The organism is Marinobacter sp. BSs20148, assembly GCF_000283275.1.
GTDB lineage: Bacteria > Pseudomonadota > Gammaproteobacteria > Pseudomonadales > Oleiphilaceae > Marinobacter > Marinobacter psychrophilus.
Map to the genome: position 1 here is coordinate 3,737,655 of NC_018268.1, position 115,343 is coordinate 3,852,997.

At 55.4% G+C, this 115,343-nt stretch carries 101 protein-coding genes and 2 pseudogenes (2 of these 103 cut by a window edge); 54 read left to right on the forward strand and 49 right to left on the reverse strand.

The annotated features are described in order from the left end of the window. The 3 genes from ppk1 to MRBBS_RS17110 all read right to left on the reverse strand — a co-directional run. A protein-coding gene (ppk1, locus tag MRBBS_RS17100; RefSeq protein ID WP_014872852.1) for a polyphosphate kinase 1 crosses the window boundary here: on the reverse strand, window positions 1-1,296 show its 5' portion. It extends 846 nt beyond the left edge of the window; 1,296 of the gene's 2,142 nt are visible here — the first part of the coding sequence; it begins with the start codon at window positions 1,294-1,296; its stop codon lies beyond the left edge, outside the window. A gap of 66 nt (window positions 1,297-1,362) precedes the next feature. Beyond that, complete coding sequence (hemB, locus tag MRBBS_RS17105) at window positions 1,363-2,352, reverse strand: porphobilinogen synthase (protein WP_041635364.1); 990 nt, start codon at window positions 2,350-2,352, stop codon at window positions 1,363-1,365. Between the two features lie 195 nt (window positions 2,353-2,547). Continuing rightward, complete coding sequence (locus MRBBS_RS17110; protein WP_014872854.1) at window positions 2,548-2,769, reverse strand: hypothetical protein; 222 nt, start codon at window positions 2,767-2,769, stop codon at window positions 2,548-2,550. Window positions 2,770-3,189: 420 nt separating this feature from the next. Here MRBBS_RS17110 and MRBBS_RS17115 point away from each other — a divergent pair, with 420 nt between their 5' ends. Further along, a complete protein-coding gene (locus tag MRBBS_RS17115) occupies window positions 3,190-3,528 on the forward strand; it encodes a DUF503 domain-containing protein (protein WP_014872855.1) in 339 nt (112 codons plus the stop codon). A gap of 87 nt (window positions 3,529-3,615) precedes the next feature. Further along, window positions 3,616-5,271 (forward strand): pyridoxal-dependent aspartate 1-decarboxylase PanP, encoded by a 1,656-nt coding sequence (gene panP / locus MRBBS_RS17120; protein ID WP_014872856.1) that lies wholly within the window; start codon window positions 3,616-3,618, stop codon window positions 5,269-5,271. 94 nt (window positions 5,272-5,365) lie between these two features. On the opposite strand, the gene MRBBS_RS17125 is transcribed toward panP, so the two are convergent. Together MRBBS_RS17125 and MRBBS_RS17130 are read right to left on the reverse strand one after the other, a co-directional pair. After that, window positions 5,366-5,632, reverse strand: a complete 267-nt coding sequence (locus MRBBS_RS17125) for a hypothetical protein (RefSeq protein WP_007348349.1) — start codon at window positions 5,630-5,632, stop codon at window positions 5,366-5,368. A 124-nt stretch (window positions 5,633-5,756) separates the two neighbouring features. Next, entirely contained in the window at window positions 5,757-7,319 is a 1,563-nt protein-coding gene (locus MRBBS_RS17130; RefSeq protein ID WP_041635706.1) for an inorganic phosphate transporter, read from the reverse strand. Between the two features lie 215 nt (window positions 7,320-7,534). On the opposite strand from MRBBS_RS17130, the gene MRBBS_RS17135 reads away from it, so the two are divergent. Further along, window positions 7,535-7,993 (forward strand): flavodoxin, encoded by a 459-nt coding sequence (locus MRBBS_RS17135; protein ID WP_014872859.1) that lies wholly within the window; start codon window positions 7,535-7,537, stop codon window positions 7,991-7,993. Between the two features lie 63 nt (window positions 7,994-8,056). On the opposite strand, the gene MRBBS_RS17140 is transcribed toward MRBBS_RS17135, so the two are convergent. From MRBBS_RS17140 to MRBBS_RS17150, 3 genes are all read right to left on the reverse strand, one after another. After that, on the reverse strand, window positions 8,057-8,920 hold the full coding sequence (locus MRBBS_RS17140; protein WP_014872860.1) for an acyl-CoA thioesterase: 864 nt from the start codon (window positions 8,918-8,920) through the stop codon (window positions 8,057-8,059). 87 nt (window positions 8,921-9,007) lie between these two features. After that, window positions 9,008-10,192: an FAD-dependent oxidoreductase gene (locus MRBBS_RS17145; protein WP_014872861.1), complete on the reverse strand. Its 1,185-nt coding sequence runs from the start codon at window positions 10,190-10,192 to the stop codon at window positions 9,008-9,010. A gap of 12 nt (window positions 10,193-10,204) precedes the next feature. Further along, the gene (locus tag MRBBS_RS17150; protein ID WP_014872862.1) at window positions 10,205-10,372 is read right to left on the reverse strand and encodes a rubredoxin; all 168 of its coding nucleotides are present in this window, start codon (window positions 10,370-10,372) and stop codon (window positions 10,205-10,207) included. 246 nt (window positions 10,373-10,618) lie between these two features. Between MRBBS_RS17150 and MRBBS_RS17155 the strand changes: the two genes are divergently transcribed. From MRBBS_RS17155 to phoR, 5 genes are all read left to right on the forward strand, one after another. Beyond that, window positions 10,619-11,176 carry a hypoxanthine-guanine phosphoribosyltransferase gene (locus MRBBS_RS17155; RefSeq protein WP_014872863.1) on the forward strand — a complete coding sequence of 186 codons (558 nt, stop codon included), beginning with the start codon at window positions 10,619-10,621 and terminating at the stop codon, window positions 11,174-11,176. Next, on the forward strand, window positions 11,142-11,747 hold the full coding sequence (locus tag MRBBS_RS17160) for a chorismate--pyruvate lyase family protein (RefSeq protein WP_014872864.1): 606 nt from the start codon (window positions 11,142-11,144) through the stop codon (window positions 11,745-11,747). Before MRBBS_RS17155 ends, MRBBS_RS17160 begins: the two co-directional genes overlap by 35 nt. Window positions 11,748-11,842: 95 nt before the next feature. After that, window positions 11,843-12,730, forward strand: coding sequence for a 4-hydroxybenzoate octaprenyltransferase (gene ubiA, locus MRBBS_RS17165; protein ID WP_014872865.1), 888 nt, complete (start codon window positions 11,843-11,845; stop codon window positions 12,728-12,730). A gap of 89 nt (window positions 12,731-12,819) precedes the next feature. Beyond that, window positions 12,820-13,512, forward strand: a complete 693-nt coding sequence (gene phoB / locus MRBBS_RS17170) for a phosphate regulon transcriptional regulator PhoB (protein WP_014872866.1) — start codon at window positions 12,820-12,822, stop codon at window positions 13,510-13,512. A gap of 28 nt (window positions 13,513-13,540) precedes the next feature. After that, window positions 13,541-14,866, forward strand: a complete 1,326-nt coding sequence (phoR, locus tag MRBBS_RS17175) for a phosphate regulon sensor histidine kinase PhoR (RefSeq protein WP_014872867.1) — start codon at window positions 13,541-13,543, stop codon at window positions 14,864-14,866. On the opposite strand, the gene MRBBS_RS17180 is transcribed toward phoR, so the two are convergent. After that, on the reverse strand, window positions 14,832-15,716 hold the full coding sequence (locus MRBBS_RS17180; protein ID WP_014872868.1) for a response regulator: 885 nt from the start codon (window positions 15,714-15,716) through the stop codon (window positions 14,832-14,834). The genes phoR and MRBBS_RS17180 overlap by 35 nt on opposite strands. Window positions 15,717-15,934: 218 nt before the next feature. On the opposite strand from MRBBS_RS17180, the gene MRBBS_RS17185 reads away from it, so the two are divergent. The 4 genes from MRBBS_RS17185 to MRBBS_RS17200 all read left to right on the forward strand — a co-directional run bounded on the left by MRBBS_RS17185 (window position 15,935) and on the right by MRBBS_RS17200 (window position 21,528). Then, window positions 15,935-17,191, forward strand: coding sequence for a lytic murein transglycosylase (locus tag MRBBS_RS17185; protein WP_014872869.1), 1,257 nt, complete (start codon window positions 15,935-15,937; stop codon window positions 17,189-17,191). A gap of 43 nt (window positions 17,192-17,234) precedes the next feature. Then, window positions 17,235-18,263 carry a metal-dependent hydrolase gene (locus tag MRBBS_RS17190; RefSeq protein WP_041635365.1) on the forward strand — a complete coding sequence of 343 codons (1,029 nt, stop codon included), beginning with the start codon at window positions 17,235-17,237 and terminating at the stop codon, window positions 18,261-18,263. Between the two features lie 5 nt (window positions 18,264-18,268). Beyond that, complete coding sequence (locus tag MRBBS_RS17195) at window positions 18,269-18,961, forward strand: pseudouridine synthase (protein WP_014872872.1); 693 nt, start codon at window positions 18,269-18,271, stop codon at window positions 18,959-18,961. Between the two features lie 149 nt (window positions 18,962-19,110). Continuing rightward, complete coding sequence (locus tag MRBBS_RS17200) at window positions 19,111-21,528, forward strand: D-xylulose 5-phosphate/D-fructose 6-phosphate phosphoketolase (protein ID WP_014872874.1); 2,418 nt, start codon at window positions 19,111-19,113, stop codon at window positions 21,526-21,528. A 100-nt stretch (window positions 21,529-21,628) separates the two neighbouring features. Here the strand turns inward: MRBBS_RS17200 and MRBBS_RS17205 are convergent, their stop codons facing one another. From MRBBS_RS17205 to cysZ, 5 genes are all read right to left on the reverse strand, one after another. After that, a complete protein-coding gene (locus MRBBS_RS17205) occupies window positions 21,629-21,835 on the reverse strand; it encodes a cold-shock protein (protein ID WP_007348333.1) in 207 nt (68 codons plus the stop codon). 255 nt (window positions 21,836-22,090) lie between these two features. Next, window positions 22,091-22,471, reverse strand: a complete 381-nt coding sequence (gene crcB / locus MRBBS_RS17210) for a fluoride efflux transporter CrcB (RefSeq protein WP_014872875.1) — start codon at window positions 22,469-22,471, stop codon at window positions 22,091-22,093. Between the two features lie 13 nt (window positions 22,472-22,484). Continuing rightward, on the reverse strand, window positions 22,485-24,959 hold the full coding sequence (locus MRBBS_RS17215) for an acyl-CoA dehydrogenase (RefSeq protein WP_014872876.1): 2,475 nt from the start codon (window positions 24,957-24,959) through the stop codon (window positions 22,485-22,487). Between the two features lie 102 nt (window positions 24,960-25,061). Continuing rightward, on the reverse strand, window positions 25,062-27,923 hold the full coding sequence (gene rapA / locus MRBBS_RS17220; RefSeq protein ID WP_014872877.1) for an RNA polymerase-associated protein RapA: 2,862 nt from the start codon (window positions 27,921-27,923) through the stop codon (window positions 25,062-25,064). 18 nt (window positions 27,924-27,941) lie between these two features. After that, window positions 27,942-28,691 carry a sulfate transporter CysZ gene (cysZ, locus tag MRBBS_RS17225; protein ID WP_014872878.1) on the reverse strand — a complete coding sequence of 250 codons (750 nt, stop codon included), beginning with the start codon at window positions 28,689-28,691 and terminating at the stop codon, window positions 27,942-27,944. Between the two features lie 87 nt (window positions 28,692-28,778). Between cysZ and MRBBS_RS17230 the strand changes: the two genes are divergently transcribed. The 9 genes and pseudogenes from MRBBS_RS17230 to MRBBS_RS17270 all read left to right on the forward strand — a co-directional run. Beyond that, the gene (locus MRBBS_RS17230; RefSeq protein WP_050996754.1) at window positions 28,779-29,165 is read left to right on the forward strand and encodes a VanZ family protein; all 387 of its coding nucleotides are present in this window, start codon (window positions 28,779-28,781) and stop codon (window positions 29,163-29,165) included. 381 nt (window positions 29,166-29,546) lie between these two features. Further along, a complete protein-coding gene (gene mnmH, locus MRBBS_RS17235) occupies window positions 29,547-30,656 on the forward strand; it encodes a tRNA 2-selenouridine(34) synthase MnmH (RefSeq protein ID WP_014872880.1) in 1,110 nt (369 codons plus the stop codon). A gap of 26 nt (window positions 30,657-30,682) precedes the next feature. Next, window positions 30,683-31,516 (forward strand): mechanosensitive ion channel family protein, encoded by an 834-nt coding sequence (locus tag MRBBS_RS17240; RefSeq protein ID WP_014872881.1) that lies wholly within the window; start codon window positions 30,683-30,685, stop codon window positions 31,514-31,516. A gap of 102 nt (window positions 31,517-31,618) precedes the next feature. Then, window positions 31,619-32,158 carry an aminoacyl-tRNA deacylase gene (locus tag MRBBS_RS17245; RefSeq protein ID WP_014872882.1) on the forward strand — a complete coding sequence of 180 codons (540 nt, stop codon included), beginning with the start codon at window positions 31,619-31,621 and terminating at the stop codon, window positions 32,156-32,158. A gap of 101 nt (window positions 32,159-32,259) precedes the next feature. Next, window positions 32,260-33,495, forward strand: coding sequence for an FAD-dependent monooxygenase (locus tag MRBBS_RS17250; RefSeq protein WP_014872883.1), 1,236 nt, complete (start codon window positions 32,260-32,262; stop codon window positions 33,493-33,495). Between the two features lie 26 nt (window positions 33,496-33,521). Further along, entirely contained in the window at window positions 33,522-33,887 is a 366-nt protein-coding gene (locus tag MRBBS_RS17255) for a histidine triad nucleotide-binding protein (RefSeq protein ID WP_014872884.1), read from the forward strand. Between the two features lie 275 nt (window positions 33,888-34,162). Continuing rightward, window positions 34,163-37,225: an EAL domain-containing protein gene (locus MRBBS_RS17260; RefSeq protein ID WP_014872885.1), complete on the forward strand. Its 3,063-nt coding sequence runs from the start codon at window positions 34,163-34,165 to the stop codon at window positions 37,223-37,225. A 252-nt stretch (window positions 37,226-37,477) separates the two neighbouring features. Beyond that, complete coding sequence (locus tag MRBBS_RS17265) at window positions 37,478-37,681, forward strand: hypothetical protein (RefSeq protein ID WP_014872887.1); 204 nt, start codon at window positions 37,478-37,480, stop codon at window positions 37,679-37,681. Window positions 37,682-37,903: 222 nt separating this feature from the next. Then, window positions 37,904-38,554: pseudogene (locus MRBBS_RS17270) on the forward strand (type I-F CRISPR-associated protein Csy1); the annotation flags it as partial. Window positions 38,555-38,666: 112 nt separating this feature from the next. Here MRBBS_RS17270 and MRBBS_RS18710 read toward each other — a convergent pair. Continuing rightward, window positions 38,667-41,348 carry a putative bifunctional diguanylate cyclase/phosphodiesterase gene (locus tag MRBBS_RS18710; RefSeq protein ID WP_014872889.1) on the reverse strand — a complete coding sequence of 894 codons (2,682 nt, stop codon included), beginning with the start codon at window positions 41,346-41,348 and terminating at the stop codon, window positions 38,667-38,669. A gap of 413 nt (window positions 41,349-41,761) precedes the next feature. On the opposite strand from MRBBS_RS18710, the pseudogene MRBBS_RS20150 reads away from it, so the two are divergent. Beyond that, window positions 41,762-41,955, forward strand: a pseudogene (locus MRBBS_RS20150) (DDE-type integrase/transposase/recombinase); the annotation flags it as partial. Between the two features lie 280 nt (window positions 41,956-42,235). Here the strand turns inward: MRBBS_RS20150 and phoU are convergent. From phoU to MRBBS_RS17300, 5 genes are all read right to left on the reverse strand, one after another. Next, window positions 42,236-42,958 carry a phosphate signaling complex protein PhoU gene (gene phoU / locus MRBBS_RS17280; RefSeq protein WP_014872892.1) on the reverse strand — a complete coding sequence of 241 codons (723 nt, stop codon included), beginning with the start codon at window positions 42,956-42,958 and terminating at the stop codon, window positions 42,236-42,238. A 44-nt stretch (window positions 42,959-43,002) separates the two neighbouring features. Further along, entirely contained in the window at window positions 43,003-43,920 is a 918-nt protein-coding gene (gene pstB / locus MRBBS_RS17285; protein ID WP_014872893.1) for a phosphate ABC transporter ATP-binding protein PstB, read from the reverse strand. Between the two features lie 10 nt (window positions 43,921-43,930). Then, a complete protein-coding gene (gene pstA / locus MRBBS_RS17290; RefSeq protein ID WP_014872894.1) occupies window positions 43,931-45,208 on the reverse strand; it encodes a phosphate ABC transporter permease PstA in 1,278 nt (425 codons plus the stop codon). After that, complete coding sequence (gene pstC / locus MRBBS_RS17295) at window positions 45,201-46,589, reverse strand: phosphate ABC transporter permease subunit PstC (RefSeq protein ID WP_014872895.1); 1,389 nt, start codon at window positions 46,587-46,589, stop codon at window positions 45,201-45,203. The genes pstA and pstC overlap by 8 nt, the downstream gene beginning before the upstream one ends. Before the next feature lie 148 nt (window positions 46,590-46,737). Beyond that, window positions 46,738-47,796, reverse strand: coding sequence for a substrate-binding domain-containing protein (locus tag MRBBS_RS17300; RefSeq protein ID WP_014872896.1), 1,059 nt, complete (start codon window positions 47,794-47,796; stop codon window positions 46,738-46,740). A gap of 228 nt (window positions 47,797-48,024) precedes the next feature. On the opposite strand from MRBBS_RS17300, the gene MRBBS_RS17305 reads away from it, so the two are divergent. Both MRBBS_RS17305 and MRBBS_RS17310 read left to right on the forward strand, forming a co-directional pair. Beyond that, window positions 48,025-48,426: an acyl-CoA thioesterase gene (locus MRBBS_RS17305; protein ID WP_014872897.1), complete on the forward strand. Its 402-nt coding sequence runs from the start codon at window positions 48,025-48,027 to the stop codon at window positions 48,424-48,426. Between the two features lie 71 nt (window positions 48,427-48,497). Beyond that, window positions 48,498-49,295: an undecaprenyl-diphosphate phosphatase gene (locus MRBBS_RS17310; RefSeq protein WP_014872898.1), complete on the forward strand. Its 798-nt coding sequence runs from the start codon at window positions 48,498-48,500 to the stop codon at window positions 49,293-49,295. 47 nt (window positions 49,296-49,342) lie between these two features. Here the strand turns inward: MRBBS_RS17310 and uvrD are convergent, their stop codons facing one another. Further along, complete coding sequence (uvrD, locus tag MRBBS_RS17315) at window positions 49,343-51,508, reverse strand: DNA helicase II (protein ID WP_014872899.1); 2,166 nt, start codon at window positions 51,506-51,508, stop codon at window positions 49,343-49,345. A gap of 186 nt (window positions 51,509-51,694) precedes the next feature. Beyond that, window positions 51,695-53,146: an aldehyde dehydrogenase family protein gene (locus MRBBS_RS17320; protein WP_014872900.1), complete on the reverse strand. Its 1,452-nt coding sequence runs from the start codon at window positions 53,144-53,146 to the stop codon at window positions 51,695-51,697. Window positions 53,147-53,377: 231 nt separating this feature from the next. On the opposite strand from MRBBS_RS17320, the gene MRBBS_RS17325 reads away from it, so the two are divergent. Beyond that, entirely contained in the window at window positions 53,378-54,394 is a 1,017-nt protein-coding gene (locus MRBBS_RS17325; RefSeq protein WP_014872901.1) for a histone deacetylase family protein, read from the forward strand. 182 nt (window positions 54,395-54,576) lie between these two features. Continuing rightward, on the forward strand, window positions 54,577-55,956 hold the full coding sequence (gene ppnN / locus MRBBS_RS17330) for a nucleotide 5'-monophosphate nucleosidase PpnN (RefSeq protein WP_014872902.1): 1,380 nt from the start codon (window positions 54,577-54,579) through the stop codon (window positions 55,954-55,956). Window positions 55,957-56,038: 82 nt separating this feature from the next. Here ppnN and MRBBS_RS17335 read toward each other — a convergent pair whose 3' ends face one another. Beyond that, on the reverse strand, window positions 56,039-56,371 hold the full coding sequence (locus tag MRBBS_RS17335) for a c-type cytochrome (protein ID WP_041635367.1): 333 nt from the start codon (window positions 56,369-56,371) through the stop codon (window positions 56,039-56,041). A gap of 291 nt (window positions 56,372-56,662) precedes the next feature. Further along, window positions 56,663-58,888 carry a tRNA(Met) cytidine acetyltransferase TmcA gene (locus tag MRBBS_RS17340; RefSeq protein ID WP_014872904.1) on the reverse strand — a complete coding sequence of 742 codons (2,226 nt, stop codon included), beginning with the start codon at window positions 58,886-58,888 and terminating at the stop codon, window positions 56,663-56,665. Between the two features lie 94 nt (window positions 58,889-58,982). On the opposite strand from MRBBS_RS17340, the gene MRBBS_RS17345 reads away from it, so the two are divergent. Together MRBBS_RS17345 and MRBBS_RS17350 are read left to right on the forward strand one after the other, a co-directional pair. Next, on the forward strand, window positions 58,983-61,319 hold the full coding sequence (locus tag MRBBS_RS17345; protein ID WP_014872905.1) for an ATP-dependent helicase: 2,337 nt from the start codon (window positions 58,983-58,985) through the stop codon (window positions 61,317-61,319). A 210-nt stretch (window positions 61,320-61,529) separates the two neighbouring features. Next, window positions 61,530-62,651, forward strand: coding sequence for an OmpA family protein (locus MRBBS_RS17350; RefSeq protein ID WP_014872906.1), 1,122 nt, complete (start codon window positions 61,530-61,532; stop codon window positions 62,649-62,651). A 78-nt stretch (window positions 62,652-62,729) separates the two neighbouring features. Here the strand turns inward: MRBBS_RS17350 and MRBBS_RS17355 are convergent, their stop codons facing one another. Then, window positions 62,730-64,001 (reverse strand): D-amino acid dehydrogenase, encoded by a 1,272-nt coding sequence (locus MRBBS_RS17355; RefSeq protein WP_014872907.1) that lies wholly within the window; start codon window positions 63,999-64,001, stop codon window positions 62,730-62,732. 84 nt (window positions 64,002-64,085) lie between these two features. Here MRBBS_RS17355 and MRBBS_RS17360 point away from each other — a divergent pair, with 84 nt between their 5' ends. Continuing rightward, window positions 64,086-64,895, forward strand: coding sequence for a TatD family hydrolase (locus MRBBS_RS17360; protein WP_014872908.1), 810 nt, complete (start codon window positions 64,086-64,088; stop codon window positions 64,893-64,895). 23 nt (window positions 64,896-64,918) lie between these two features. On the opposite strand, the gene MRBBS_RS17365 is transcribed toward MRBBS_RS17360, so the two are convergent. The 5 genes from MRBBS_RS17365 to MRBBS_RS19720 all read right to left on the reverse strand — a co-directional run bounded on the left by MRBBS_RS17365 (window position 64,919) and on the right by MRBBS_RS19720 (window position 70,611). Then, the gene (locus MRBBS_RS17365; protein WP_014872909.1) at window positions 64,919-65,827 is read right to left on the reverse strand and encodes a lysine exporter LysO family protein; all 909 of its coding nucleotides are present in this window, start codon (window positions 65,825-65,827) and stop codon (window positions 64,919-64,921) included. Beyond that, window positions 65,827-66,147, reverse strand: a complete 321-nt coding sequence (locus MRBBS_RS17370; protein WP_014872910.1) for a DUF2288 domain-containing protein — start codon at window positions 66,145-66,147, stop codon at window positions 65,827-65,829. Before MRBBS_RS17370 ends, MRBBS_RS17365 begins: the two co-directional genes overlap by 1 nt. 88 nt (window positions 66,148-66,235) lie before the next feature. Beyond that, window positions 66,236-67,360, reverse strand: a complete 1,125-nt coding sequence (locus MRBBS_RS17375; RefSeq protein ID WP_014872911.1) for an HDOD domain-containing protein — start codon at window positions 67,358-67,360, stop codon at window positions 66,236-66,238. A gap of 195 nt (window positions 67,361-67,555) precedes the next feature. Further along, window positions 67,556-70,324, reverse strand: coding sequence for an aconitate hydratase AcnA (gene acnA / locus MRBBS_RS17380; protein WP_014872912.1), 2,769 nt, complete (start codon window positions 70,322-70,324; stop codon window positions 67,556-67,558). Between the two features lie 131 nt (window positions 70,325-70,455). Further along, entirely contained in the window at window positions 70,456-70,611 is a 156-nt protein-coding gene (locus MRBBS_RS19720; protein ID WP_014872913.1) for a hypothetical protein, read from the reverse strand. Window positions 70,612-70,936: 325 nt separating this feature from the next. Here MRBBS_RS19720 and MRBBS_RS17385 point away from each other — a divergent pair, with 325 nt between their 5' ends. Beyond that, window positions 70,937-72,391: a B-box zinc finger protein gene (locus MRBBS_RS17385; RefSeq protein WP_014872917.1), complete on the forward strand. Its 1,455-nt coding sequence runs from the start codon at window positions 70,937-70,939 to the stop codon at window positions 72,389-72,391. 31 nt (window positions 72,392-72,422) lie between these two features. Here the strand turns inward: MRBBS_RS17385 and MRBBS_RS17390 are convergent, their stop codons facing one another. Then, window positions 72,423-73,862, reverse strand: coding sequence for a rhomboid family intramembrane serine protease (locus tag MRBBS_RS17390; protein WP_014872918.1), 1,440 nt, complete (start codon window positions 73,860-73,862; stop codon window positions 72,423-72,425). Between the two features lie 227 nt (window positions 73,863-74,089). On the opposite strand from MRBBS_RS17390, the gene MRBBS_RS17395 reads away from it, so the two are divergent. Next, entirely contained in the window at window positions 74,090-74,533 is a 444-nt protein-coding gene (locus MRBBS_RS17395; protein ID WP_014872919.1) for an OmpA family protein, read from the forward strand. A 29-nt stretch (window positions 74,534-74,562) separates the two neighbouring features. Here MRBBS_RS17395 and MRBBS_RS17400 read toward each other — a convergent pair whose 3' ends face one another. The 3 genes from MRBBS_RS17400 to MRBBS_RS17410 form a co-directional block, all read right to left on the reverse strand. Next, entirely contained in the window at window positions 74,563-74,964 is a 402-nt protein-coding gene (locus MRBBS_RS17400; RefSeq protein WP_014872920.1) for an MAPEG family protein, read from the reverse strand. A 72-nt stretch (window positions 74,965-75,036) separates the two neighbouring features. Then, window positions 75,037-75,753, reverse strand: coding sequence for a lysophospholipid acyltransferase family protein (locus MRBBS_RS17405; RefSeq protein ID WP_014872921.1), 717 nt, complete (start codon window positions 75,751-75,753; stop codon window positions 75,037-75,039). 50 nt (window positions 75,754-75,803) lie between these two features. Further along, window positions 75,804-76,022, reverse strand: a complete 219-nt coding sequence (locus tag MRBBS_RS17410) for a hypothetical protein (RefSeq protein ID WP_227497540.1) — start codon at window positions 76,020-76,022, stop codon at window positions 75,804-75,806. A gap of 241 nt (window positions 76,023-76,263) precedes the next feature. Between MRBBS_RS17410 and pdsR the strand changes: the two genes are divergently transcribed. Both pdsR and MRBBS_RS17420 read left to right on the forward strand, forming a co-directional pair. Then, window positions 76,264-76,965, forward strand: coding sequence for a proteobacterial dedicated sortase system response regulator (gene pdsR, locus MRBBS_RS17415; RefSeq protein WP_014872923.1), 702 nt, complete (start codon window positions 76,264-76,266; stop codon window positions 76,963-76,965). Between the two features lie 36 nt (window positions 76,966-77,001). Next, on the forward strand, window positions 77,002-79,128 hold the full coding sequence (locus MRBBS_RS17420; protein ID WP_014872924.1) for a histidine kinase dimerization/phospho-acceptor domain-containing protein: 2,127 nt from the start codon (window positions 77,002-77,004) through the stop codon (window positions 79,126-79,128). Window positions 79,129-79,143: 15 nt separating this feature from the next. Here the strand turns inward: MRBBS_RS17420 and MRBBS_RS17425 are convergent, their stop codons facing one another. Continuing rightward, complete coding sequence (locus tag MRBBS_RS17425; protein WP_014872925.1) at window positions 79,144-79,932, reverse strand: ATP-binding protein; 789 nt, start codon at window positions 79,930-79,932, stop codon at window positions 79,144-79,146. A gap of 191 nt (window positions 79,933-80,123) precedes the next feature. After that, a complete protein-coding gene (locus MRBBS_RS17430) occupies window positions 80,124-80,999 on the reverse strand; it encodes a DNA ligase (RefSeq protein ID WP_014872926.1) in 876 nt (291 codons plus the stop codon). A gap of 658 nt (window positions 81,000-81,657) precedes the next feature. On the opposite strand from MRBBS_RS17430, the gene MRBBS_RS17435 reads away from it, so the two are divergent. From MRBBS_RS17435 to MRBBS_RS17445, 3 genes are all read left to right on the forward strand, one after another. Continuing rightward, on the forward strand, window positions 81,658-81,918 hold the full coding sequence (locus MRBBS_RS17435) for an acyl-CoA-binding protein (protein WP_014872928.1): 261 nt from the start codon (window positions 81,658-81,660) through the stop codon (window positions 81,916-81,918). Window positions 81,919-81,933: 15 nt separating this feature from the next. Continuing rightward, a complete protein-coding gene (gene greB / locus MRBBS_RS17440) occupies window positions 81,934-82,407 on the forward strand; it encodes a transcription elongation factor GreB (RefSeq protein WP_014872929.1) in 474 nt (157 codons plus the stop codon). 248 nt (window positions 82,408-82,655) lie between these two features. After that, window positions 82,656-82,925, forward strand: coding sequence for a hypothetical protein (locus MRBBS_RS17445; protein ID WP_014872930.1), 270 nt, complete (start codon window positions 82,656-82,658; stop codon window positions 82,923-82,925). A gap of 8 nt (window positions 82,926-82,933) precedes the next feature. On the opposite strand, the gene MRBBS_RS17450 is transcribed toward MRBBS_RS17445, so the two are convergent. The 6 genes from MRBBS_RS17450 to ftsY all read right to left on the reverse strand — a co-directional run bounded on the left by MRBBS_RS17450 (window position 82,934) and on the right by ftsY (window position 89,106). Further along, on the reverse strand, window positions 82,934-84,397 hold the full coding sequence (locus MRBBS_RS17450) for a sensor histidine kinase (RefSeq protein WP_014872931.1): 1,464 nt from the start codon (window positions 84,395-84,397) through the stop codon (window positions 82,934-82,936). Then, window positions 84,384-85,064 carry a response regulator transcription factor gene (locus tag MRBBS_RS17455; protein WP_007348255.1) on the reverse strand — a complete coding sequence of 227 codons (681 nt, stop codon included), beginning with the start codon at window positions 85,062-85,064 and terminating at the stop codon, window positions 84,384-84,386. Before MRBBS_RS17455 ends, MRBBS_RS17450 begins: the two co-directional genes overlap by 14 nt. Before the next feature lie 189 nt (window positions 85,065-85,253). Next, window positions 85,254-86,114 carry an RNA polymerase sigma factor RpoH gene (gene rpoH, locus MRBBS_RS17460; RefSeq protein WP_014872932.1) on the reverse strand — a complete coding sequence of 287 codons (861 nt, stop codon included), beginning with the start codon at window positions 86,112-86,114 and terminating at the stop codon, window positions 85,254-85,256. 133 nt (window positions 86,115-86,247) lie between these two features. After that, complete coding sequence (ftsX, locus tag MRBBS_RS17465; protein WP_014872933.1) at window positions 86,248-87,234, reverse strand: permease-like cell division protein FtsX; 987 nt, start codon at window positions 87,232-87,234, stop codon at window positions 86,248-86,250. Continuing rightward, window positions 87,227-87,913, reverse strand: coding sequence for a cell division ATP-binding protein FtsE (ftsE, locus tag MRBBS_RS17470; RefSeq protein WP_014872934.1), 687 nt, complete (start codon window positions 87,911-87,913; stop codon window positions 87,227-87,229). The genes ftsX and ftsE overlap by 8 nt, the downstream gene beginning before the upstream one ends. A 29-nt stretch (window positions 87,914-87,942) precedes the next feature. Then, complete coding sequence (ftsY, locus tag MRBBS_RS17475) at window positions 87,943-89,106, reverse strand: signal recognition particle-docking protein FtsY (protein WP_014872935.1); 1,164 nt, start codon at window positions 89,104-89,106, stop codon at window positions 87,943-87,945. A 137-nt stretch (window positions 89,107-89,243) separates the two neighbouring features. Here ftsY and rsmD point away from each other — a divergent pair, with 137 nt between their 5' ends. The 7 genes from rsmD (at window position 89,244) to MRBBS_RS17510 (ending at window position 95,152) form a co-directional block, all read left to right on the forward strand. Next, window positions 89,244-89,897 carry a 16S rRNA (guanine(966)-N(2))-methyltransferase RsmD gene (rsmD, locus tag MRBBS_RS17480; RefSeq protein ID WP_014872936.1) on the forward strand — a complete coding sequence of 218 codons (654 nt, stop codon included), beginning with the start codon at window positions 89,244-89,246 and terminating at the stop codon, window positions 89,895-89,897. 53 nt (window positions 89,898-89,950) lie between these two features. After that, on the forward strand, window positions 89,951-90,763 hold the full coding sequence (gene mutM, locus MRBBS_RS17485; RefSeq protein ID WP_014872937.1) for a bifunctional DNA-formamidopyrimidine glycosylase/DNA-(apurinic or apyrimidinic site) lyase: 813 nt from the start codon (window positions 89,951-89,953) through the stop codon (window positions 90,761-90,763). 199 nt (window positions 90,764-90,962) lie between these two features. Then, the gene (locus MRBBS_RS17490) at window positions 90,963-91,307 is read left to right on the forward strand and encodes a hypothetical protein (RefSeq protein ID WP_014872939.1); all 345 of its coding nucleotides are present in this window, start codon (window positions 90,963-90,965) and stop codon (window positions 91,305-91,307) included. Between the two features lie 99 nt (window positions 91,308-91,406). Beyond that, window positions 91,407-92,096 (forward strand): GMP/IMP nucleotidase, encoded by a 690-nt coding sequence (gene yrfG / locus MRBBS_RS17495; RefSeq protein ID WP_014872940.1) that lies wholly within the window; start codon window positions 91,407-91,409, stop codon window positions 92,094-92,096. Window positions 92,097-92,136: 40 nt separating this feature from the next. Beyond that, complete coding sequence (gene hslR / locus MRBBS_RS17500) at window positions 92,137-92,547, forward strand: ribosome-associated heat shock protein Hsp15 (protein WP_014872941.1); 411 nt, start codon at window positions 92,137-92,139, stop codon at window positions 92,545-92,547. 37 nt (window positions 92,548-92,584) lie between these two features. Next, window positions 92,585-93,439, forward strand: coding sequence for an Hsp33 family molecular chaperone HslO (hslO, locus tag MRBBS_RS17505; RefSeq protein ID WP_014872942.1), 855 nt, complete (start codon window positions 92,585-92,587; stop codon window positions 93,437-93,439). Between the two features lie 180 nt (window positions 93,440-93,619). Then, window positions 93,620-95,152, forward strand: a complete 1,533-nt coding sequence (locus MRBBS_RS17510; RefSeq protein ID WP_014872943.1) for a phosphoenolpyruvate carboxykinase — start codon at window positions 93,620-93,622, stop codon at window positions 95,150-95,152. A gap of 111 nt (window positions 95,153-95,263) precedes the next feature. Here MRBBS_RS17510 and MRBBS_RS17515 read toward each other — a convergent pair whose 3' ends face one another. The 7 genes from MRBBS_RS17515 to gshB form a co-directional block, all read right to left on the reverse strand. Further along, entirely contained in the window at window positions 95,264-96,598 is a 1,335-nt protein-coding gene (locus MRBBS_RS17515; protein ID WP_014872944.1) for a dihydroorotase, read from the reverse strand. After that, window positions 96,595-97,620 carry an aspartate carbamoyltransferase catalytic subunit gene (locus MRBBS_RS17520; RefSeq protein ID WP_014872945.1) on the reverse strand — a complete coding sequence of 342 codons (1,026 nt, stop codon included), beginning with the start codon at window positions 97,618-97,620 and terminating at the stop codon, window positions 96,595-96,597. The genes MRBBS_RS17515 and MRBBS_RS17520 overlap by 4 nt, the downstream gene beginning before the upstream one ends. Window positions 97,621-97,678: 58 nt before the next feature. Beyond that, entirely contained in the window at window positions 97,679-98,182 is a 504-nt protein-coding gene (pyrR, locus tag MRBBS_RS17525; protein ID WP_014872946.1) for a bifunctional pyr operon transcriptional regulator/uracil phosphoribosyltransferase PyrR, read from the reverse strand. Window positions 98,183-98,254: 72 nt separating this feature from the next. After that, window positions 98,255-98,677, reverse strand: coding sequence for a Holliday junction resolvase RuvX (ruvX, locus tag MRBBS_RS17530; protein ID WP_014872947.1), 423 nt, complete (start codon window positions 98,675-98,677; stop codon window positions 98,255-98,257). After that, complete coding sequence (locus MRBBS_RS17535; RefSeq protein ID WP_014872948.1) at window positions 98,670-99,236, reverse strand: YqgE/AlgH family protein; 567 nt, start codon at window positions 99,234-99,236, stop codon at window positions 98,670-98,672. Before MRBBS_RS17535 ends, ruvX begins: the two co-directional genes overlap by 8 nt. Next, complete coding sequence (locus MRBBS_RS17540; protein ID WP_014872949.1) at window positions 99,233-100,096, reverse strand: energy transducer TonB; 864 nt, start codon at window positions 100,094-100,096, stop codon at window positions 99,233-99,235. The genes MRBBS_RS17535 and MRBBS_RS17540 overlap by 4 nt, the downstream gene beginning before the upstream one ends. A 43-nt stretch (window positions 100,097-100,139) precedes the next feature. Continuing rightward, window positions 100,140-101,093: a glutathione synthase gene (gene gshB / locus MRBBS_RS17545; protein ID WP_083847087.1), complete on the reverse strand. Its 954-nt coding sequence runs from the start codon at window positions 101,091-101,093 to the stop codon at window positions 100,140-100,142. A 298-nt stretch (window positions 101,094-101,391) separates the two neighbouring features. Between gshB and pilG the strand changes: the two genes are divergently transcribed. From pilG to MRBBS_RS17600, 11 genes are all read left to right on the forward strand, one after another. Further along, the gene (pilG, locus tag MRBBS_RS17550) at window positions 101,392-101,784 is read left to right on the forward strand and encodes a twitching motility response regulator PilG (RefSeq protein ID WP_014872951.1); all 393 of its coding nucleotides are present in this window, start codon (window positions 101,392-101,394) and stop codon (window positions 101,782-101,784) included. A gap of 32 nt (window positions 101,785-101,816) precedes the next feature. Continuing rightward, window positions 101,817-102,179, forward strand: coding sequence for a twitching motility response regulator PilH (pilH, locus tag MRBBS_RS17555; protein ID WP_007348235.1), 363 nt, complete (start codon window positions 101,817-101,819; stop codon window positions 102,177-102,179). 24 nt (window positions 102,180-102,203) lie between these two features. Continuing rightward, entirely contained in the window at window positions 102,204-102,749 is a 546-nt protein-coding gene (locus MRBBS_RS17560; RefSeq protein WP_014872952.1) for a chemotaxis protein CheW, read from the forward strand. 94 nt (window positions 102,750-102,843) lie between these two features. After that, complete coding sequence (locus MRBBS_RS17565; RefSeq protein ID WP_014872953.1) at window positions 102,844-104,904, forward strand: methyl-accepting chemotaxis protein; 2,061 nt, start codon at window positions 102,844-102,846, stop codon at window positions 104,902-104,904. 25 nt (window positions 104,905-104,929) lie between these two features. Continuing rightward, the gene (locus MRBBS_RS17570; protein ID WP_014872954.1) at window positions 104,930-105,829 is read left to right on the forward strand and encodes a CheR family methyltransferase; all 900 of its coding nucleotides are present in this window, start codon (window positions 104,930-104,932) and stop codon (window positions 105,827-105,829) included. Window positions 105,830-105,840: 11 nt separating this feature from the next. Beyond that, window positions 105,841-112,410: an Hpt domain-containing protein gene (locus MRBBS_RS17575; RefSeq protein ID WP_014872955.1), complete on the forward strand. Its 6,570-nt coding sequence runs from the start codon at window positions 105,841-105,843 to the stop codon at window positions 112,408-112,410. Beyond that, on the forward strand, window positions 112,407-113,462 hold the full coding sequence (locus tag MRBBS_RS17580) for a chemotaxis protein CheB (protein WP_014872956.1): 1,056 nt from the start codon (window positions 112,407-112,409) through the stop codon (window positions 113,460-113,462). Before MRBBS_RS17575 ends, MRBBS_RS17580 begins: the two co-directional genes overlap by 4 nt. Continuing rightward, a complete protein-coding gene (locus MRBBS_RS17585) occupies window positions 113,459-113,920 on the forward strand; it encodes a chemotaxis protein CheW (protein ID WP_014872957.1) in 462 nt (153 codons plus the stop codon). Before MRBBS_RS17580 ends, MRBBS_RS17585 begins: the two co-directional genes overlap by 4 nt. Window positions 113,921-114,000: 80 nt before the next feature. After that, the gene (locus tag MRBBS_RS17590; RefSeq protein WP_014872958.1) at window positions 114,001-114,504 is read left to right on the forward strand and encodes a Fur family transcriptional regulator; all 504 of its coding nucleotides are present in this window, start codon (window positions 114,001-114,003) and stop codon (window positions 114,502-114,504) included. Beyond that, a complete protein-coding gene (znuC, locus tag MRBBS_RS17595; protein ID WP_014872959.1) occupies window positions 114,501-115,322 on the forward strand; it encodes a zinc ABC transporter ATP-binding protein ZnuC in 822 nt (273 codons plus the stop codon). Before MRBBS_RS17590 ends, znuC begins: the two co-directional genes overlap by 4 nt. Further along, window positions 115,315-115,343, forward strand: partial view of an iron chelate uptake ABC transporter family permease subunit gene (locus MRBBS_RS17600; RefSeq protein WP_014872960.1) — the 5' end (the start) only. It continues 778 nt past the right edge of the window; 29 of the gene's 807 nt are visible here — the first part of the coding sequence; its start codon is at window positions 115,315-115,317; its stop codon lies off the right edge, out of view. The genes znuC and MRBBS_RS17600 overlap by 8 nt, the downstream gene beginning before the upstream one ends.

Sequence of the window (115,343 nt, forward strand, 5' to 3'; positions counted from 1 at the left end):
CAGCTCGATAACAACGGTGACTTCCTTACCCCGACGAGCGGCATCGGCCAAGGCTTCTGCCACTTCGGAGTTGGCACCGGAGCGGTACAAGGTCTGGCGAATGGCCAGCACCTGCGGATCTTTGGCGGCCTGGCGCAGTAAATCCACCACCGGGCTGAAGTTCTCATAGGGATGGAGCAACAGAATCGGACGCTTGCGGATACTGTCAAACATAGAGTCACGGCTGCGAATCTGGCGCGGAATCACCGGGGAAAAACCGGAATAACTCAGGTCCGGTCGGTTCACTAGCCCCCCCACCGCCAGTAGCCGGGTCAGGTTTACCGGGCCGCGCACCTCATAGAGGTCGCGCTCGGTCAGGCCGAACTCGGCCAGCAGAAACTGGACCAGTTCCTGCGGGCAATTATCCGCCACTTCCAGGCGCACACCGTCACCAAAACGGCGGCTCAGCAACTCACCGCGCAGAGCCGAGGCCAGGTCTTCCAGATCGTCTTCCAGCTCCAGATCCGCGTTACGAGTCAGGCGAAACTGGTAACAGCCTTTGATTTCCATACCCGGGAACAGCTCGTCGGTATGGGCGTGAATCATCGACGACAAAAACACCAGATTGTCGCCGCCGTCGCAAACGTCGTCCGGCAGCCGCACCAGCCGCGGCAAAGACTTTGGCGCCGGCACTATGGCCATGCCGGTTTCGCGGCCAAAGGCGTCTTTGCCGTCCAGTTCCACAATAAAGTTGAGGCTTTTGTTCACTAGCCGCGGGAACGGGTGCGATGGGTCCAAGCCAATCGGGCTGACCACCGGTAGAATCTCTTCGTCAAAATAGGTACGTACCCATTGGGCCTGAGCCGGGGTCCATTCATGCCGGCGCACAAAGTGGATATTCTCCTTTTCTAACTCCGGAATAAGCACGTTGTTCAAGATATCGTACTGTTCGTCAATGTACTCGTGAGCCACGCGACTGATTTCCGCCAGTAACTGTTCCGGCTGCAGTCCGTCAGCGTAGACTTGTTCCCGGCCGTACTTCAACTGCTGGCGAATGCCCGCCACGCGAATTTCGAAGAATTCGTCCATGTTGCTGCTGAATATGCAGCAGAAAATAAGCCGGTTGATCAGCGGGTGGGTATCGTCCAGGGCCTGCTTCAATACTCGGTGGTTGAACTGCAGTTGACTCAGTTCGCGGTTGAAGAAATTTTCGCAGGCGTCCAGGCTCAGACTTTCTTCGGGCGAAGGCACCGTGTCCGCTGCGGTCAACGTGGCCTCATTGTCGGCAATCTTCAGATTGCCCTTTTTGCTGGTCATTGGCTTACCGTCCTTGTTTTGTTACTGCCCTCTTAGCACGGGGCCTGAGCGACCCCGTACTTCAGATCATTTCTGTTTCATCAGCCGCGCGGCGCGAATAGCAAAGTAGGTCAGGATACCGTCGGCGCCGGCACGGCGCATGGCCATCAGGCTCTCCATCATCACCGCATCGCCGTCTAGCCAACCATTTTGCGCTGCAGCCATGTGCATGGCGTATTCACCACTGACCTGGTACGCGAACGTAGGCACCTGCAACTCGGTTTTCACCCGTCGAACAATGTCCAGGTACGGCATACCCGGTTTTACCATCACCATATCGGCGCCTTCGGCGATGTCCATGGCCACTTCGTGCAGGGCTTCGTCGCTGTTAGCCGGGTCCATTTGGTAACTGGCCTTATTGCCTTTGCCAATGTTGCGAGCAGAACCTACTGCATCGCGGAATGGGCCATAGTAGGCAGACGCGTACTTGGCCGAATAGGCCATGATACGGGTGTTCACGTAGCCCGCTTCTTCCAAGGCTTCGCGGATCGCAATAATGCGACCGTCCATCATGTCGGAAGGTGCAATAACATCGGCACCGGCTTCGGCCTGAGACAGTGCTTGTTTCACCAACGCCTCTACGGTGATGTCGTTCAACACATAACCGTTGTCATCAATGATGCCGTCCTGGCCGTGTGTGGTAAACGGGTCCAGAGCGGCGTCGGTAATCACACCCAGTTCTGGGTGGGCCTGTTTCAGTGCACGTACGGCTCGCTGCGCCAAACCCTGAGGGTCCCAAGCGCCAGAGCCCTGCAGATCTTTATGCTCGGCAGGCACCACCGGGAACAGGGCAATAGCCGGTATGCCCAACTCCACCACTTCGGCGGCTTGGGCGACCAGAAGGTCAATGCTCAAACGCTCCACGCCGGGCATAGAAGCCACGGCTTCGCGCTGGTTTTCGCCATCCAACACAAACACTGGGAAAATCAGATTGTCCGGCGACAGCTGGTTTTCACGCACCAACCGACGGGAAAAATCACTGGCGCGGTTGCGGCGTAAACGGGTGGCGGGAAACATGCGGGGAGTCAGATTCGACACGGAACCTCCGGATTGGCAAAAAGAGTGGTACAAAAATAAAAGCCGGCTGCGAACGCCGGCACAGGTTTTTATGATACACCTCGGCCGCCAGGCTTGCAGTTGCGGTAACGGTGTATACAAAAAGGCCCGGGCAGTATCGCCCAGGCCTGGCATCGCTTTTAGACGAATGAAGGCTTAGAGTGCACGGCCGTTAAAGCCTGAGTCCACTTTGCTCCCGCCATCGCCACGAAACCCATTCGCCACTTCGCTGATGGTGCCGCCCTGACTCAGGAAGGCCTCAATGTCAGACTGCAATTGGGCACGAACCCGGGCGCGACCCGCAATAGAATGGGTATTTTCAGCGTCGGCAGACCAACCACTGGATGTTTCCAGAGTGCTTTCGTCGAATTCACTCATACTGTTCTCCATCAACGAAAACCAAAAGTACGAATACTAAAGGCCACAGGCCAGCAGTATTCCATTTAGACAGGTTTACACATGTTGAATTGTCTTGGCGTCTTTATAATCCGTAAACGATGACAAGGCTATTTATTGGCAAACACTTTTTTGTAATTTTTTGTAATAAACCACAAAGCATTGATTTTAATAGTTATTAAATTTTCTGCCCCGATCGAAAAAACAGACAAGATTCATCACCGGGCGAGGGCCGTAGGGCAAATTTTCAGCACACAGGGCGCACGCCCTTACACGGCTCAACCACTGTTCGAACGGCAAACTTGCAAGTGAATCTGTCATCGGCGTACCTTGGCGAATTGGAGACGGCAAACTGGGGACAGATTTCAACCGGGGGCAGCTCTCAGTCTGAAGGAATCGTGAATGTCTGACGCATTACGCAAATTGCTCAGGGAGTCGGCGCAAGCTCCAGCAATCAACCCACACATCGGTGTGCTCACCCTGCATTTTCAACTTTATGCCTGTGATGACCTGAAAGCCAAGCGCAAAGTGTTTGCGCCATTAAAAACGATCTGGGGTAAAGAACCGGACTTAGCGGTGGCCGAAACCGACCATCAGGACATCCTAGATTGCGCCACTTGGACTGTCGTGGCGCTGGGCTCGTCGTCACAGCAGATCAGCCAGCGCTTGGACCAAGTCGAAAAAGCCATCAACGAACGCATCGATGCCGCCATTCTGGACGTCGATCGGCAGCTGCTGTAGAGCACACTTAATGAGGCGCCGCCCAATGTGGCGTAACCACTTTTCACGCCGTATACTACGGCTCCTCCAGACCGCGCGTGGCGCCCTATGACCGGAATTAAAAAATCCGCCCAGGCCTCTGTAGAGGCAATGTATCGTGTTTTCACGATTCCTGAGGCACCCGATTCTACCCTGAGCCGGATTGACCAGGATATATCCCGTAATCTTGCCGGTTTTCTTCAGGATCACATTGTTGCGGTAGAGCGTGACCTGGCTGACGTTGAGAAAAATTTCTCCGAATACAGCGTGCCAGAAAAGCCCATTTTTGTGTCTGAGCAAACCCAGTTCCTACTCGACAAACTGGTGGCGAACTCGGTACACACCGCATCACCTGCTTTTATTGGCCATATGACGTCGGCACTGCCCTATTTCATGCTGCCGCTGTCGAAGATCATGATTGCCCTGAACCAGAATCTGGTGAAAACCGAAACCTCCAAGGCGTTTACACCCCTGGAGCGCCAAGTGCTGGGCATGATTCATCGGCTGGTATTCGAACAAGACGGTTCGTTCTACCGCAAGTGGATGCACAACCCCCGCTACGCGCTGGGCGCCATGTGTTCCGGCGGCACCGTTGCCAACCTGACTGCGCTGTGGGTAGCCCGCAACCACGCATTTCCGGCGGAAGGTAACTTCCGCGGTTTGCAACAGGAAGGCCTGTTCCGCGCTTTGAAATATTACGGCTACGAAGGCGCCGCTATTGTTGTGTCGCGCCGCGGCCATTATTCCCTGAGCAAAGCCGCCGACGTATTGGGCCTGGGCCGAGATGCACTGGTGACTGTGGCAACCGACAGCAACAACCGTATCCAGATTGATGCGTTGCGGGAAAAATGCCTGCAATTGCAGAAACAGAAGATCAAGGTAATTGCTCTCTGTGGCGTTGCCGGCACGACCGAAACCGGCAACGTAGATCCGCTGGAAGCGATGGCCGATATCGCCCGCGAATTCGGCGCACACTTCCACGTAGATGCCGCTTGGGGTGGGCCAACCCTGTTTTCGCGACGCTATCGTTCGCTGCTAAAAGGCATTGAGAAAGCCGACTCGGTCACCTTTGACGCCCATAAACAGCTTTACGTGCCCATGGGCGTTGGTTTGGTGGTGTTCCGCGACCCCAGCCTGGCCAGTGCGGTTGAACACCACGCTCAGTACGTGATCCGCAAAGGCTCGCGGGATTTGGGCAGCACCACGCTTGAAGGCTCGCGCCCTGGCATGGCCATGCTGATTCACTCAGGCCTGAAAATTCTGGCACGCGAAGGTTATGAACTGCTTATTGACACTGGCATTGGCAAAGCCCGCACTTTTGCGGCCATGATTGATGAGGCAGAAGATTTTGAGCTGATCACCCGGCCTGAGCTGAACATTCTGACCTATCGCTATTGCCCAGCTCAGGTCCGGCAGACTCTGGAAAGCGCCGATGAAATGCTGGCGGAAAAAATCAACACCAGCCTGAACCGCGTCACCAAGTTTATCCAGAAAACCCAGCGTGAAAGGGGTAAAGCGTTTGTCTCCCGCACTCGTCTGGAACCGGACAACTATTACAACTTTCCCTGCATTGTATTCCGCGTGGTGCTGGCTAACCCGCTGACCACCGCCGACATACTGTCGGACATTCTGACAGAGCAACGGCTGCTGGCCGGCGAAGACGGTATTGCCGATGAAATGGCAATTCTTAACAACCTGGCCACAGGCGCCAGGGCACACGCCTAAGCGCTTCTAATCAGCTCTAAACAGACAGAACAAACACGAACGGCGCCATAAGGCGCCGTTCGTGTTTGTTCTGTGCGAGCGTTTGAACCCGCGCTTAATACAGCGCGTCTTCGTCGTCCAGCACTTCGTGGATAATGTCTAGAAACATACGGTCTGCATCGCTCCACTTTTCCGGAATACGAATGCTGGTGCTGGAGCTGATCTCCCGCGCGATAGCCTCGTCAGAATTGGGTTCACCTTTGTGCTTGCGGGCAATGTCCATTGATCTGACCGCAATGGTGGGTTCGCTCATTACTTTCTTGATAAACACCCTCAGCTCGTTAATTATCCTGGCTTGGTTGCTTTCAACGGATGTACTCATAAGCTCACTCCCCAACAAATAAGATTTCGGAAGCTATCACTCCCACGTCGTGTTGCTCAGTATGGGCAAACTCGCCTTGAACGGCTAGTGTCCCGTTTCGCTAACTCGTTTGCCAAACAGAACACTAAATCATCAGCCCACGCAGGGTAAAAAACAACACGGCAGCCATCAACGCCGACGCCGGCACGGTAATAATCCAGGCCGCGGCGATACGGGTCAGGTGGGAACGCTTAACCATCTCTTCCCGGTAGACTTTCTTCAGCCGTTTACGGTCGTTTTTTGTCAGCGGCACCTGTTTTTTATTTTTCTTCGCACGCTTGAGCAAGTTCTCCATTTCCTCAATTGAGGCATTACGGAAGTCGTCCAAAAATGGTTTCAAACGTTCGCGCTCTTCGGAGTCCCGCTGTTCCATGATCTTGTGCAGCTGGGTGGCGTAATTCGACTTCAGATACTCACGCAGGAAGCCAACGCCAAACACACCGCCAATGGCGATGTGGGTGGAACTCACCGGCAGTCCAAGTTGCGACGCCAAAATGACGGTCAAAGCAGCCGATAGCGCAATGCAAAAGGCGCGAGTTTTATCCAGCTCGGTGATTTCACTACCCACGGTTTTGATCAGCCGCGGGCCAAACAACATCAGGCCCAACGCAATACCCAAGGCGCCTACCGCCATCACCCATAAAGGAATACTAGAGGACGTCACCACGCCGCCGTTGGCCAGGGCATCGTTTATAGCAGCCAGGGGCCCGATGGCATTGGCTACGTCGTTGGCTCCGTGAGCGAAACTGAGCAGCGCTGCGGCAAAAATCAGCGGCCAAGTGAACAGCGTATTTACACCGGCGGCGTTGTTTTCCATCGTCGCGGCTTTGCGGTTAACCAACGCGCGTATCGCAAAGAAGGCCACCACCGCAGCCACCAGACCCACCAGCGCTGCACCCATAAAGTCCAGCGACACAAGCTTTTTCAGGCCTTTAAGCATCAGATACGTGCCAAACGCCCAGGCCATACCGGCCACCAGCCAAGGCACAAAAATGCGCGCCGCCGCGATAACATTGCGCCGATACAACACGGTGCGGTTTATCAGGTACAAAAAAAGAGCGGCCAAAGCACCACCCAACATCGGTGAAATTACCCAACTGGCTGCGATTTTAGCCATGACGCCCCAGTCCGCAATGCCCCAGCCTCCGGCAGCAATACCTGCCCCCAGTACCCCGCCCACAATAGAATGGGTGGTAGACACCGGAGCGCCCATCCAGGTGGCCAGGTTCAGCCACAGCGCGCCGGCCAGCAGGGCTGCCGTCATCAACCAGACAAAGGAGCCGTCGTCACTCAGGTTAGACGGATCGATAATCCCGCCTTTGATGGTAGACACTACGTCGCCGCCGGCAATCAACGCGCCAGCGGCTTCAAAGACAGCCGCCAGAGCGACCGCGGCGCCCAGCGACAAAGCGCCAGAACCCACCGCCGGGCCCACATTGTTGGCAACATCATTGGCACCGATGTTGATGGCCATATAGCCACCAATCACAGCAGCGGCCATCAGCAGCATGCCGTTTGGCAAGCCACTCGCAAACGAGCCTACCGACAACCAAACGCCCAGTAAAAACAACAGGCTGATTCCAACCCGAAAGCGTTCCGTGGAGGGGCTGGTAAGAAGTGTGTCTAGAAATCCGCTTGAACGGCTCATATCATGGAATATCTCATGTGGCATGGCGTCATCTGAGTGCAGCAAAACTGCAGGCGGCACTATAAAATTTTTGCAATGAAATTGAAATAAATCCGGCATAAATCACCGTATTGCAAAAAACGATCGGTCAGGGCTATTATCTCAACCTGTAAATGGTTGCAGCTGCTTCTCATTACCAGAAACCCAAACCTCACTCAATTGTTCGGAATTTTTCTATGCAAGCCATCCGCATTCTTGTTGGTAGCGTTTACGGCGGCGCTCTGATGAGTGCCCGCGCCGTCGAAAAGACACTGACGCCGCTCGGTTACCGTGTAACGGTTCTGGAAGAGCCTCAGCTGTCTGACATCACCGACAACAATGACGCCCTGCTAGTGTGCACCTCTACCACTGGTCAGGGTGAACTGCCCTCAAACATCCTGCAGTTTTATGTGGATTTGCGGGACCAGCTGCCACAGCAGCCCGGCCGCCCGTTTGGCAGCATCGTGCTGGGTGACAGCTCTTACGGAGACACTTTTTGCGGCGCCGGCGAACTGATCGAAGAAGCCCTCTATGAAACCTCCGCGCGTAAAGTGGGTGATACCCTGCGCATCGACGCCATGGAAACCATGGAACCCGAGATTGAGGCCGCTGAGTGGGCGCAGGAATGGGTCAAACAACTAAAAAGACACACCTAAGACAAAAACCAAAATGCCAGTCAGAGCTGTTTACCTCGGCTTTGACGGGTCCATTTTGTGCCGTTACTGGCTTTTTCGCAGGCGAATCAAGCCTTCTTGTGTACAGGAAGCAACTATTCCGCCGGAAGCATTATAGAAACTACCACGATTCAACCCTCGCCCTGCCGCCCCACTTGGGCTGTCTTTGTCATACAACAACCACTCATCTATGCGGAAATCACGGTGAAACCACATAGCGTGGTCCAGGCTGGCTACCCGCAAGCTGCCATCCCAAAACTTGACCCCATGGGGCAACAGCGACGTACCCAAAAACGAGAAATCCGAGGCATAAGCCAGTAAGCAGCGGTGCAGCACCGGGTCATCCGGCAAGGCACCCCTTACCCGTACCCAATCCTGGGCTCGGGGTGGGCGGGGTTCGGGATATAACGGGTCACTCGGGGCGACCGGGCGAAACTCCACCGGGCGGTCGCGCGTCAGCCGAGGGCGCAGGGCTTCAGAAACATGGGGCGCCAGCAGTTCGCCCAGCTCCTGCTCGGTTTTCAGGGTTTCCGGTGCCGGCACTTTTGGCATTTCAAACTGGTGTTCAAAACCTGCCTCATCGCTTTGAAAAGACGCACAACAGGTCAAAATTTCCTTGCCTTCCTGGCGCGCGGTCACCCGCCGCACAGAAAAGCTGCCACCGTCGCGCACCCGCTCCACTTCATAATCGATAGGCATGCGCTGATTACCCGGGCGCAAAAAATACGCATGCAGAGAATGACACAGGCGGTCCTCCACGGTACGGCTGGCGGCCATCAGCGCCTGGCCCAAAACCTGGCCACCAAATACGTTTGGAAATCCCAGATCTTCGCTGTCACCCTGGAAATGATCTACGCCGATAGCGCTCACGTTCAGCAAATCCACCAGTTTTCGGGTTATATCCAGCATGCTGGCTCCTGTTGAGTGATAATAAGCAAACGACCTAAATTCTCACCCAGGGCGCGCGGCTTGGCAATGAAAACCGATAATTAGCGCTCAGGAAACTGCGTTGTGCAGCGCCGGCAACTGCCGCGACAACGCCTGTTTCTCCATGGCAAAGCGACCGGTTAGCGCGAAGCCTAACAGCTTACCTTCTGGATTATTAAACAGCGCTTTCACGTGATTGCCATCCTGCTCGACTTTCCAATACCCTTCCGCGCCCAACGGTGGTGGGTTTACCACCGCCGGGCAGCAAGGTGTTTTTATCATCACCGGCATGGCCGGGTAGAGCACCTCGCTGCGCTCGCCGCTCAGGGTTTTTGCCAACGCACGGGCGCTCGCCATTAGCGGCATAACATACAGCAGCAGTTGGCCATCCACCTCAGCACAGTCGCCCAGGGCATACACATCCGGCGCCGAGGTTTCCAGTGCCCGATTCACCACAATACCGCGGTTCACCGCCAGCCCGGCCTGTTGTGCCAGTTCGGTCCGCGGCCTTAACCCCACTGCCGAAATCACCACATCGGCCTGCAGTTGCCGGCCATTGGTCAGCGCCAGGATTACGCCACCATCGGCTCCGGCCGGCACTTGCTCAATGCGATCAACCTGGGTCTCCAGGTGAAAAGTCACACCCAGCGCCTCCAGTTCATTTTGCAGCGCGCAAGCGGCCTGTTCAGGCATAAGCGTGGGCATCACCGTTGCCGAGGGCGCAATCACTTCTACCTGATACCCGCCCAGAAGCAAATCATTGGCAAATTCACAGCCGATCAGCCCGGCGCCCATAATGGCCACTCGCTCAGCGCCCGTTAAGGCGGCACGGAAGGCACGGTAGTCGTTCAGGTCATTAATGGAATACACAGAACCGCTGCCACTGCCAGCCAGATGCAGTGGTACCACTTCCGCACCCCAGGCCAGCACTAACTTGCTGTAGCTTTGCCAGTGGTCGCCCAACAGAACTTGATGGGCTTGCGGATTCAGAGCGGTCACCCGGGTATGGGGCATCAGCTGCAGATCAAACTGTTCAGCCATCGAATGCTGGCTAGCCTGGGCCAGACCATTGGCATCTTTACCTTTACCAAAGCCGTTAGACAGCATGGGCTTTGAGTAGCTGATGCCGTCATCGGCGGTTACCAGCAGTATGGGTGCGCCCGCGTCGTGCTTGCGCAACTCCCGCACCAACGAGTAACCGGCCAAGCCACTGCCAACAATGACAATGGGGTTGCGTTCGGAAGCTGTTGTCATGCTATACCCACCTCAGTCGATTTCGATCATTTCAAAATCTTCCTTACCCACACCGCAGTCCGGGCACAACCAGTCTTCTGGCACGTCATTCCACGTCGTTCCTGGCTTAATACCGTCTTCCGGCCAGCCTTCGGCTTCGTCATAAATCAGCCCACACACCACACACTGCCACTTCTTCATTACCTGCTCCTGTTACTATTACGATTGATGGCTGTTGCCGTTCATCTACGCTTCAAATTGGCACCCGGGCCAATCGTACCGCGGAAAATACACGGTCATTAACGCCCGCCGTAACCTTGCGACGGGGGTCAGTATGCCTGTTTTGCACGTGTAGCCATAAATACAGACCCCTCCATGCCCGGTTAGCTCTCCCTTCACACTCATCGCTCCGGTATAATCGCCCGCTTTAAGACAGGACCGCCCGTTATGATCGATACCGTCGCCGAAATGAAGCAGGTAATGGCCGAAGCCGATTGCCTGGTTCCAAATCAGCAGGTACAGGCCGCTATTACTGCTCTGGCCAGCGCTATCACCGAACGCCTTGAAGGCAGCAACCCGCTGGTTTTCTGCGTGATGAACGGGGGCCTGATCACCACTGGCCAGCTGCTCACCCAGCTGAACTTTCCCGTTCAGGCCGAATACTTGCATGCCACCCGTTACCGCCAGGAAACCACCGGCGGCATTCTGGAGTGGAAGCTGCGGCCGGAAGCTGATATGAACGACCGTATCATTCTAATTGTTGACGACATTCTGGACGAAGGCACGACCCTGTGCGCCATCGCCGATTATTGCCGCGCACACGGCGCCGCTGAAGTGCTGACCGCCGTACTAGTAGACAAACAGCACGATCGCAAATGTCGACCCGGTCTGAAAGCCGATTTCACCGGTATGGATGTCGAAGACCGCTTTCTGTTCGGCTTTGGTATGGACTACAAAGGCTACTGGCGTAATGCGCCTGGTATCTATGCTGTCAAAGGTCTGTAAAAGCAGCCCAACGGCGGCCTGCGCTCTAACAGTCCCACCGGCCTGCTGGTATCGCCAGCCAGCGGCCGCGGGCCTGCGCGACCCTCAGGTTCATGGCCCGGCGCGCTACTGGTTAAACGTTCAGGGCTCGTTCACCCGAGCGTTGCAGCAACGCTGCCAGCAAAGCTTTCTGGTAGAAGTCGCCAGCGAAGGTTTTGCCCTGCCCTGCGCCGAAGAAGCCCGCAAGCTGAACATTCCCTGGCGCCAGCAAGCGTGGATTCGCGAAGTGCGCTTGTGCGGCGATGGCCAACCTTGGGTGTTGGCGCGTACCGTTATTCCCTTGGCCTGCCTGCAAGGGCCAGGCCGCCAGCTTCGCAACTTGGGCAACCGGCCACTGGGCGCCTACCTATTCAGCCATCGCCAGTGGCATCGAGGCCCACTCGAAACCGGGTTATGCCAGGGCACCCATAGCGGGCAACCGCGGCTGGCCCGGCGTTCGCTGTTTCACACCCGCAGGCAGGGCCGCCAGCATTCGCTGATGGTGTGCGAATACCTGCTACCGCAGCTTTACCGCGGCGCAGAACGAACTTGATTCCGCCAGAGTTGGCGGCGGCTTTTTGACCCGCGCCCGGCACTGGCTATAATCCCCTGCACATTCACCGTTATTATCGACCAGCGAACCCTGCCATGCTAGCCAACGCCTTGCCCGATCACGTTCGTTTACGCCTGCGGGATTACGCCCTACTGCTGCGTCTGAACCGCCCCGTGGGCACGTTATTGTTGCTATGGCCCACCTATTGGGCGCTGTGGCTGGCCGCCGACGGCATGCCCAGTCTGAGCAACCTGATGGTGTTCACGCTCGGCGTGTATTTTATGCGTGCAGCGGGTTGTGCCATTAATGACTTTGCTGACCGCGAATGGGACAGGCACGTTGAGCGCACCAAAGACCGGCCGTTAACCACCGGCCGCATCCAGCCCTGGGAAGCCGTCGCGCTGTTTGCTGGACTGGGCCTGGTATCTTTTTTAATGGTGCTGCTGTTTACCAACACGCTGACCCTCTATTTGGCTTTTGGTGGCGCTCTGTTGGCGTTCGTTTATCCCTTTATGAAGCGCTATACCCACCTGCCCCAGGTATTTCTGGGAGCGGCCTTCGGCTGGAGCATTCCGATGGCTTGGGCTGCCCAAACCGGTGAACTCAGCCAAGTCACCTGGCTACTGTTCATTGCCAATGTTATCTGGTCGGTGGTGTATGACACCTTTTACGCCATGGTCGATCGCGAAGACGACCTGAAAGTGGGCATAAAATCCACCGCAGTGTTGTTTGGTGACGCCGACCGCCTGATCCTGGGCATTCTGCAGACCACCATCATCGCCATACTGCTGCTGGTCGGCCAACAGGCCGAACTGGGTACTTTTTACTATATGGGTTTGCTGACCATGGCTTGCCTGTTCATTTACCACCAATTTCTGGCCCGTGAGCGCGACCGGGCCGGATGCTTCAAAGCCTTTTTACACAATAACTGGGCAGGTTTTGCGCTGTTTGCCGGGCTGGCCGTTGATCGTATGCTCGCCTGAGCAAAACTCTCGACCCGCTGTCACACATCTGTAACAGTAAGCGGGTGTAATACGGCGAATTCAACACAACGCTAAAGCAGGTTACCGCCATGCCCGAAAAAACCATTCTGATTGTAGACGACGAGTCTGCCATTTGCGAAATGGTCACTGTGGCCCTGGAAATGGCGGGTTATGTCTGCCTGCAAGCCGCCGACGCAAAGGCTGCCCACACCCTTATTGTCGACAAGCGCCCGGATCTGATTTTGCTGGACTGGATGCTGCCAGACACCAGCGGTATCGAGCTGGCTCGCCGGCTGAAAAAAGACGATACTACTGCGGCAATTCCCATTATTATGTTGACCGCAAAAGTCGAAGAAGATAACAAAATACTGGGTCTTGAATCCGGCGCCGACGACTATATCACCAAGCCATTTAGCCCGAGGGAATTGCTGGCCCGGCTGAAAGCCGTGCTGCGACGCAGCACTCCCGCCGGCGTTGATAGTGCTCTGGAAGTAGGCGGCCTAACTCTGGACCCGCTCAGCCACCGGGTTAGTAGTCAGTTCGGACAACTGGAACTGGGGCCAACAGAATACCGCATGCTGCAGTTTTTCATGAGCCATCAGAACCGGGTATACAGCCGCAGCCAGCTGCTGGACCAGGTTTGGGGAGCAAACGTATATCTGGACGAGCGCACCGTAGACGTCCACATCCGCAGGTTGCGCAAAGCGCTTGGCACTCATCACGACCATCTAGTACAAACCGTTCGCGGTGCCGGCTACCGATTTTCCGCAGACCCCGGCTAAGCGCCGAACCCGTTACGGACCCACTGCCATGCAACAGAACTGGTCACAATACCTGCGCTTGATGATTGCCCTGCTAGGATTGACCTTGCTGCTGGGTTGGCTGGTAGGCTTTCCACTTTACGGCTTGCTCGCCGGTCTGCTGCTTTACCTGGGCTGGACCCTGGCGCAAACAAAACGCCTGCTACGCTGGCTGGCGCAACCGGATACCGCCAGCGAAGCGCCAGACAGCGTCGGTTTGTGGGGTAATATTTTTGACGGCCTGAACAAACTTCAGAAACAGCACATCAAACACCGATCTGCGCTACAAGAGCGTCTTCAAAAGGTGCAACAATCCGCCAATGCCATGCGCGATGGCGTGGTGATGACCGATTCCCGCGGCGCTATAGATTGGTGGAACGGCAGCGCAGATTACCTGCTCAATCTGCGTAACGGCACCGACCAGGGACAGCTGATTCAGAACCTGATTCGCCTACCCGCATTCATCCATTACTTTGAACAGAAGCAATACCAGCAGCCATTGGAGCTAAACGCTCCGGCTCGCGCCCACCTGCGCCTGCAGATTCAAATCAGCCTGTTTGGCGATAACGATCGTCTATTGCTCATCAAAGACGTTACCCGCCTGCATCAGCTGGAACAGGTGCGGCAGGATTTTGTTAGCAACTTATCCCACGAAATGCGCACACCGCTGACCGTTATCAGCGGTTACCTGGAAACCCTGTCGGACCATAGCGATGAAGTACCGGCCAACTGGCAACGCGCTTTGGCCACTATGGCAGGCCAATCGGCGCGTATGGAAGCCTTAATTGCAGATCTGATTTTATTGTCGAAAATCGAAACCGGCGATCGCAATCTGCACGAAGGCACCGTTGATGCAGGCACTCTGCTGAGACAGGTTTGCGATGACGCAAACGCCCTCAGTGGCGGCAAGCAACACCGGATTGAACTGACAATCGATGGCCCGACGCAGATACGCGGCGACTTGTCACAGTTGCGCAGCGGGGTTTCTAATCTGATTTTTAACGCGGTAAAGTACACCCCCGCACAAGGCCGGATTCGCGTTCGCTGGAGCGCCGGCGAACAAGGCCCGCTGCTGACGGTGGAAGACAACGGCATTGGTATAGACCCAACCCACATTCCGCGACTAACGGAACGCTTTTATCGCGCTGACCCCAGTCGCCACAAAGACACCGGCGGCACGGGGCTGGGTCTGGCTATTGTTAAGCACGTGCTGTTGAACCACGATGGACAGCTGCTCATCAGCAGCAGCTTGGGGAAAGGCAGTACCTTTAGTTGCCAATTCCCCGCGCAGCGGATCGTTGCTAGCGAGGCGCTGCTGCTCGAAAGCGGGCAATAAAGCGCGACAGGTCTTCCATTTTTCTCGGATCTTCATCTACAAAGCGGATAGTGGCGCTGATAAAGTCTGTGTCCTGGCGTTTGTCGACCGCCTGAAGCTGATGCACGTATCCGTTTAACCGCGCAACGTCAGTTTCCGAAATTTCAATATCCACCACCGCTTGGTCCAGGATGCCGGGAAACTGCTGGTCGCGGCGGGCAATCACCCGAACCTCGTTGAGGTTGATGTCTTTTACCACCGACTGCAAGGTGTGGTCAGAAAAACGCACGGTGGCCATATTCATCACCGGGCGCGCCTTTGCGGTGGGTTGGTGCTGGGAAAAAGCCGCAACTGCCTCAACAGCGGCCGGCTCCGCAGCCATTGCAGAAGCGGTCGGGGGCTCCGTTTTACGGGTCAACAGAGAGGCCGAAAGTGCCAAGGCATCGGCCTGAACCGCAGGTGCCTTGCCAGCACTTGCCATGGCCTGCGCCAACGTTTGCCCCATAACTTTGCGTATTTTTTTACCCAGACCGTCAGGGCTGAACGGTTTGCCCAGATAGTCCGACACGCCCTGCTGTATGGCTTCAATCACGTGGCTTTTATCGCCGCGGCTGGTAATCATAATAAACGGCACTTTGGCGTACTGGGGCTGTTGTCGCATCCACTGCAGCAGTTCCAGCCCTGACATTTCCGGCATTTCCCAGTCGCAGAGAATCAAGTCAAAGGTGGTGCGTGACATCAGCATCTGCGCTTTTTTGCCGTTAGCAGCATCGATGGTCTCAATAATAGGAAACTGCTGCCTGACTGCACGCTTGATCAGGTCCCGCACAAAGCTGGCGTCATCTACTACCAGTGCTGTCAGCATCGCCATTGGATCAACCTTCTATTACGCTGTTTTTCGTATGTTATACATTACTATAAAACAAACCCTCACCATAGAAACCCGTCGCGTAAAGTACGGTTCCATCTTGTGGGTGTAGGTTACTGATTTGTCACCCGCCAGCAGTGGCAAGTGTGTTTTTAGGACCGCAAAAAACGCTACTATGGGCGTCAATAATACGTCCTACGCCCATTTTCCGGAGGTTCTACGTGCCCGTCTCCATTTCCCGCCTTCTTCGCCCGGCCACCACGGCCCTGTGTGCCGGCATGCTGGCCGCTATGCCGCTGAGCGCCAGCGCCAGCCTTGCCGACAAGGCCACGGACCAGCCTGCTGCGCTCAACAGTTTTGAGACGTGCAAAGCAGATTTGCAACAGCAGGCCATAGCCGCCGGCGTTAGCGCTGAAACCGCGCGCAGCGTCTTGGCTGACGCGGAGTATCTGGAACGGGTAATTGAGCTGGACCGGCGCCAGCCAGAATTTACCACGCCCTTTGCTGACTATTTGAACCGCCGGGTAAACGACACTCGCATCGATAACGGCCGTCAGCTATTAATAGAGCACGCCGATCTACTGCAACGAGTGACCAATGAAACCGGCGTACCCGCCGCCTATTTGCTGTCCTTCTGGGGCCTGGAAACCAACTACGGCAGCTATTTTGGGAAAATGTCGGTGCCCAGCTCATTAGCGACACTGGCTTGTGATGAGCGCCGCAAGACCTTTTTTACCCGCCAGCTGATTGCTGCTCTGCAGATTGTTGACGAAGGCGCCATTAGCCCTGAGCAAATGGAAGGTTCCTGGGCCGGTGCTATGGGCCACGTGCAGTTCATGCCCACGGTCTTTTTGAAGCACGCCGTCGACGCAGACGGCGATGGCCGCCGTGATTTGTGGAACAGCCTGCCAGACGCGCTGATGTCAGCCGGGCAATTTTTGCAATCGATGGGCTGGGATGGCGACTACCGCTGGGGCCGTGAAGTACAGCTACCCGACAACTTTAACTTTGCCCTGGCCGATGGCCGTCGTCAATCTCTGCAGCAGTGGAACCAGCTTGGCGTTACCAATGCGTCAGGCGGGCCCCTGGCCGAGGAGGCGATTGATGCGGCATTGATCGTACCCGCCGGCCATCAAGGCCCAGCGTTTTTGGCCTATCACAACTTTAAAGTAATTATGGGCTGGAATCGCTCGGAATTTTACGCCATCGCCGTGGGCCACCTGGCCGACCGTATCGCCGGTGCAGGCGGGTTACAAAACCCTCCCCCGGTCGATGCGCCTGCGCTGTCCCGCGACAACATCATGCAGTTACAGCAGCAACTGGAACAACGTGGATATTCCGCCGGCGCGCCAGATGGCATTATGGGCCCGGCCACCCGCGCCGCTATCCGTCAGTACCAAATTACCAACGGGCTGGTCGCCGACGGTTATCCGGGGCCTCAGGTTTTACGCGTTTTGCAGATAACGCCGGTACTTTGATACACCGGTAGATAACCTTACTAACCAAAATGATGCGATCTTCATGGACTCAATCACGCAGATGGCTCTTGGCGCTTCCATCGCAGGCCTTGTAGCCGGTAAAACGCTCGGGCGATCGGTTCTGATCACCGGCGCGCTATTAGGCACGCTTCCCGATCTAGACGTGCTGATTGATTATGGCTCGGCCGTCGCCAATTTCACCCAGCACCGGGGTTTTAGCCACTCGTTGTTTGTGCTTGCACCTCTGTCGCTGCTGCTTGCAGCCCTGCTCTGGCGCTGGAAGCCACAACTTGGGTTTCCCCGCTGGCTGTTACTCACCGCGCTAGTGTTGCTGACACACCCTATTCTGGACACCTTCACCACCTACGGTACACAACTTTTCTGGCCCCTTGGCCGGCCGCTGGCTATCAGCAGTGTTTTTATTATCGACCCTCTGTATACGCTACCGCTACTGGCCGGCTGCGCTGCTTTTTTGCTGCGGCCTGCGGCTGTGCGCGTCTTAGCGGCCGGCCTGCTGCTATCCACCGGGTATCTCGGTTGGTCGTTTGCAGCTCAGCAGGCAATAACCGAACGCGTGCAACCAGCCCTTGCCAGCGCAGGCTTTGCCGACGCCGAACTTCTTGTGCAGCCTATGCCCTTCAACACGGTGCTCTGGCGCGCCACCGCAATCACCGACCAGCAGCGTGTTGAAATCGTGACCGGCTTTTTGGATGGCGACAGCCCCTTAATGCTTGAATATTTCCCGCGCCAGCCGGAGCTTGCCAACTCTGTTGCGCAACTGCCTGAAACCCGTCGGCTGGAATGGTTTACCCGGGGTTTTCTTGATTATCAGACACGCAACGGTGAAATTACCGCCACCGATGTGCGCCTGGGCATTCCCGGGGCGCACCCTTTTACATTTGTTCTTGCCAATGAGCGGGATGGCGCACTGATGAACGGCAATGGCGAACAAGCACCCAGGCCCGCGTTTAATAACGCTGCGCTGCCCCTGCTGTGGGGCCGCATAACCGGCGCCATCCCGATTCTGTGCCTAGCCAACCTTGCCACGCCAGCTCCCGGCCAGGAGTGTTGAAGTCCATGCGCCTCGATCAATTTATTGCCACCAGCTCGGAGCTTTCACGCAAAGAAGCAAAACGCGCCATAGCCACTGGTGACGTTCAGGTAAACGGCATCGTGTGGAAGAATTCGGCAACCGCCGTTCCAGCCAACGCCGAGGTTATGCTGCAAGGAGAACCCGTTGCCCTGCCTACTGAACGCTACTTGATGCTCAACAAGCCCGCAGGGTTTATCAGTGCGACCCGCGACAGCGACCAGCCCACAGCGCTGGATCTTCTGCCGGCAGAGCTGACCCGCAATCTTCACATTGCCGGCCGGCTGGACGCCGACACTACCGGTTTGCTGTTGCTAACAAGCGATGGTCAGTGGTCACACCGGGTTACCTCGCCAAGAGTGGAGTGCCCGAAAACCTACCAAGTGGCTCTGAGTGCGCCCATTTCACAAGCGGCTATCGCGGCTCTGGAAGCCGGCGTGATGCTTCGTAACGACACTAAGCCGACAAAGCCCGCTCAGGTGACGGTGCTGCAGTCACAGCTAGTAGAGCTGACGATTTCTGAAGGCCGCTATCACCAGATCAAACGCATGTTGGCAGCCGTTGGTAATCATGTCACTACTCTGCACCGCAGCCGCATTGGTGGGGTAACGCTGGATCCGGCATTGGCTGCCGGTGAGCATCGCTTTTTAACCAGCGCCGAAATCGCCAGTTTTACCTAGAAATTTCCAAACCGCCGGTTACGCGGCAGCCGACACCCGATGTTACTCCCGTGTAATCTGTGCAGGCCACCACGCTGACCTGCATCAATAGCCCCCGAATCTGCCGCGCATATACTTCGACCATACTTCGACATAAAAAGAAGGCTTATATGTCTGCGCACGACCTAAACAACGATTCTCTAGTCAACACCCTGACTGGCAATGCGCAAGACGCATACGACTACTGGCGCGCCGGTTATGGCGTTATCAACCACGGTGACCGGCTGTGTGCAAGCGTGCTGCGCGTGGCCCGGCAACTGGTCAATCGCAAGCTGCAGCCAAATCTGGAAACCGTATTCCATCACCTGGCTGCTCTAGACCGGCTTGCCAGTGCAGGCATGTGGCAAGTGGTGCACATGACCTACACCAACCGCGTATGCCGCAAGGGCAAGGCCTTGGCGGCGGATGACTTCAAACCCAAACCCGAAGGCCATACCGGTGGCGCGCTGAACATGGTGCCTGCCTACGCTGCCTACCTAGCCACCAACAGCCTGACCGGAAAAACCCGCAGCTGGTTAATGGGCCAAGGTCACTGCGTCGCCGCTGTTGACGCCCTGAATGTTCTGACCGGCAACCTGCACCCGGAACAGCAGCAGGCCTACGGTGGAGCAGATGGCCTGACACAGCTTGCCCGGGATTTTTACAGTTACCGCCAGAATCCAGATGGCAGCAACGTCGCGCCCCTGGGCAGCCACGTTAATCCTTACACCGCCGGCGGCATTATTGAAGGCGGCTATTTGGGCTTTGCCGAACTGCAGTACGCACACATGCCGCTACCCGGCGAATCTCTGGTGGCGTTTTTGTCTGACGGCGCCGCTGAAGAACAGCGTGGCAGCGACTGGATTCCGCGGTGGTGGCGCGCTGAAGACTGCGGTTTGATCATGCCCATCATGATTGCCAACGGCCGGCGCATTGAACAGCGTACCGAGCTGGGCACCCGCGAAGGCCTAGAGCGCTTTGAAGAACATCTGTCCGCCCGCGGCTTTGCACCCTTCCGTTTTGATGGTCGCGACCCTGCGGCGTTTGTGTGCGCCATACTGGATATGGAATGGGCGCTGGAAGAACAGGCCGAAGCCGTATTGAGTGGTCAGCAGAACTACCCCGCACGGATTCCTTACGGCATTGCCGAAACCATCAAAGGCTTCGGTTTTTACGGCGCAGGCGAAAATTCTGCGCATAATTTGCCGCTGCCGGGCAACCCGCGGGTTGACGCACGTATACGCGAACTGTTTCATCAATACACCACGCCGCTGCACGTTGAGCCAGACGAACTGAACGCTGCTCTGCGCACGCTGAACCGCCACCAGGATCAAAAAAGACCGCTAGAACGGGACCACCCTCTGGCTCTGCGCAATCCTCCAGACCCGGTTATTCCCACGTTGGCGCCGGTGCAGCAAGCCGCATCGCCGATGACCGCCATCAACGATTTCTTCTGCGCGCTTGTTGGGGCAAACCCAACATTAAGGCCCCGCGTGGGCAACCCGGACGAGCTTGTGAGCAACCGCCTGGAGGGCGTATTGCACCTGTTAAAGCACCGGGTGAACGAACCGGAAAACGACAATGAGTCGGTTTTGGGCGGGGTTATTACCGTCTTAAATGAAGAAGCGGTGGTGTCTGCTTGCCTGGCTAACAAGGCTGGGCTCAACTTGGTGGCCAGCTACGAAGCCTTTTGCGTAAAAATGCTCGGAGCCATCCGCCAGGAATTAATATTCTCCCGCCACCAGGCCGCAGCAGGGCGCCCTGCGCGCTGGCTGGGCCTGCCCGTGGTAGCAACGTCCCACACTTGGGAAAACGGCAAGAACGAGCAGTCCCATCAAGACACAACGTTTTGTGAAAGCTTACTAGGGGAGATGAGCGATGTCTCCCGCGTGGTGTTCCCCGCTGACTACAACAGCACCCTGGCGCTGATGCCCGACATTTATCGCAACCGCGGTCGCATTACCTGCATGGTTGTTCCAAAGCACGAGCGGCCATGCGTGTTCAACACCGCCGAAGCGGCGCTTCTAGCACGTCAGGGAGCGATTGTTATTGATGAAGACACTGGCGGGCGCGAACCGGTTATGGTGATTGCCAATGGCGCCTACCAGCTTTCAGAAGCCATCCGTGCCTGTGAACGATTGCGCGACAGCGGTGCAGCTTTCCGCCTGGTGTACGTTCAGGAGCCAGGACGTTTACGTCAGCCCCGCGACGCCCAGGAAGCCGCTGTGTGCGTGAATGAACTGGAACGTGAACAGCTATTCCCAGGCCGGCTGAGCCGCCGGGTCGCACTAACGCACATGCGCCCAGAGGTGTTCCGTGGCCATCTGCACACGCTGTTTCCGGCACCGGCAGCATCACGGGTGTTGGGTTACCGCAACCATGGCGGCACACTGAACGAAGCCGGCATGCTGTTTACCAATGGCTGTTCCTGGGCCCACGCTCTGGCGGCTTGCGCCAGCGTAATGGCATTACCACCCGGCGAGTGGTTATCCAGCGCGGAACTGGCCGCGGTAGAAGGCCGCGGTGACGCTGCGGTTATCACCCGCTAAGCGGCCATTGTTAAAATCTTATTCAGAACGAATCACAGCCACAAAAAAAGGCAGCGTTAGCTGCCTTTTTTTAGCGGGTTACTTCTGCATCCAAGCGGGATTACAGAGGTACAACGTTTTCCGCTTGCGGACCTTTCTGGCCCTGGGTAACGGTAAACTCGACTTGCTGGCCTTCTGCCAGAGTCTTGAAACCGCCACCCTGAATAGCGCTGTAGTGAACGAATACGTCGGGGCCGCCTTCACGAGTAATAAAACCAAATCCTTTTGCTTCGTTGAAGAACTTAACAGTACCGGTAGTAGTAGACATGCTCAAATATCCTGCAATCAATCAATTATTCACCCCGCTCAGCCAACATGGCTTAAGCCGGTGTTTACGGAAAACCAGAATCTGCGGAATCAAAAAAGGGACGGTAAATGCTCATCACTGGGTTTAATGCCAACCGCTGGAATACGTCTTCTTAATGAAATGCTTCACTGAATATTTCCTTCAATAAATACTCTACTCGGGAATCCAGGGCTTGCCAAGTGGATTTTGAAAATTTTATATAGGTAATGGTGCGGATCAACTTTTGATCAATGCGACGGTGTAAAAGCCAACAGCTGTCATCAGCAAAGCACCACAAACGTGGGCCAGAATACCCACCAGCGCCATGCCCCACTTTCCCTGTTGCAAAGCCGTGAGCATTTCCAGCGAGAAAGTGGAAAAAGTCGTCAACGCGCCACACAGGCCGGTTATTGCAAACAAGCGCCATTCCGGCGACAGACTCGAGCTGTGGCTGAACCAGGCCAGTAAAAACCCCGCCAGCCAGCCGCCGGCCATGTTGGCCACCAAAGTGCCCAGCGGCACATGGTGATGGCTGGCGTTCAGCCACAAACTCAGTGCCCAGCGCAAATTCGCGCCGAGCACCGCACCACCGCTAATGGCCAGAACCGACAACCACATACTCAATGCGCCTTCAAGAAGGCTGCGCTTCTGAGGGATTGTGATCAATCACCGACTTTTTATTGCGTGCGAACTCGTCAAAGGCAAAGTCGTCGACCGTCAGCATTTCCAGTACTTTTGCTTCGTAATCGCGCATGAAGATTGCCTCTTCCTCACTAAACACGCCCGTTTCCAAAGCCGCTTCAAAACGCTGCTCCGGGTGCAAAGCGGTTATCGGCAGTACGCCCTTGCTGTAGGCCTTGCTGGCTTTGCGATAGAGCTTTTCAGCTTTGGCGTTGTCTTTTAACAAGTTGTTGTAACTGGCCACGGGGTTGGAAATAACGGCGTCGACGCCGTTTTCACCTTCACCCACCCACAGGCTGGACAACAGCTTTTTCCGCAGCGGCGAATCCGTTGAAATAGCCTTCGCCACGGTGTGGGTCAGAGCATCGCTTGGGCCTGTCCAGCGCCGGCCGATGGGTAAGGTTACTACCCGCAGCGCACCGGCTACTAGACGATTGGGCAAGTTATCAAGGAATTCTATCAACGCTGTTTCCGTGCGCGCCAGCAGCATGTCCAAACTGTAAGCCATAAGTGCCTGCTCGCCCTCCACCGGCTGGGTTTCGTGCCAATGTTTGAGCACCATAGAGGCCAAATACAGATTCGACAGCATGTCACCCAAACGCGCAGAGGTCAGTTCGCGCATTTTCAGCTCACTGCCCAGAGTGGTCATGGCCGCATCGGAACACAGCCCGAACGCAGCACTAAAGCGGGCCACAGACTGAGCGTATTTACGCGCACCGTGATCAAACGGCACGTCTGCGCGGCCAAGGCCCAAAGCCTGGGTAAAGGCACGGGCAGCGTTGCCAAACACCAAACCGGCGTGGCCGAAGAAAGCTTCGTCAAAGGCATCTATATCGTCGTTGTCTTTCGCCGCCAGCTCTTTCAGCACGTAGGGATGGCAACGAATGGCACCCTGGCCGAAGATCATCAGGCTGCGGGTCATTATGTTGGCACCCTCAACGGTAATAGACACTGCCGAGCCACTGAACGAAATGCCATTATAATTGCGTGGGCCAAGGGTGACTGCCTTACCGCCGTGAACGTCCATGGCATCGCACAGAACGTCACGCTGGTACTCGGTCAGATGGTATTTCAGAATCGCCGATGGCACCGCCGGTTTCTGGCCCTGATCAATCATGTTGGCGGTATGGTTAACCGCCGCCTGAGCAATGTACGTTTTGGCCGCAATCCGCGCCAGCGGCTGCTGAACGCCTTCCATTTCCGCTATTGGCGTATTGAACTGACGCCTTATCCGGGTAAAACCACCGGCGGTAGCCACCGCGAAAGCCGCGCCACCAGCAGCGCCAGACGGCAAGGTAATGCAACGACCGACCGACAAACATTCCACCAGCATGCGCCAGCCCTCGCCGGCCATTTTTTCACCACCGATCAGGTAGTCCAGCGGAATGAACATGTCTTTGCCAATAATCGGGCCATTCAAAAACGGGCTTCCTATTGGGTAATGGCGACGGCCGATTTCCATGCCGTCGGTATCACGAGGAATTAGTGCGCAAGTAATTCCGCGATCTTCAACGTCGCTCAGCAAACCATCGGGGTCGAACATACGGAAAGCCAAACCCACCACCGTGGCGATTGGCGCCAGGGTAATCCAGCGCTTCTCGAAATTCAGCCGCAAACCAATCACTTCTTTGCCGTCAACTTCTTGCTTACACACAATACCGGTGTCTGGCAATGAGGTGGCATCGGAGCCCGCACGCGGGCCGGTGAGGCCAAAACAGGGTATTTCGCGGCCGTCCGCCAGGCGTGGCAAGTAATATTCTTTTTGCTCATCGGTGCCGTATTTTATTAGCAGCTCGCCGGGCCCAAGAGAATTGGGCACGCCAACGGTCACCATCAGCATTTCGTTAACAGCCAGGCGCTGCAGCACGGCGGTCTGAGCTTTCGCGGAAAATCCCAGGCCACCGTATTCTTCAGGAATAATCATGCCGAAAAACTTTTCGCGCTTGAGGAAATCCCACAATGCCTCCGGCAGGTCGGCCCGCTCTACGGCTATGTCCCAGGCATTGCACATGGCCAGCGCCTGATTGCACTGATTATCCAAAAACGCCTGTTCTTTATCCGTCAGGCCAGTGTTGCGGTTTATCAGCAGGTTGTGCCAGTCGGGTTTGCCGGTAAACAATTCGCCGTCCCAACTTACCGTGCCCGCTTCCAGCGCTACTTTTTCCGTTTCAGACACTTTCGGGGCGACTTTCTTGAACATGGCAAAGGCTTTGGGCGTTAACCAGCTGCGACGAAAACCTGGCAAGCCCGCAGCGGCCGTAGTGCCGGCGCCAATAAACAGCAGCAGTGCCAGCCAGAACGATGCAAACAGCAGCGATACCAAGCCTACTCCAACCATAACACCCACTGCAGCCTTTGCTCCGGCTTCCTGGCGCATCACCACCAACAAGCCGGCTATCGCCACTATAAACAGTATGAACGTCATCATTAATTCCCCTGTTGTGCCTGGTTTGAACAACTGATTTTCACAACTTTACGTTACCTGATTGCTTAATATCTGGCCAGCTAAGCTCGGCGTGTCTCAGCTTCAGGCGGTTACAATCACTCTAATGCCTTCCAGCGCCAGGGTGGCGTGCCCTATTGCTTCGCGGGCGGCAGCCAACTGGGTTCGGAAATACTCGATTTCCTCATCACGAATCGCCGGGTTCACCGCCTGCAAGGCTTCCAGGCGGCGTATTTCCGGGCCGAACATTGCGTCCACCTGCGCCAGTGCTTTTTGTTGCAGCGGTTGCAAGTGCGGCCTGGCCAGGCATTGAGAATGGTCTACCATGGTCTCAACCTGGGCGCGAATTTGCGGCACAATCGCCTGCGCCGTGCGCCGGCGAATGTTAGAACACATATCGTTCAGACGGTCGTGGGGCAAGGCTTTCGACAAATCTTTGCCGGTGACATCCACCAGCAAACGCAGCGGTGAGACCGGCAGATAACGGGTCAGCTGAAGAGCGTCTGGCGCCGGGCAATGCACAGTGAACAGGGCTTCCATCAACAGGGTGCCGGCCGGCAAGGCCTTCACCGACATGGTTGCCAACGCGGCTTTGCCCAATCCGGAACTGGTCACAGACTCCATAATGCCGGTCACCATAGGGTGTTCCCAGCTTATAAACGCCAGATCCTCGCGCTCCAGCGCGCGGTCCCGCTCCCAGGTGACCGTTATGCCATCTTCGGGCAAGCCTGCAACGTGTCCGGCTTGGTACTGCTCGCCCGGGCGCAGCACGTCCGAATGTTCGGAATGGTCTTCAACATCCACACCCAGAATGTCGAAGGCTTCCATCATATAGTCGCGCACAGCCGCAGCGGATTCTTCAGCTTCAATAGCGTCAATCAAACGTTGCGCCGGCTCGTTGCGACAAGAGTTCAGCTCAATAAGTGCATCACGGCCATTCTGCAACAGGGTTTTCAGGCGCGCCGTTTCCGCCGCAGAAGCCTTCACCAGAGTTTCCAGAGCGGCGGCGTCGCCCGCCAGCGACTGCTGCCAGGCATCCGCCACAGACTCCTGCACCGCCACACCCACACTGCAACTTTCTGCAAAGGCATTCAGGCCACGCTGGAACCATCGGTACTGAACTTCCTGACTGGTGCCTTCCAGATAGGGGATATGAATATCAATGGCGCTGGTTTGGCCGATACGGTCCAGGCGGCCAATGCGTTGTTCCAACAGATCCGGGTTGGCCGGCAAGTCAAACAGCACCAAATGATGGGCAAACTGGAAGTTACGGCCTTCACTGCCGATCTCGGAGCAAATCAGCGCTTGGGCGCCCTGCTCTGAATCAGCAAAGTAAGCTGCCGCACGGTCGCGCTCAATCAGACTTAAATGTTCGTGGAACGCTGCGCTGCGAATACCGGCGCGCAGCTGCAAATAGCGCTCCAAAGCCATAGCCGTACTAGCGTAAGCGCAGATCACCACCACTTTTTTCGGGCGCAAGCCCGCCAATGTTTTTTGCAACCAGGCCACCCGCGGGTCCTCCGCCAGCCACTGCTCTTCGTCGGGCTCGTTACGTTCGGGGGTCAGGCCGTCAATTCCGCGAGTAAAGCCGCTGTAAAGTTCGGGGCACGGCAGTGACACCGGGTGTGGAAAACGTGCGGGAAAACCCTGAATAGCAGCGCGAGTGTTACGAAACAACACCCGGCCGGTGCCGTGGCGATCCAGCAAGGCGTCAATAATCGCCTGATGGGGGTCGCTCTCTGACAACAGCTGGGGCAATTGCGAACCCAGCCACTGCTCTAGAATTTGCTGGTCGCCGCTTGCGATGGTGTGTTCAGACTGCAATCGGCGCACCACGGCGTTTACCACTTCGTACTGGCTTTCCTGTTCGCGGAATGCGTGTAAATCGTGGAACCGCGCCGGATCCAGAAGGCGCAAACGCGCAAAATGGCTGGCCAGCCCCATCTGTTCTGGCGTTGCGGTAAGCAGCAACAAGCCCTGGCTCGCCGCCGCCAGGCTTTCAATTGTTTGGTATTCCGCGCTAACGTGGCTTTCACTCCAGGCCAAGTGGTGAGCTTCATCAACAATCAGTAAATCCCAACCAGCCGCTATGGCGTCATTTCGGGCTTGTGCAGTGGCGGTCAAAAAACTCTGGCTACACAACACCAGCTGTTCACTTTCAAATGGGTTTTCCCGACCCTCTTCACCAAATATATGGCTCATCAGAGCATCCACGTCGCTCTGCTGTTCTTCAATAGCGTCATAGCGGCTTTGATCAACAATGGAGAAACGCAGGTTGAAGCGCCGCAGCATTTCAACCAGCCATTGGTGAATCAGCGAATCTGGCACCACTATTAAAGCCCGCCGGGCGCGGCCCGTATGCAGCTGATAGTGCAGAATCAAACCGGCCTCGATGGTTTTGCCCAGGCCTACTTCGTCGGCCAACAGTACCCGCGGGGCAAAACGCCGAGCCACTTCGCCGGCAATATAAAGCTGATGGGGCAAATGCTGGGTGCGGGCGCCAATCAGGCCCTCGGCCGGCGAGGCCCGCAGACGGTCAAGATGGTTCAACGTGGCAAAACGGAGGCGAAAGGCACCGTTGCGGTCAAACTGGCCGGCAAACAGGCGCTGATGGGGGGCCGAGAAGTTCACCGTTCCGCTGAGCTTCACCTCGGAAACTGTCTGGACATTTTCGCCATCGTCGGCGTGGTAAACTAGCAGACCGGCCATGTCTTCCACCGCGCGCACGATGTAGCTTCCGCCATCAAAGGTTTCGATGGTTTCACCCAGCTGATAAATAATACGCGACAAGGGCGCGTTGTCGGTGGCGTAGGTTCGTTCTTCGTCAGCCGCCGGAAAGCCCAGGGTCACCCTGCGCCCAGAAATATCCGTAACTATGCCCAAGCCCAAGGCTGTATCGCTGTGGCTAACCCAGCGCTGGCCAATAACAAAATCCGACGTTTTCAAGCAACCTCCAAATCCTAATCAATAACGTGCAGAACCTTGTTCACGCACCCATAACGCCGTGGCACCACACACCGCTGCCGGCACCACAAACAAGTTTAATATTGGCACCATGGCCGCCAGCGCTACCGGCAGTCCAAAGCCTAAAGCCGACAATCGGCGCTCGGCCAGCATCTTTTTTAGCACCGGAAAACTGATCTTGTGGTTGTCTGCCGGATAATCTACATACTGCAGCGCCATCATCCAGCTGTTGAACACGAACCACAGCACCACAGCCACCAAATTCACCACTGGTATCAGTCCCAGAACAAGCAGGCCTAGGGCTCGGGGCAGGTAATAGGCAATTTTCTGCAACTCGCGCCACAGCGAACGTGGAATGTCTTTAACAATACCCGCCCAACCTTCGTCGTCACCGATTGGTTGACCTGTCAGGTGCTGCTCGCAACGCTCCGCCAGGTAACCGTAAAACGGTGCACCAATCAGATTGGCCACCATCACAAAACCATAAGCCAACACCAACACAATAATAGCGCCGTAAAGCAACCAGAACAGCCAGTCCAACGCTTGCAGCCAAGCCCAGTCTGGCAACCAACCCATGGCCATCGCAATCAAACCGGAAAACAATTCACCCAGATAGAAAAACAGCAGGCTGAACAGCAGAATATTAATCAGCACGGGGATAATCACAAAAAGGCGAAGACCGGGTTGCAGAATCAGGCCAAAACCCTCGCCCAAATACCCCAATCCACGAAAAAAGTTACCATTGAGCATGGCGCAAAACCTTGGTTGCAGTGACATTGACGGGCTGCAAAGCATATCATGATGCGGTCTTTGCCACAGCCGGAACAAACAACCGATATGTTTTTAGCAACCACGAAACAACGGCTTGCACAATTACTCCGCTTATGTGCCTTGTGGCAGTTTGCGCTACTGGCGTCTATCGCCGTTATCCTGTTTCTGGCCACGACCGCAGGCCCGCTGCCCGTGCCCTCTGCGCCCAGCGACAAGGTCAATCACCTGATTGCCTTTCTAGAGCTTACGCTGCTGGTGCGCCTGGGCTGGCCGCAGCTGAAACCGCTCTATTTTGTCCCGCTGCTGCTGGGTTTCGGTATGCTGATAGAAATTGTGCAAGCCACCCTGCCCTACCGCGATTTTTCAATGGCTGACGTGGCCGCTGACGCCACTGGCATCGCTGTCGGAATGCTGATTTGGCCTTGGCTGCAAAAATTTAGCGCCCAATACTGAAAAATGTGAGGACCGGTGTAAGCATTCTCTTACAAATCTACTGTTTTTCTTCCTTTAATTAGGAAAAAAATACAACATACAGTAAATTAAATAATCATAAATATATGATTAATAACGAATTTAAACAGAAATTCCATGCACGCCATAGGGCTATGGTCCAAAGGTATAACCTCACGAACGCTCTGTGTTGGTAATATAGTGTTGGTCACGGACGATGTATGCACCACGGAGTGGGCCAAGGACCAGCGACACGGCCGTTGCACATTGCGCAAGGATGCGCCGACTTATTATTCATGGCGGCCCTTTTTCGTACTAGCCCCGGCACAATCGAACTAACTGCTCTATACTCTATGGCCAATTTGGCCAGTTTATCCTCCTTTTATGATCCGTAGACAAGACACCGACGATTACCTTTCTTTATTTTTAAATAACACACCGCTACTAGACGTACGTGCGCCTGTCGAATTCGACAAAGGCCATCTTCCCGGCGCTACTAACGCACCGCTGATGAACGACGACGAGCGCCATCTTGTCGGTATTTGTTACAAAGAGCAGGGCCAGAGCAAAGCCATCGAGCTGGGCCACCAGCTGGTGCAGGGCGACATCAAGGCTCAGCGCCTTGAAGCCTGGAAACACTTTTGCACCCAACATCCAGACGGCTACCTGTATTGTTTCCGCGGTGGACTGCGCTCTAATCTTTCACGCCAGTGGATTGCGCAAGCGGGCATTGATTATCCGCTGGTGGAAGGCGGCTACAAAGCCATGCGCCGGTTCCTGATTGATCAGCTGGAACAGCAGATTGCCAACGAAACGTTTTACATCCTCAGCGGCCGCACCGGCACTGGCAAAACCCGCGTATTGAACACCCTCCCCAACCCGGTAGATCTCGAAGGCCTGGCCAATCACCGCGGTTCCAGCTTTGGCCGGCAGGTAACGCCACAACCCACGCAAATCAACTTTGAAAACCAGCTTGCAGTCGCCATGCTACACGCCAAGCATAAGCGCGGCGGCCCCATTTATCTGGAGGACGAAAGCCGTCTTGTGGGTTGCTGTGCGTTGCCAATAAGCCTGCGTGAACGCATGGCGGCGGCGCCTTTAGTCGTGCTGGACCGGCCAATGGCCGGGCGAGTTGATATTATTCGCCAAGACTATGTCGAAAATATGCTAACCGATTACACCAATCTGGATGGTCCACAAGCCGGTTGGCTAAATTTCAGCGACTACCTTTTGAGCGCGCTTGATCGAATTCGTAAACGCCTGGGGGGCGAGCGCCATCAGCAACTGCGCAGCGTGATGGAGTCAGCACTGGCGCAACAGGCAGAGAACGGCTCCAGCGACGGCCATAACGCCTGGATACAAAGCCTACTAGAGCATTACTATGACCCAATGTACGATTACCAGCTGGCCCGCAAACCGGGCACAGTGATTATGCATGGCGGTCCGGACGCCATCGCGCAGTGGGCCAAGCACGCCCACCCGCACATCTCATAAAACGAAAATTTGACAAGGGGTTTGCTATGGAAGATTTATTCAGCGCCGACGGCCGCGCCACAGAGCTGGTCGACCAAGCCATCACACTGGTCATGGCATACGCACCCAAAGTGGTACTGGCCATTATCACCCTCATTGTGGGTATGTGGCTGATTAACCGGTTTGTTCGCTTACTGGATAGCAAACTTGGCAAAAAAGACCCGACGCTGAATACCTTCCTGTGTGGCCTGCTATCAGCAGTTCTGAAAATTCTGCTGCTGATTTCCGTTGCCTCCATGGTGGGCATTGCCACTACCTCCTTCATCGCTATTATTGGTGCTGCCGGCCTGGCCATCGGCCTGGCACTGCAAGGCAGCCTGGGCAATTTCGCCGGCGGCGTGCTGATTCTGATCTTCAAGCCATTCAAAGTGGGCGATGTCATCGAAGCCCAAGGCTACCTGGGCTCGGTGGTGGAAATCTCTATTTTGTACACCATCGTTAATACCTTTGATAACCGCCGCATTATTATTCCCAACGGCGACCTGTCCAACTCCAGCCTAACCAACCTCAGCGCCTACCCTACCCGCCGCTGCGACATGAGCTTTGGCATTGGCTACGGTGACGACATCGACAAAGCCAAAGCCACCATCAAGCGCCTGATTGAAGAAGACGAACGCGCTCTGAAAGACCCGGAACCAATGGTTGTGGTAGGCGGCCTGGGCGACAGCTCTGTTAACTTGACCGTCCGCGCCTGGACCAAATCCGCAGACCTGTGGCCGTTCTACTGGGACATGCAGGAACGCGTGAAGAAGGCGTTTGACGCCGAAGGCATCAGTATTCCCTTCCCCCAGCGCGATGTGCACATGTACAAGGCCGACTAAGTCTGAGCGCAAAAAGCCTACAGCCGAGTTTCGCAATCCCTGAAACCTCGGCTAAGCTCATCAGTAACAGCAGGTGCCGTTAATGATGAGGAGGCCGCCACCGTGCCCGCAAATGCATTACAACAATACCTCGACAGCGCAGGCGTAGAATACTTGTGCATGTCTCATCCGCCCGCATTCAGCGCCCGCCAATTGGCGAGGCACGTTGGCATTGCCGGAGACCGGGTGGTTAAAACCGTGATCATCGAGCTGGATGGCAAAATAGCCATGCTGGTGATGCCCGCCACCTGGCGCGTACGTTGGCACCGGCTGTCACAGATTCTGGACACCGATTTTGTTGAACTGGCCGATGAACAGACGTTCCAAAACCTGTTCCCTCAGTGCGAAGTCGGCGCCATGCCCCCCTTTGGCGAGCTTTACGGCATGAACGTGTATTGCGCCGAAGCGCTGACCCAACAGCCCGAACTGGCGTTCGCCGCCGGCAGCCACAGCAAATCCATCCACATGAAAACCGCCGACTTTCTGGCTCTTGCCCGGCCGACGATTCTGAACCAGGGCTTTAACAAACCCGGTGTTGCCAAACCGGCGTGGCTGGTAAAACGCAAACAGCCGGCCGCCTCTGGGTCTGCCCAGGCACTGTAACTTTCCATATCGTTGCTATGGCGGCGTGACCGCACATCAACTCCACGGTTTGCCTGTTCGTTGCCATCGCGTAAACTGATCACCACAAACAGGAACCCGATATGACGCAAGCATTTGATATTGCAGTTGTCGGCGCCGGCATGGTGGGTGCAGCCCTTGCGACAGGCCTGGGCCGCAACGGTTTTCGCGTGGCGCTGATTGACTTTGCTGGCGCTCCCGAATTTGTGCCAGGCAGCACGCCGGATATTCGCGTGTCCGCGCTCAGCGCCGGCAGTGAACGCTACCTGCAAAACCTAAAGGCCTGGGACACCGTTCTGGCCATGCGCGCCACGCCCTATCGCCGCCTGGCGGTGTGGGACCAGTCCTCGCACCCGCTTACCCGGCTGCTGCCAAAGCCCCTGGCACGGGTGGAATTTAACGCCAACAAGTTGGGCGCCAGCCACCTTGGCCACATCGTAGAAAACAGCGTTACCCAGGCGGCTCTCTGGCAGGCCGCGATTACCCAGCCGAACATCACTTTAATGCCGGGCGTTGCGGTTACAAACCTCATCCAGAACAACAATCACGCTCAGTTGGACCTGGATAACGCGACCGCCATTACGGCAACCTTGGTGGTAGGCGCCGACGGTGCCCAATCCCGAATGCGCGATCTGGCCGGCATTGGCGTCACACGCAGCCAATACGACCAACAGGCCATGGTGATGTCTGTGCGCTACCGCGGCGCGGTAGAAGACATCACCTGGCAGGGATTTTTACCCTCTGGCCCGCGGGCTTTTTTGCCGTTGCACACTGCCGGCGAAGAATTTCCCGGCGAAAGCTGGGGCTCGCTGGTGTGGTACGACGCCCCCGCCCTGCTTGCACAGCTCAAAGCTATGCCCATAGAACAGCTGATGGCCGAAATTCAGCAGGAATTTCCCCAACAGCTGCCTGAGCTAACGCATATAGACACCCGCGCCAGCTTCCCCATTGCCCGCCAACACGCCAAACATTATTACCAGGGCCGTGTGGTGTTGGCTGGCGATGCAGCCCACACCATCAATCCATTGGCCGGCCAAGGCGTGAACCTGGGTTTTCAGGACGCCCAATGCCTGCAACAGCTATTGATTGTTGCCCGCAACAACGGCACCGACCTGGCCGACCCCGCCTTATTGAGCCAATACGAAAACCAGCGCCGACCGGCTAACCGCCGCATGATGCTGGCTATGGATGCCTTTTATCATCTGTTCAGCAACCGCGTTCCACCCCTGCACCTGTTGCGTAATCTGGGCCTGGGCGCCGCGCAGGCACTGCCCTTCGCCCGCAACCGCGTAGCCCGTTACGCCATGGGTCTGGATTGAACTTCACTTTATACAAGGATCCTGTTATGTCAGAAACCCTGTTCACCAAGATCATCAACCGGGAAATTCCCGCCGACATCGTGTACGAAGACGACACCACCCTGGCGTTTCGCGACATTAACCCGCAAGCCCCCGTGCACCTGCTGATTATTCCGAAAAGGCACATTGCTACCATTAACGACATCACCGAAGACGATAGGGAGCTGGTGGGCAATCTGTATTACGTGGCCGCCAAGCTGGCGAAAGAAATGGGCTTCGCCGACGACGGCTACCGCACAGTCATGAACTGTGGCGAAAACTCCGGCCAAACCGTGTTTCACATCCACTTGCATCTGCTGGCTGGTAAACCTCTGGGATGGCCGCCTTACTCCGACAAAATGAAGCAGGCGTAGAGCAAGCACTGCTTGAAAAAGTGAAAGGCGGCGCCTGAAACGGGCGCCATTTTTGCACCTTTTTAACGGTTATTGACGGAATTTTTGTGAACAGGAATGCAAAAGGTTTTTCATGCTGCGGTTCTCCGGATAGTGGGCAGAAAGCAAAACCACTGATGACTGCTGTTTACTCACACCTTTTGATTTTGAGTTACTATACCTCGCTCAGTGTTTACTTTTCTGGGTGCTTGGGTTTGTCGCCAAACGCCATAAATAATGGTTTGTGGGTAGTCTGAATGACCGAACAGAAAAATAAAACGAAGTTAAATTTGCCATTAGCTTACCGCCTTCCCATTGCGTTATACATTCTCGCTTTGCTAGGGCTGGTGGCGTCTGCCGGTTACGTAGCTCAGAGTACCTACAGGCAGGCTTCCGAGACGGCGACTAATCGCTCTGCCGCCAATGCCGATCTCGCGGCTGAAATGGTTGCTAACCGGCTGCTTTCTGCTGGGTACGAACTGCGGACTTTCGCAGGATCTGCTCAGCCTCTGGTACGCAGGCCATATACCCCCGGGGACACTCGCCCTGAAAACATAGAACCGTATCTGGGTAAAACAGTACCCACCCTCGGATTCGTAGGCGAGCTGTTCGTCGCCAATCCAGCTGGCCATTTTTTCTACCCACCAATGGCCCAGAACGTAACCGGAGCTCCTGACTGGCCCTTAATTGCAAGATACTTGTCTGACAACCCGAACCGAGAGGTTGTAACGCCGCTGTACACGGACCCCGTCACAGGTGAGCTTGAGATCTGGATGTTGAGTAAGCTACATTCCGACACGGGCGACGTCGCTAATGTGATTGTGGCGCGTCAACCGCCGGATGTGCTCTCTGGATCGCTGGCCGGGTTATCTTTGTCCGCTGGTCAGAGCATTGCCATTCTGGACGAGTCGATGATGCTGGTGGCCCGCCTTCCGGTCGTCGCCGGAGCCGCAGTCCGCCCGGGGCAAATTCTTACGGATTCGCTGGCCCGCCGTTTTATCGACAGTGGCTCCGACAGCTACCAGGTAATAATCGAAGGGCCTATTCCTAATGATGGTAAATCTAGATTTTACGCTTTCAAACGTGTTCCGGGTGCACCCTATATCGTTGTTGTTGGCGAGAAAGCGTCAGTGGCGTTACAAGATTGGCACCAGAGTCTTTGGGTTGGGGCTACCGGCATTTTACTGGTTGCGATCATCGGCCTGTTTTTTCTGAAGCAGTTCTGCCGAAGACTGGCCTTTGAGAATGAGCTATTGCACGAGAACCGGCAACGGAGGAGTTTGCAGCAACACGCGCAGGCCAATGAAAGTCGATTACAGGCCCTTGTTAACTCTATTCCGGATTCGACCTTTGTGTTCGATGAACACGGAAGGTTTACCTTTGCTCATGCGCAGGACAAAGGCCAGCTAATGAGGCCTGTGGCAAAACTGCTTGGCCTGCATTACAGCGAAGTACTGCCGCCCGAACTCGCTGCCCGGTTCGACAGAATTAAAACAGACGTCGAAAAATCACAGAAAATGCAGAATATTGAATACCAGTTGTTTATTGACGGCGGGGCCCGCGATTATGAGGCTAGGGTAAACCCGCTAACAGACTTAGAAGGCCAGCACAGTGGTTTCCTGACCTTAGTGCGAGACATCACCGAAGACAAAGTTCTCGAGGCTGAGCTGCGTATTGCTTCCACCGCGTTCGAGACCCACCTCGGCATAATAATAACCGACGAGAATAGTATAATACTGAGGGCCAATAAAGCGTTTTCCCGGATCACCGGTTATGCCGAGCATGACGTTTTGGGAAAGACCCCGAACGTTCTTCAATCCGGCCTGCAAGATGCCACTTTCTACCATTATCTCTGGGCCCGGGTTCGGGAAAGTGGCTCATGGGAGGGTGAAATATGGAACCTCCGAAAAGATGGGGAGGCGTATGCGGAATGGCTGACGATCACCGCGATTTGTGGAAAATCCGGCGTTGTCCAGAACTATGTGGGAACCTTTCACGATATCACCAAGCGGAAGAAAGCCGAGCGGAATGCGCATCAATTGGCGTTCTACGATTCGCTGACGGGGCTCGCAAATAAGACGCTGCTCGAAGAGAGGATCTCTGGCGTCTGCAACGCCAATATTAAACACAATGCCCATGCTGCCCTTTTATATGTCGATGTCGAGCAGTTACGTGCGGTGAATGACGCCAGAGGGTACGGGTTTGGTGATCTGGTCCTGAAGTCCATCGCAGAGCAGCTGGCTGGCATTGTCCGTGAGAGTGATACGCTTGCGCGCGTCGGAGGTGACGAATTTGCAATCCTGTTGTCCAGCCTAGGCTCATCTCAGGACGTTGCTGCGCGCTCTGTGGAGAATGTTGCAGACAAAATTCTTGATGCCTTTGCCCTCCCGATTGAGGTCCTGGAACAGAAAATACAGGTAAGTGTCAGTATCGGCATCACTATGATCAATGGGCGAACGGCGGTTTGCGATCAGCAACTCCAGAAAGCTGAGCAGGCCACCCAGCAGGCAAAAGAGCGGGCGAAGCTTCGGGGTGAAATGCGCATCTCGTTCTTCGACCCTGAAATACAAGCTCAGGTTGTTCAGCACGTTCTGCTAGAAGACGAATTGCGGAATGCGTTAGCGGAAAATCAGCTTGTGTTGTATTACCAGCCCCAGATCCGCAAGCCGAATCGGTTGCTCGGCTACGAGGTGCTCTTGCGCTGGCGTCACCCGGAACGGGGCATCGTATCCCCCGCCGTTTTCATTCCGATAGCCGAACAAAGCCGACTTATTCTACCTATCGGTCGGTGGGTTATCGAACAGGCGTGTGAAAAGTTGGCTGTTTGGCAGTCAGAGCCAACAACCTCTGGGCTCAGTCTTGCAGTGAATGTCAGCATCATTCAGTTTCAGAGTAATAACTTCGTAGAACAGGTGGGCCAGATTCTTGAGAAAACAGGTGCGCCACCAGGCTTGCTGAAACTTGAGGTGACCGAGAGCCTGTTAATGAATGACCCCGAGCGGATCACTGAGATGATGAATCGTCTCCGTTCTATGGGAGTTCGCTTTTCATTGGACGACTTTGGCACAGGTTATTCTTCGATGAGCTATCTCAACCAGTTGCCGCTGGATCAGATCAAGATAGATCAGTCGTTTATAAATGAGGTAACGAACAACCTGGCAAACTCCGCCATTGTGGAGTCCATAATCGGGCTGGCCAAGGGGCTGAATCTGGAAGTCATTGCCGAAGGGGTAGAGACGGAAGAGCAAAGAGACTGGCTGGCTAATCACGGATGCCAGAATTTTCAGGGATACTTGTTTGGACGTCCGGAAGAGATTTGACGGCTGGACTCAATAAATATCTGAAACCACAGTAACCATATTGTCGACAGATCGCTCAGTTTAGCCGTCCGCTTACAAGGTGTCTTCATGGATGATTTCTCACCCTGCAATTTGAACACCATTCTGCACTAGAAACGGGCCAACATTTACGACCTGAAACATGGCCGTTTACTTGTAAAAGGTGGAAGGCAAAACGCTCAATGCAGACTGGAATTCGCCGCAACTCTTTTTCACCGACTGGGAAGCAAAATATTGGCCCGTCATTGCCTGGACAACATCCTGCAGCCCAAACATTACACCGACGTCAGCGCCATACCGCGTATTCAAGCGAACGCCGAACTCGATTCCAAGCACAGCCTAGTGAACATGGAACACACGCAGCTTAACGCCCGTCTTTTCGGGCATCCGCCAAAAAATCTCATTGAAACCATGGCAGAGCGCAAATGCAGAGCCTGACGCCGTCATCAAGCTTGAATAGAAACTGCAAGAAAAACGCGCCGGCCAGATCAGCATGGTGACCCATGCGCCAAATATACCCACTCAGACACGAGGGGAATGGGCGTTTTTCTTCAGCCCAGCGAAGATGCTACTGATATAAAAGCCAGCGGATAACCAGCAGTATCAGTCCTGGTTACATGAGTTAGAGGCAGCGCTTCACGATAAAAAGCAAAAAGCGGTCAGTTATCCAAGCAAATCTACTTTCCGGTTGAAGGTGGGTGTCACCTAATCAGTCCGCTGTACGCCTCGACACTCAACCAGAACCTCTGCACCAAGATAACCGATAGTCTTTATTCCGAATCGTCTAAACGCATCCGCGAAGCTCGCAAAAAAGGCCGCTATTGTGCCGAAGAAACGGTGCGCTTTCCAAATACAGCAGTTCAAAGTTTTGGTGACACCAAGCCGGAAAACATTTCCCAGCTGAATACCGGTTGTTACAGCCGCGGTTTTCTATTCTCATCACAACCGCCAGCCTGGAACACTCAAATCAACACGCCGTCCGGAAGCAAACCCTCATTCTGGCGGCAGTGCGATCGCCGTGCGCGGCGAACGGTGAAAAGTCTGCGTGATTATCTGGAGCGAATCGGTACTGTCGGACGCCGTGACCAGAGGGCTGCGATGGTAGACGAGTTGGTCGATATTCTGTTGATTTGCGCCGCAGAGGTTCAACAACTGCACGCTCAGCGCGGCTGGAACGTCGAAACCGAGTTGAGCTTTGCAGAACAACTGTGGCTTAGCCCTTACAGAACTGAGCTGGACGAAAAATTCAAACAACAACGGGCAAAAAATGACTGGCGAGCGATATCGCTCGCCAGTTTGCAACCTAGCTAAACAGTCGCTTCAGTTATAAATCAACGTTGAGTGATTTTAGCGATGCGAAGTTCCAGGAATGGAGGTAGCACAGCCGTAAAGTCGCCGGATCTTAAATTTATCTACAATTTATTCAAGCCTGCCAACCACCATCGGGCTTCCAATCACTAATCCACGCGGGAACATCACTTGCAGGCATCGGCCTAGCAATGCCATATCCTTGTGCTAATTCACAGCCTAGTTGCAATAAAGCAGTGCCATGCTCAATCGTTTCAACACCTTCTGCAATCACCTCACGCTTGAATGTTTTAACTAAGACTATTGCGCCTTCAACAATGGCAAGGTCATCAGCATCAACAAGCATGTCGCGTACAAAGCTTTGATCTACTTTAATCAGGCGGGCAGGTAAACGTCTAAGATGTGTCAGTGATGAGTAGCCGGTGCCAAAATCATCTAAGGCGAAGTTTACGCCAAGTTTTATACAAGCGTCCATAATAGTTGATACATGCTGAAAATCATCTAAGGCGCTTGTTTCCAGCACCTCTAGCTCTAAATAGCGCGGCTCAACATCGGGGTGAGCCGATAGCAGAGTGGCTAGCCTCTCCGCAAAATAAGGCTGCCGTAATTGTATTGGTGCAATATTTACGCTGATACTTATAGGTAGATCGATCCCTACTGCTTGCCATTGGCTGATTTGTGTCAGTGCAGTATCAATGACCCACTCCCCCATTTCAATAATCATGGGATTTTTTTCAATGACCGGCAAGAACTCGATTGGATTTAATAGGCCGCGTTCTGGATGTTGCCAGCGAATCAGTGCCTCGATACCCATCACCAAACCTGTCCTCATATTAACCTTAGGCTGATAATAAAGCACAAATTGATGATTATCTAATGCGCTGCGAATAGTCTTCAGGTTTTCCATTTTTACTTTAAGAGCGTTATCTTGAACGGTATCAAAGAAGTGATAACGATTCTTTCCCAATTCTTTCGCCACATACATGGCTTGATCCGCATGGCGCATGAGCAAGTCTGCGTCCACATTATCTTGCGGGTAGAGAGTAACGCCAATACTGGCTGACACCTTTATTACCACCTCGCCGACTGTAATAGGTTGAGACGCTGCCAGTAAAAATCGCTCTAATACCGGCTCATAATCTTCAACGCTGGCTAAATCAGCTAATACAGCCACAAATTCATCACCACCAATACGGGCAAGCGTGTCCCCCTCACGTAAGGCCTTTTTCATATGGCGCGAAACGATAATCAACAGTTCGTCCCCCACATCATGACCATGAGAGTCATTAATGTCTTTAAAGCTATCTAAATCCAAAAATACCACAGCGACTGAATTATGATGGCGTTGGCTTTGAACCATTGCTTGGCCGAGGCGATCAGCGAGCAATGTGCGATTAGGTAGACTGGTTAACACATCATAATTAGCCAACCATTCTAGCTGATCTTGATGCTTTTTCATTGGAGTGATGTCGTTACCTAAAGAAACGTAATGGGTAATAATGCCGTGCTTATTTTGTACAGCGCTAATCGTTTTCATTTCAGCATACATTTCGCCATTTTTACGACGATTCCATAATTCACCAGACCAATAGCCATCTGTCAGTAGCGCATGCCACATAACGATATAAAAATCCCGAGATTGCCGACCTGATTGAAGCATACGTGCATTCTGTCCAATAGCCTCTTCACGACTAAAACCTGTTATATGAATGAAAGTGTCGTTAACATCAATAATGGTGGCGTCAGCATCAGTAATGATGATGCATTCACGGGCATGAGTGAATACACTGGCGGCAAGGGCTAATTCACTTGCTCGTTTTTCTTTTTCTTCGTTGGCAATAATTAACTCATCTGCTCGTTTATCCTTCTCTGCGTTTTGAAAGGCAAGTTCTTCGTTGGCAAGCACTAACTCATCTGCTCGTTTATCCTTCTCTGCGTTTTGAAAGGCAAGCTCTTCGTTGGCAAGCACTAACTCATCTGCTCGCTTACCTTTTTCTTCCTCGGCAATAACTAACTCATCTGCTAGCTTATCCTTTTCTTCCTCGGCAATAACCAATTCATCTTCTCGCTTATCTCTATCTTTATTTCTAAGGGTAAGTTCTTTGTTGGCTAGCTTAAGTTCATTCTCGCTTTTCTTAATAGAAACTTCAGATTTATTGACAATGCGGTAAAAGCGTTCTTCTACTTTATTGCGGTAATCATCAGCTTTTCTGACGAGTAAAATAACAAAAATTGCCGTCATCACAGCCGACAAGAGTGTGAAAATGAGCATAGCATAGAGATAAGACTTGCTGGCATCATGAGCATTTTGACTATCACTCTTAAATTCAATCGCTTTTTTACGAGCGAGATCTTTCAAAACATTCATTCTTTGGTTTAGCACTTTAACGTATGCTGCGCTTTTTCCTCTGTTAATAGCAGCCGCCAGTTGACCTTGCTTGTCAAATTTCAAGTTAATAACTTCATTACGTATAGGTTTCCAATCAACAAAAGTTATATATGCAGAATTAATTGTTTCTTGGTTTCCAAGAAAACGTTCTTTGATTAATTTGAAATTTTGATATACGTCATTTTTATGTTTTTCTACTAGAGAGATAGCTACTTCTAATTCATTTTTGTTTTTTGCTAACGCAACATCTTTCATATATTGGTGCATGGCAAGGATGTCGATATTTATTTCAAATACAGCGACACTGAACGAGAAGGGATGATGGTAGATTTTGTTATTAAGTTCAGCCAGTTTTGTATTTTCACGTGACACCAGAAGAGCGAACAACATCACCAATAAAATTATCATTATAAATCCAGCTAAAATAATCTTCGCAGATGATTTTAGCTGTGAAGATTTAGAATGATTCATTCAAGCTTATTTCCGATGAATTTTGTGTGAGAAAAATAGTTTCAAGCTGCTATCAGAAGCACCAATACCGACAATGACGGAGGGTACGATAGTCGTTCTTTTAGAACCATTGATATCAATTAGCTTGCTAGCGTTAACTTTCTTTTTCATCCGAATGAACTCGCTTTAATATACTTATATTCAGTATAGACCTAATTCAAGATGTTGCTTTTTTGGGTAAACACTACAGATGTCTATTTCTGGCGAAAAGCCGACCGGCTACCCCTCCGGCTTAACCGTTTCCAGATGCGGAGCTGAAGTTCGGTGTTTCAAGGTACTCAGGCTGATGGGCGAGTTAGGGTTGGCCTGCAAACAACCTGACTCGTAAGTTGACTGTAGAACGGCCGAATCAAGTTTGGTGTGGCGACATCACTTACATCTGGAGCGGTCAACGTTAGAGTTATCTGGCAGTGGTTCTCGACCTGTCAGCCTGCCTTGCAGTGGGCTGGGCAATGCCATCAAGCCCAGCCGCAGAAAATTGACTGTCAAAGCCCTAGATCATGCTTAGGAGCAGCGCGGACGACCTCACACATTCAACGGCGGGATATTGCGGGTTGTGACTGAAGAAAAACTATTACACTGTTCGGGATTCGTTGACCATTGCACCTTCACTGCCGAGTAGGCAGCTCAGAAATTTGAAGCCCTAAGCTGGCTGCAGCCAGCCGGGCGCACTGCCGACCATGTAGATCGGAAACAACGGCCATAGACGCCCATTAAACCAGCACCTTTCAAGGCCCAGCAGGCGAGGCACTGACACAAAGCTCGGCTTAGCGCTCAACTTTGTCCTACCGCCCCACCACCCGCTCCGTCTCTTCCATTGGCGTATGGCGCACATCTTCGCCCTTAACCATGAAAATCACGTTTTCAGCAATGTTACAGGCGTGGTCTCCTACCCGTTCCAGAGCCCGCAGTACCCACATGATCGACATGCAGCGGGATATGTTGCGGGTATCTTCCATCATGTGGGTCAGAAGGGTGCGGGCCGCAGCCTGATACTCTTCATCCACTCGTTTGTCTTCTTTCATCACTCGCAGCGCCTGTTCGGCGTCCAGCCGCGCAAAGGCGTCCAGGGAGTCGTGCAGCATGGCGTGCACATGGCTGCCAATGTGGCGGACCTCCACGTAGCCGAGTGATGTCTGGCCTTCTTCCTCCAGTTTCAACGCCAGTTTGGCGATTTTTTTGGCTTCGTCGCCCACCCGCTCCAGGTCAACCACCATTTTGATGACCGCGATCACCAGTCTCAGATCCCGCGCCGCGGGCTGACGCCGGGCGATGATGAGTATGGCCTCTTCATCGATGCCAATTTCCATCTGGTCAACGCCACGGTCTCCCACGCGCACTTGTTCCGCCAAAACGCTGTCATTGGCGGTCAGCGCCTGCACGGCACTGCCAACCTGCGCTTCCACCATCCCGCCCATTTCCAGGAAACGGGTTTTCAGCTCCAACAATTCGTTGTTGAAGCGCTCGGAGATGTGATCGCCATACACCTGATCTTTGCTGTTCGGCATTGTGTTGCTCCGTAAATATTCTGGCCCTACCGGCACAGGCTGGTTCAGCCGAAACGGCCGGTAATGTAGGATTCGGTCAACGGGTGCTGGGGAGAGGTAAACACCGTGTCGGTTTTGTTCACTTCCACAAGGTGACCCATGTGGAAGTAAGCGGTGCGGTTGGACACTCGAGCCGCCTGTTGCATGGAGTGAGTCACAATAACGATGGTGTAGCTTTCGGACATCTCGGCAATCAGTTCTTCTACCCGTGCAGTTGCAATCGGGTCAAGGGCCGAGCAGGGCTCGTCCATCAGGATCACTTCCGGACTGACAGCAATGGCGCGGGCAATACAAAGGCGCTGCTGCTGGCCGCCGGACATGCCGGTTGCCATGGCATCCAGACGGTCTTTGGCCTCATTCCACAAGCCCGCCTTGCGAAGGCTGTTTTCGACAATGTCGTCAAGCTCGGACTTGCGATTTGCCAGCCCGTGAATTCGGGGCCCATAGGCCACATTGTCATAAATCGATTTCGGGAAGGGATTCGGCTTTTGGAACACCATGCCTACCCTAGCCCTCAGTTCAACCACGTCCCGCTTGGAGTCATAGATGTTCTGATCGTCCAGCTCAAGGGAGCCTTTCACGCGACAAATATCAATGCTGTCATTCATGCGATTCAGGCATCGCAAAAAGGTTGATTTACCGCAACCCGAAGGACCGATGAAGGCAATGACCTCATTTCGGCCAATATCCAGGCTGATATTCTTGATTGCCCGATCTGCGCCGTAGGAAACGTCTACATTACGCAGTTTGAATTTAGGGTCGGCGGTAAATGGCTTTCCAACCGTCTTACCTTCTTCAATCACGGTATCTTCGGGCTTGTCTTCCATCAGGGTATCTTTGCGCTGACTGTCAGGCACGGGAACCGCTGCCCCCTTGCCTCGCATGCCAGCTTCGGCGGAAATACTCGGACTCATCGTGTTCATATCATTCTCCTTACCAGCGACGCTCAAGCCGCTTTCGCAGCCAGATCGCCAATGCGTTCATAATGATCATGAAGGTAAGCAGCACCATGATGGCGGCGGATGCCAGCTCCACAAAACCTTGCTCGGAGCTGCTCGCCCAGAGGTAAATCTGTACCGGCAACACGGTGGCTGAACTGAAAAGCCCGTCAGGTACATCCACGATAAACGCCACCATGCCAATCAGCAGCAACGGTGCGGTTTCACCCAGAGCCTGAGCCATACCGATGATGGAACCGGTCAGCATACCGGGCATCGCCAGGGGCACCACGTGGTGAAGCACCACCTGCATCTTGGAGGCGCCAACACCCTCGGCTGCCTCCCGTATTGAAGGCGGGACACTTTTGATGGCGGCACGGCTGGAAATAATGATGGTTGGAAGCGTCATTAACGCAAGTACCAAACCACCTACGACAGGAACCGACCGGGGCATTCCGAACAGGTTTATGAATACCGCCAAGCCCAACAAACCAAAGATGATAGACGGTACCGCCGCCAGGTTATTGATATTCACTTCGATAAAATCGGTGAGCTTGTTCTGGGGCGCGAACTCTTCCAGATAGACTGCCGCCGCAATTCCCACGGGGAATGAAATGGCCAGGGTCACCAGCATGGTCAATAAGGAACCCACAATCGCACCAAGAACACCGGCGTTGGCAGGCTCTCTGGAGTCGCCTCGACTAAACAGCACGTCGTTGAAGCTGGTATCGATAATCCCTTTCTGCACCAACTCGTCGACCCAGCGCTGCTGCTGTTCGGAGAGTTTGATGCTGTACCGAGGGTTGTCCGCATGCTTGACGTAGACCGACACCCGGTCATGAGTGGGAAACTCAATGGTTTGGGTGGTATTCAAAAGCTCCGGATTTTTTGTCAGTAAATTGCGGATTTCGCTGTCTGCGAAGGTACCCAGAAAACGGCCCAGCTCGCGCTTCTCAGCCGCGCCGGCTGCCTCAGGAACTTGCGCCTGCAAGGCGGCGAGAATCGGCGCCTTGAAATTCGCGTTGGACCATTGGTCTTTATCCGTCGGATCATCCAGGTACATCAATCCCGAATCGAGAGACACGTCCAGGGTGATGGTGGTCTTTACGAACCCTGTATGTCCCTTGCTGATAATGTCGGCGAACAGGATAAACAGGGACGCGAGTGCAATGAAAATCGCCAGAATTCCATACAGCCGGAACCTGCGCTCCTTACGGTACCGGCGTTTCAGCGATTTGCGGACAATCTCCGCCTGAGAACGTTGATCAGTCATACTGTTCCCTATATTTGCGTACTATCTTTAGAGCGACCACGTTGAGCAGCAGCGTGACGATGAACAGCAGCATGCCCAAAGCGAAGGCCGAAAGTGTCTTGGCGCTGTCGAACTCCTGGTCACCCACCAGCAGTGTCGCAATCTGCACGGTTACGGTGGTTACCGAGTCCAGCGGATTGGCCGTCAGGTTGGCCGCTAGGCCTGCCGCCATGACCACAATCATGGTTTCACCGATGGCACGGGACGCTGCCAGCAGAATACCGCCAATAATGCCCGGCAGGGCCGCCGGGAAAATCACCTTCTTCATAGTTTCCGACTGCGTCGCACCCAGAGCCAACGAGCCATCGCGCATGGTCTGAGGTACCGCGCTGATCACATCATCTGACAGCGATGACACGAACGGCACAATCATGATTCCCATCACTAGGCCAGCGGCCAGAGCACTCTGGGAGGAGGCTTCCATACCCACTATTGCAGCAAGGTCACGGATAAACGGGGCAACGGTCAACGCAGCGAAAAAGCCGTAAACGACGGTAGGAATACCCGCCAACATCTCCAGCACAGGCTTTATCGTCGACCGCATACGCTTGCTCGCATATTCTGCAAGGTAGATGGCGGACAGCAAGCCAACGGGAACTGCAACCAACAAAGCAATGGCAGAAATCAGCAGGGTGCCGGTAAACAGGGGAATAACACCGAAAGCGCCTTCGGAACCTATCTGATCGATCCGTATAGCGGTTTGAGGACTCCAGCTGGTTCCGAACAGGAACTCGGTAATCGGCACTCTGTCGAAGAAACGCATGGTTTCAAGAAAGACCGAGAATACGATACCTGCAGTGGTCAACACGGCCAAGGCAGCACACGCAAAGAAGATTCGGCGCAGGGTGGTTTCTACGTTTTTTCTGGCGTTTATGTGGGGCGCTACGCGGGTCCAGGCAAAGGTTGCTCCCAACACTGCAATCAACACAACCAGGATGGCTTTGAAGTTTCCGCTCTTGTCTTGCATGGCTTCCAGCAATGAAGCCGCCCCGGTAATATGCTTCGGCAAAAACTCAGGGTTGAGGCTACCAGCTGCTACGTTGCTGATTTGAGAAAGAATCAAGCTTGCCTGTCCGGCCGACTCGGGCCAGGTATCCGGGGGCAGCGATGCGATCACAATGCCTTGAATGACCTTGTCTTCAAAACCAGCCCAGACCGCTAACACAACCAGTGCCGGGATAGCGCACCAAAGTGCTGCTCGCGCCGCGTAGTAAAAAGGGAGAGCCTTGAGATTCCGGATGCCGCCAAGGGGCGCTGCCACAGCCCGGGATCGCATATAAGCGAGGCTATAGGCAACCACGGCGAGAACCAGAACCAGGGGCAGAAGATTGGCCGTCTGCATAACAGTCTCTGTGTTGGTGGTTTAAAGTTAACTGGGCGCTTATTCTGCCAGTTTGCCGCACAAAAATATTCATACAATCGCAAAAAAGCAACGCAGGCTTGAAAGCCCGCGTTGCTTTTTTGTCATCCTTGACGTCGCCTGACCGGCCTTATAATTCGTTGCCCGTCATCGGCGTCAGTTCTTTCACTGCTTTGGCAATTCTCATGCGCTCGTTGCGCGGGCTCGGTATCAGGCCTACGTCGACCAGGTAGCCGTTATCACCCCAGGTGCCTTCGCTACTAAACTCGGAAATGTATTCCTGAATACCCGGAACAACGCCCACGTGCGCCTTTTTGACGTAAAACCATAGTGAACGGGCTACTGGATATTGATCGCTGGAAATCGCTTCGGGGGTCGGTTCGACGCCGTTCACGGTCGCGGCCTGGATCTGGCCAGTGTTTTCCATCAGGAAGCTATAGCCAAAGATACCGAGCGTTTCCGGGTCTTGGGCCAGACGCTGAACAATCAGGTTATCGTTTTCGCCGGCTTCAACGAACGGGCCGTCGTCACGCATGCTTTGACACACGGTCTTGAACTTGTCTTCGTTGTCGTCTTCCATCTGCGCGATCATTGGGAACTGTTTGCAGCCGCTTTCCATCGCCAGTTCAACAAACGCGTCACGGGTGCCTGACGTCGGAGGCGGGCCCATTACGTTGATGGCAATATTCGGAAGACTGGCGTCGATTTCACTCCAGTTCATGTAAGGGTTGGCTATCAGCTCGTTGCTGCCGTCTGGGTTAGGTACATCTTTGGCCAGCGCCAGGAAAATTTGCTTCAGGGACAGGTCGAGCTTTTCCGCTTCCTTGGAGTTTGCCATAACAATACCGTCAGCACCGATACGTACTTCGGTGATTTCCTTGACGCCATTGGCCTGGCACATGTCGAATTCGCTCTTCTTCATGCGACGGGAAGCATTGGTGATGTCCGGGTGCTGGGTGCCAACACCTTGACAGAACAGCTTCAGACCGCCACCGGAACCGGTTGACTCAATCTTGGGCGTCGCGAAATCGGTGTTACGCCCGAAGCGCTCAGCAACCACGGTCGCAAAAGGATATACCGTTGACGAGCCGACAATGCTGATGGTGTCGCGAGCCATGGCCGGAGCCGAAAGTGCCGCAATTGCGCCAGCAAGGGTTACTGTTGTCAGAGCTTTATAGAGTTTAGTCACGGTGTTTCTCCTGGGTTGCATCACTTTTTATATCGACATCTGCTGTTTTGATGGCCCAAGACTAGGCATTCTCTGTGACAGGTTTATGACAAAGGCTGAAATTACTTAAATTCACCATCAGAACCGCAAACACACCTGACAAATGGCAGGCGCGGCATTACCATGCAGCTAAACAATTAAGGAATCTGCCAAACTGGCAGTTCGCCACTTTTCTTAAAGGTCTGTGTGATGAGCACTTTTGACGACGACAACCCAATGCCCCTCGGCGAGTTAATTCTGCGGATCATTCCATTCCCCGGCGATACCAACGCCAACGGCGATGTGTTCTCAGGCTGGCTGGTGAAGCAAATGGATATAGCAGCGGCCACAATGGCGGCCAGGATATCCAAAGGCCGAAGTGCCACTGTGGCTATGGACCGGATGGAGTTTTTGTCGCCGGTACGGGTTGGCTCGCAGGTTGGCTGTTATTGCGAACTGATCGAAATTGGCCGTAGCTCCATGAATATTAAAATAGAAGTGTGGACGATGGACCGCTATTCCGAAGATCGCCGCAAGGTGACCGAAGGTCGCTTCGTTTACGTGGCGATTGATGAAGTGGGCCGTATCCGCGAAGTGCCAGACCAGTCCTGACCCTCGCTGTGTGTAATACCTTGGCTTGTTTTAGCGCCCCGGATTGTTGTGAAACCTTGGATTGATACGATATGGACTTTTTTCAGTCGGTGTTTCTTGGCCTACTGCAGGGGCTGACCGAATTTCTGCCCATCTCCAGCTCTGCCCATCTTATTCTTACTCCAGCCCTGCTGGGCTGGCAGGACCAGGGCGTAGGCTTTGACCTGGCCGTTCATGTGGGCACCCTGCTGGCTGTGGTGCTCTACTTCCGCCGCGATGTGTTCGGCATAGCCCGCGACGGCCTGGTATCCATGACCCAGCGTCGGATTGTAGGCCAGGGTGCCATGGCGTTTTATCTTGTGATTGGCACCATCCCCGCAGGCCTGGCAGGGTTGGCGCTGCTGGACATGATCGATAACGAGCTGCGCTCACCTGCGATCATTTTCACCACCACCCTGGTGTTCGGTTTGCTGTTGGGTGTGGCCGACTGGATACCCAAACGCGATCGCTCGCTGGACTCCATTCGCTGGAAAGACGCATTAATTGTTGGCCTGGCCCAAGCCATTTCCCTGGTTCCCGGCACCTCGCGCTCGGGCATCACCATTACCGCCGGCCTATTTCTGGGCCTCAGCCGCGAAGCAGCATCCCGCTTTTCATTCCTGCTGGCCATCCCGATTACGGCGCTGGCGGCGGGTGTGAAGATTCTGGAAGTGGCGATGACGGACACCGCTTTAGACTGGACGGGCTTTCTGATCGGCGGCGTTACGTCATTCGTTATGGCCATCACAGCCATCCACTTCTTCCTGAAGTGGCTGAATAAAGTGGGTATGTGGCCGTACGTGGTTTACCGGGTGATTCTGGCTGGGGTAATTTTTACGGTTCTGATGTAGGTTCGGGTTTTGGCCGCAGCTTTTGCACCGTGCAAACGGCCAAAGCGTTAACAAGCCTCCAGCGGCGCATACGCCAACACCAGCCACTTGGCACCATCATCAAAATTAACCTGAATGCGGGTGTGATGGCCGCTGCCTTCGCTGTTCATCACCGTGCCTTCGCCGAACTTCGGATGCATTACGCGCTGCCCAAGGCTGAAACCAGACTGCTTGGCGGATTCTTGGCTGAACATACTTTCGTTAGGCCGCGCCACCATGGCCGGGCGGGTCACCGTATTTCGCAGCCGAACCTCTTGAATACAGTCGCCGGGGATTTCCCGCACGAACCGCGACAACGCATTGAACTTCTCCTGACCGTACAAACGGCGGGATTCGGCGTAGGTGATTATCAGCTTCTTCATCGCGCGGGTGATACCCACATACGCAAGACGGCGCTCTTCCTCCATACGCCCCGGTTCTTCCAGCGACATGCTGTGGGGGAACAGACCTTCTTCAACGCCGGCCATGAACACCAGCGGGAATTCCAGCCCCTTTGCGGAGTGCAAAGTCATTAACTGCACGCTGTCTTCGTGGTCTTCCGCCTGAGCTTCACCAGCGTCCAGCGCAGCCTGCGCGATGAATTCAGACAGAGGATCAATGCCCTCCTCCACTTCGTAAGTCGTCAGCGCATTTACCAGTTCTTCCAGGTTTTCCACCCGCCCCTGACCTTTTTCACCTTTTTCGCTGGCGTGGTACTCCTTCAGGCCGCTGTCGTCGATAGTCTGCTGCATCAGGCCATGCAATGTGCCGTGTTCAGCCAGCGCGGACAGTTCTTCGATGATCGACAGAAATTTCTGCAATCCGGTTTTTGCGCGGCCTTTCATCTGCCCGGCGTCCAGCATGCGCTGGGCGGACTCCCACATTGAGATGCTTTGCTCGCCGGCGTATTGGCGCAAATCGGCCAGGCTTTTAGCCCCTATACCCCGCGGTGGCAGGTTTACCACCCGCTCAAATGCAGCGTCATCGCGGCGGTAATGCACCAGGCGCAGATAAGCCAGTGCGTTGCGAATTTCCTGGCGATCGTAAAAGCGCAGGCCGCCATAAACCCGATACGGGATACCCTGACGCATCAGCGATTCTTCCAGTACGCGAGATTGGGCGTTGGAACGGTAGAGAATGGCGCATTCGGCGCGCAGGTTGCCGTCTTGCACCCAGCTGGTGATGGTGTCGGCAATGTAGTTGGCTTCGTCTTGCTCGTTAAACGCGGCGTAAAGGCTGACCGGCTCACCGTCAACCCCGTCGCTCCACAGCTCTTTACCCAGGCGGCCCTGGTTGTTGTCTATCACCCCGTTGGCGGCTTTCAAAATCAACTTGGTCGAGCGGTAATTCTGTTCCAATTTCACCAGTCGGGCATTGGGAAAATCGCGCTGGTACTGCTGGATGTTTTCGACTTTGGCGCCGCGCCAGCCGTAGATGGACTGGTCGTCGTCACCCACCACGGTTAATGGCACGCGGTTGCTGGCCAGCACTTGCAGCCAAGCGTATTGAATGGTGTTGGTGTCTTGAAACTCGTCCACCAGAATATGTTGGAAGCGTTGCTGGTAATGGGCCAGCAGTTCTGGGCGGTGCAGCCAGAGTTCGTGGGAGCGCAGCAGCAATTCGCCAAAATCCACCAGGCCGCTTTGCTGACACAGTTTTTCGTACTGGCGGTACACCCGCACCATGGTGCTGGTGAAGTGATCGCCGGGATTTTCCTGAATATGATCGGCGCGCAGACCTTCGTCTTTCTGGCTGCTAATCCACCACTGGGCCTGTTTGGGCGGGAACTGGGATTCGTCGATCTGGGCTTCGCGCATTACCCGCTTCACCATGCGCAGCTGGTCGTCGCTGTCCAGTACCTGAAAGTTTTCCGGCAGGTTTGCGTCTTTCCAGTGGGAGCGCAGCAGGCGATGGGCAATACCGTGAAAAGTGCCAATCCACAGGCCGCGAGAGGGTATGTTCATCATACCCTCAATGCGGTGACGCATTTCCTTGGCGGCTTTGTTGGTAAAAGTCACCGCCAAAAGGCCAGTTGCCGGTACCCGGTTCACCTGCATCTGCCACGCCATACGGTGCACCAGCACTCGGGTTTTGCCACTACCTGCACCGGCCAGAACCAGTAAGTGATCGCTTTGTTCCGTCACCGCCTCGCGTTGGGCGTCGTTCAGGCCGTCGATAATGTAGGAAACGTCCATAAAATGTCGCTACTGGTTAAATAAACAGGTCGGGAAGTATACCAGCCTTGAATCGCCCTTGCCGAATATGGGTGCAAGGGGTCAAATTCCACGGGTTTTAGCCAAAAAAACGGTGAGCCGCAGCCCACCGTTTTCGTTCACTCTTTCACTGACAAGCGATAACGCTTGTTTGACTAGTTAGCGCGATTAAAACCCGCGGGGTACGGTTTGCGCTTCGGTGAATTCAAACAGCCCTTCTTCGCCGCCTTCACGGCCCGTACCCGACATTTTCATACCACCAAACGGCGCCTCTGGCGTGGGGCCGGTGCCAGTGTTCCAGCCCACGTGACCAAAGCGCAGCCCGGCCGCTACGCGCTGGGCGCGTTTGACATCCGCTGTGAACACATAAGAGGCCAGGCCAAACTCGGTGTCGTTGCCGGCAGCGATGACTTCGTTTTCATCGCTAAAGCTGGCAATGGGCACCAGCGGGCCAAAGGTTTCTTCCCGCGAGCAAACCATTTGCGGGGTTACGCCAGTGATGACCGTGGGCGGGAAAAACAAATCGTCATCGTTCAACTCTGACGGCTTTTTACCGGCTACCAAAGTGGCGCCCTGCTCTAACGCATTTTCCAAGTGGCGTTTGACCTTATTGTAGCCGTCACGGTTGATCAGCGGACCCAGGTCCACGTCACCGTTGATGCCGTCACCCACGGTCATTTTTTTGACTCGTTCGGCCAGTTTCTGGCTAAAGCTGTCAACAATTTTTTCGTGGGCAAAAATACGGTTAGCGCACACGCAGGTCTGGCCACTGCCACGGAATTTGTTGGCCACCAGGTTATCAACCGCAGCGTCCAGGTCGGCGTCGTCAAACACGATAAACGGCGCGTTACCACCCAGCTCCAGCGCCAGTTTTTTCACTGAATAAGCGCTGTCTATGATCAGCTGGCGCCCCACTTCGGTGGAACCGGTAAAGCTGAGCATGGGTACATCTGGGCTTTCGCTCAGCGCTTTGCCAATCATGCTGGCTTTACCCATCACCAGATTCACCATACCCGCGGGCAGATCAACGTATTTATCCATCAAAGTGAACAGCGCAACCATGGTCAGCGGGGTGGCGCTGGCGGGTTTGATCACCGACGGACAACCGGCTGCCAGAGCCGCCGACAGCTTTTTTGCAATCATGCCAATGGGGAAGTTCCAGGGCGTAATCAGGCCCACCACGCCGACCGGGCGAAAATGCACAGTCCAACTGCAACCTTTGGGCTTTTGGTCCAGGTTCCGCGGGCTCAACACCTCAATATTTTTGGCGCAGTAATCGAAGAAGCCGGCGGCATAGTCCACTTCGCCCTGAGCTTCGTTTAACGGTTTGCCGTGTTCAAGGCACAAAATACGGCCCATCTCTGCGCGATTGGCGGTCAGGGCATCACGAATGTCTTCCAGCCACTTACGGCGGGTTTCCAGCGGGTAAGGCGCGGTCAGTTTTTCGGCCTTTTTTGCCGCGGCTATGGCATCGTGCACCTGTTGCTCGGTTACAAACGGCACCTTGGCAATAACGGCACCGGTCGCCGGGTTATCCACGTCAAAGGTCTCAGCAGCGGCTTGTTGCCACTGGCCACCGGCGTATCCGGTTATGTTCTGCAATAACGGTGATTCGATCATTCAGGCTCCCTTACGTGATAGTCAGGCTGTTGCAATAGCGCTCAAGCTGCTGCGATACGATCTGAACGCTCGATCGCAGAAACGCAAATTCTTCCTAACTATAGTGGATGCTGTCCGGCAACCTGTAAAGCTGGCAGCGCTTTTTGCGGACTACGTTTTTTTGACCCACGCCAGTCAGTGCCTATACTCGGGTGAGCATGCACTATCGCTCTCTAAAAAGGCCTCCGTAATATGAAAGCATTTTTTCACCCTGCACAAGATCAGCACAGCCCGCAGTCGTACTTTACCCGCGGCCAAATGCGCCAACCGCAAGAAGTGGCAGACCGCACCCGGGAAATGTTGGCGGGCCTGAAGGCCAGCGGTATTCCGGTGCTGCATCCGGCTGATCAAGGCGCGGGCCCCATTGGCAAGGTCCACGATCTGAGTTATCTACGCTTTCTGGAATCTGCCCACAGGCGCTGGAAGGCGATGGGCGATGACTGGGGTGATGAGGTCATGTCCAATATTTTTGTGCACAGCCCCAACGCCTTGAAAGGCGTTCTGGCCGAGGCCGCACGTTACCAGGCCGACGGTAGCAGCCCCATTGGCAAACACACCTGGGACGCCGCCTACTGGTCGGCACAGACCGCCCTGGGCGCGGCCGACGCCTTGATGGCAGGGGAGCATATCACCTATGCCGTATGCCGCCCGCCAGGCCATCATGCCCGCCGCGCAGCCGCCGGTGGTTTCTGCTATCTGAATAACGCGGCCATTGCTGCCGAGCGCCTGCGCAGCCGATATCAGCGTGTAGCCATACTCGACACCGACATGCATCACGGCCAAGGTATTCAAGAAATTTTCTACAACCGCAGCGACGTACTTTACGTTTCGGTGCACGGCGACCCCACCAACTTTTACCCGGTGGTGGCCGGTTATGAAGAGGAACGCGGCGAAGGCGAAGGCTACGGTTACAACATCAACCTGCCCATGCCCCACGGCTCTGATGAAGAGTATTTTTTCAGTAAGGTGGAAGAAGCCCTGACCGCGCTGAAGCTGTACCAGCCGGATGTTATTGTACTGGCCTTGGGCTTTGATATTTACAAGAACGACCCGCAAGCCAAAGTGTCAGTGTCCAGCGAGGGCTTCTGTCGTTTGGGCAACCACATTCGCCAACTGGGTCTGCCAACACTGACGGTGCAGGAAGGCGGCTATGATCTGGACACCCTGAGTCACAACGTACAGCAATTTTTTAAGGGGCTGACTGGCTAAGACCTACTGCGGCAAAGCACGTTGAAGATCGCTTCGCTGGATTCCAACCCAGTCTGGAATCCAGCGTTATTGAGTAGCACGTCGCCAAAAAAACACTTAGTGTAGCGCCTCGGCCGCCGGCAATCGGATGAGCACCCGTGCGGTGGAGGATGCCGGCCGCATACCAAGGAGTTTTACGACCGATGAATGAACCCACCATCAACGCGTTGGTGTCGCCCGAAGGCAGCCTCGAAATCCTGTCTAACCATGAAGTAAACCGCCTGAAAGACCGCAGCGAAGGCGGCCTTTACCGGCTGTTCCGCCAGTGCGCACTGGCCGTGCTGAACACCGGAGCGGTTACCGACGATTGCCAGGATTTGATGACGGCCCACAGCGACTTTGAGGTGCACCTGGTTCCCCAGCCCCGCGGCCTGAAACTGGAACTGATCAATGCACCTCACCATGCCTTTGTCGACAATGAAATGCTGCGTGCCAATCGCGAACATTTATTTTCGGTGTTGCGCGACATCGTATACACCCATTCCAGCCCGCTGTTCATTGAAGCCAACCGGCATCCGCGGCCGGAAGATCTGACCAATATGGTGTTTCACATTCTGCGCAACGCGCGCGTGCTGAAACCGGGGCGACAGCCAGACATGGTGGTGTGTTGGGGTGGCCATTCCATCAGCCATGAAGAATACCAATACAGCAAAGAAGTGGGCCATCAGTTGGGCCTGCGTGAACTGAGCATTTGCACCGGCTGCGGCCCCGGCGCCATGAAGGGCCCGATGAAAGGCGCCACCATAGGCCACGCCAAGCAGCGGGTAAAAGACGGTCGCTACATTGGCATTACCGAACCCGGCATAATCGGCGCCGAGGCACCCAATCCGATTGTGAACGAACTGGTGATCATGCCGGATATAGAAAAACGCCTGGAAGCCTTTGTGCGCCTTGGCCACGGCGTGATTGTATTCCCCGGTGGTGTGGGCACAGCGGAAGAAATTCTTTACCTCTTGGGTATTCTGTTGCACCCAGACAACGCCGATATTCCCTTCCCGGTGGTGTTTACCGGCAGGCGCGAGAACGCTGATTATTTTGAAATGATCGACAAGTTTATCCGCAACGCCCTAGGTGACGACGCCGCGAAGCGCTATGAAATTATCATCGACGATCCGGTGCGGGTAGCGCGCACCATGAAACTCGGCATGCAAGAGGTCGAAACCTTCCGCCGCGCCATGCAAGACGCCTATTACTTTAATTGGACGTTAAAAATAGACCCTGTGTTTCAGCTGCCATTTGAGCCGGACCACGCCAACATGCGCGCCTTGGAACTGCATCGCGATCAGCCAGTGCACTTGATTGCGGCAAATCTGCGCAAAGCCTTCAGCGGTATTGTTGCGGGTAACGTAAAAGAAGAAGGAATTCAAAAGGTGAGTGCACATGGCCCGTTCGAAATTGCGGGCGATCCCAGCCTGATTAAGCCTTTGGAAGCCATGCTGGAACAGTTTGTGGCTCAAAACCGGATGAAACTACCCGGCACCTCGGCTTATAGGCCAAGTTACCGGATTATCAGCAAGGCTTAACCTGTCATCTGGCTAAGTTGACGGGCATCTTAGCCAGACGTAACAACACCTCACTCTTTTGCAAAACGGACTGCGGGATGGCTTATTTGCCGCCTGCAGGCAGACTGGCAAAATACGCCGACAGGTTGGCAATATCTTCATCACTCAGTGCCATTGCCTGGCCCTGCATAATGGCCGCCATGCCGCCATTACGTTCCTTGCTTCTGTAGGCCTTCAGCGACGACACCAAATACATCTCGTGCTGGCCCGCCAGATTCGGATACATCGGGATTAACGCAATACCGTTCTGGCCATGGCAGGCGGCACACACGGCTGCTTTTGCCTCGCCAGCGGCCGCATCTCCAGCACTGGCCATCATCGGCAGCGCGGCACTGATTGCAAAAATACCTGCAACCGCAAAGTGCTTCAATTTCATTAGGGCAACCCTCTCATTTTTTTCAAATCAAATGTTCGCAATGTCTTCTACGCGAGTAACAGCGGATGACACATCCCTTTAGTATAGCCAATTATTGTTATAGCACGTGCCAAACCCTTCAAAAATGCGATAGATCAAGACCCAATTTTCTTGTCGCGGATGATAACAGCACCCGCCCTCGATACCACGGAGATTTTTGTGCCGGCCGACATCCAAAAACTGGCCTGCTATTTTCGAACATCTGATGGCGGCGGATATCAATAATGAGTGGTGGTATCAGTGTACGGCCAATCAACCCAGCGCCAGCCAGTCTGCAACCATCAATCTAAGTTGCTGTTCGGCATCGCGCTGGCCTCTGCAGAGATTCTCGCGCTGAAGCTCAGCCCAGCTGCGGCCCTGCACCACAGAGCGGCACCAAAGCGCGCACTGCGCGGGCTGCAATGCGGTCAGCCAGTCTGCGGCGCCAACGCAGCGGCTAAGAATTTGTAGCGCCGGCAGGGTCAGCTCAAAGCCGCGATGGCCAGCGGCGAAATACTGTAAATCGCGAATGTCTTCGGCATCGGGTTGCGGGCCGGATGGCAGACTGCGCATTATGGCAGCCATCAGTTCCGGCTGACATTGAACCCATTGGCGCCCGGCCAGCACCAACCAATGCCGGCCTAGGCGCTGCTGTAAATCCGCTACCAAACGCTCGCCCGCTGCACTGAGCCCGCACACAGCCTGTAACGGGTATTCACCACTGCTGGCCTCCTGGCTGAAGCCCAAGCGGACCGGCTGCAACCCCTGGCGCTGCCAAAAGGCCAAGAGCGCAGGCGTGCCACCAAAGCTGCTGCCGATATAATCAAAGCCCTCCGCTGTGGCATAGGCCTGAGCGGCCGCTATTAGGCGCTGACCAATACTTCTGCGCCGCTGCGGGGCCGCCACCGCAATTCTCGTTATCCGTAAACTGCGCTGCTGCGCCGCTTGCGGCAGGCCCGCGTGCAACGCCAGCGACTGTGCCAACAAATGTCCACGCAGCCGGCGCCGCCCAAGACTGACCTGCTGCGCTAAAAGCGCTGAAAATTCGCCTTCGCCCTGAGCCCACAACAACCCCACGGTGCGCCCATTAATGCGAGCGCGCCAGCTGACGGCTGCGGAGTCGTCCAACCACTGGCGCAGATCTGCAGGCGTCGTGCGGTAATGAGCGCTCACCAACAGCCCAAAGGCTTCCGCCAAGTCGTTTTCTGTTGCCTGAGCCGGCTGCCAGCGCTCTACTTCCAACACCGGCGAAGGATCAGGAGCTTGCTGTTGGGTATTGCCCTGACTCGTTGCAGCCAGCATGAACAAGCGGAAAACCAGCGGTTCCAACGGGTCACTGGAGGCCCATCGCACCGGCTGCGAAAGCGTACGCTCTCGCCAGTGCGGCGTGTGTTGGTCCAATTGTTCGCGAAAGCGCACCGCAAATCCCCGTCCGGCGCCTTCGTAACCGTGAACGGTGGTGGCAAAGGCCACCCTGGGCCAGCCCAGCAAAATACGCTGCAACAGCGGCGCGGCTATGGCGGCGGCTTCGTCCACCATCACAACTTCTGCGGCAGGTTTGTCCGCCAGCAGCTGCTGCGGCAATAAAAACATCAGGCTGGCGCCGCTGGTGGTGATCAACTGAGTAGCCGATTGACTTTGTAGTTGGGCTCCCAGGCGCTCACGGGCGTGAGCCATAACGGTGGCGACCTGTTCGGCCGAAGGCGCAGTCAACAATACTCGCTGGCGGCCCCGCAACAGTAATTCCGCTGCCGCCAGGCCCAGGGCTGCCGATTTTCCGCGGCCGCGATCGGCGGTAATTACCAGCGGACGGCGCCGGCGCCCCAAGCCAAAACGCACCAGCGCTTGCACCAGCTGGTCCTGCTCGGGCCCGCCGCCAACCCAAAAAGCCGTTGCGGGTCGGCGACGACTTAATTCATCCCTCACACGGCCCAGTTCTGAGTTTATGGTAGCGCTCGCTCGCTCATCCGCACTTTCTACCACTCTCTCATTCGCACTCACATACTCACTCATCTTCAGCCGAATGACGTCCGGCGCATCACACAGTATCTTCGCCAAACGCTCAGCAAAGGGATGTTCAGTAGCCTGATCGAGGCCGGTGCGGGCGTAGTCCGGGTCAGCAAATGTGCCCCATTGCGCCAGCGGCGGCATCAGCCAGAACCATAGGCCGCCAGCCGTTAATGTGCCAGACAGCGCCGCCAGCCCGTCAGGCGGGTTACCACTAAAGCCGTCCCACACCAGCAGGTCTAGCTCGCGCCCAAGCCAAGTTCTTGCTTGCGCCGGTGTCGCTACGTGCAAAGCCGGCAGCGGGCTGTCGGCCTTGGTGCTAACCCATAAGCCCTGATCTGCTCTCAGAAATGGCAATTCTGCCGCCAACCAGTTCAATGCTGCATTGCGGTCGCCCTCAATCAGTACGAGCCTACGCTCACCGGCGTGCCGCAATTCAACTCGCAGGGACTGCAATGCGCGGGTACTGGGTGAATCCGGTGTAGACGTCATACAAGAGTGCTCTTGAACTGCTGAATATGAAAAATGACGACGCCATTATGGAACAGGCCTGTGCCCGCGGCCAGTTGCCGATTACAATGGCGCCATGCCACAGCAACCACCCGCTACCGATTACCAGCATCAACCCCACACTGCCGCCCCGGCCCTGGCGAATCCAGCGGCACAAATCCCCCTGCCCGAGTTTCTGACTAATGAGCAACGGAACATTATCAGCGCCGGCTTTGAACACGCGGTGATTACCGCGGTCGCCGGCAGTGGCAAAACCACAACCCTGGCCTGGCGTATTCGCTATCTGCTGCACCAGGGACACGATCCCGCCCGCATGCTAGTGCTGATGTTCAACCGCAGCGCCAAAATGGATTTCGAACGCAAACTGCAAGCGGTGTGCGGCAATAGCGGCTTGGCGCTGCCGGAAATACGGACCTATCACGCCATGGGCCTGCGGCTTTACCGGCGCTTTGTGCGAGAGGGCTACCTGCCCAATTTTTCCGCTAACATTCTCAGCGACCAGGAAATTAACTATCAGGTGTTTCAGCTCAGTCGCCGGCTAGTGCCGGAAGACCTGGCAGAGGAGCTGCGGCGGAATAAAAAAGAGTTTATAGAAACCGCCATCGGCTTTATTGACCGGGTGAAAACCAGCCTTTCGCCTGCTGAAATCGTGTTTGAAGACATGGAATTCACAGAACGCCAGCGCTATCTGATTGACCTGTTCCACAGTTTCGAACAATGGCGCAAAGGCCAGAGCCGTATCAGTTTTGCCGACATGCTGTACGAGCCAGTCATGGCCATTCACCAGAACCCACCCCTGCAAAGGCTGGTGGCCAATAAAATGGACCTGATTCTGGTCGACGAGTATCAGGACACCAACGAAATTCAGCACTTGCTGCTGCGCTATGTAGCCGGCGACCGGGCCCGGGTAACCGTAGTGGGCGATCCAGACCAAACCATCTACGAATTTCGTGGTGCCAAACCGGAGTTTATTTTGCGCCGCTTCAGCGACGAGTTTGAAAGCCCGCTGGAACAAACACTAAGCTACAGCTTCCGCTATGGCCACCGGGTAGCGCTGCTGGCTAACCACCTGATTCACAACAACAGTGGCCGTAAGGACTTACTGTGCCATGCGCATCCGTCTACGCCTGCCACCATCATTACCCTGCATCGCCACGACAATGACGCCGATACCGTGTTGCAGCTGCTGCAGGTTATGACAGCAGAACAACTGACCAATACCGCCATTCTGTTCCGGGTATGGAGCCAAAGCGTGGCCATTGAGCTGAAGCTATTGGCGCGGCAAGTGCCCTACCGTATTGATGCCGGTAAAGGAGCGCTGTTCAGCCGCGAAGTTCAGGCGATTATAGCGCTGCTGCAGATAGTAACCGGACAGCTTACGCAATTACCCGACAGCGACCGCCTGGAGTTGGCGCGGCAACTGCTCCGGTTTCCCCACGTTGGCCTGAAAGAGCCGGAGCTGGACCAGCTTGCACGCTATTTGGCCGGTTTTGGCGAAGACTGGGCACAACGCATACTGGCGATGGACTTTAACGCCTTGGCTCCCATGGCCGCCCGCAAGCTGCGCAAACTGGCAGAAACACTGAACCAGCTCAGTGGCTATCGCGGCCCGGTGGCCGGGCTGATCAGCGTGTACGCTGACAGCACCGACCTGTACGACGGCATTCGCAGTCTGGCCCTGACCCACGACAATGCGGAAGAGCGAATCAACACCATTCACGGCTTTCGCCAATACCTGAAAAGCCTGGATATTAACGCCGAAAAAGCTCTTGCCCACCTGCACACGCTGAAGCAACAAGCCGGCGCCCACCGCAACGACGGGCAAAACACCAAGCCCGTCGGCGTTCTGCTGTCGACCATTCATCGCACCAAGGGTCTGGAGTGGCCGACGGTGATCGTGCCCGGTCTTCAGGAAAAGTACCTACCTTATAGCCCACGCGCCGAAGACAACCTACGCGCCCACCTGGAAAGTGAACGGCGCTTGTTGTACGTAGCCATTACTCGCAGCAGGCAGCAGTTGCACTTAATCACGCGCCCTGCAAGCAGCCGTCCTCACCTGGACGGCGAACAGGGCCCCAGCCGCTTTGTTGCAGAGTGTTGTTTTGAGCTATCCGATGAACTGGGCGGCGCTTTGCATCAATTGGAAGGCAGCAATGCGATCACGCTGAACGCCCCGCTAACGGCTATCAGCGAGCGTTACGGTCGCCGCGTAGGCATAACCCTGAGCGGCGACGCAAGCCAAGAATGCAATGACCAGCCCCTATGGCAGCGGGAACGGCTGCAACACGCCATATTTGGCGCTGGAACCGTTGTCAGCGAAGATGAAAGAGCCTTTGAGGTTCGATTTGATAACGGCGATACTCTCAATTTCAGCAAGCAAAGCGCTCACCTCTACTTCAGCACGTTAAGTTAACGCCGATTTAGCTGTAAAAATCATTTTTATTCGATTTTAATTTATCGGCTGGGCTCGAAATTCACATCCATACCCGTATAACTCCTAAGGTAACATTACGTAAGCTTGTTTTGAGTTTTGCGCGCCAATGGCCTAATTTAGCGATCTCGGTTCACGTCAATCACAAATCGTAGATTTCCTGGAACTTAATAATCGAAATGGAGAGCGTTTATGAAATTTTTGCGTCCGGTAGCTATTGCAGCCCTTGCTTCATCTTTTGCAGTTCCTGCATTGGCTGAGCGCCAGGAAACGATTTACCTGAACCCGTTTGCCGGTTTCCAGTACTTTGGTGACAAGCGCGACCTGGATGAGTCTGGCACCTACGGTGTCGGCATTGAATATCGCTTTTTGCCGAACTGGGCCATAGAAACTGTCTATTCGCGCGCTGATGCAGAGCGTAAATACAGCAGTGGCGCCATTGATTTTGACGAAGTACGTGTAGACGGTACCTACTACTTTGCCGGCCCGGATCGCACCTGGAACCCATACCTATCGGTGGGTGCTGGTCATGCCAGCTTTGACGGCACTGGCCCGTCTACCCCGGGCTTCAACAGCGACGAAACTCGCGTAAACCTGGGTGCCGGCGTACGTTACAACATCAGTGATCGCATATCCTTGCGTGGCGATCTGCGTGAATTCCACGGCATTGATGACAGCACTTTCGACACCATGGCGTCTTTGGGTATCAGTGTTGCCTTCAATCGTACCGTTGGCCAGGCAGCTCCCGTTGTACCAGCACCCCAGCCGCCGACTGATGCTGACAACGACGGCGTGCCCGATGCCCGCGACCAGTGCCCTAACACCCCCCGCGGCACCAAAGTTGACGCCAACGGTTGTGAATTAGACAGCGATAAAGACGGCGTAGTGGACAGCAAAGACAAGTGCCCGAACACCGCAGCTGGAATGAAAGTCGACAAAGACGGCTGTGAAGGCGTGGTTAAAACCATCGACACCTTCGAGATTGACGTTCAATTCCCTCTGAACAGCGCCGAAATCGGTGCCGCTTATGACAGCCAGATCCGTCGTGTTGCCGATGCACTGCGCGCAAACAGCACCACTTACGTTGAAATTGCCGGTCACACCGACAGTACCGGTGGGGATGTGTACAACCAAGAGTTGTCAGAACGCCGCGCCGCAGCCGTTGCCAATCGTCTGACAGGCACACTGGGCGTTAACTCAGATCGCGTATCCAGCAAAGGCTACGGTGAAGCCGAGCCCATTGCTACCAACAGCACTGACGCTGGCCGTGCGGCCAACCGTCGAGTTGAAGCTCGCATTCAGGTGCGTCGCTAAGACATCCAAGTGATAAAGTGAAGTAAAAAAAGGCACCTTCGGGTGCCTTTTTTTTGTCTCTATACAATCATTAGCGGCCTACTCGCTAAAACGCTCCGGGCGGAAAGCATCCAGACACACAGCCGGCTCCTGGTTATCGATCACACTGGCGATCACATCCGCGCTTCCAGCGGCAAGCGTCCAGCCAAATACACCGTGGCCGGTATTTAAATACAAATTTTCGCGGTTACCACGGCCAATAATCGCAGGGCCGTCTGGCGTCATCGGGCGGAACCCTGTCCAGCTCTCTGCACTATCGATATCGGTGCAACCCGGAAAGCGACCGCGAACCGCCTTTTTAATCGTTTCAAGGCGTACCTGCGGAATGCTCCGGTCAAAATCATTCAATTCCACAAACCCCGTTGCCCGCAAACGGTCGCCCAAGCGGGTCATAACTACTTTGTACCGGTCATCATGTACGGTAGAAATTGGCGCTTTCTGTTCATCGGTGATGGTTGCCGTCAGGCTGTAACCTTTCACCGGATAAATTGGCAATGGCTGACCCAATGGCCGGGTCAGTTTGTCAGACCAGCAACCGGCGCTGACAACAACCGCATCAGCGTTCAGATTTTCCCGCTGCCCGTCTTTGCTACGCAACATGATGCTATTAACACGCCGATCGTCTGCCAGCAGTTGTTCTACGTCTACCTCATAGCGAAACACCACGCCTTTTTCTTCACAGGCCCGCGCCAGCTCGCGGCTGAACAGGTGGCAGTCGCCAGTGCCGTCAGTGTCATAGCTAATCGCGCCATAAAGTGGCCCGTTGCCGCTCAGGCCAGGCTCTAACTGTTCTACCTCGGCGGCGTTCAAAATACGTGCGGGAATGTCCATACTCTTCAGCAAGCGTTGAGTTCTGCGATAGCCGTCCAACGCCTCCGGCGTGCTGGCTAAATGCAGCAGACCTTTATGAGCACCGTCAAAGTTTAGCTCGAGCTCGTTTTCCAGAACCAGGAAACGCTCGCGGCTGTGCTTGGCCAGGCGCAACATGGCGCGCCGGTTAAAACCGAAGAGCCCTGGCGACCAGGCGTAGCGCAACGTCGAAAACATGAAACGAAGGGTTGCCAGCGACGGCGGCATCCCCGTTTTTAGCGGCCCGTCCTGTTTTACCAACCAAGGCAGTGCTTTTAGCACCATAGCCGGATCTGCCCAAGGGTACACAACACCATAAGAACGCTGAGCTGCGTTGGCCTTACTGGTTTCGTTCCCAGCCAAGCTGTGTCGCTCCAGAACGGTCACTTGATGGCCGCGGCGACAAAGTTCCCAAGCTGTGGTTACACCAACCACACCACCACCAATCACCACAACGTGCATAGAACTCTCCTTTGGCTGGGTGAACAAAGCGTAAAACTGTTAATATTGCGACATTCTTTGCCGACAACGTACTGCGAGTGACTCATGAGTAAGAATCGTCGTGAAATTCCACGTTTTGATCACCCTATAATAGAAACCCACTGCCATCTGGACTACCTCAAAGAACGCCCACTTGAAGATATCCTACTGCAAAGTGAGCAGCTAAATATTGAGCGCATCATCACGATTGCGGTCGCTCCGGATAATCTTGAGCGAGTGCGGCAACTGAGCCAGATGGCACCCTGGATTTATGGCACCCAAGGAATTCATCCCCACGAAGCCGAAACCTACAACGATGAAGTGGAGGCTGAAATCCGCACCCACGCCGGCGATACAAAAATCGTCGCGGTCGGCGAAATCGGACTGGATTATTATTACGATCACGCTGACCACGAAGTACAGCGCACTGTATTTCGCCGCCAGCTTCAAATTGCCTGCGACTGCAACAAACCGGTCGTAATTCACAGCCGCGACGCCGACGACGACATGATCGAGATTCTACGCGAATTCGAAGCAAGCCTGACCCGGCGCGGAGTGATTCACAGTTTTACCTCCGGCCCCGGGCTGGCGCGCTACGCCCTGGACCAGGGCTGGTGCCTGGGCTTTAACGGCATAACGACCTTCACCAAAGCCGAAAACGTACGGGACATTGTACGAATGTCGCCCATCGAACAAATTCTGCTGGAAACCGACGCGCCGTTTTTGACTCCGGTACCCTATCGCGGGCGTGAGAACGCGCCTTGTTACCTGCCCTTTGTGGCCGAAAAAATTGCTGAAGTAAAAGAGCTGCCATTGCAGCAGGTAATCGAACAGACCTACCACAACAGCTTACGCACGTTTTTTCCTGCGGGCTAAAACCGCAAGCGGGTCAGACTTGCCTAGCCTAATGACAAAAACAGCCCCATAAATACCGGGGCGAAAAACGACAACACAAACCCAGACGCAATAGCCACCGGCACGCAGGCCAGGCCACCGCTGCTGCGAATCACCGGCAGAGTGAAATCCATAGCGGTGGCGCCGCCATAACCTATGGCGAGTGCTGGCCGTTTAGCGATAACCAGCGGAATGATGGCCAGAGCAATGATTTCACGCAGCACGTCGTTCATAAACGCTACCCCGCCCCAGGCCGGGCCCATGGCATCACCAATAACAATTCCCGACAACGAATAAAAGCCAAAGCCGGAAGTCAGTGCCAATGTCTGATTCCATGGCAAGCCTAGCACCGGTATCAGCAGCACACCCGCCATCATCGAACTGGCCATTAGAACCAGCGCAATGCCCAGGCCTTGCACGTTCACCAGCAACTTGCGCAGGGACAAACCAGCGTTACGAAGTTGTAAGCCAATCAGCAGCAACAACAGCATTAGCAGGCCAGTGGCGAGCTGATCAATAAACGGTACCGCCGGCAACAGGTAATAGCCCAACAACAAGCCAGCGAGCGCCGCGATCAATGGCTTAAACGCCGCCATGATCAGCCGCCGATAGCTAGGACTAGCCGACTCTTCCGCGCGGTTCACTGTCAGCGGGCGCCAACGGTGGAACAACCACAAACCACCCATATTACACAGTAACAACAGTGCCACCAGGGCCAACACCTGGCTTGCCATGGTGCTAAGCTGACTGCCCAAACCTTCCATTTGCCCTAGCCCTAAACCAAGCATACCCAGAATCAGGTACACCATCGTTTCTACCAGGTAGTGAATAACCGTCATCGCTCGACGGTTGGAAATGGAAATGGCAAAACCCAGAAACAACGGCGCCAGTATGAGCAGCACTCCGGTCAGCATCAGTGCATTACGCCATCGGCACGGTCTTGCACCAGCACCCAGGGCGCGATCACCACTGCCCACAACTCGGCATTGTTTTGGTGCCAGCCGCGGGCCAGATCCGGCGAAACATCGCCCACCTTGCCGCTGGCCAACCAGTGTTCAAACTGCGCTTTGTTGTCGGCAACCAGCTCGCACGCCACGTTTAGTAAATCGGTGTCGGCGGCCACTCTCACAACTTGCCCGCGGGCATAATGCGTTTGCAGGTCATGCCAGTGAATGCGGGAGGTTTCAAGATTCAGTCGGGCTTTGATTTCATTCACAGATTCAGAAGAAGACATAACGGCCTTGATGGAGGGTTGTCAAAATGCGCGACAAATTTTAACCGATTGCCTGAATAGCAGCCACCGTTTGAAGCAAGACCGTGCTTTAACTTGAGCCATCCAGACCGAGTCGGCGCTGTAACCACTGACCGTCATCACTGTCTATTAGACCACTCTCGTATAACCCGGCAGCCCGCATAATCAGTTTCGACTGAATCACTGTTTCTCGCGGTAGAAAATGTACAGCACCAATCGCCTCCCGCAGCGGCAGCGGCAGGCGCCACTGCACTTTAATCTGATTGCCCAAGGGTTGCGCCCAGTCGGCCAGAGCTTGGTCTATCTCCTCCGCGCTCAGGGCTTTTTCGCCTGCTTTACAGTACTGTTGCATCAGTTTTAACGCCGCTAAGTCTCCTACCCGGCTCAACAATCCGGCGGTATGGCAGGGTACGGCAGGCTCACCGAGCTTCAATGCCAGCCGGTAAGCCGTGTCGGCCACGGCCACAGCCTGCGCCAGCAACTCTTTTGCTTTTTCTGCCAGTATCGGATGCGCCAACTGGCCACAAATATCCAACGACAGCGCCAGCGCGTAATTCAGTGCCATCGGTACACCCAGAGCCAGAATGGCATCCTTCAACGTTGTCACCGGCAGTCCGGAGCGGCGAAAAGAAATACTGCCCGCTACCGCAAGTAAACGCGCCGTTACTGAAACTTCGTTACGCCATGATTGCACCAGCTCTGCCGCGCTGACATCCTCGCTGCGCTGAAGCAGCTCGATTATTCCAGCGGTGTTCGGGGCTCCGGGTAGCTGCACCATAGTGCTTACAGCTGCTGCAATGTGCTCGTTCAGATTCATGCTGTCACCTACCTGTCCCTGGGGGAGCAAACTGCGTAGCCGCTGGTGCAGTAATTCAACGCTGAACGGTTTACTGACAAAGCCACTGATGCCCAGGCGGGCCGCCTTCAATATGGATTCACGATCAGCTATTCGGCTGAGCATTAACACGGGCACCTCGCTTTGCGAGCGGCGCACACGGCGAATCAGTTCTAGGCTGCTGCCATCGGGAAGGTGCAAATCCGCCAGTATCAAATCCGCTCCGTGAACTTCCCAGTGGTCCGACGCGTTCTGCACAAAGCCAAATCTGTGCACTCGCACCCTTGAGTCTACACCGACGCAAATACTGGTCAGCAAAGCTGCCATGTTGTCGTCGCTGTCAACAATCAACACATTCATCCTGAGGCCTTTTCTTGTTGTGAAACTTACCAAAACGACGCACCTGCCAAAAACTTTTCGACAGGCTTCAAACGTACGATCGTAAACTGCGCCCATATCACTACAGACTTTGATGCTCGCATTGCCACATAAACAAAAGGCCAGCACCTTTTAGGTAGCTGGCCCTTTAACCATAACGACTTTTAGCAACAGAAGTCAGGCATTACGCAGCATTTCCCGAACCACGTAGTGCAGAATCCCGCCGTGGCGGAAGTACACCGCTTCGTTCGCTGTGTCTATCCTCGATAGTAAATCACAACTTGCGGTTGTGCCATCCCCATAAGTGACCGTCATGCTCAGAATTTGCCCGGTCGTGATGTCGCCAGACAAGCCATCAATGGCGATGGTTTCGTCGCCGGTCAGTTTCAGGGTTTTGCGGTCGGTGCCACTTTGGAACTGCAGTGGCATTACGCCCATGCCAATCAGGTTGGAGCGGTGAATACGCTCGTAAGATTCGGCGACTACCGCACGCACGCCCAGCAGGCGAGTGCCTTTGGCGGCCCAATCACGGCTGGAGCCGGTGCCGTATTCCTTACCGGCAATCACCACCAGCGGCGTACCCTGCTGCTGGTACTTCATTGCGGCGTCGTAGATCGGCATCTGTTTGCCATCAGGCACGTAGCGAGTAAAGCCGCCTTCTACGCCATCCAACATTTCATTGCGAATACGTACGTTGGCAAAGGTGCCACGCATCATCACCTGGTGGTTGCCGCGACGTGAACCGTAAGAGTTGAAGTTTTTTGGTTCTACACCGTGCTCCTGCAGGTATTTACCGGCAGGGCTATCGGCCTTGAACGAGCCGGCGGGGGATATGTGATCGGTGGTGACCGAATCCCCCAACAGCGCAAGAATACGCGCTTCGCGAATGTCGTCCACCAGCTCGGGCTCCGGGCCCATGCCTTCGAAGAAAGGTGGGTGCTGGATGTAGGTGGAATCGTCTGACCACTCGTACACTTTGGTTTCTGGCACTTCTATCGCCTGCCAGGTAGCATCGCCGTCAAACACGGCGGCGTATTCGGTACGAAACATGTCCGTTTTGACTTTTTCTACCGCCTCTGCCACTTCCTGCTGGCTGGGCCATAGGTCTTTCAGGTACACCGGGTTGCCATCTTTGTCGTCACCCAGCGAATCTTCCAGCAGATTCACCCGCACGTTACCCGCCAGCGCGTAAGCAACAACTAGAGGCGGCGACGCCAACCAATTGGTTTTCACCAGCGGGTGCACCCGGCCTTCGAAGTTGCGATTGCCAGACAACACCGAGGCCACGGTAATGTCACCATCGGCAATGGCTTTTTCCACCGCATCGGGCAGCGGGCCGGAGTTGCCGATACACGTGGTGCAACCGTAGCCCACCAGATCAAAACCGAGCTTGTCCAGATCGCCCTGAAAACCGCCTGCGCGCAGATACTCGGTAACCACTTTCGAGCCTGGCGCCAACGACGTCTTCACCCATGGCTTGGTTTTCAAGCCTTTAGCGACCGCTTTTTGTGCTACCAGGCCGGCAGCCATCATAACGCTGGGGTTGGATGTGTTGGTGCAAGAGGTAATCGCCGCAATCACAACCGCACCCGGGTCCAGTCGGGTTTCCTGGCCATTCATAGCCAGCATCTGACTGGAGTGATGATGATAACTGTTGTCGACACCGACGGCGGTTTGCCCACCCTCAGATCCGAGTGCGTTGTTGCGTTTGTCATTCGTTTTGGGTGCGCCTTCGCCGGTTTCCATCACCAGTTCAAACGCGGCTTTCATGTTCTTCAGCGCCACCCTGTCTTGCGGGCGTTTGGGTCCAGCCATGCTGGCTTCGACCTCATCCATATTCAATTCGAGGGTAGCGGTATACGCCGGCTCGTGGCCGGGTTCACGCCAAAGGCCCTGTGCCTTGGCGTAGGTTTCTACCAGCTCGACCTGCTGTTCCTCACGACCGGTCAGGCGCAGATACTTCAGTGTCTGTTCGTCTACCGGGAAGAAGCCGCAGGTGGCACCGTATTCAGGCGCCATGTTGGCAATGGTAGCGCGGTCGGCCACCGGCATGTCTTTCAGGCCGTCGCCGTAAAACTCGACAAATTTACCCACGACTCCATAGCCGCGCAGCATTTCGGTAACGGTCAGCACCAGATCGGTGGCGGTAATGCCTTCGCGCAATTTGCCGCTAATTTTAAAGCCAACCACTTCGGGAATTAACATAGATACCGGTTGGCCCAGCATGGCGGCTTCGGCTTCAATGCCGCCCACGCCCCAACCCAGTATGCCCAGGCCGTTGATCATAGTGGTGTGAGAATCGGTGCCCACCAGGGTATCCGGGTAAGCCAGGGTTTTGTCGCCCAGCTGTTTGTGCCATACGGTTTTGCCCAGGTATTCCAGGTTCACTTGGTGGCAAATACCGGTTCCGGGTGGCACCACGCGGAAATTATCAAAGGCCTGCTGGCCCCAGCGCAAGAACTCGTAGCGCTCCTCGTTGCGCTCCATTTCCATGGCAACGTTGTCTTTGAACGCCGAAGCGTCGCCAAAGCGATCAACCATAACGGAGTGGTCTATCACCAGATCCACCGGCGTCAGCGGGTTTATCATTGCCGGGTCTTTGCCGGCTTTTTGAACAGCTTGGCGCATAGCAGCAAGGTCTACCACCCCGGGCACGCCGGTAAAGTCCTGCATCAGTACCCGCGCCGGGCGAAACTGAATTTCAGTGTCGGAATTGCGGTCTTCGAGCCACTGCACCATGGCATCAATATGGCTGCGGCCTACCGTGGTGCCGTCTTCATTGCGCAACAGGTTTTCTAACAGCACTTTCAGCGAAAACGGCAGGCGGTCAAGGTCACCCAGCTCAGCCGCCGCTTTCGGCAAGCTGTAATAATGATAGGTGATGTTTCCAGCCTTCAGGCTGCTTAGGGTGTTCAGGCTATCCTGACTGTGAAGTTCACTAGACATAGCGTACCTCCTACGGTGAATTTAGCTCCTACTACTATCGCACCGTTTCGATAGACTGCAACTTTATAACAACGATCTTCACTATTCAGCGGCTGAATAGTGACGCATTAATACTCATTTTATAGTCGGTTTTAACAAGTTTTGTAACCGGCGATCTGCTCATCTACCGGGCCAGTCACCTGCTCAATGCCGGTCACCATGACCCGGGTTTTTGGGACTTTGCGCAAAACGTCCTGGTTTTGTTCAGCCACCTGCTGAACGCTCTGGTTGATCTGTCCGGATGCCACTGCCTGTTACTTGGTCGCCGATGCAATCTGCAGGTTTATGCCGTTCACTTCGGCAATGGTGACACGGATTTCGGTGGTGAATTCCTGGGTGCGCCGCGACAGCTGCCGCACCCCATCCGCAACCACTGCAAAACCGCGCTGGCCAGAAGAATTGCAGACCTATGCCTCAAAGCTGGAATTTCCGTCTTAGCCGTGGGAAAAGTGATAGGTTGTCGGCAATTCCCGACCAACTAACCGATAGTTAACGACGGAAACAACGTATTCTTTAGACGGCGCTTTTGCCATTATAGCCACTGCACCCAAGCCAGTCAGGACACAAACGCATTTGAAACACGATTGCCACTATCACCCCGGCGACCCCGCCAAATGGCATTGCGGTGAATGCCAGCAGCATTTCTGCGCTCGCTGCATGCCAGACGCTAATACCAAACAGCGCCGCGGGCTCTGCCCCCAGTGCAACAAGGCAATGCGCTATTTGGGCGCCGCCACCGAGGTGGTGCCGTTTTGGCATCGGCTGGGCGCGTTTTTCCGCTACCCATTCCACACTGATCCACTGCTGGTTATCGCCATCTGCACACTGGTGCCAGCAGTGGTGCCGCAAAACCTACTGGGCTTGCTGGTGTGGCTGTTACTGGCGCTGGCGCTGATGAAATACACCTACGCCGTTATCAATCGCACTGCAGAAGGCCACCTGAAGCCACCACCGCTGGCCGAGGCCTTTAGCGGCAGCGGCTTTAACATTGTGATTCTGCAGATTCTGGTGTTTGCGCTGATGGGCGGACTGGTAACGGCCGCAGGCATGTTGGGCGGGCCCTTGCTATTAATGCTGACGCTGGCGTTTGTGGTGTTAGCCCTGCCCGCCAGCATTATGGTGTTGGCCATGGAGCGCAGCGTGGGTGCGGCGGTAAATCCCCTGAACCTGGCCACTTTGATCGCCCGCATCGGCAGCCCTTACTTCCTGCTTTACGGTTACCTGATTCTTCTGGTGCTGGCGTCTGCCGCGGCCCAGGATTTTGCCCTCACGCACTTTTCAGAATGGGTATCGCGGCCGCTGGCGGGTTTTCTTAACAGCACCTTTACACTGATGCTATTTCACATGCTGGGTTATCTGTTGTTTCAGTATCAGGAGGAGCTGGGCTTTGCTGCGGATTACCAAGACGCTGTCGAACCCGAAGATCAGCACCACCGCGATCGCAGCCAGCGCTTTGATGCCGACCTGGACATGAACCTGAAAGATGGCAACTACGATCGCGCGCAGACTCTGCTGCTAGAGCAGCTCAAACGCGAACCAGACAACACGCTGCGCATTGGCCAACTTTACAGGCTGCTGGCGGCGCGCAATGACCTTCGCAGCCTGCACGCTAACCATCCGCGCATCATGGCCTGGTTGGCAGCGCGCAATGATGGCAAGGCTCTGGCAAACTTGCTGGAACAGTTGCAGCAGGCAGACCCACAATTCCGTTTGCAAGACGCCGAGCTTTCGGTAACGGTGGCCGGCACGCTTTATCGCAGCGGTCACTATCGTTTGGCGTTGAAACTACTGCAGGATTTTCACAAACGTTTTGCCGACAGCCAGGCACTGGTGCCAGCCTACCTGCTGGCCGCGCAAGCCTTGGCCAACGGCCTGGGCCAGTGGGAAAAAGCCACGGCGTTTCTGGGTTTTATTCAACGCCAGTGTCCGCAACACCCCCAGCACCCAGAGATTCAGTACTTCTTGGAGCAAGCGCAAGAACACCAGCCATTACGCGGTCCCAAAGCCAGCTTTAACGCAGCAGACTAGTGTTCTGCCTGGCGACGTCATCAGCCTAGCGCTATAACCACTGCCGGTAGTGCCGGGCCTTGGGTGCCATCTGGCGTTTTTCAAACTCCGCCACCAGCAGCCGACAGGCCTCGCTGACCATCAGCTCGCTGCCCACGCCTCGAAGGCGCTCAAAAGCTTTTTCTGCGGTGCTCAAATCATGCTGTTTCAGGCTGGCAAACAGCACACGGTTGTGGTCTTCCGCCGCCAACGGCTGGTGCGCCTCGCCTTTGGCCAGATATTCCCGCCAGACCGCAATAACTTGATCAAATTGCTGCCTGCTGAGCGCATCATCTATCCGCTCGCGGCTAAAGTGGCGATACTCGGGCAGGTCCGGGCGCAGTTGTGCCAGTTGCTGCTGATGTTGCAGCACCAACGCGCTCTGGGGATAAACTTCTCGCAAAGCCTCAAAGCGCGTAATGGCCAGCTCAAAATCCAGGGTAGATATCGCCGCCACAGCCTGCCCATAAGCCTCGGTAAAGGCGCTATCTTCTGCTTCGGGTTCAGGCTCGAAAAACGTATCTTTCACCTGAAACCAGCTTTTGCCCAACGCTCCCACTAGAATCGCACCGGCCAGCAGCCCACCAGCGTGGGCCATGTAGGCAATACCGGTAGCGCCGGCGTACCAGTAATCGTAAATTTCTTTACCCAACCACACCGGCAGAATGGCGATAGCCGGCGCTCGGAAATAGTTGAAGTAGACGCCCAGGAAAATGAAAAAGCGGATCTTCTGCAGACCGTAAATCGCCACGTACATGCCCATCAGCCCGGAAATGGCGCCAGACGCACCAATCAGCGGCACCAGGCTGCCGGCGGAGAATCCAGTGAACATCAGTCCAGAAAGCGCCCCACACAGCAGATAGGCCAACAGAAAGCGCGCAGCTCCCAGGGCTTTCTCCACGGTAAATCCTAGCAAAAACAGAAACACCATATTGCCCAGCAAGTGGCCCCAGCCGCCGTGCAAAAACTGATAACTGACAAGGCTGTGCAGCGACAACTGCGTGGGAATCAGCCCAAAACGCTGGGAACTAAGCCGGCCAATAAAGTTGTCTTCAATGAAACCCCGCTGCTGTTGCCATCGCTCTCGCTCTGCGCTGGCCCACACCAGATCACGGTTATCGAGCAAATACTGATAAAAGTCGCGGTCCATCAGCAGGGTAACGGCCAGCCAGCCGTCTTTCTGATTGGCCTGTAGCTGACGCATCTGCTGCAGCTGGTAAACCGATTCGCTATCGCCCTGCTGGCGTATCTGGCGCAGCAGGTAATCTTCGTAAACCGGTGCCTCAAGAGCCTGCAGATTATTTTTCAGATAGTGGTTAACAGCAACCTGAAGCTTGCGCTGGTCGGCGCCCTGATAAAACGTGAACACCAGCACGCAGGCCAGCATCAACCCCAAGGTAATCCAGGGCGGGCGTTTCCAGTTAACGGCGTTTTCAGCGGGAATAATCAGCATGGGACATCACATTTGATCACAATTGGCCACCTGTAAGCCGTGTTTTGTCATAGCGTAGCCTTGGTTGCGCGGTTTAATGGCGCTATCGACCAACCGCCTAATGCTGTTATTGTTCTGCGCGCCAATCGTTCGGTCTTGATATAGTACGGCCTCGCAATCCGGCTATGAACATCACCGTATGGCGTAAAAACATTATCAGCCGGCCCCCGAATGCAAGGAAACACCACATGACCGTTCTTGTTTTGGATAGCCCGGAACTACTGGCCCGCGCAACCCTGGCCGAGGGTTTTCAGCCTGATTCATGCGCCGAGTCAAACAAACCCCGTCAGCTGAAGTTCCATTATGGCTACAACAAGCATCAGCTTAGCGCCGCCGACATGGACATGCTTACCCGTCACGGCCACTACCTGCGCCGCAACGTTCATCTACATGTGTGCGTACACGGGCATTCCGACGCCTTTGGTACCGCCGACTACGGTCATTTTCTGTCGCGCCTGCGGGCCAGCGCCGTGGTGCGTTTTCTGATTGAAGAGGGCGTCGAGGAACAGCGTTTAAAAGCCGTCGGCTGGGGTTCAGACCGCCCGCTGGCAACACGGGCAGATCATGCGGCCAACCGCCGGGTTGAACTGGAGTACGTGCAATACAGCGTATCCAGCGCGCTGTCCGGCTAAATTGGCCAGAACCCCCTGAGATCTTCAGCCTAGCCGTATGCTTGAAACACATTCAGCAGCAACAACACGGCGATCACCAAAATCGTAGCCCAGGTTAGCAAAATCCCCACCATGCGGGCCTTGTGGGGCCCGCCCTGGCCCTGATACATGCCCCACGCGTGCAATATACGACCCAGCACAAAAGCCATACCAATCCAGTAAATAAACCCGCTGGAAACGCCGTTCAACTCAGCAATACCCAGCATTATCAGGGTCAGCGGTGCGTATTCCACCAGATTACCGTGGGCGCGCACGGCGGCCTCAAAATCGAGATCTTCCGCAATACCCATGCCCTTGCCGTATTTGAGCCGGTACTTAACCACCACGGCAGACAAAACCAGCAGCAAAATTCCGATAACAGCCGCGAAAACACCGGTTATAGGTAAAATCATATTCAGTCCTGTTGATCAATGAACTGCCCGCGCAGGCCATGCCCGCGTCGCCGACAAGTAACGGAAGCGAACTCACTGTGCCTTACTTTCACCCAGCTCGGCAATTGCCTTGGCCATAGCGCTGTGGCAGCGCGCGATCAGTTCGGGTATGTCTTTGTTAGTCATGCCAGTGGTTTCAATGGCCGGTAAAATCCTGAGCGGAACCGGTTTGCGGCGGCCCAGCCAGCCCAAGGAATTATCCTGGTACTGGCCAACACACACCATCACCAGCGGTGATCCAGAGGCAATGGCCGCGTAAAATGCACCTTTTTTAAAACTCTGCAGCCCTTTACCACGACTGCGCGTGCCCTCTGGGAAAACCCACAGGCTTTTGCGTTCGTGAACAATGGTATCGCCTACCGCCTGCATGCTGGCAACGGATTTGCGCGAGCGCGAACGGTTCAGAATTACATTGCCACCAAGCCAGAATACCTGTCCGAAAAACGGCACCCACAACAGCCCCAGCTTGCCCACCGCTACCACGCGCCGTGGCACAACATCCCCCACAATCAAAAAATCGTCGTTATGCTGGTGATTCGCAATCACCACCATGGAACGGTCTTTGGGCATATTCTCCGCGCCGTACAGCGGGCGCTGCATGCCAAGAACTGCGCGCCCGAAACGGGCACACACCCCCGCCAGAATACGGTTATTATCCGGATTAAAGGGCCGCGCCAAATACAGCACCATCGACAGCAGACAAAGCAGCAACACACCTGTCCACGCCAGGATTTTTCTTAGTAGGGCCATAAAATAGCAACTCTGCGTCCAATATTTTGGCGCCCAAGTGTACGCCAGGTTTACGGCCCGGAGACAGTGCCAATTTTTTCAAACACCCATACTGCAGAATCCAGAGCGTCGCCGGTTTCGCCAAACAGCGGGTGCACAAACAGAATTAACAACATAACCAGCCACAGACCTGCGGCATCACGGCCACGCCTTAGCCGGGCTATGGCGCGGCGTAATAACGCACGGCTAAAGGATATTACCTGCGCAAAAAATAGACCTGTCATCATCATAATCAGCACCGCCATTTTACGTTAGTAAGTTGCGTTATTGCTGCGGATACCCGGCAGGCCCCCGCAATCATTGCAACAGCACTGTATGACCCTAATATGGCAACGATAGCGGGCAACTGTGATCAATTGTGGCGCGCCCCGCAGTACAACTCTTTTGCCCTTGTGCCGCGCGAGCGTCACCATTATCTTAGGTTTGCAGCATTGCTCACCTACTAACTCCTCATCCACTCACCGGGCCGCCATGAACAAGCATCTGGCATTGATCGAAGACGAACCCGCCATCCGCGACAATTACCGCGCCGCATTCGAACGCAGGGGCTTTTCTGTGTCTACCTACAGTGACCGGCCAGCTGCCTGGCATGCGTTACAGCGGCAGTTGCCGGACTTGGCGATTATTGATGTGGGCCTGGGGAGCGAAGCGGAGGGCGGGTTTACTTTGTGCCAGGATTTACGCCGGCAGTCAGCCACGCTGCCGATTATTTTTCTGACCGCCCGCGACAGCGACATAGACTCGGTACACGGCCTACGCCTCGGCGCAGATGACTACGTCACCAAAGACATGAGCATGGAACATCTGCTGGCCCGCATTAATGCACTGCTGCGCCGCGCAGATGCCTGGAATCAGGCTTACCAACAACCCGACGAATTGCTGGCAAGAGGCAAACTGACACTGAACCTGGACCGCATGAGCGCCAGCTGGAACAACCAGGCCGTTGAGCTGACGGTCACCGAGTTCTGGATGCTCCACGCACTGACCCGCCACCCAGGCCACGTGCGCAGCCGTGAGCAGCTGATGGACGCGGCCAGTACGGTACTCGATGACAATACGGTGACGTCGCATATCAAGCGTATTCGTGGCAAATTCAGCGCTCTGGACCGCGACTTCAACAGCGTTCAGACGGTTTACGGCATGGGTTACCGCTGGCACGACCACAATGTCTGAGCGCGTCATTTTTGGACCAAACCGAGAGCCGTGCGCGTGGCCGCACTGAGTCTGAAACGCCAGCTGTTGCTGGTAAGCCTGTTAATGCTGCTGGTTCCTCTTGCCGGGGTTCAGTTTGCGCTCGAGTTAGACAACATTCTGCGCCAGCAGGCCCAGCAACAATTACAGCAACAGGCAAATCGCCTGGCCCTGCTGACGGGTGATGAACTGCTGGCACAGCCACCGTTGGCCGCCGGCACGTTTGCGGTTTATACCGCGGCTCAGAATAGCGCCCTGCTGCTTGACGGCTACGCCGATGATTGGCCAGGCTACGAATCACTCGAGCCGTTCCCGCCGTCGGCGCAGGCACCTTTGTCCGCTCTTCAACCTTGGCAGCAGCTGCCTGGGGCTTCCTCTCAACCTAGCACGCTTTACTGGCAGGCCAGTCACAGCGATAAAGCTCTGTATCTGCTGATCCGCATTCCAGGCCAGCCGCCTCAGCTGTTCAATCCCGGCGCGCCGCAGCAGGCCCACCACCGGCTATTGCTGCAACTGTTCAGTGGCGCCAATGAGCTCCATATAAACCCGCGCAATCAGGCCTGGTTGCTACGCCCGTCGGCACCCGGACGGCTGCCGGCCCGCAGCGGCGCTAACTGGACCAAAACCGACCCCGGAGTGAACGCGTTCTGGCAGCCGGTAGCCAATGGCTGGCAGCTGGAACTGGTCCTGCCCCGGCCCGCCGCAGGCAGCCGCATAACGCTTGGCCTTTATGGGAGCGAAGGCGTGGCTGCTGAAGGTCCGCCATTGGCGCAGATTCCAGCGGCCACTTTGATTCGCCGCAATGCGGACCTGGAACAGACGCTGGCCAGCTGGCTAGACAGTGGCCAGCAACTGCGGGTAATGGAAGCGTCCGGTTGGGTAATTGCCCGTCAGCAACGCACAGCCATAGCCGCAACGACGACAGACATCGACCAAGCAGATGAAAACGCCTCTTGGCTGCAACAGGTCGGGCAGAATCTGCTGCAAGCGCTGGTGAAGGCCAATCAACCCGACTCGCTTCTGGTGAATGAACAGCTCTGGCGCCAGCTCCCGGTTAATCTTCCCGCCCCGGCGTTGATGCGTCACGTTAACGGTAGCCTTTGGCTGAGCGCACAGGCACCGGTGTTTGGTGGGCGAACACTGGTGCTGGAGCAATCCCTGGAGCAACTGCTGAACATTTCAGGCGCCGCTCTGGGCACCGTACTGGCCCGCAGCTTTCTGATTATTATTGGCTTGGTGGTGGTTTTGCTGGGTTATGCCAGCTGGCTGTCATGGCGCATTAGTCGTTTGGCGAAATGGGTCACCCAGTGTGTGGATGCCGATGGCCGAATGGCGGCCCAAGTGCCGTTACCGGCAAAGTCAGGCATCGGTAACGACGAGCTTGGCCAGCTTCAGCAACGCTTTAACCGGCTGGTCAGCAGTCTTCACGGTTACAACCAATACCTGGAAAGCTTCTCACAGCGCTTGTCCCATGAACTGAAAACGCCACTGGCGGTGGTACGCTCATCCCTTGATAACCTGACTCACTGCAGCGACGAAGCCGCGCGGCAGAATTACCTAACCCGGGCCCAAAGCGCCGTAGCCAGGCTTAGCGGTATTTTACGCAGCATGAGTGAAGCCACACGTCTGGAACAGAGCCTGGAAGCCGAACACAAAGAGGTGTTTGATGTGGCTGACGTGCTTACGCAGGTGACGGCGGCCTACCAGGCGTTGGATCCGCACCACGTTATTGTGTACCAGGGCCCAGAGCAGGGCAGTCAAGTTTTGGGGTCGCCGGAGCTATTGGTACAGCTTTTGGATAAGTTAGTCGACAACGCGCGGGACTTCACCCCCGGCGGCCAACGTATTGAGCTGGATTTGCGGCGAGTTGATCAGGGCTGGCAACTCAGCGTATTCAATCAGGGTTCCCGACTACCCGCCGGAGCGGATATTTTTTCGGCGTTTGTGTCCCATAGAGCAGGTGGACTCGACACGCCCGAACATCATCTGGGCCAGGGCCTGCTGATTGCGCAACTGATTGCAAACTACCACCTGACCCGCTTGAAGGCGGATAATCAGAGCCGAAACGGCCTTGACGGCGTGGCGTTCCAGCTGGTGATTCCCGCGGTTGAATCAGGCGCGGATATAAACTCGACGACACCTTAACCACCGAGTAATCGCCTACTGATCAACTATTGGCGAGCGCGGGCCATGCTGACGAAAGAACTGCTGCGCTGTGCGGCCATTACGTACCCCGCGAGCGGTCGCGAAACGAATGGCTTGCTGGTGCAGGGCCTCACGATCGCCGACTTCGGTAAACAAAGCATCAATCGCCTGCAAGTAAAGCTCTTGGGAAAACGCATAGAACGAAAGCTGCACGCCAAAGCGATCAGCCAAGGATATCTGCTCTTCTATGGCTTCAGCCGGATGAATTTCACCCCCGCGACTGTGGCTACTCATATTGTCTACCATGTACTCAGGCATCAAATGGCGGCGATTCGAGGTGGCGTACACACGCACATTCTCCGGTGGCAGTTCCAGCGAACCTTCCAGAACGCTTTTCAGCGCCTTATAGCTGGTTTCACCGGCCTCAAATGACAGGTCATCGCAAAATATAACGAAGTGGTAGGGCAAGTCCCATAAATCATCCACAATTTCAGGCAGGTGCACCAGGTCGTCTTTATCCACTTCAATCATTCGCAAGCCCTGAACCTGATACTGGTTCAGCAGCGCTTTGATCAATGACGATTTGCCAGTACCGCGGGCGCCCCAAAGCAGTACGTTATTAGACGGTTGCCCCTGCAAAAAACGTTCGGTGTTCAGCGCCAGCGCTTGTTGCTGTTGGTCTACGCCGGTCAGCGACCCCCAAGTAACCGGATCCAGGCGGCGAATAGCACGCAGGCCGGAACGGTGCCGGCGCCACACGGCGGCCGGCGAAGTACGCCAGTCGATAGAGTCGGTAGCCGACATAAGCTTCTCCCAATAACCATCTTGAAAACAAGCACTGTAGCGCAAAGCGGTTTGCTGTAAACAAAAAAAGAAACCAAAAAAAGGCGTGACAACCTAATGCCACGCCTTTTTTGCTCTTCAGTCGTTCTTAGAAGGGCACCCTGACAGCCCATTAACGCAGCCGTTTCAGAATTGCGGTTATCCGCAGCGACCTATGGCACAGCTACCGCCTTTGGTTCATCATTTCGAACTCGCATAAAACTGGCAAACCGTGGCAGGCCGGTGGCGGTGTGGCCGGAATATTTGAAGGTAATAACACTGCCCGCCGGCGGTGGATCTATACGCTCAGCATCGCTGAAGCCGCTACCAATGCGAAGCTCACGGTTATCGGCCAGCCGCACCCGCAGCGCGCCCATCAAGCCCTGATATTTGCCCTTGCCCGGCAGAATGCCCACAACGATCGCCTCAGCATCGTCAAAGCGCTTCACTTTCAACAAGTCATCCGAGCGGCCAGCCTGATAGACACTAGCGCCACGGCGCAGCATCAGCCCTTCGCCACCGACAGCAATCACCTTATCCCGATGAGCCATCAGCTGCTGATGGTTTCCGGGCCGTTGCTGCTCAACCAAGGCCAGGTAGGGTGAACCCGCTTGACTGACCAACTCGCGCAACTGCGGAAGACGTTGGTCAAATGTCTGGTCGGCCAACGGCAAATCGAACACCATAAAACGCACAGAACGCCAATCCGCATCTACTGGACGAACAGTGCGCACAATGCCGGAAAGTTGTGCAAAATGGCCGCGCCCCAGCCACAGCTCGCCGTCTAACGGCTGCGGCGGGAAATCGCTGACAAACCAGTCAGGCGCTTGAAACGGATTACCGCGGCGGGACCACAGACGTTCACCGTCCCAATAAGCCCGCACTCCATCCAGTTTTTCACTTACCCAATAATCCGCAAGCGGCGCACCTTGCTGATACACATTGGCCAGCGGAACGCTTGCTGGCGCAGCGATTGCACCAGCGGTCATCAGCGCCATGCTTGCCAATAAGCCTGAACTCAGGCGCTTCATCCATGAAATAACAAACATAAACAACTCCTAAAAATTTAGGTTGCGCTCCATCCTGATGCTCAACGTTTGCCACTCTACTTTGAAGCATGCTTAAGATGCGAGCTATGTTTGCGAGCGTGTCATTCCACTTGCACTCACAACCAAATGCGTGTCACACCTAGCCCAAAGTGCAGAAACTGCACGCCAGCGGATATCCACAAAGCCATGCTGAAGCGCCTGAACGATCAAGAACTGATTCGCTTGGTGGCGTCGCGTCGATCTGAACGTGGTGAGGTTTTCAGCCGGGCGCACCGGCGAACTTGACCAATGGCTGAACATAACCGCGATTATGCGCAGCGGGGTTCACGCGGAGGCCACGACATCGTTCGCCGCCACGTAGGCGGCTTAAAAAACTAGTTCAACGGCGAACTTAGCTTGCCAAGAGTCCAACACCATGTAGGCGACTAAGAAAATTATGAGCTGCTATGTCAAAGTCGGAAGGTTGTTAAAAGGTGCGGCAAGTCATTGATTTTTTCTGGTTGCTCGCCACCATAGGCTGTGTAGATAGTCAATTGAATAGAATGTGAACAAGGGCAATTTTTCGCTCCAAACCATCCCACCTTGACCCACTACACTTTGAACTATGACGACAACCATCGCGCCCGCTATACTCGCTATCACCCACAGGAGAGCCACCATGAGTGATTTAAACGCCCAATTTGATGAAGCCGTGAATGAGGTACAGAACGCCGACGGCGACTTGAAGCCTTCCACTGAAATGAAACTCGAATTCTATGCACTGTACAAGCAGGCAACCGTCGGCGATGCCAGCGGTAAGCGCCCGGGAATGATGGATTTTGTGGGTCGGGCAAAGTACGACGCCTGGGCCAAACTGGAAGGTGCGTCAAAAGACCAGGCAATGCAGCAGTACATCGACAAACTCGCTGCGGTTAAGTAGCGCCGTGGGCCGGCCATGAAAACCAATCTGATTACCCGCGAAGGCTATGATTTGCTGCAGAAAGAGCTGGATCAGCTCTGGCGCCACGAACGCCCAGAGGTTACCCGCAAAGTTACCTGGGCCGCCGGCCTTGGCGATCGCTCTGAAAACGCTGATTATCAATACAACAAAAAGCGACTGCGGGAGATAGACCGTCGCGTGCGCTATCTGCGCAAGCGTTTTGAAGAATTGAAGGTGGTTGCCTATTCGCCGGAGCAAGAAGGTAAGGTATTTTTTGGCGCTTGGGTCAGCCTGCTGGACGAAGACGACAAGCCACTGACGTTCCGCATTGTAGGGCCTGACGAAATATACGGCCGCAACGATTACGCCTCTGTCGACGCACCCCTGGTGCGCGCCTGCCTGAAAAAAGAGGTGGGTGACGAGGTGATGGTTATACTGCCGGCCGGCGAAAAAACCTGGCTCATTGAGACCATTCGCTACCCTTGCTGACATTTCATGAACGCTGACAGCAGACATAAAAAAGCCCCATTAAACGGGGCAAGGTTCGCGCTGTCTGGAGTTCCAACTGCGTGACAACTACAAGTTTACTCCAACACTATTACCAATAGGTGTCGGAGCCGTTACCCGTTGGTCCGAATTGACTGCTGAGCGCTACCGCTCACCATAATTAGGTTGTGCACTCTAGTAGCCCGGCGTAACGTTCAGCCAACGCAGTTACATTCACAACGGAGGCTGTTATGAACCGCCAAAAATTACAGGACCTGGCGCTACAAGGTGTCGACACCCTGGGTTATCAGTTGGACCGTTTCGGTATTACCAGTAAGGTAAATCGCCATAACCTGGCGGCTTACCTGATGCACGGACAGAAGCAGCTGGAAGGCGAATGGGACAGTTTACAGGTTCGTTTTGATCTGCAGAAAGCCCGTTTCGAAAGACTGAGCGAAACGGTTGAACAGCGGGCTAGTCGCCTGTTACGACCACTCAAGCAAGATAAACAACAGGGCTGAATTTGCTTTCAGACCAAGCTGGCGTCGTCGTCAATCCCGGGGCTAGCAGCGTTAATGGTTTTTCTACGCCGCTTTCTGCGCTCTTTCACCACCGCCGGCATACGCACGGTAATGGTCAACCCAGGCGACTCTTCACCGGGGTGAGTGTCCGTCAAGTCGATGCGGGCCTGATGAATTTCCGCAACCGCATTCACCAGACTAAGGCCAAGCCCGTTACCTGGCAAAGAACGGCTTTTTCCCACCCTGTAGAAGCGTTGAAAAACCTGGCTCTTCTCTTCGTCTGGCACGCCAATACCGCTGTCTTGCACCGAAAATATCGCTTCGTCGTTTTCTTTGCGCACAACAATGCGAATGGTGCCGTGTTCCGGGGTGTACTTGATGGCGTTATCAATCAGATTACTGAACATCTGGAACAGCAGATCCCGGTCGCCTTCAACGTTTACACCTTGTTCCAGCTCTTGTTCGAAGCTCTGACCTTTAACTTCCGCCAAGGCTTCGTAAAGTTCGCAGGCGTCTTCTACCAGAGCGTCTATTGCCACAGTTTTCACATCCCCGGCGTTGCCACGACTTTCCAGTCGGGCAATACGCAGCAGCGCGTTAAACGTGGCTAGCAGTTGGTCGGCTTCGGCCACCGCACGTCTGGCCTGCTCACGGGCTTCGTCGTTATCGACCGACATCAGGGTATTTTCAAGCTGATTACGCAGGCGGGTCAGCGGGGTGCGCAAATCGTGAGCGATGCTGTCGGATACATGGCGAATACCCTCCATCAAATACACGATACGGTCCAACATCTGGTTCAGGTTTTCCGCCAGTTGGTCGAAATCGTCTTCGGTTCCGCGATTTGGAATACGCAGTGACATGTGCCCGCTCATAATTCGGCGCGAGGTATTATTGATAATTTCAATGCGGCGGGTAGTACTTCGGCTCATCAAAAAACCGCCCAGCAGAGCCAGAGCCAGAGTAATACCCATGCCCCAATTGATGGTGTTTTCAATGACCTTTTTAACGTTGGTCAGCTCTTCCACATCGCGGCCTACCAACAGCAGCAAACCGCCCTGCACTTCGAAGATTCGCGCACGGGCCAGGCGCTGATTACCCATCCAACCTACTGATTCATCGAGTTTGAAGTTGATCCAGCCGGTTTCCGTGGGGGTGCTCTGCGGCCATTGCTGAATGTTACCGGCCAGCTTGACATGCTCGTCGGTGGTCAGCAGATAAATAGACTTAGCGTTGGGCTCGCGGGCCACACGCTCACGGATGATGGTAATCAGACCGTTCACGCCGCGCCCACGATACTGCTCGGCAAGGCCCGCAATTTCGGCTTCAATCGTGGCATCTGTTTGGGCTGTCATAAAACCGGCCGTACGCCAGTATATGAACGCCAAAAGCAAGAACACCGAGGTGGCAAAAACCACCATATAAAGCAGTGCCAGCTGGAACGACGACGTTCTGAGCTGGCTAAGCAGTTTCACGCAGCATGTATCCCGCACCGCGAACGGTTTGCAGTAGCGGCGTATCAAATTCTTTGTCGATTTTCGCCCGCAAACGGCTTATGTGCACATCAATCACATTAGTTTGGGGGTCAAAATGATAATCCCAGACTTTTTCCAGCAGCATGGTACGAGTGACCACCTGCCCGGCGTTGCGCATCAAATATTCCAGAAGGCGGAATTCCCGCGGCTGTACGTCGATATTCTGGCCTGCGCGCTTAACCGTGCGTGCCAGCAGATCCATTTCCAGATCGGCCACATGCAGGACAGTCTCAGTTTCTGCTGCCTGGCGATTACGACGAATCAGAGATTCGATGCGGGCCAGCAACTCGGTAAAAGAGAACGGTTTGGTGAGATAATCATCGCCGCCGCCACGCAGGCCCTCTACCCGGTCGTCCACATCGCCTAGGGCGCTGAGAATCAAAATTGGCACCTGATTGCCTGTAGCGCGAACAGTTTTGATGATGGCGAGGCCATCCATGCCAGGCAACATGCGATCGACAATCATAATGTCGTATTCTTCGCTGGCTGCCATCAGCATGCCTTTTTTGCCGTCGTCCGCGTGATCCACCACAAAATCAGATTCCCGCAGGCCTTTCACCAGATAACTTGCTACGTCATGATCGTCTTCTATGACCAGTGCTTTCACCGGTATTCCTCCCGCTGGCCTATGATAGTGATGCAAGGGTACGAATAACCTGGCCGCTGGGCCAGTTACCATCTTGTAAGAGGCTGTCGTCTATAACGACGCAATACTTACGGAAACGCCACCGTGCGCAAAAGCGGCGGTGGCGTTCATTGGCAGAGCCTTGTTAACGTTGCAGTTAAGCGGTTAAAGTCAGGCCGCTTCTTGCATGTGCAGACGTATTTTCTTCATCGCATTTTTTTCCAATTGGCGAATGCGTTCGGCAGATACCCCATAACGATCGGCCAACTGGTGCAAGGTCGATTTGGTCTCTGACAGCCAGCGCTCGCGCAGAATATCTTGGCTGCGATCGTCCAGAGTGGACAGAGCCTGCATCAGGCGGCCGTTGGAATCTTCGGTCCAGTCGGAGCGTTCCAGTTGGGTAGCCGGATTGCTGCGGTGGTCTTCAAGATAATACGCCGGCGCCTGGTAAGCACTGTCTTCGTCATCGTTCATCGGGCCATCAAAAGCCGTATCGTGGGACGACAGGCGGCCTTCCATTTCTCGCACCACGCGAGCTTCCACGCCTAAGTCTGCGGCTACTGCGTTTAGCTCATCGTGGCTCAACCAGGCCAATTTCTTCTTCTGACCGCGCAGATTAAAAAATAGCTTACGTTGGGCTTTGGTGGTCGCCACTTTCACAATGCGCCAGTTGCGCAAAATGAATTCATGAATTTCTGCTTTAATCCAATGCACCGCAAACGACACCAGCCGAACACCATATTCGGGGTTGAAGCGTTTTACGGCTTTCATCAGACCCACGTTACCTTCCTGCACCAGGTCAGATTGATTCAGACCGTAACCGGAATAGCTTCGGGCAATGTGAATCACAAAGCGCAGATGCGACAGAATCAATTGCCGAGCAGCGTCTACGTCGCCTTCATAGTAAAGGCGTTCCGACAATGCGCGCTCTTCATCCACTGTTAAAATAGGTATGCGACTCGCAGCCTGAATGTAAGACTCGAGATTAGCGCCCGGAACCAGCTTGTCCATCAGCTGTAAACTTGTGCCCATGCTTTATTCCTCCGAATCTCTACGCTGTAAAAAAAGGCAATGGCCCATGAGACCACAAAATGCCCTGAAAGTTCCTAAACGCATCATTAAAACGCGGTAAATATGGGTGTTTACAGACTTTCGGCCGGCCATTCTAGTGGTCTCCGGGCTCCATGTCATCTAAGTGTCTTCGCACCGCCACCCAGGCTCCGAGCCAGCCCAGTGTCATGGCAGTAAATATCAACACTCCTGCGTTTTCAAAGCCCAACCCACTCAGAACGAAATCACTGTGATATAACGCCGCTAATCTTGCTACCGGTGCGCTTAGCCACCAAAAAGTTATGAGCAGCAGCAGCCAGGCCACTAATCCGCCACCCAAACCAAACCAAGCGCCGGTGTACAGAAAAGGGCGGCGCACAAAGGCGTCAGTGCCACCCACAAGTTTGGCCACCAGAATTTCATCGCGCCGACTTTCAATGGCCAAGCGCACGGTATTACCAATAACCAATACGACCGCAACCGCCAACAAGATTGCCAGTGCCAGAGCCGCCCGCGTCAATAAGCCAGCCAGGGCATTCAGCCGCTGCAGCCAGCCCAGGTCCACCTGTACACGCTCCACTGCAGGCAGGCCTTGAAGGTACTCAACTAAAGCCTCGACACCGTCGGTACTGCGATAACTCGCCTCCGGCGTAATCAATAGGCTGTGCGGCAGCGGGTTCTCCTGCAGAAAATCCAGTGCGTCGGCAAGCCCGGAGCTGACGCGAAATTCAGCCAGGGCGCGCTCGCGGTCTACCAGTTCTACAAACGCCACCCGACTGTCAGTGTCTATCTGATCGGCCAACGCATTGGCCTGCGGCAAAGGCGTTTCAAGGCCAAGGTAAACCGTCACCCGCGCGCCATTTTCCCAACCGGCACTGACATTCTGCAAACTGGCCAGCAGCAATAACAACGCGACCGGCAGCGCCAACGCAACACCCATAACAGCCCAAGTCATAATGCTGGACACCGGATTGCGCCACATGCGCGCTATGCTATCGCGGGCTACCGTGCGGTGGTGGTCCAGATAACTGCCCGCAACCTGTTTCAGCGGAGAGGCGCTTTGACGGGCGCCGCCGGACCGCGGTACCGGTGCTTTAGCCACGGTTAGCCTCCATCCGCGGGCGGCCATCAGCCACCAGCTGGCCTTGGTCTAGCCTTAGGGTGCGGCGGTTCATGTCGTTAATCAGTGTAATGTCGTGGCTGGCAATCAACACGGTTACGCCAACCTGACTGAACTGGCCAAACAGATTCATTATATCAGCAGACAGCTCCGGGTCGAGGTTACCGGTAGGTTCATCGGCCAGCAGCACCGGAGGCTTATTCACCACCGCCCGAGCAATGCCGACGCGCTGCTGTTCGCCACCGGACAACTGCAAGGGGTTCATTTTCTCTTTGCTCAGCAGACCCACTTTGTCCAACGCCGCGCGCACCCGCCGGCCGATGTCACCCGGGGCCACTCCGATGACCTGCAGCGGCATGGCAACGTTGTCAAATACGGTTCGGTCAAACAGCAACTGGTGGTTCTGAAACACCACGCCGATGTGACGGCGAATGTAGGGGATCTGCCGCCGCGGCAGGCTGTTCAACAATTGCCCACCAACCCATACTTCACCGGCGCTGGGGCGCTCCATCACCATCAGCAGTTTCAGCAAGGTGCTTTTACCGGCCCCGGAATGCCCGGTCAGAAACGCGAGTTCGCCCCGATTAAGAGCAAAGTTTACCTGTCGCAGCGCGGTGTGATCGCTGTCATAGCGTTTCGTGACTTGGCGGAACTCGATCATCACAATCCCTGGTAGCTGGCGCTCAAACGTTAGTCAAACAGAGCGTCGACGAAGGCACGGGCGTCAAAGCTGCGCAGGTCTTCAACCTGCTCCCCCACGCCAATAAAGCGAATCGGTAGCTGCAGCTGGCGAGCAATCGCGAACACAATACCACCCTTGGCCGTGCCGTCGAGTTTGGTCAGCGTGATGCCGCTGACGCCCACCGCTTGCTGAAACACTTGGGCCTGATTCAATGCGTTCTGGCCGGTGCCAGCATCCAGCACCAACATAACTTCGTGAGGAGCTGCGGCGTCGAGCTTTTTCATCACCCGCACGACTTTTTCCAGCTCGCTCATCAAGTTGTCTTTGTTCTGAAGACGCCCGGCCGTGTCGGCAATGACCACGTCAATGCCGCGTGACTTGGCCGACTCAATGGCATCAAAAATAACAGACGCGCTGTCGGCGCCGGTGTGCTGGGCAATCACCGGGACTTTATTGCGATCGCCCCAAACCTGCAACTGCTCCATTGCGGCAGCGCGGAAGGTATCACCCGCGGCCAGCAAGACAGACTTGCCTTCGTCTTGAAATTTCTTGGTGAGCTTGCCAATGGTGGTGGTTTTTCCAACCCCGTTCACGCCAACCATAAGAATGACATAGGGCTTCGCCTGGGCGTCGATCACAAGCGGCTTACTAACATCTGTTAATAAGCCGTGGAGCTGGTCGCGCAGCGCGTGGCGCAGGGCTTCACCATCTTTGAGCTGGTCGCGCTTAAGCTTCTCAGTCAACGATTCAATAATTTCGGTGGTTGCGGTTACGCCTACGTCTGCCATTAACAGTGTGGTTTCAATTTCTTCCAGCAGGTCTGCGTCAATCTTCTTGCCCACCGCGAACATATCCGCCAGACCGCCGGTAAAACTAGCGCGGGTTTTGCCCAGGCCGCGGCGAATGCGCTCAAGAACGCTAATCTCGGGCTCCGGTTTGACTAACGCTTGTTGAGGTACAACTTCCACCTTGGGCGCGGCCGGTTCGGCATCAGGCTCTGGCTTTGTTTCAGGCAGCGGCTGCGGCGCAGGCGCCGCTTGCGAGTCTGGCTGACGCAACTCGAACGTGCGCGGGCGCGGAATCTTTCGCCGGTTGCTGGCGAGATCCAGCACGAACAACAAAACAAGCAAGGCCGCGAGGCCAATTGAAATCCACTCTGCCGTTACAGTCATACCATTGAATCCAAAATAAGCGGGACAAATTAGGCCGCTATTCTAACAGACTGCTGCCGGTTAGCGAGGTAGCGCACACGGCGACGCTTTTGTTTTATCATGGGCCGGCCCAATCACCGCCTTTCAGGACACATGTCATGCCTCAGCGCAGCAAGTCACCGCGCCCTTTGCCAAAGCATCACGCCGCCGATGGTCAGCGCCCTAAATCAGCTTCCGGTCGTGGAACCCTGGGCGAATTACGCATCATCGGCGGCGATTGGCGCAGCCGCAAGCTGACATTTCCAGACAGCGGAGGTGTACGGCCCACGCCAGCGCGCACTCGCGAAACGCTTTTTAACTGGCTGCGCTTCCATCTGGCCGGAGCTCGCTGCCTGGATTTGTTTGCGGGCTCCGGTGCACTCGGGCTAGAGGCGTTATCACGGGGTGCAGCCCACAGTGTGTTTGTGGACCACACGCCAGAACTGGTCAAAGCGCTCAACAGTAATCTTGCACTTCTGCAGGCCGACAATGCCCGTGTTGTGCGCCAGGACACCGACGCCTTTCTGGCGAGCCCGGGGGAAAGCTTTGACATAGTCTTTATTGACCCGCCCTTTCGTCAGGGTTGGCTAACACGACTGCTGCCCGCACTGGCAGACAACGGTTGGGTCACACCCGGTAGTTGGGTTTATTTAGAACACGAAAGTGAACTGACGACCCCAGCGGTGCCGGCCGGCTGGCAATTGCAGCGGCAAAAGAGCGCCGGGCAGGTATGCTACTGCCTGTTTAGGATAACCGACTCAACATCAGTTTAAGGTTACCGACACCACACCAGCCTGACGCTGCTTTTTATGACGGAGTGATCACCGTGCCCGAATTGCCTGAAGTTGAAACCACCCGCCGTGGCATAGCGCCCCATCTGGAAGGCCAGACCGTTCGCTCTGTCAGCGTTCGTAATAGTCGATTGCGCTGGCCGGTGCCAGAAGATCTGGGTGTACGATTGGAAGGGGAAGTGATACGCAGCGTGGAGCGGCGCGCCAAATACCTGTTTCTGAATTTCGACAGCGGCAGCGTTATTGTGCACCTGGGCATGTCTGGCAGCCTGCGAATCATTACCGACGACAGCGCTGCATTAACCCATGATCACGTAGAGCTGATGCTGCATTCGGGTGTACGCCTGAGATACAACGACCCGCGCCGTTTTGGCTGCTGGCTGTGGTCCTCGAATCCCAGCATTCATCCGCTGATCGCTAACCTGGGGCCAGAGCCGCTGGCGCCCGAATTCAACGGCGCCTATTTATTTCGCCGTTCCCGGGGCAAAAGCACTGGGGTCAAATCCTTTATTATGGACGGCCATGTGGTGGTGGGCGTGGGCAATATTTACGCCAACGAAGCTCTGTTCAAAGCCGGCATTCACCCGCGACGGCAAGCCGGACGCATCAGCCTTAGCCGCTACCACCGATTGGTCGAAGTGATTCAGGAAACCCTGATGGCCGCCATCCTGATGGGTGGCACCACCCTGCGGGACTTTGTTAACAGCGACGGCCAGCCCGGCTATTTCGCACAGTCGCTGCTGGTGTACGGCCGCGGCGGCCAGCCCTGCTCCGAATGCCAGGCTACACTGCGGGAAATCCGCATGAATCAGCGGGCGACGGTATACTGCACCCGCTGCCAGCGCTGAGGCCGTGTTCAATCTGCTAAAATCGTTTGAAAAAGCGCAAATATGCTTCATAGTTAACAGCTCTACAGACCAGCGCTGCTACACTGAATATTGGCAGCACACCCATTGTTGCGGCCGCTGTTCCATTAAGTAGCCACATAAAACAGCCGATCATAGCTCTTGTAATTCATCAGGGCTGTTTTCGCTCAGGAGACATCGAATGACCCGCAAGCTGACCCGAATTTTAACGACTGTTTTGAAGACGATGATGGTCGCCAGCCTGCTCTCGTTTTCCGCCATCGGCCACGCCAACACGTTAGACGAGAGCCCTTCTGCGCTCGCTATGACGACGGATGCATTGATTGTGCGCCCTCTACTGTTGGCGACAACTATTGTGGGCAGCGCGGTGTACTTGGTGTCACTGCCATTTTCACTGCTGGGTGGCAACACCGCTGAAGCCGGCGAAGTATTGGTAGCTGGGCCGGCCAGAGCCACATTTACGCGCTGCCTGGGCTGCACTCGCAGCGAGCGCAAGCACAATACCGTTGGGCAACCCGCGAACTGATCCAGCCCGCTTCAACGGTTCTGGGTCAGCAAAAGCCTGGGTTGTCAGGCGCAATCAATTGAGGCAGCCTGTGAGAAACTTCACGGGCTATTTTTGTTTATGGTGAACTGGTCAACGCTTGATACAGTGTTTCTGGATATGGACGGAACACTGCTGGACCTGCATTTCGACAACCATTTTTGGCTGGAACATTTGCCGCTGCGCTACGCACAAAAAAACAATCTGCAACCTCAGGTAGCCAAACAACAGCTGATGGCTTTGATTATGGCCCAGCGTGGCTCACTGAACTGGTACTGCACCGATTACTGGAGCAACCAGCTGTCCATGGACATCAATGGACTGAAAGCCGAGGTCGGTGAGCGTGTGAGCTACCGGCCCCATGTGCGGGCGTTTCTATGCAGCCTGCGCGAACGCGGCTTGTACACGGTGATTGCCACCAATTGCCACCCGGACCCCCTGGCCATGAAACTTGAGCGTACCGGCCTGGACACCCTGGTTGACGACATAGTCTCTAGCCATCAGCTTGGCAAACCCAAGGAAGACCCTGCTTTTTGGCAAGCACTGCACCGTGTGACCCCCTACGATCGCAGCCGCACCCTGATGGTAGACGACAGCTTTCCCGTGCTTGAAAGCGCCGCTAAAGCCGGTATCGCACAACTGCTGGCGGTGCTGGCACCAGACAGCCAGCAGCCTGCCAATCGCGCTCACCCGCAAATCACCGGCATTCATGACTTCGATGAAGTACTGCCACAACTGCAGAAGCAACGGCCCCTGCCATCTGCGGGATGACACCGTTATACTCAACTTGCGCAGCAAAAGGTGAGATGACATGGCAACACCCAACAAAAACGACGATGACCGCGTCAGGCTGGACAAGTGGCTATGGGCGGCGCGCTTTTTTAAAACCCGCGCCATGGCCAAAGGCGCAGTGGAAGGCGGCAAAGTGCGTTACAACACCCAGCGCTGTAAGCCTGGAAAACTGATGGAAGCCGGGGCGGAACTGTCGATACGGCTAGGCTTGCAGGAAAAAATTGTGGTGGTAGACGATGTCAGCGACCACCGCCGCGGGGCAGCGGAAGCGGCCCTGCTTTATCACGAAACCGAAGACAGCGTGAAAAAGCGCGAAGACATGGCCTTGCAACGCAAGACCATGCAAGCCTCCCAGCTTCCACCGGCACGGCGCCCGTCGAAAAAGGACCGCCGCGACATCGACCGGTTTCGCGAACACAACGGGCTCTAGCAGCCGCTTTATTTCACGTTTTTTCAGGAGACACACAATGGCGTCCGGCGATCAGTTCCAGCGCTTTATATTTGAAGACAGCCAGATCCGCGGGGCCTGGGTACAACTGGATGAAAGTTATCAGCAAATCGGTCGCCAGGCCCCCTACCCGGAATCTGTACGCCAATTACTGGGCCAGTCGCTGGTGGCCAGCGTGTTAATGAGCAGCACGCTGAAGTTTAACGGTGCGTTGTCATTACAGGCTCAGGGTGATGGTCCTGTGCAAACGCTGATGTCGGAATGCAGCCACGACCGCTTCGTACGCGGATTAGCGCGGTTTGACGATCAAGCCATCGGCGACGGTGATTTTCAACAGCTATTGGGCGACGGCCGCATGGCCATTACCATCACGCCGGACCAGGGCCAGCGATACCAGGGTGTTGTACCCCGCGAGCGGGACAGCCTGGCAGGCTGCTTGGAAGAATACTTTGAGCGCTCTGAACAAATCGCCACATCGCTGTTGCTGTTTGCCAGCGAAGACAAAGCCGGCGGCCTTCTGCTGCAGCGCCTTCCCGGTCACACCCCAGAAGATGACGAACTTTGGGAGCGAATTAATCACCTGGCACGCACCGTAGAAGCAAGCGAAATGCTTGAACTGGACAGCGAGACACTACTCCACCGCCTGTTCAACGAAGAAACCGTGCGGGTATTTGACGCGGAACCGGTGGCCTTCCGCTGCGGCTGTTCCCGTGAGCGCACAATGAGCGCGCTGGAAGCGATTGGGAGCGAGGAATGCTATAGCATTCTGGAAGAACAGGGCTCCATTAAAATGGACTGTCAGTTCTGCCATGCACACTACCGTTTTAACCGCGTCGACGTAGACCAGTTATTTACCGGTCACACCCTGCATTGAGCGCGTGTTGACGAGCGACGGCGGCGGCTTGAAAGAAGCCACCAGGCAGACTTTGATGGCATTCGTTTTTTACTGGCGCGTCTGGCATAATGGTGCGCCTAGATTGACTCGATTGTTCAGTTTTCCACCGCTTCCGGTGCGGCCCTGGCAATCACCAAGACACCCGAGGGCGACATCGTAGTGAGCATATCTTATCAAGATCTAGGAACGGCACAGCTGGTTGAACAAGCACTGGCGCGCAACGAAGGCCAAATGGCTGCAAATGGCTCACTGGTGGTTAAAACCGGGGTACGCACAGGCCGGTCTCCCATGGACCGCTATATTGTGCAAGAACCCAGTACCGCTGACGATATTCACTGGGGCCCGATCAACCGCCCGTTCGACGCCGACAAGTTCGACGCCCTATGGGAAAGAGTCGAAGCTTACGTGGCCGAGCAGGATTCTTTCGTGTCTCTTGTGCATGTAGGCTCCGATCCAGAGCACTACCTTCCCATCAAGATGACCACCGAACTGGCCTGGCAGAATCTGTTTGGCCGCAACCTGTTTATTCGACCGAACACCTACAACCCGGCTGACAAGCAGGAATGGCAAGTTCTTAACATTGCCAACTTCAAATGCGTGCCCGAGCGTGACGGTACCAACAGTGACGGCGCTGTTATTATCAACTTTGCCCGCCGCAAGGTCCTGTTGGCTGGCATGCGCTACGCCGGCGAAATGAAAAAAGCCATGTTCTCGGTACAGAACTTCCTGCTACCAGAGAAAGACGTGCTGCCCATGCACTGCTCTGCCAACGTGGGCGACGACGGCGAAACCTGCCTTTTCTTTGGCCTTTCTGGCACCGGAAAAACAACCCTGTCTGCAGACCCGGAGCGCTACCTGATTGGCGACGACGAGCACGGCTGGGGCCCTGGCACTGTCTTCAATATCGAAGGCGGTTGCTACGCCAAGTGTATTGATCTGAGCAAGAAAAACGAACCGATTATCTGGGACGCGATCCGTTTCGGCGCTATCGTCGAGAACGTCATGATTGACGAAGAAACTCGCGAGCCAGATTACACCGACGTATCGCTGACCGAAAACTCTCGCTGTGCCTACCCACTCGAGCACATCGAAAAGCGCGTAGCAGAAAACCTGGCCGGCGAGCCGTCGCACATTGTATTTCTGACCTGCGACATGACCGGCGTTCTGCCCCCGGTATCAATCCTCAGCAAAGAAGCGGCGGCCTATCACTTTCTCAGCGGCTATACCGCTCTGGTGGGCTCAACCGAGATGGGCTCTTCATCAAAACTGAAGTCCACTTTCTCTACCTGTTTTGGTGCACCCTTCTTCCCGCGTCCGGCCGGTGTTTATGCCGAGTTGCTGATGAAGCGGATGGACGAATTCGGCAGCAAGGTGTTCCTGGTAAATACCGGCTGGACCGGCGGTTCCTTCGGCGAAGGCAAACGCTTCAGTATTCCCACCACTCGCGCCCTGATCAGCGCCATTCAAAACGGCGAGCTGGACGATGTGGAAATCGAGCATTTGCCCACGTTGAACCTGAGCGTTCCAACCCGCGTGTCAGGCGTTGACAGCAAACTGCTGAACCCACGCAACACCTGGGCCAGCACCGAAACCTACGACGAAAAAGCAGCCGAGCTGGTCGGCCAATTTGTAGAAAACTTCAAAAGGTTCGACGTGTCGGACGCAATCGTTGCAGCCGGTCCCAGGCAGTAAAGCCAAGCTAAAAAAAAACGCCTTGCGGGTTACGCCAGGCGCTTTTTTTATGGTCTTCCAAGCGCCGGCATTCGCTGCTGGCCCTCTGAAACACAGGCGTTCACCAACTTGTTAAGGCAACATTGACGGCCAAGCCTTATGGCCGGCAACCAGGGTGTAACACACCACACCCGGCATTGAGCGCTCCAGTACCGGTCCGTTGCCACCGGCAGACACCAGAGTGCCGGGGCCAGGGGACCAAGACTGGTCGGGATTGAAAATACACAGATCTGCCACTGCACCGGCAATCAGACCTAAGTTGCTTGACGCGCTCTGGCCCAGCACGGCGGCAGGGCCAGCGGTCAGCGCGCGCAACAATTGCGGCAGGCTCAGCTCATTAGCGGCTACCCGCTCCAAGCCCAGTGACAACACAACTTCAATACTCGATAAACCCGGCTCGCTGGCGGCCAGGGGCGCCTGTTTGGCCGCGCTTTCATGGGGTTGATGCTGACTAACAATGGCGTCAATAACACCGTCGCGAACTCCTGCCACCAGGGCCTTCCGGTCACTCTCTGAGCGCAGTGGCGGGCGCACGTGAAAACGACTATCAAATCCACTCAGCGCGTCTTCGGTAAAGGCCAGCTGGTGCATGGCCACGTCAGCGGTGACCCGAATTCCCCGTTGGCGCGCTTCCGCCAGCATGTCCACGCTGCGGGCGCACGACAGCTGGCTAAGGTGCAAGCGCACACCGGTTTCCTGTGCCAGCAGGATCATTTCCATGACCGCGGCAGTCTCCGCCACCTCCGGAATCCCCAGCAGACCAAGACGTGTGGTCACCAGGCCATCGTGGGCGTAACCGTCGGCGGCCAGCGCCTGATTTTCCGGGCTGAACATCAGCGTTAATCCGAAGGTCTGGGCGTAAGACATGCAACGTCGTAGAACCCGTGCGTTGGACAAGCCCCGTGAGGCGTTGCCGAGGGCAACACAACCTGCCTTCTGCAAACCGGCCATGTCACTGAGCAGCTCACCTTTCAGACCACGGGTAACCGCGCCTATGGGCAGCACTCGGACCAACGCCCGGCTGGCCGCTATGTCACGAATCAGGTTGGTCACAGCACCAGAATCGTTCACTGGCGAGGTGTCGGGTGCGGCGCACACGCTGGTAAATCCACCGTGTGCAGCAGCCCGTGTTTCCGAGGACATATTGCCTTTTTGGCTATTGCCCGGTTCGCGAAGATTGCAGCACAAATCCAGAAACCCCGGGCTGACAATACAATTTTCCGCCATCAAGGTTTCATCGGCCGCTTGCGTCAGGGCGTCGGGGCCAAGAGCGGCAATACGGCCATTTTTTATCAGCAAGCCAGGGTTGGCTTCCAGCGCTCCAGCGCTGGTCGCCGTGGCTCCACGGTACAACTGGCCACCCATGATTTTCACGCTGCCAGCAGGGGGGCGGGAAGACAGTTTCATGAGCGCACCTCTTGCTTGGCCATGTCGTTCAACGCTTGCTGACGCTCAGCCAGTTGGCCACCCATGGCCATGGACATCACCGCCATACGAATGGCGATGCCGTTGGTTACCTGATTCAAAATAACCGACTGCGGCCCGTCGGCCACCGCCGATTCGATTTCTACGCCGCGGTTAATTGGCCCTGGATGCATAACAATGCAATCCGGTTTCGCCAGCGCCAGTTTGACCCGATCAAGACCGTAAAGGCGGTAGAACTCGCCTTCACTGGGCAGAAGCGCGCCTTCCATCCTTTCTTTTTGCAGGCGCAGCATAATCACCACGTCGAGATCTTTCATGCCGCGCAGCATGTCGTACTCTACGGTGCAACCTAGCGCTTCTACATCCCGGGGCAACAGCGTGCCAGGTGCGATCACCCGCACCTCGGCCACACCCAGCTCGTTAAGGGCACGAATCTGCGAGCGCGCCACGCGCGAATGCAGCACATCGCCCACAATGGCCACTTTTAGACCGGCGAAGGTTTTTTTATGCTGCCGAATTGTAAGCATGTCCAGCATGGCCTGGGTGGGGTGGGCATGGCGCCCGTCGCCGGCATTGATGATGGCCACTTTGGGCGTCACGCTTTCGGCAATAAAGTGCGGTGCACCGCTTTGGGCGTGACGCACTACAAACATGTCGCTGGCCATGGCCTCCAGGTTGTACAAGGTATCCGCCAGGGATTCGCCTTTGGAGGTCGCCGAGGTGCTGATATCAAGATTCAGTACGTCTGCAGACAGGCGTTTGGCCGCCAGCTCGAAGGTGCTGCGGGTGCGGGTACTGGATTCGAAAAAAAGATTCACCACAGTACGCCCGCGCAGCAACGGAACCTTTTTAATAGTGCGCTCGCCCACCTCTATAAAGGAGTCAGCCGTGTCGAGGATGTCGGTCAGCAACTCGCGGCCAAGGCCGTCCAGAGTCAGAAAATGCCGCAACTGACCTTCCCGGGTCAGCTGCAAATGATGAGGGCCGGTAGCGGTTGCGGTCATGGGTTGCCTGTATAAACAAAGGTGGCTGGGGCGTGGCTAGAATGTGGCTTAATTGAAGCTAGGCCTGTTCCAGTTCAATACGCAGCGGATCAGGCCCGCGTAACTTTATGCGCTGGCTGGTTTCCAGCGTCAGCGCAAGGCCACGCACATCGGGCTGCACCGGCAGTTCACGGGCGCCCAAATCAATCAGCGTAGCCAATATAATACTGGCCGGGCGGCCATAATCGAAGATTTCATTCATCGCGGCACGAATAGTACGGCCGCTCATGATCACGTCGTCTATCAGCACGACGTCTCGATCGGCGGTATCAAACGGCAAGCTCGACGGCTTTACCTTAGGGTTCAGACCAATACGACTGAAATCGTCGCGGTAAAATGAAATATCCAGCTCACCGAACGGTTCCTGCAATTGCAGGCGCCGGGCCAACTCAGCGGCCAGCCACACACCACCGGTTCGAATCCCGATAAACGCCGGTGAACTTACGCCACGTTCCTGCAGCAACTGGCGCAGACCGGCTTCCATTTTGTCCAGCAGTGGCTCTATATCAAGTTGTCCGTTCATAGATCCTCGTCGCAGCGCCTGGCAGGCACTGTGGTTAGCATTGGTTAGTTCAACATGGGTTGTTAAACAGGGCTATTGATTAAACCAGGTTTCCAGAATCAGCACCGCGGCGCGATCATCTATACCATCGCGCCCATAGTTGCGGCTTCCGCCGGCGGCCATCACTTCACCTTTGGCCTGATAGCTGGTCAGGCGCTCGTCCACCATTTCCACGGTTACGTGAAAGCGCCCGTGCAGGCGCTTGCCAAATTTGCGAGCGCGGAGGCACATCTCGTTTTCGCTGTCGTCCATATTCAGCGGCAGGCCTACCACCACCAAGTCAGGGCGCCATTCGCGCAGCAGTTTTTCCAGCTGGGTCCAGTCTGGCGTGCCATCACGGGCCGCGATCATGGTCAGTGGCTCGCCGCGGCCGAGCATTTCCTGGCCCACGGCAATGCCGATGCGGCGGGTGCCAAAATCAAACGCCATAACGCGGCGCTGGCCGGCTTCATGCATGGCCTGTGGTCTCGCTAAGCTGGTTAATGTCGATGCCCATACTGGCCAAAACCGCCTGATAGCGACGATTCCAAGGCGTACGAAACAATAAGTCCGGGCTCGCCGGACACGTCAGCCAAGTATTGCCGCCCAACTCCGCTTCCAACTGACCATCACCCCAACCGGCGTAACCCAAGGCCACCAGAAATTCATCCGGCCCCTTGGCAGCGCCAATGTCGGCCAATATGTCGCGCGAGGTGGTCAGCCAGATGTCGGCGGTCACTTCCGCGGTATGCTGCCAGCGCTGCCCAGGGTTATGCAGCACAAAGCCACGTTCGGTCTGCACCGGGCCGCCGGCAAACACTGGCAAGTCCAGTTCACCGCCGTGCATGTCGAGCTGTTCCAGGATTTCTCCCAAGTGTATGTCCAGCGGCTGGTTCACGGTCAAACCCAGCGTCCCCTCGGCGGAATGTTCACACACATAGATGACCGCGCCATGAAAACGCGGGTCACTCATCCACGGTGACGCCACCAGAAAATGATTACGGAAATTGTCCGTTGTCTTGGCAGTATCGCTCATCTGGATGTCAGCCCCCGCTGCTGGAATGACCAGGTACGTATGATTTCAAGTTCATCAACATTGCGGCTCATTTCCTCGGGGAATGGCGGGTAGGGCGCCGCAAGCCTCACAATGCGAATGGCTGCGTCGTCCAGTAAAGTGCTCCCGGACGACTGCATCACCAGAACTTCCTTAAGACTTCCATCTTTGCGCAGTGTGACCAGCAAACGCAAGTCACCATAAAGACCGCTGTTCCGGGCTTCGGCGGGGTAATTCATGTTACCCACTCTGGTAACCTTGCTGACCCAGTTCTGGACATACCAGGCGTTGCTGGACTGAAGCGTTGAAGACGCGGTTACCTGCAGCACACGGGGCCTGAGTGAATAGGCTTGTTGCTGGGCGTCCAGCCGGGCTTCCAGACTGGCAATTTCCAGGCTGCGCTGCAGCAGATTTGGCGTTGGCTTTGTGGGCAGTTCTTTCACTGCTTCAGCGCGAATCTCTGGCTTGGCAACTTGCCTTGTACTCGACGCCTGGGTACTCACCACCGCTTGCTGTTGCACCGGCTGTGGTTCGGGCTGCGCCTGAGGCTCGGGTTGAACCTGCGCCACTTCGGTTTGGTTCAACTCCACCGACTGCGGGCTGGTCAGTTCTTTCGCCTGTTCTTCGCTGCCGCTGCCCTGCTGATTGGTGGGTGCCAGAAAATCCGCTTTTTCCGGCGCTTTTTCATCGGCGAAACGCGACAGGGTAATTTCCATGGTTTGCGCCGATGGCGGCGGTGTTTCGGGCGCGAAAGTAATGCCCAACACAATCACCCCGTGAATCGCCAAAGCCATAAACAGGGTGAACGAAAACCGATCAACATCGCTTACCTGAACTGCCATTCCCGTTGCTCTTGAACCATCAGATTAATGCCGCTTTAAACAATCAGCGCTGCTGCAGTCGTTTGGCAATGGCATCCATCAACATCGCGCTGATATCAATGCCAAAGGCGGCGTCCAGTTCGCGGATACAAGTGGGGCTGGTTACGTTGATTTCGGTCAGGTAATCACCAATCACGTCCAGACCCACAAACATCAGGCCCTTGGCTTTTATCACCGGAGCCACCCGGGCACATATCTCGCGATCGCGGTCGGTCAGTTCGCGGCCTTCACCGCGGCCACCGGCAGCCAGATTACCGCGATTTTCACCGGCGGAGGGTATGCGCGCCAACGCATAGGGTACGGGCTCACCTTCAATCATCAGAATGCGTTTGTCGCCCTGTGTGATTGCGGGCACAAACTTCTGCGCCATAGCCTGCCGGGTGCCGTGTTCAGTGAGGGTTTCAATGATCACGCCCAGGTTGCCGTCGTTTTCTTTAATACGAAATATAGAACTGCCGCCCATGCCATCGATTGGCTTCATGATGATGTCTTTGTGCTCGGCGTAAAACGCGCGTAAGCGCGCTGAAGAGCAAGTGACAATCAGCGGCGGCGTCAGATCTTCAAACTGGGTGGCAAACAGCTTTTCGTTGCAGTCACGCAGAGTAGCCGGCGGGTTCACCACCAGCGCGCCCTGCACTTCAGCAGCGCTCAAGATATAGGTGGCCATCAGAAATTCACGATCGACCGGGGGATCTTGGCGCATCAGAATAACATCCAGATCGCCCAGGGCAACATCGTCTTCCGATTCAAAGCTGTACCAGTCGTTTGGGTCCATCCGCACAGTCAGGTTGCGGCTGCGGGCCCGAGCCTGACCGCCCTTCAGGTACATGTCCTCGGGTTCCATATAAACCAACTGCCAGCCCCGTTGTTGAGCGGCCCAAAGCATGGCCAGCGAGCTGTCTTTTTTGAACTGGATCCTGTTAATGGGATCCATCACGATACCGAGTCGGACTGTCATAACGTCTCATTCTATTGCCGGGGATTTAAAAATACGAACCGGTCTGCAAAGCAGGCCTTTCACATAGTGCTAAGCTGCCAGTTCAGATGGTATTGTACCCGAGCCGTGAATGCATCTGCAGAAATCCTCAGCTCATAACGTGATGGGGCAGACAAAAGTACGTTTATTGACGAACAAGTACTGTCTATTCGGGCACCTATACTTTATAAAGGAGCGGAGTTCATAGGACAATATTGGTGTTTGTGCTAGAACCCCGGTTTGCTAACAATACAGTCGCTGAGCGCAAGGTAGTTGGACAATGGACGACAACTTCGGGAATTTGAAAGTCATGGTAATCGACGACAGCAAAACCATTCGTCGCACTGCCGAAACCCTTTTAAAGAAAGTTGGCTGTGATGTCATAACCGCGACTGACGGTTTCGATGCTCTGGCCAAAATTGCCGATTCCAAACCCGACATTATTTTTGTTGATATCATGATGCCGCGGCTAGACGGTTATCAGACCTGCGCCCTCATCAAGAACAATTCTACCTTTAAGAAAACGCCGGTCATCATGCTATCCAGTAAAGATGGCCTGTTTGATAAGGCAAAAGGCCGTATTGTGGGTTCCGATCAGTATCTGACCAAACCATTCAGCAAAGACGAGCTGCTTAATACCATTCGTCATTTCGTGCCTCAGGCGCAGCACTAATTTTGACATTTCCGGAACTCATTGGGGACATCATGGCTCGCATTCTTATTGTTGACGACTCGCCTACCGAGGTGAAAAAAATCACCACCATGCTGCAAAAGCACCAGCACGAAGTGCTGACCGCAGATAACGGCGCCGATGGCGTGGCCAAAGCTCGCTCGGAAACCCCGGATCTGGTGCTGATGGATGTCGTCATGCCGGGCCTAAACGGTTTTCAGGCCACCCGCCAGCTGACCCGCGCCCCGGAAACGGCATCGATCCCGGTCATCATTGTGACCACCAAAGATCAGGAAACAGACCGGGTTTGGGGTACTCGGCAGGGTGCAAAAGGTTATTTGGTCAAGCCGGTTAATGAGAACGATCTGATTCAGGTCATCAATAGCCTGATCGGCTGATTTTTTTTGAAACATGGAGTACGTATGTCTGCCCAGACTGCCCCCTTTGCTGTTCTGACGAACATAGCCCTACGTAGCCGTCAGTTATCAGCAGGCCTTCCAGAGCAGGAAAAAGCGGCCGAACAATGGAATGGAATCGGTTTTATGCTGGCTGGTGAACACTACGTTGCGCCCATGGGCGAGGTTACCGAAATACTGCATGTCCCCCGTTTTACCCAGATACCAGGCGTGCGCCCATTTCTGATGGGAGCGGCCAACGTGCGCGGCCGATTGTTGCCCCTCGTCGATCTTGACACTTTTTTTGAGCTGCCCCGCTCCGGCACCGGCCCACGCCAACGAAGGGTTCTAGTGGTTGAAAAAGACGACTTGTTCAGCGGGTTGGTTGTTGACTCGGTTCTGGGTATGCAATATTTCGGCGTAGAAAATTTCAAATCAGAAACCAGTGGTGTTCCTGATCGTATTCGACCTTTTGTGGCCGGCGGCTACACCCGCAACGGGGAAATCTGGAATGTGTTTTCGGCTACCGAGCTGCTCGGTGACGAACGCTTTCTTGACGTTGCACAGCGTTGACCGCAACGGCCGTGGCAGGCTTGTCAGCCTGCGACCGCAGCCATTCCGATACAACATACTTGTCCATTTCAGAACAAAGGCCGGGAGCCAGAAGATGAAAAACAGAGCCGGAAGACTCGGTAGCAGACAAGGTGGCAACAAACTGATTGCCGGGCTGACTACCGTGCTGATCGCACTTACCGTACTGCTGGTTGTGGTGCTGTTCATGGTTAACCGTGACAGCCAGTACGATCGCGAATACACGAACACCACCGCCGAACTAAGAGTGCTGTCGCAGCAGATCGCCAAAAACGCCACCGAGGCCGTCAGTGGCAATGCCAGCGCGTTTGACCAGCTGAGCAACACCCGCGACAGCTTTCGTCAGCTCTGGAACAATCTGACCGAGGGCGACCCGCAAACTGGCCTGCCCGCCAGTCAAGCCGCAGCTGCCAGCAATGTGCAGCAGCACTGGGATTCGGTGCGTGAAAACGCCGACATTATTCTTGCCACCCGCGACTCGGTCATGAACATGCGGGAAGTGACCAACACCCTCAGTGAAACCATCCCGCAAATGCAGGTTGAATACGAAGACATTTCTATGGTTCTTCAGGACAGCGGTGCCCCGGAAGCCCAGATTGCTCTGGCGCGACGTCAGTCGTTGCTGGCTGAGCGTATGTTCCGTTCAGTGAACAACGTGCTCTCCGGTGACGAAGACGCGGTGACCGCCGCCGACCGCTTTTTGACCGACGCCACCCAGTTTGGCCGCGTACTGAACGGCCAGCTTGACGGCAACAACGCGCTGGCCATCACCCGCGTTGCCAACGAAGATGCACTTTACGGGCTCGGGGCGGTCTCCGAGCTGTTCGGGTTCATTGCCAGCAACGCCGATGCGGTATTGCAAGCGTCTCCCGATCTGTTCAAAGTCTCGAACGCCGCCAACGACATCTTCGAAAACTCTGAAATTCTGCTCACAGAACTGTCCGAATTGGCCACGGAACTGCGTGACCTTTCGGCCGCGCGAGTCATTAATCCTACTCTTGCCTTTGCGCTGCTGGCCGCCGCGATTGGTATCGTCGTGCTCATTGGTTTGGCGGTTTATCGTGAATCCCAGACCCGATTGACCAAAACCCAAACGCAGAATGACCAGAATCAGAACGCCATCTTACGTCTGCTGGACGAACTGGCCGACCTGGCCGACGGTGATCTGACCGCAGAGGCCACGGTAACCGAAGACTTTACTGGCGCCATCGCCGACTCAATCAACTACGCCATCGACCAGATGCGCGGACTGGTGCAAGCCATTCGCGGTACCGCGGTGCGAGTTGCTACAGCGGCTCAGGAAAGCCAGTCTACAGCTATGCAACTGGCCGACGCTTCCGAGCACCAGGCACAGGAAATTGCCGGCGCCTCGGCAGCTGTTAACGAAATGGCCGTATCCATTGACCAGGTATCGTCTAACGCTGCAGAATCGTCTGCGGTTGCGGAACGCTCGGTTGCCATCGCCAAAAAAGGCACCAACGTGGTGCAGAATACCATCCGCGGCATGGACAATATTCGCGAGCAAATTCAGGAAACCTCCAAGCGTATCAAGCGTCTGGGCGAGTCATCCCAGGAAATCGGCGACATCGTGTCGTTGATCAACGACATTGCCGACCAAACCAACATCCTGTCGCTGAACGCCGCTATTCAGGCTTCTATGGCGGGTGATGCCGGCCGTGGCTTTGCCGTAGTTGCAGACGAAGTACAACGGCTGGCTGAACGGTCTTCTGCCGCCACCAAGCAAATCGAAGCTTTGGTAAAAACCATCCAGTCTGATACCAACGAAGCGGTTATCTCGATGGAGCACACCACTGCCGAAGTGGTTCGTGGCGCCCGCTTGGCGCAAGACGCAGGTGTCGCACTGGAAGAAATCGAAAACGTTTCCACGAGCCTCGCGGAGCTAATTCAGAACATCTCCAACGCGGCTCGTCAACAATCTTCTTCTGCTTTGCACATTTCCAATACTATGAACGTCATTCAGGAAATCACCTCGCAGACCTCATCGGGCACCAATGCCACAGCGTACTCGATCGGTAATCTGGCAGACATGGCCTTCGAGCTGCGTTCGTCGGTAGCAGGTTTCAAACTTCCAGAAGAAGACGAAGTCGCAGACACGAAGGTTCCGCTGGTGAGCTGAGTCTGAATCAGAGGTGGAAGCAGCAATGGCAAACGCCCCGGGCAATCAGGCCGCAATGAGCGGCCGCTGGACACCACAGCGCTTTACGGCCATGGACGATGCGCAGTTCGACCAGTGGCAAACACTGTTGGAGCAGCGCACGGGCATGGCGCTGGCAAGCGAGCGACGCTCGTTTTTAGAAACCAATCTCGGCATACGCATGCGCGAGCTTGGCTACTCAAGCTATCAGGACTATTACCAGGCGGTGGTTTGCGGTAGCGGTGCTATCCGTGAATGGGCCACCTTGGTAGACCGGTTAACGGTTCATGAAACCCGTTTTTTTCGTGACCCGGATGCCTGCCAGATGGTCGCCAATTATGTAAACGGGCATTCGCGCGAACAACTGATACAGCGGCCCCTGGAGGCCTGGAGTGTTGGCTGCTCCAGCGGTGAGGAGCCCTACACTCTGGCCATGGTGTTAGCTGATTGTTTGCAACAGCGCGGCGTAGAGTCATTGTTCGGGATAACCGCATCGGACATCAGTCCGGTAGTGATTGAGAAAGCCCGCCGTGGTTACTTTAACCTGCGCCGGCTTGAAGGTATGAAACCGGAGTTTCAGGCCCGTTACTTCAGCCCGATTGACAGCAAGCAGGTACAGATATGCAGTCGCCTTCGCGAGCGTGTGTGCTTCAATTGCCTGAATGTGCTGGACCTGGAAAGCGAGCCGACTCACGGAATGAACATCATTTTTTGCCAGAATCTACTGATTTATTTTCACCGCTGGCGCCGCCAGGAGATCGTTCGGCATTTGGCAGAACGCCTGGCTCCAGGTGGCCTGTTGATTTTGGGCCAGGGCGAGATAACCGAATGGCATCCACCCGGCTTGCAACGGGTGCCCTCAGGACATGTACTGGCGTGGACCAAACGCCAGACTGACGACGAGTAACCGGAGAGGTTATGGGCAATAACCATGACAGTATCGCCCTCGACTGGGTTCGGGGTGAAATACAGAGCACGCTAGCTCAGGGCCAGCAGGCTCTGGAAAGCTATGTGGACAACCGTAAAGACGCGGCTCGTTTACGCTTTTGCCTGAACTATCTCCACCAGGTGCACGGCACATTGCGAATGGTCGAGCTTTACGGCGCCTCCCTGCTAACCGAAGAGATGGAAAAACTTACCCAAGCCATTCTGGACAACCAGGTTGACAGCGAAAACGAAGCCGTTGAGGTGCTAATGCAGGCCATTCTGCAGTTGCCGCAATACCTCGACCATATTGACAGAAGCAGTGATGATTTCCCGCTGGTACTGCTGCCCCTATTGAATGATCTACGTGCCGCACGCGGCGAAGCATTGTTATCTGACACCTCTTTGTTCAAGCCCGATATGTCACCGGCGCGCGCCCGCGGCACAATAAAAGACGACCGGTTGCAAGAACCGAAAGTGCGCGACCATGTACGCAAACTGCGGCAAATGTATCAGTTCGCGCTGGCTGGAGTAGTGCGGGAAGCCGACCTGGACGCCAACTTTGATTACATGCAAAAAGTAATAAAACGCTTGGTTCGGCTATGTCAAAAAACGCCGCGGGGTGAGCTGTGGAAAGCCGCCGCTGGTTTTGTCGAAACACTTCAGTTTAAAGCCAACCCGGTTAACGCGGCTGTAAAGTCGCTGCTGCGGGAGCTGGATAGCGAAATTCGCCAACTAATAGAAAATCCGGACACGGCCTTGGCACACCCGGCGCCAGAGGCTTTGTTCAAAAATCTACTGTATTATGTAGCCCGCGCCCGCGAACTCGATTCACCTCGAATAGAAGCTCTGCGCACTGATTACAAGCTAGCCCAGGCATTACCTTCTGATGATGATGTAGATGCAGCACGTTCACGGGTCAGCGGCCCTAATCGCGATGCCATCCAGTCTGTTGTGCACGCCCTTAACGAAGAACTCGCCAAGCTCAAAGACTTGCTGGACCTGTTTGTCCGCGCCGACCTGCGCAGCAACGATGAACTCGAAGACCTGGTCCCAGGTTTGCAGCAGGTAGCCAACACCCTTGCGGTTATTGGTCTGGACGTGCCGCGTAAAGTAGTCAATGAACAGATTGATCTGGTGACCCAACTGGTCCGTCAGGATCAGCGTGTATCCGATAACACGCTGATGGACATCGCCGGCGCCCTGCTCTATGTGGAAGCCAGTTTGGCAAATCTGGGCCAAGACGGCCAGCATGAAGATACCGACCAGCGCGACTTGCTGAACCCCGGTTCGCGGGAGCTGGGGGATGCCAACGGTGCACTGCTGAAGGAGTCTCGCAACACTCTGGAACAGGCCAAATCGGCCGTCGTCAACTTTATTGCCTCACAGTGGGACACCCGTGAGATTGAACATCTGCCGGCGCTGCTGCACAGCATCTGCGGTGGTCTGAGGTTGATACCGCTTGAGCGCGCCAGCGATTTGCTGGAAGCCATGGAACGCTACATCACCGACGTGCTGCTGAGCGGGCGCGAGGTGCCCAACTGGCAAGAACTGAATACCCTGGCCGATGCTGTTACCAGCATCGAGTACTATCTGGAACGCTTGAATGACGGAATCCGCGACAACGACAACGTGTTGCGGGTGGCGGAAATCAGTCTCGAAAGCTTGGGATTCCCAGCAGGCAAGGCGCCTACCTGGCGCCCCAGAGCTGACATCAACGAAGCCGACATTCCCCTGGTGGACGCGCCATTGCTGGATACACCCCTGCTGGACGCCGTATCAGCGCCCACCTTAGACACGGGTGTACCTCCGGACGAACTGTTGGATGACGAAATTGTTGATATTTTCATCGAGGAAGCCGAAGAAGTTCTTGCGACCATCCACAATTACTATCCACGCTTACAGCGGAATCACGACGACCGTGCAGCGCTGGCCGAAATGCGCCGCGCCTATCACACATTCAAAGGCAGCGGCCGCCTGGTGGGCGCCAGCAGCCTGAGCGAACTGGCCTGGGCGGTAGAAAACCTGCTGAACAAACTGATTGATCAAACGGTCAAACCCAACGATGACGTGTTTTCTCTGGTCTCTGACGCCAACGCGCATCTACCGCAGCTGATCAATGAGTTCCGCGCCGGCAACCCGCAGGGTGACGTTGCCAACCTGGTTGCTCGTGCCGAAGCCATCACTACCACACGCCGCGCAGATACCAACACCAACACCAATACCAATACCAATACTGCAATCAATGCGCCCGCCAGCGCCACAGACCGCACCGATAACCCGCAAAGCGAGTTGATTGACGACGAAATCTTGGAAGTTTTCATCGAAGAGGCCGGTGAAGTATTAGCCAGTATTGATGAATACATGCCTATGTTGTTGCGTAACTATGGCGATCGCAGCGCCTTGGGTGAAGTGCGCCGCGCCTTTCACACCCTTAAAGGCAGCGGCCGTATGGTCGGCGCCGACGTGATCGGCGAGTTGGCATGGTCTGTGGAAAATCTGCTGAACCGGGTGCTTGACGGCAGCCGCAGCATGAGTGACGCCGTTGCCTCTCTGCTTGGCAATGTTATCGCGATTTTGCCGGCGTTGGTCAGTGATTTTGAACAACATCGCACCGCAACCGTTGACACCCATGAAGCACAAGCCCGCGCCCATGCACTCGCCGACGGCAAAGACGTGCTGGCTGCCACTGGCGCAGTTGCCGCAAGCGAAGCCGCCACGGGCGATGTTCTGCAGTCACCCGAGGCAGGGCCCGAGCCAGACGACGAGTCAGACGTAGACCAACTTCTGCTGGACATTTTCGAGAGCGAGGCCCTGTCTCACCTAAAAACGGTGAAATCCTATATTGCCAGCGCTGCAGATAAACAAACCACAGCATATACCGACGAACTAACACGGGCACTGCATACCCTTAAAGGCAGCGCTCACACCACCGGCATAACGCCCATTGCCGATTTGGTTACCCCCCTTGAGCGCTTTGTGAAAGACGCCCGCGCTGAAAACAAACGGTGCGACCGCGATGCTATCTCCTTGCTAGAGCAAGGCGTATTGTTGTTAAACCAAGGCCTGTTGCAACTTCACAGCCAGCCACTGGCAGAATTGCCGGGCAGCCGCGAGTTCCTGGAGCAACTGGAACAGCTGGCTAGCGCTACCTTGAAGGGTGCCAGCTACGATGATACCCAGCTATCGTCGGCCAATAGCCGCTCCGCTTTGCTAGAACTCTTTGTTAACGACGACATCAACATCGTGCTTAACGCCAGTAGCATACTGGACCGCTGGACCGCCAACCCCGCTAACAGCCAGGCCCTTGAACAGTTGCGTCACGAACTGACGCGGCTGACCGCGGCTACCGAAATTGCTGGCCTGGACGACATAGCCACGTTGTCGGCGGCGTTGCAAGGCAGCTACAGCGTTCTGGCTGACAGCGACCGCGAGCCAAAGCCCGAACTTCAGGCCTGCCTGCACCTGGCCCATGAGCAGCTAATCAACATGATGGACCAGGCCGCAGCCGGACTGACTATCGACAGCGCAGATCCGCTGCGTCAGCAACTGACGGATCTTACCGATGATGTTCTGGCCAACGATGCTTTCCTTGCCGCGTTCCAGCAAGACGAAGAGCTAAACCAACACCAAAACATAGACAATGGAAAGGCAGCTGCTGAGATAGCATTTGAAGCACCCGTGCCACCCTACACTCCGGATACGGACGACGACATAGATCACGAAGTGCTGGAGATTTTCCAGGAAGAAGCCCGCGAGTTGATCGACAGCACCGCCGACGCACTTCAGCGCTTCAGTCAGGACAGCGGCAATCACGATTTACTGCGATTGCTGCAACGAGACCTGCACACCCTCAAAGGCGGTGCCCGCCTGAGCAAAGTGGGCAGCATTGGTGATCTGGCCCACGAACTGGAAACCCTGTTCGAAGGGCTGGTTCAGCAACATCTGGCAATATCGCCGGTGCTGTCTGACTTGCTGTTCAGCTGTCACGACCGTCTGGCTAGCATGGTAGAAACGCTGGAAAATGGCGACAGCCCGCGCCCAGCGCCCGACCTGATCGCAGAAATACAACGTTATTCCAACAACGCTGCAAACGCTGGCGCCGATCATTCCCCGGTTGTTTTGCAACCGGAGCCAAGCCCAGACGCACACGACACCAACAGCGTAACCACCGACCCGGAACTGATGGGCATCTTCCTGGAAGAAGCCTATGACCTGATCAACGCCACCGGCAGCGCACTGCACAGCTGGAGCGAGAATCCCGAAAACAGCATGCTTGCCGCCGAATTGCAGCGCGACGTGCACACTCTGAAAGGCGGCGCACGAATGGCGGGCGCAGACGCCATGGGAGATCTAGCACACGCTCTGGAGGATTTGTTCGAGCGGATTACGCGGGGCGAACTGAAGCCCGGGCCAGAGTTGTACGAACTTCTGTTTGCCTGTCACGACCGCCTGGCCGCCATGGTAGAACAAATTGCCACCGGCAAAGCCTGCCCACCAGCTCAGGATCTGATCGCGCAGGTGCATCAGGTGCATCAGCTGCATCCGCCACAACAGACCGAGCCTTCAGCGCTGGATCAAAAGCCTGCGATAGCGGAACAGAACGTCGAGCAGGAAGCTGCACAGGAAACGCCAGCGCCGGCACCAGAGCAGCAGCAAATGCCCTCTGTTGCAGTGCCCAAGCCAAAGCCTGCGCGCGCGCAAACCCGCAAGCCCCTGCGCACCGCGCAAGAAACCATTCGGGTGTCGGCACCGCTGCTTGACGAGCTGGTCAATCTGGCGGGCGAAACCAGTATTGCCCGCGGCCGCCTGGAACAGCAAACCAGTGATTTTAGCCACACTCTAGAAGAAATGACCGCCACTATTGAGCGCTTGCGCGAACAGCTGCGGCGCATGGACATCGAAACCGAAACCCAGATTCTGTTCCGCGCCGAAAAAGAGCTCGGGCCCGATTACGGTGAAGACTTCGACCCACTGGAAATGGATCGTTATTCGTCTATACAGCAGCTATCGCGGGCTCTGTCGGAATCGTCTTCCGACCTGATAGATCTGCGCCAAACCTTGGCCGACCGGATTCGTGACACCGAAACCCTGCTGGTGCAGCAGTCACGTATCAATACGGAACTGCAAGAAGGTCTGATGAAGACCCGCATGATTCCGTTCTCCTCAGTGGTGTCGCGTTTACGCCGTATCGTGCGCCAAATCAGCACCGAGCTAGACAAGAAAGCCAATTTTGAGGTGTACAACGCCGAAGGCGAAATGGACCGCAACGTTCTGGAGCGGATGATTGCGCCTTTGGAGCACATGCTGCGTAACGCGCTGGACCATGGGGTTGAATCGCCCGCAGAGCGTCTGGCCGCGGGCAAAGCAGAAACAGGGGAAATCAGCCTGTCGCTGCAACGCGAAGGCGGCGACGTTGTTCTGCGCATGAGGGATGATGGTGCCGGCATTTCTACCGAGCGGGTACGTAACAAAGCCGTCAGTCAGGGCCTGATCGGCCCAAATGATGTACTGACAGAGCGCGAGGTTCTGCAGCTGATCATGACACCAGGCTTCTCCACCGCCAAGGAGGTTACCCAAGTATCCGGCCGAGGCGTTGGCATGGACGTGGTAGCGTCAGAAATCAAACAGCTGGGTGGCAGCCTCGACATTCACTCCGGCGCCGGCCACGGCACCACATTTACCGTTCGGCTACCGTTTACTGTGTCGGTTAACCGTGCCTTGATGGTCACCAGCGGCGACAATTTCTACGCCATACCGCTGAACACCATTGAAGGCATAGTGCGGGTGAGCGCCTACGAGCTGGAAGAATATTACAAACCCGAAGCGCCGCTGTACGAGTACGCTGGTCAGGAATATCGCCTGCAATATCTGGGCAATTTATTGAACAGCGAATACCAGCCCAAGCTTCAGGGCCAGGCACTGCCACTGCCAGTTATTTTGGTGCGCGGCGCAGAGCAACCTATGGCCCTGCAGGTCGACAGCTTGGTGGGCAGCCGCGAAATTGTGGTGAAATCTCTGGGGCGTCAGTTCAACTCTGTGCGTGGCGTATCTGGCGGCACCATTCTGGGTGACGGAAATGTGGTGGTTATTCTTGATCTGCCAGCAATGATCCGCTCCGACATACTGTCAGAGCAGCAGCGCGCCAGCTTCAAAACAGACCAGCCGCGCCAGAAACCGCGACTTCACCAGCGCGCCACGCTAGTGATGGTGGTTGATGATTCCGTAACCGTGCGTAAAGTGACGTCGCGCCTGCTTGAACGCAACGGTATGGAAGTCATTACCGCCAAAGACGGCTTGGATGCCGTGACCCAGTTGCAGGATTACCGGCCTGATATCATTCTGCTGGATATTGAAATGCCACGCATGGATGGCTTTGAAGTAGCCGGCTTTGTTCGCCACGACGACATTTTGCGAAATACACCCATTTGCATGATTACCTCCCGTACCGGTGAAAAGCATCGTGAGCGTGCATTAGCCATCGGCGTTAACGAGTATCTGGGTAAGCCGTTTCAGGAGGCCACGCTGCTGGAGGCCATTCGCAGGCTGACAGGTACCCAATGATGGCAACCGGCGCCGGCGCACTGACTATCGGCATAGTGGCAGATACCGTCACGCAGCGGCAACGGCTCAGCTCTAGCCTAAAAGAACTGGGGCTGGTTACCTGTTTTTGCGGCAGTCCGGCGGAGTTGTACGCCAGTGCAACACTGCCGCTGGCGGCCTGTTGGCTTGTTCAGCTGGAAGACGAAGAGGAGCATCCCGAAGATTGGGATCTGGCTCTCATTGACGGAGATGCACCGGTATTATTAGGACTGGACCCCGCGCCCGCTGAAAATGACAAAGAAAACGCCCGCTGGCAACGTAAACTGGAGAATAAACTGGAGCGCCTGCTCGGGCCGTTATCGGCACCTCAGAGCGCAAACGTAGAACCGGTTTTGAACCGCATCAGCAGTTCGGCGCCAAATTCGGTTCCGCCACTGCAACCATCAGAACCCATAGCCGCCAGACAAATATGGGTTCTGGCGGCGTCACTAGGTGGGCCAGAAGCGGTAAAGAGTTTTCTGGACCAGCTTCCCCCCGATTTGCCGGTGGGGTTTGTGTATGCTCAGCACATCGACGGTCAGTTTACAGACGTGTTAGCCCGGGTACTGGGCCGCGACTCCCAGTACCGCTTGAAAACAGCAAAGCCAGGTGACGTCATCGCAACGGGGGACGTCGTCATGCTCCCAGTCGACCACGAATGGCAGATAGACAGCAGCGGCGCACTGGAGGAGCTGCCTGGCCGTTGGCCGGGACCCTATGGCCCGTCCATCGACCAGGTGCTGCTGAATATGTCGAATTACTACCATGAAAGCTGCCACGCCATTATTTTTTCCGGTATGGGATGCGATGGGGCAGTGGCTGCACCCATGCTGCGCGCTTACGGCAGTCGCATCTGGGCGCAAGACAGCCAGAGCTGCGGGCAGCCCTCCATGCCTGAATCGGTCGCCGCCACCGGCTGTGTCAGCTTTCGTGGCACGCCCCAGCAGCTAGCGCAGAAACTGGTCACAACTCTCGAAAACACTGACCTGCAGCAAAGCAGTCAGCCATCAGATTACGCTGGAGGTAACTCATGACCGATAACAACCAGACCCTGGCCTGCGTGATGATTCCGATGATCGGTCGTCAGCTGTTACTGCCCAACGTATCGCTGGCTGAAGTGGTGGACTACAGCCCCGACATTAACACAAGCGCCGACTCACCCGCCTGGCTGGCTGGCCATCTGGAATGGCGAGGGCTAAGGCTACCGGTTATATCCTACGACGCAGCCAGCGGCGGCCAATTGACACAACCGAATAATCGCCGCGGCCGGGTGGTTATCCTCAACAGCATCGTCGAAGAACACCGCGAACAGCCCTTTATTGCTTTGATGACTCAGGGCATACCCAGCCAGAATCGCATTAATCAAAGCCAGATTCAGCGCCTGGACAGCCCAACCGGCGTCGCCGACCTAATGGAAGTCGAAGTAGACGGCGAGCGCGCCTGGATCCCCAATCTGGAGTATCTGGAAAGCCTGGCGCAGCAATTACGCTGAGGCCTCAGCCAACGGTGCGGAAACCCTGGCAGCACGGATCGCAACTGTTATAATGTTGCAAATTTCAACGGATACTTGCCATGCCCGCCCGCGCTTTACCCTATCGCCCCCATAATCATGATCTTTGCGTTGATCACGCTCTGGCCCAAGCCAGGGAAATCTGCCGGCGTAACGAGGCGCGGTTAACCCCCGTCAGGGAAAGAGTGCTGGAGCTAATTTGGCAGTCCCACAAACCATTGGGCGCCTACGATGTGCTGGCTCAGTTAAGCGCCGATGGCCACAAGGCAGCGCCGCCAACGGTGTATCGCGCCCTCGATTTTTTACAGCAGCACGGCCTGGTGCACCGGATTGCGTCGCTTAACGCGTTCACTGGTTGCGACCACCCGGGCCAGCACCACTGCGGCACTTTTCTGATCTGCCGCAGCTGTAGCAACGTGCTGGAGTTAGCTGCCCCGAACGTAATCGCTGCTATTAACCAAGCCGCAGCAGCCGAAACGTTTCAGGTAGAACAGATTACATTGGAAATTGCCGGCTTGTGCCCGCGCTGTCAGAGCGACAGCACTGATCAGCCGACACCATCATGAACGAGGTTTTGGCAGAACTGAGCAAGGTATCGGTGACGCTCAATGACCGATTGATTGTTGACCGGGTGTCTTTGAGTATAAAGCGCGGCGATATCATCACTATTATTGGCCCCAACGGAGCCGGCAAAACCACGCTGATTAAAACCATTCTGGGCATCCAGAAAGCCACTTCTGGATCGATTAGCCTGCCGCCCGGCTTGGTGATTGGCTATGTGCCACAAACCCTGAACCTCGAAACCACCCTGCCGCTGAGTGTTGAGCGTTTCATGGCGCTGGGCGGCTGCGACCGCAAAGGCTGTCAACAGGCGTTGGCGCGCACCGGTGTATCCCACCTGATGGCAGCTTCGGTGCACCATCTTTCTGGCGGCGAGAAACAACGACTGCTGCTAGCCCGCGCGCTGGCCCGCCAGCCCGGCCTGTTAGTTTTGGATGAGCCAGCTCAAGGGGTCGACATCAACGGCCAGGCCGCGCTTTACGATCTGGTGCGCCAGCTCCGAGACGAACTCAACTGCGGCGTTATCATGATATCCCACGACCTGCATCTGGTTATGGCCGCGACCGACAAGGTTATCTGCCTGAACCAGCACGTGTGTTGCAGCGGTTTTCCGGAAGACATATCCCACGACCCGGCCTTTATTGAAACCTTCGGCACCGCCGTTGCCGAGTCACTGGCGGTGTACCATCACCATCACAATCACCGTCATGATCTGCACGGCAATGTTATTGGCGGCGGCTCCGCTATCGATGGCACTCTGAAAAAGGGTACTTTCGACGACGCGGAAGCAGCGCCAACTTGCTCAGGGCACCACCATGATTGATGGCATTCTGGATGATTTTTT

Coding starts and splice junctions, on each gene's coding strand:
- hemB (WP_041635364.1), bottom strand. CDS start 2,352: ATGTTTCCCGCCACCCGTTTACGCCGCAACCGCGCCAGTGATTTTTCC.
- MRBBS_RS17110 (WP_014872854.1), bottom strand. CDS start 2,769: ATGAGTGAATTCGACGAAAGCACTCTGGAAACATCCAGTGGTTGGTCT.
- MRBBS_RS17115 (WP_014872855.1), top strand. CDS start 3,190: ATGTCTGACGCATTACGCAAATTGCTCAGGGAGTCGGCGCAAGCTCCA.
- panP (WP_014872856.1), top strand. CDS start 3,616: ATGACCGGAATTAAAAAATCCGCCCAGGCCTCTGTAGAGGCAATGTAT.
- MRBBS_RS17125 (WP_007348349.1), bottom strand. CDS start 5,632: ATGAGTACATCCGTTGAAAGCAACCAAGCCAGGATAATTAACGAGCTG.
- MRBBS_RS17130 (WP_041635706.1), bottom strand. CDS start 7,319: ATGAGCCGTTCAAGCGGATTTCTAGACACACTTCTTACCAGCCCCTCC.
- MRBBS_RS17135 (WP_014872859.1), top strand. CDS start 7,535: ATGCAAGCCATCCGCATTCTTGTTGGTAGCGTTTACGGCGGCGCTCTG.
- MRBBS_RS17140 (WP_014872860.1), bottom strand. CDS start 8,920: ATGCTGGATATAACCCGAAAACTGGTGGATTTGCTGAACGTGAGCGCT.
- MRBBS_RS17145 (WP_014872861.1), bottom strand. CDS start 10,192: ATGACAACAGCTTCCGAACGCAACCCCATTGTCATTGTTGGCAGTGGC.
- MRBBS_RS17150 (WP_014872862.1), bottom strand. CDS start 10,372: ATGAAGAAGTGGCAGTGTGTGGTGTGTGGGCTGATTTATGACGAAGCC.
- MRBBS_RS17155 (WP_014872863.1), top strand. CDS start 10,619: ATGATCGATACCGTCGCCGAAATGAAGCAGGTAATGGCCGAAGCCGAT.
- MRBBS_RS17160 (WP_014872864.1), top strand. CDS start 11,142: ATGCGCCTGGTATCTATGCTGTCAAAGGTCTGTAAAAGCAGCCCAACG.
- ubiA (WP_014872865.1), top strand. CDS start 11,843: ATGCTAGCCAACGCCTTGCCCGATCACGTTCGTTTACGCCTGCGGGAT.
- phoB (WP_014872866.1), top strand. CDS start 12,820: ATGCCCGAAAAAACCATTCTGATTGTAGACGACGAGTCTGCCATTTGC.
- phoR (WP_014872867.1), top strand. CDS start 13,541: ATGCAACAGAACTGGTCACAATACCTGCGCTTGATGATTGCCCTGCTA.
- MRBBS_RS17180 (WP_014872868.1), bottom strand. CDS start 15,716: ATGGCGATGCTGACAGCACTGGTAGTAGATGACGCCAGCTTTGTGCGG.
- MRBBS_RS17190 (WP_041635365.1), top strand. CDS start 17,235: ATGGACTCAATCACGCAGATGGCTCTTGGCGCTTCCATCGCAGGCCTT.
- MRBBS_RS17195 (WP_014872872.1), top strand. CDS start 18,269: ATGCGCCTCGATCAATTTATTGCCACCAGCTCGGAGCTTTCACGCAAA.
- MRBBS_RS17200 (WP_014872874.1), top strand. CDS start 19,111: ATGTCTGCGCACGACCTAAACAACGATTCTCTAGTCAACACCCTGACT.
- MRBBS_RS17205 (WP_007348333.1), bottom strand. CDS start 21,835: ATGTCTACTACTACCGGTACTGTTAAGTTCTTCAACGAAGCAAAAGGA.
- crcB (WP_014872875.1), bottom strand. CDS start 22,471: ATGTGGTTGTCGGTTCTGGCCATTAGCGGTGGTGCGGTGCTCGGCGCG.
- MRBBS_RS17215 (WP_014872876.1), bottom strand. CDS start 24,959: ATGACGTTCATACTGTTTATAGTGGCGATAGCCGGCTTGTTGGTGGTG.
- cysZ (WP_014872878.1), bottom strand. CDS start 28,691: ATGCTCAATGGTAACTTTTTTCGTGGATTGGGGTATTTGGGCGAGGGT.
- MRBBS_RS17230 (WP_050996754.1), top strand. CDS start 28,779: ATGTTTTTAGCAACCACGAAACAACGGCTTGCACAATTACTCCGCTTA.
- mnmH (WP_014872880.1), top strand. CDS start 29,547: ATGATCCGTAGACAAGACACCGACGATTACCTTTCTTTATTTTTAAAT.
- MRBBS_RS17240 (WP_014872881.1), top strand. CDS start 30,683: ATGGAAGATTTATTCAGCGCCGACGGCCGCGCCACAGAGCTGGTCGAC.
- MRBBS_RS17250 (WP_014872883.1), top strand. CDS start 32,260: ATGACGCAAGCATTTGATATTGCAGTTGTCGGCGCCGGCATGGTGGGT.
- MRBBS_RS17255 (WP_014872884.1), top strand. CDS start 33,522: ATGTCAGAAACCCTGTTCACCAAGATCATCAACCGGGAAATTCCCGCC.
- MRBBS_RS17260 (WP_014872885.1), top strand. CDS start 34,163: ATGACCGAACAGAAAAATAAAACGAAGTTAAATTTGCCATTAGCTTAC.
- MRBBS_RS18710 (WP_014872889.1), bottom strand. CDS start 41,348: ATGATAATTTTATTGGTGATGTTGTTCGCTCTTCTGGTGTCACGTGAA.
- phoU (WP_014872892.1), bottom strand. CDS start 42,958: ATGCCGAACAGCAAAGATCAGGTGTATGGCGATCACATCTCCGAGCGC.
- pstB (WP_014872893.1), bottom strand. CDS start 43,920: ATGAACACGATGAGTCCGAGTATTTCCGCCGAAGCTGGCATGCGAGGC.
- pstA (WP_014872894.1), bottom strand. CDS start 45,208: ATGACTGATCAACGTTCTCAGGCGGAGATTGTCCGCAAATCGCTGAAA.
- pstC (WP_014872895.1), bottom strand. CDS start 46,589: ATGCAGACGGCCAATCTTCTGCCCCTGGTTCTGGTTCTCGCCGTGGTT.
- MRBBS_RS17305 (WP_014872897.1), top strand. CDS start 48,025: ATGAGCACTTTTGACGACGACAACCCAATGCCCCTCGGCGAGTTAATT.
- MRBBS_RS17310 (WP_014872898.1), top strand. CDS start 48,498: ATGGACTTTTTTCAGTCGGTGTTTCTTGGCCTACTGCAGGGGCTGACC.
- uvrD (WP_014872899.1), bottom strand. CDS start 51,508: ATGGACGTTTCCTACATTATCGACGGCCTGAACGACGCCCAACGCGAG.
- MRBBS_RS17320 (WP_014872900.1), bottom strand. CDS start 53,146: ATGATCGAATCACCGTTATTGCAGAACATAACCGGATACGCCGGTGGC.
- MRBBS_RS17325 (WP_014872901.1), top strand. CDS start 53,378: ATGAAAGCATTTTTTCACCCTGCACAAGATCAGCACAGCCCGCAGTCG.
- ppnN (WP_014872902.1), top strand. CDS start 54,577: ATGAATGAACCCACCATCAACGCGTTGGTGTCGCCCGAAGGCAGCCTC.
- MRBBS_RS17335 (WP_041635367.1), bottom strand. CDS start 56,371: ATGAAATTGAAGCACTTTGCGGTTGCAGGTATTTTTGCAATCAGTGCC.
- MRBBS_RS17340 (WP_014872904.1), bottom strand. CDS start 58,888: ATGACGTCTACACCGGATTCACCCAGTACCCGCGCATTGCAGTCCCTG.
- MRBBS_RS17345 (WP_014872905.1), top strand. CDS start 58,983: ATGCCACAGCAACCACCCGCTACCGATTACCAGCATCAACCCCACACT.
- MRBBS_RS17350 (WP_014872906.1), top strand. CDS start 61,530: ATGAAATTTTTGCGTCCGGTAGCTATTGCAGCCCTTGCTTCATCTTTT.
- MRBBS_RS17355 (WP_014872907.1), bottom strand. CDS start 64,001: ATGCACGTTGTGGTGATTGGTGGTGGTGTGGTTGGTGTAACCACAGCT.
- MRBBS_RS17360 (WP_014872908.1), top strand. CDS start 64,086: ATGAGTAAGAATCGTCGTGAAATTCCACGTTTTGATCACCCTATAATA.
- MRBBS_RS17365 (WP_014872909.1), bottom strand. CDS start 65,827: ATGCTGACCGGAGTGCTGCTCATACTGGCGCCGTTGTTTCTGGGTTTT.
- MRBBS_RS17370 (WP_014872910.1), bottom strand. CDS start 66,147: ATGTCTTCTTCTGAATCTGTGAATGAAATCAAAGCCCGACTGAATCTT.
- MRBBS_RS17375 (WP_014872911.1), bottom strand. CDS start 67,360: ATGAATGTGTTGATTGTTGACAGCGACGACAACATGGCAGCTTTGCTG.
- acnA (WP_014872912.1), bottom strand. CDS start 70,324: ATGTCTAGTGAACTTCACAGTCAGGATAGCCTGAACACCCTAAGCAGC.
- MRBBS_RS17390 (WP_014872918.1), bottom strand. CDS start 73,862: ATGCTGATTATTCCCGCTGAAAACGCCGTTAACTGGAAACGCCCGCCC.
- MRBBS_RS17395 (WP_014872919.1), top strand. CDS start 74,090: ATGACCGTTCTTGTTTTGGATAGCCCGGAACTACTGGCCCGCGCAACC.
- MRBBS_RS17400 (WP_014872920.1), bottom strand. CDS start 74,964: ATGATTTTACCTATAACCGGTGTTTTCGCGGCTGTTATCGGAATTTTG.
- MRBBS_RS17405 (WP_014872921.1), bottom strand. CDS start 75,753: ATGGCCCTACTAAGAAAAATCCTGGCGTGGACAGGTGTGTTGCTGCTT.
- MRBBS_RS17410 (WP_227497540.1), bottom strand. CDS start 76,022: ATGATGATGACAGGTCTATTTTTTGCGCAGGTAATATCCTTTAGCCGT.
- pdsR (WP_014872923.1), top strand. CDS start 76,264: ATGAACAAGCATCTGGCATTGATCGAAGACGAACCCGCCATCCGCGAC.
- MRBBS_RS17425 (WP_014872925.1), bottom strand. CDS start 79,932: ATGTCGGCTACCGACTCTATCGACTGGCGTACTTCGCCGGCCGCCGTG.
- MRBBS_RS17430 (WP_014872926.1), bottom strand. CDS start 80,999: ATGTTTGTTATTTCATGGATGAAGCGCCTGAGTTCAGGCTTATTGGCA.
- MRBBS_RS17435 (WP_014872928.1), top strand. CDS start 81,658: ATGAGTGATTTAAACGCCCAATTTGATGAAGCCGTGAATGAGGTACAG.
- greB (WP_014872929.1), top strand. CDS start 81,934: ATGAAAACCAATCTGATTACCCGCGAAGGCTATGATTTGCTGCAGAAA.
- MRBBS_RS17445 (WP_014872930.1), top strand. CDS start 82,656: ATGAACCGCCAAAAATTACAGGACCTGGCGCTACAAGGTGTCGACACC.
- rpoH (WP_014872932.1), bottom strand. CDS start 86,114: ATGGGCACAAGTTTACAGCTGATGGACAAGCTGGTTCCGGGCGCTAAT.
- ftsE (WP_014872934.1), bottom strand. CDS start 87,913: ATGATCGAGTTCCGCCAAGTCACGAAACGCTATGACAGCGATCACACC.
- ftsY (WP_014872935.1), bottom strand. CDS start 89,106: ATGACTGTAACGGCAGAGTGGATTTCAATTGGCCTCGCGGCCTTGCTT.
- rsmD (WP_014872936.1), top strand. CDS start 89,244: ATGCCTCAGCGCAGCAAGTCACCGCGCCCTTTGCCAAAGCATCACGCC.
- MRBBS_RS17490 (WP_014872939.1), top strand. CDS start 90,963: ATGACCCGCAAGCTGACCCGAATTTTAACGACTGTTTTGAAGACGATG.
- yrfG (WP_014872940.1), top strand. CDS start 91,407: ATGGTGAACTGGTCAACGCTTGATACAGTGTTTCTGGATATGGACGGA.
- hslR (WP_014872941.1), top strand. CDS start 92,137: ATGGCAACACCCAACAAAAACGACGATGACCGCGTCAGGCTGGACAAG.
- hslO (WP_014872942.1), top strand. CDS start 92,585: ATGGCGTCCGGCGATCAGTTCCAGCGCTTTATATTTGAAGACAGCCAG.
- MRBBS_RS17515 (WP_014872944.1), bottom strand. CDS start 96,598: ATGAAACTGTCTTCCCGCCCCCCTGCTGGCAGCGTGAAAATCATGGGT.
- MRBBS_RS17520 (WP_014872945.1), bottom strand. CDS start 97,620: ATGACCGCAACCGCTACCGGCCCTCATCATTTGCAGCTGACCCGGGAA.
- pyrR (WP_014872946.1), bottom strand. CDS start 98,182: ATGAACGGACAACTTGATATAGAGCCACTGCTGGACAAAATGGAAGCC.
- ruvX (WP_014872947.1), bottom strand. CDS start 98,677: ATGCATGAAGCCGGCCAGCGCCGCGTTATGGCGTTTGATTTTGGCACC.
- MRBBS_RS17535 (WP_014872948.1), bottom strand. CDS start 99,236: ATGAGCGATACTGCCAAGACAACGGACAATTTCCGTAATCATTTTCTG.
- MRBBS_RS17540 (WP_014872949.1), bottom strand. CDS start 100,096: ATGGCAGTTCAGGTAAGCGATGTTGATCGGTTTTCGTTCACCCTGTTT.
- gshB (WP_083847087.1), bottom strand. CDS start 101,093: ATGACAGTCCGACTCGGTATCGTGATGGATCCCATTAACAGGATCCAG.
- pilG (WP_014872951.1), top strand. CDS start 101,392: ATGGACGACAACTTCGGGAATTTGAAAGTCATGGTAATCGACGACAGC.
- pilH (WP_007348235.1), top strand. CDS start 101,817: ATGGCTCGCATTCTTATTGTTGACGACTCGCCTACCGAGGTGAAAAAA.
- MRBBS_RS17560 (WP_014872952.1), top strand. CDS start 102,204: ATGTCTGCCCAGACTGCCCCCTTTGCTGTTCTGACGAACATAGCCCTA.
- MRBBS_RS17565 (WP_014872953.1), top strand. CDS start 102,844: ATGAAAAACAGAGCCGGAAGACTCGGTAGCAGACAAGGTGGCAACAAA.
- MRBBS_RS17570 (WP_014872954.1), top strand. CDS start 104,930: ATGGCAAACGCCCCGGGCAATCAGGCCGCAATGAGCGGCCGCTGGACA.
- MRBBS_RS17575 (WP_014872955.1), top strand. CDS start 105,841: ATGGGCAATAACCATGACAGTATCGCCCTCGACTGGGTTCGGGGTGAA.
- MRBBS_RS17580 (WP_014872956.1), top strand. CDS start 112,407: ATGATGGCAACCGGCGCCGGCGCACTGACTATCGGCATAGTGGCAGAT.
- MRBBS_RS17585 (WP_014872957.1), top strand. CDS start 113,459: ATGACCGATAACAACCAGACCCTGGCCTGCGTGATGATTCCGATGATC.
- MRBBS_RS17590 (WP_014872958.1), top strand. CDS start 114,001: ATGCCCGCCCGCGCTTTACCCTATCGCCCCCATAATCATGATCTTTGC.
- znuC (WP_014872959.1), top strand. CDS start 114,501: ATGAACGAGGTTTTGGCAGAACTGAGCAAGGTATCGGTGACGCTCAAT.